Annotated in this window: 105 protein-coding genes and 2 riboswitches (1 of these 107 cut by a window edge); of the genes, 53 read left to right on the forward strand and 52 right to left on the reverse strand. The window is 60.7% G+C overall.

Annotation, left to right across the window (positions count from 1 at the left end):
- The 11 genes from FHT93_RS24860 to FHT93_RS24910 form a co-directional block, all read right to left on the reverse strand.
- Nucleotides 1-449 carry the 5' portion of an ATP-binding cassette domain-containing protein gene (locus tag FHT93_RS24860; protein WP_183849895.1) on the reverse strand. Its footprint begins 451 nt before the window's first position, so only the first 449 of its 900 coding nucleotides appear in the window; it begins with the start codon at nt 447-449; its stop codon lies beyond the left edge, outside the window.
- On the reverse strand, nt 446-1,249 hold the full coding sequence (locus FHT93_RS24865; protein WP_183849897.1) for an ABC transporter ATP-binding protein: 804 nt from the start codon (nt 1,247-1,249) through the stop codon (nt 446-448). The genes FHT93_RS24860 and FHT93_RS24865 overlap by 4 nt, the downstream gene beginning before the upstream one ends.
- Nucleotides 1,246-2,124, reverse strand: a complete 879-nt coding sequence (locus FHT93_RS24870; RefSeq protein WP_183849899.1) for an ABC transporter permease — start codon at nt 2,122-2,124, stop codon at nt 1,246-1,248. The genes FHT93_RS24865 and FHT93_RS24870 overlap by 4 nt, the downstream gene beginning before the upstream one ends.
- Before the next feature lies 1 nt (nt 2,125).
- On the reverse strand, nt 2,126-3,103 hold the full coding sequence (locus FHT93_RS24875; protein ID WP_183849901.1) for an ABC transporter permease: 978 nt from the start codon (nt 3,101-3,103) through the stop codon (nt 2,126-2,128).
- A gap of 59 nt (nt 3,104-3,162) precedes the next feature.
- Nucleotides 3,163-4,809: an ABC transporter substrate-binding protein gene (locus FHT93_RS24880; protein WP_183849903.1), complete on the reverse strand. Its 1,647-nt coding sequence runs from the start codon at nt 4,807-4,809 to the stop codon at nt 3,163-3,165.
- A gap of 44 nt (nt 4,810-4,853) precedes the next feature.
- Nucleotides 4,854-5,876 (reverse strand): glycoside hydrolase family 3 protein, encoded by a 1,023-nt coding sequence (locus FHT93_RS24885; RefSeq protein ID WP_183849905.1) that lies wholly within the window; start codon nt 5,874-5,876, stop codon nt 4,854-4,856.
- Nucleotides 5,877-5,902: 26 nt separating this feature from the next.
- On the reverse strand, nt 5,903-6,382 hold the full coding sequence (locus FHT93_RS24890; RefSeq protein ID WP_112546414.1) for a GNAT family N-acetyltransferase: 480 nt from the start codon (nt 6,380-6,382) through the stop codon (nt 5,903-5,905).
- A 183-nt stretch (nt 6,383-6,565) separates the two neighbouring features.
- Nucleotides 6,566-7,378 carry a bifunctional hydroxymethylpyrimidine kinase/phosphomethylpyrimidine kinase gene (gene thiD / locus FHT93_RS24895; protein WP_113014594.1) on the reverse strand — a complete coding sequence of 271 codons (813 nt, stop codon included), beginning with the start codon at nt 7,376-7,378 and terminating at the stop codon, nt 6,566-6,568.
- Nucleotides 7,375-8,010 carry a thiamine phosphate synthase gene (gene thiE, locus FHT93_RS24900; protein ID WP_113014593.1) on the reverse strand — a complete coding sequence of 212 codons (636 nt, stop codon included), beginning with the start codon at nt 8,008-8,010 and terminating at the stop codon, nt 7,375-7,377. The genes thiD and thiE overlap by 4 nt, the downstream gene beginning before the upstream one ends.
- The gene (thiM, locus tag FHT93_RS24905; RefSeq protein ID WP_113014592.1) at nt 8,007-8,807 is read right to left on the reverse strand and encodes a hydroxyethylthiazole kinase; all 801 of its coding nucleotides are present in this window, start codon (nt 8,805-8,807) and stop codon (nt 8,007-8,009) included. The genes thiE and thiM overlap by 4 nt, the downstream gene beginning before the upstream one ends.
- A 51-nt stretch (nt 8,808-8,858) precedes the next feature.
- Nucleotides 8,859-8,957, reverse strand: a riboswitch (TPP riboswitch).
- A 147-nt stretch (nt 8,958-9,104) separates the two neighbouring features.
- Entirely contained in the window at nt 9,105-10,628 is a 1,524-nt protein-coding gene (locus tag FHT93_RS24910) for an aldehyde dehydrogenase (NADP(+)) (RefSeq protein WP_183849906.1), read from the reverse strand.
- Between the two features lie 341 nt (nt 10,629-10,969).
- On the opposite strand from FHT93_RS24910, the gene FHT93_RS24915 reads away from it, so the two are divergent.
- The gene (locus FHT93_RS24915; protein ID WP_183849908.1) at nt 10,970-12,727 is read left to right on the forward strand and encodes a DUF4139 domain-containing protein; all 1,758 of its coding nucleotides are present in this window, start codon (nt 10,970-10,972) and stop codon (nt 12,725-12,727) included.
- Nucleotides 12,728-12,808: 81 nt separating this feature from the next.
- Here the strand turns inward: FHT93_RS24915 and FHT93_RS24920 are convergent, their stop codons facing one another.
- The 13 genes from FHT93_RS24920 to FHT93_RS24980 form a co-directional block, all read right to left on the reverse strand.
- Complete coding sequence (locus tag FHT93_RS24920) at nt 12,809-13,243, reverse strand: pyridoxamine 5'-phosphate oxidase family protein (protein ID WP_183849911.1); 435 nt, start codon at nt 13,241-13,243, stop codon at nt 12,809-12,811.
- A gap of 209 nt (nt 13,244-13,452) precedes the next feature.
- On the reverse strand, nt 13,453-13,905 hold the full coding sequence (locus tag FHT93_RS24925; protein ID WP_246781723.1) for a hypothetical protein: 453 nt from the start codon (nt 13,903-13,905) through the stop codon (nt 13,453-13,455).
- A gap of 445 nt (nt 13,906-14,350) precedes the next feature.
- Nucleotides 14,351-15,388 carry an endonuclease/exonuclease/phosphatase family protein gene (locus tag FHT93_RS24930; protein WP_183849914.1) on the reverse strand — a complete coding sequence of 346 codons (1,038 nt, stop codon included), beginning with the start codon at nt 15,386-15,388 and terminating at the stop codon, nt 14,351-14,353.
- Nucleotides 15,389-15,398: 10 nt separating this feature from the next.
- Nucleotides 15,399-16,508 (reverse strand): sn-glycerol-3-phosphate ABC transporter ATP-binding protein UgpC, encoded by a 1,110-nt coding sequence (gene ugpC, locus FHT93_RS24935; protein WP_183849916.1) that lies wholly within the window; start codon nt 16,506-16,508, stop codon nt 15,399-15,401.
- A 13-nt stretch (nt 16,509-16,521) separates the two neighbouring features.
- Nucleotides 16,522-17,436, reverse strand: a complete 915-nt coding sequence (locus FHT93_RS24940) for an ABC transporter permease subunit (protein ID WP_112971746.1) — start codon at nt 17,434-17,436, stop codon at nt 16,522-16,524.
- 10 nt (nt 17,437-17,446) lie between these two features.
- Nucleotides 17,447-18,331 (reverse strand): sugar ABC transporter permease, encoded by an 885-nt coding sequence (locus tag FHT93_RS24945; RefSeq protein ID WP_112546425.1) that lies wholly within the window; start codon nt 18,329-18,331, stop codon nt 17,447-17,449.
- A 125-nt stretch (nt 18,332-18,456) separates the two neighbouring features.
- Nucleotides 18,457-19,815 (reverse strand): extracellular solute-binding protein, encoded by a 1,359-nt coding sequence (locus FHT93_RS24950; RefSeq protein ID WP_112546426.1) that lies wholly within the window; start codon nt 19,813-19,815, stop codon nt 18,457-18,459.
- A gap of 522 nt (nt 19,816-20,337) precedes the next feature.
- A complete protein-coding gene (locus FHT93_RS24955) occupies nt 20,338-21,189 on the reverse strand; it encodes a CoA ester lyase (RefSeq protein WP_183849918.1) in 852 nt (283 codons plus the stop codon).
- Nucleotides 21,186-21,638 carry a MaoC family dehydratase gene (locus FHT93_RS24960; protein ID WP_183849920.1) on the reverse strand — a complete coding sequence of 151 codons (453 nt, stop codon included), beginning with the start codon at nt 21,636-21,638 and terminating at the stop codon, nt 21,186-21,188. Before FHT93_RS24960 ends, FHT93_RS24955 begins: the two co-directional genes overlap by 4 nt.
- Nucleotides 21,638-23,503, reverse strand: coding sequence for an acetyl/propionyl/methylcrotonyl-CoA carboxylase subunit alpha (locus FHT93_RS24965; protein WP_183849922.1), 1,866 nt, complete (start codon nt 23,501-23,503; stop codon nt 21,638-21,640). The genes FHT93_RS24960 and FHT93_RS24965 overlap by 1 nt, the downstream gene beginning before the upstream one ends.
- A 7-nt stretch (nt 23,504-23,510) precedes the next feature.
- A complete protein-coding gene (locus FHT93_RS24970) occupies nt 23,511-25,121 on the reverse strand; it encodes a carboxyl transferase domain-containing protein (RefSeq protein WP_183849924.1) in 1,611 nt (536 codons plus the stop codon).
- Nucleotides 25,118-26,263 carry an isovaleryl-CoA dehydrogenase gene (locus FHT93_RS24975; RefSeq protein ID WP_183849926.1) on the reverse strand — a complete coding sequence of 382 codons (1,146 nt, stop codon included), beginning with the start codon at nt 26,261-26,263 and terminating at the stop codon, nt 25,118-25,120. The genes FHT93_RS24970 and FHT93_RS24975 overlap by 4 nt, the downstream gene beginning before the upstream one ends.
- Nucleotides 26,264-26,328: 65 nt before the next feature.
- Nucleotides 26,329-27,342 carry an AraC family transcriptional regulator gene (locus FHT93_RS24980; RefSeq protein ID WP_112971738.1) on the reverse strand — a complete coding sequence of 338 codons (1,014 nt, stop codon included), beginning with the start codon at nt 27,340-27,342 and terminating at the stop codon, nt 26,329-26,331.
- A 137-nt stretch (nt 27,343-27,479) separates the two neighbouring features.
- On the opposite strand from FHT93_RS24980, the gene FHT93_RS24985 reads away from it, so the two are divergent.
- The 7 genes from FHT93_RS24985 to lpdA are packed head-to-tail and all read left to right on the forward strand — an operon-like array spanning nt 27,480 to nt 35,542.
- On the forward strand, nt 27,480-28,247 hold the full coding sequence (locus FHT93_RS24985) for a 3-hydroxyacyl-CoA dehydrogenase (RefSeq protein WP_183849928.1): 768 nt from the start codon (nt 27,480-27,482) through the stop codon (nt 28,245-28,247).
- Between the two features lie 22 nt (nt 28,248-28,269).
- A complete protein-coding gene (locus FHT93_RS24990; protein ID WP_183849929.1) occupies nt 28,270-29,457 on the forward strand; it encodes an acetyl-CoA C-acyltransferase in 1,188 nt (395 codons plus the stop codon).
- 15 nt (nt 29,458-29,472) lie between these two features.
- Nucleotides 29,473-30,600, forward strand: a complete 1,128-nt coding sequence (locus tag FHT93_RS24995; RefSeq protein WP_112971735.1) for an acyl-CoA dehydrogenase family protein — start codon at nt 29,473-29,475, stop codon at nt 30,598-30,600.
- A gap of 60 nt (nt 30,601-30,660) precedes the next feature.
- Entirely contained in the window at nt 30,661-31,893 is a 1,233-nt protein-coding gene (locus FHT93_RS25000; protein ID WP_183849931.1) for a thiamine pyrophosphate-dependent enzyme, read from the forward strand.
- Between the two features lies 1 nt (nt 31,894).
- A complete protein-coding gene (locus FHT93_RS25005; protein WP_112546437.1) occupies nt 31,895-32,908 on the forward strand; it encodes an alpha-ketoacid dehydrogenase subunit beta in 1,014 nt (337 codons plus the stop codon).
- 3 nt (nt 32,909-32,911) lie between these two features.
- Nucleotides 32,912-34,141, forward strand: a complete 1,230-nt coding sequence (locus FHT93_RS25010) for a dihydrolipoamide acetyltransferase family protein (protein ID WP_183849933.1) — start codon at nt 32,912-32,914, stop codon at nt 34,139-34,141.
- A 3-nt stretch (nt 34,142-34,144) separates the two neighbouring features.
- Nucleotides 34,145-35,542 (forward strand): dihydrolipoyl dehydrogenase, encoded by a 1,398-nt coding sequence (gene lpdA / locus FHT93_RS25015; RefSeq protein WP_183849935.1) that lies wholly within the window; start codon nt 34,145-34,147, stop codon nt 35,540-35,542.
- 13 nt (nt 35,543-35,555) lie between these two features.
- On the opposite strand, the gene FHT93_RS25020 is transcribed toward lpdA, so the two are convergent.
- A complete protein-coding gene (locus FHT93_RS25020; RefSeq protein ID WP_183849936.1) occupies nt 35,556-36,605 on the reverse strand; it encodes a LacI family DNA-binding transcriptional regulator in 1,050 nt (349 codons plus the stop codon).
- Between the two features lie 347 nt (nt 36,606-36,952).
- On the opposite strand from FHT93_RS25020, the gene FHT93_RS25025 reads away from it, so the two are divergent.
- From FHT93_RS25025 to FHT93_RS25050, 6 genes are read left to right on the forward strand one after another with little or no spacing between them, the layout of a single operon-like run.
- Nucleotides 36,953-38,059: a mandelate racemase/muconate lactonizing enzyme family protein gene (locus FHT93_RS25025; protein WP_162732750.1), complete on the forward strand. Its 1,107-nt coding sequence runs from the start codon at nt 36,953-36,955 to the stop codon at nt 38,057-38,059.
- Nucleotides 38,060-38,086: 27 nt separating this feature from the next.
- On the forward strand, nt 38,087-39,685 hold the full coding sequence (locus tag FHT93_RS25030) for an ABC transporter substrate-binding protein (protein ID WP_183849938.1): 1,599 nt from the start codon (nt 38,087-38,089) through the stop codon (nt 39,683-39,685).
- Between the two features lie 33 nt (nt 39,686-39,718).
- A complete protein-coding gene (locus tag FHT93_RS25035; RefSeq protein ID WP_112546499.1) occupies nt 39,719-40,654 on the forward strand; it encodes an ABC transporter permease in 936 nt (311 codons plus the stop codon).
- Complete coding sequence (locus FHT93_RS25040) at nt 40,654-41,562, forward strand: ABC transporter permease (protein ID WP_113213062.1); 909 nt, start codon at nt 40,654-40,656, stop codon at nt 41,560-41,562. Before FHT93_RS25035 ends, FHT93_RS25040 begins: the two co-directional genes overlap by 1 nt.
- Nucleotides 41,559-42,551: an ABC transporter ATP-binding protein gene (locus FHT93_RS25045; RefSeq protein ID WP_183849940.1), complete on the forward strand. Its 993-nt coding sequence runs from the start codon at nt 41,559-41,561 to the stop codon at nt 42,549-42,551. The genes FHT93_RS25040 and FHT93_RS25045 overlap by 4 nt, the downstream gene beginning before the upstream one ends.
- A complete protein-coding gene (locus tag FHT93_RS25050; RefSeq protein WP_183849942.1) occupies nt 42,548-43,564 on the forward strand; it encodes an ABC transporter ATP-binding protein in 1,017 nt (338 codons plus the stop codon). Before FHT93_RS25045 ends, FHT93_RS25050 begins: the two co-directional genes overlap by 4 nt.
- Before the next feature lie 12 nt (nt 43,565-43,576).
- On the opposite strand, the gene FHT93_RS25055 is transcribed toward FHT93_RS25050, so the two are convergent.
- The 3 genes from FHT93_RS25055 to FHT93_RS25065 form a co-directional block, all read right to left on the reverse strand.
- On the reverse strand, nt 43,577-43,813 hold the full coding sequence (locus FHT93_RS25055) for a hypothetical protein (RefSeq protein ID WP_113115763.1): 237 nt from the start codon (nt 43,811-43,813) through the stop codon (nt 43,577-43,579).
- A gap of 133 nt (nt 43,814-43,946) precedes the next feature.
- Nucleotides 43,947-45,884 carry an SARP family transcriptional regulator gene (locus FHT93_RS25060; RefSeq protein WP_183849944.1) on the reverse strand — a complete coding sequence of 646 codons (1,938 nt, stop codon included), beginning with the start codon at nt 45,882-45,884 and terminating at the stop codon, nt 43,947-43,949.
- 19 nt (nt 45,885-45,903) lie between these two features.
- On the reverse strand, nt 45,904-46,362 hold the full coding sequence (locus FHT93_RS25065) for a helix-turn-helix domain-containing protein (RefSeq protein WP_112971724.1): 459 nt from the start codon (nt 46,360-46,362) through the stop codon (nt 45,904-45,906).
- Between the two features lie 263 nt (nt 46,363-46,625).
- Here FHT93_RS25065 and FHT93_RS25070 point away from each other — a divergent pair, with 263 nt between their 5' ends.
- The 9 genes from FHT93_RS25070 to FHT93_RS25110 all read left to right on the forward strand — a co-directional run bounded on the left by FHT93_RS25070 (nt 46,626) and on the right by FHT93_RS25110 (nt 55,530).
- On the forward strand, nt 46,626-47,507 hold the full coding sequence (locus FHT93_RS25070) for a glycine betaine ABC transporter substrate-binding protein (protein WP_183849946.1): 882 nt from the start codon (nt 46,626-46,628) through the stop codon (nt 47,505-47,507).
- Between the two features lie 101 nt (nt 47,508-47,608).
- Nucleotides 47,609-48,226, forward strand: a complete 618-nt coding sequence (locus tag FHT93_RS25075; protein ID WP_183849948.1) for an ABC transporter permease — start codon at nt 47,609-47,611, stop codon at nt 48,224-48,226.
- A 10-nt stretch (nt 48,227-48,236) separates the two neighbouring features.
- A complete protein-coding gene (locus FHT93_RS25080) occupies nt 48,237-48,878 on the forward strand; it encodes an ABC transporter permease (RefSeq protein WP_183850169.1) in 642 nt (213 codons plus the stop codon).
- Nucleotides 48,875-49,807, forward strand: coding sequence for an ABC transporter ATP-binding protein (locus FHT93_RS25085; RefSeq protein WP_113014571.1), 933 nt, complete (start codon nt 48,875-48,877; stop codon nt 49,805-49,807). Before FHT93_RS25080 ends, FHT93_RS25085 begins: the two co-directional genes overlap by 4 nt.
- A gap of 15 nt (nt 49,808-49,822) precedes the next feature.
- A complete protein-coding gene (locus tag FHT93_RS25090) occupies nt 49,823-50,902 on the forward strand; it encodes an LLM class flavin-dependent oxidoreductase (protein ID WP_183849950.1) in 1,080 nt (359 codons plus the stop codon).
- On the forward strand, nt 50,899-52,218 hold the full coding sequence (locus FHT93_RS25095; protein ID WP_183849951.1) for an LLM class flavin-dependent oxidoreductase: 1,320 nt from the start codon (nt 50,899-50,901) through the stop codon (nt 52,216-52,218). The genes FHT93_RS25090 and FHT93_RS25095 overlap by 4 nt, the downstream gene beginning before the upstream one ends.
- A gap of 11 nt (nt 52,219-52,229) precedes the next feature.
- Complete coding sequence (locus FHT93_RS25100; protein ID WP_183849953.1) at nt 52,230-53,231, forward strand: ornithine cyclodeaminase family protein; 1,002 nt, start codon at nt 52,230-52,232, stop codon at nt 53,229-53,231.
- Nucleotides 53,228-54,712, forward strand: a complete 1,485-nt coding sequence (hutH, locus tag FHT93_RS25105) for a histidine ammonia-lyase (RefSeq protein WP_183849955.1) — start codon at nt 53,228-53,230, stop codon at nt 54,710-54,712. The genes FHT93_RS25100 and hutH overlap by 4 nt, the downstream gene beginning before the upstream one ends.
- Nucleotides 54,713-54,717: 5 nt before the next feature.
- Nucleotides 54,718-55,530: a PhnD/SsuA/transferrin family substrate-binding protein gene (locus FHT93_RS25110; RefSeq protein ID WP_183849958.1), complete on the forward strand. Its 813-nt coding sequence runs from the start codon at nt 54,718-54,720 to the stop codon at nt 55,528-55,530.
- Nucleotides 55,531-55,623: 93 nt separating this feature from the next.
- Here the strand turns inward: FHT93_RS25110 and FHT93_RS25115 are convergent, their stop codons facing one another.
- From FHT93_RS25115 to FHT93_RS25145, 7 genes are all read right to left on the reverse strand, one after another.
- Nucleotides 55,624-57,369, reverse strand: coding sequence for a glycerol-3-phosphate dehydrogenase/oxidase (locus FHT93_RS25115; protein ID WP_183849960.1), 1,746 nt, complete (start codon nt 57,367-57,369; stop codon nt 55,624-55,626).
- A 12-nt stretch (nt 57,370-57,381) separates the two neighbouring features.
- Complete coding sequence (locus tag FHT93_RS25120) at nt 57,382-58,917, reverse strand: FGGY-family carbohydrate kinase (protein ID WP_183849962.1); 1,536 nt, start codon at nt 58,915-58,917, stop codon at nt 57,382-57,384.
- 36 nt (nt 58,918-58,953) lie between these two features.
- Entirely contained in the window at nt 58,954-59,796 is an 843-nt protein-coding gene (locus FHT93_RS25125; RefSeq protein WP_113014564.1) for a DeoR/GlpR family DNA-binding transcription regulator, read from the reverse strand.
- 135 nt (nt 59,797-59,931) lie between these two features.
- Entirely contained in the window at nt 59,932-60,879 is a 948-nt protein-coding gene (locus FHT93_RS25130; RefSeq protein WP_183849964.1) for a D-ribose ABC transporter substrate-binding protein, read from the reverse strand.
- Nucleotides 60,880-60,985: 106 nt separating this feature from the next.
- On the reverse strand, nt 60,986-62,038 hold the full coding sequence (locus tag FHT93_RS25135; protein ID WP_183849966.1) for an ABC transporter permease: 1,053 nt from the start codon (nt 62,036-62,038) through the stop codon (nt 60,986-60,988).
- A 23-nt stretch (nt 62,039-62,061) separates the two neighbouring features.
- Nucleotides 62,062-63,606 (reverse strand): sugar ABC transporter ATP-binding protein, encoded by a 1,545-nt coding sequence (locus FHT93_RS25140; RefSeq protein WP_183849968.1) that lies wholly within the window; start codon nt 63,604-63,606, stop codon nt 62,062-62,064.
- Complete coding sequence (locus FHT93_RS25145) at nt 63,603-64,259, reverse strand: DUF2291 domain-containing protein (RefSeq protein WP_113014561.1); 657 nt, start codon at nt 64,257-64,259, stop codon at nt 63,603-63,605. The genes FHT93_RS25140 and FHT93_RS25145 overlap by 4 nt, the downstream gene beginning before the upstream one ends.
- 805 nt (nt 64,260-65,064) lie before the next feature.
- Between FHT93_RS25145 and FHT93_RS25150 the strand changes: the two genes are divergently transcribed.
- The 7 genes from FHT93_RS25150 to FHT93_RS25180 all read left to right on the forward strand — a co-directional run bounded on the left by FHT93_RS25150 (nt 65,065) and on the right by FHT93_RS25180 (nt 72,236).
- Nucleotides 65,065-66,636, forward strand: coding sequence for an FGGY-family carbohydrate kinase (locus FHT93_RS25150; RefSeq protein ID WP_183849970.1), 1,572 nt, complete (start codon nt 65,065-65,067; stop codon nt 66,634-66,636).
- A 35-nt stretch (nt 66,637-66,671) separates the two neighbouring features.
- Nucleotides 66,672-68,183, forward strand: coding sequence for a glycerol-3-phosphate dehydrogenase (locus tag FHT93_RS25155; protein WP_183849972.1), 1,512 nt, complete (start codon nt 66,672-66,674; stop codon nt 68,181-68,183).
- A gap of 10 nt (nt 68,184-68,193) precedes the next feature.
- The gene (locus FHT93_RS25160; RefSeq protein ID WP_113208612.1) at nt 68,194-69,126 is read left to right on the forward strand and encodes a TIM barrel protein; all 933 of its coding nucleotides are present in this window, start codon (nt 68,194-68,196) and stop codon (nt 69,124-69,126) included.
- Nucleotides 69,127-69,195: 69 nt separating this feature from the next.
- Nucleotides 69,196-70,131, forward strand: coding sequence for a sugar-binding transcriptional regulator (locus FHT93_RS25165; RefSeq protein ID WP_113208611.1), 936 nt, complete (start codon nt 69,196-69,198; stop codon nt 70,129-70,131).
- Between the two features lie 94 nt (nt 70,132-70,225).
- Complete coding sequence (locus tag FHT93_RS25170; RefSeq protein ID WP_113208610.1) at nt 70,226-71,002, forward strand: DeoR/GlpR family DNA-binding transcription regulator; 777 nt, start codon at nt 70,226-70,228, stop codon at nt 71,000-71,002.
- Nucleotides 70,999-71,784, forward strand: coding sequence for a triose-phosphate isomerase (locus FHT93_RS25175; protein ID WP_113208609.1), 786 nt, complete (start codon nt 70,999-71,001; stop codon nt 71,782-71,784). The genes FHT93_RS25170 and FHT93_RS25175 overlap by 4 nt, the downstream gene beginning before the upstream one ends.
- Nucleotides 71,781-72,236: an RpiB/LacA/LacB family sugar-phosphate isomerase gene (locus tag FHT93_RS25180; protein WP_183849974.1), complete on the forward strand. Its 456-nt coding sequence runs from the start codon at nt 71,781-71,783 to the stop codon at nt 72,234-72,236. The genes FHT93_RS25175 and FHT93_RS25180 overlap by 4 nt, the downstream gene beginning before the upstream one ends.
- Before the next feature lie 98 nt (nt 72,237-72,334).
- On the opposite strand, the gene FHT93_RS25185 is transcribed toward FHT93_RS25180, so the two are convergent.
- A complete protein-coding gene (locus tag FHT93_RS25185; protein ID WP_183849976.1) occupies nt 72,335-73,039 on the reverse strand; it encodes an SGNH/GDSL hydrolase family protein in 705 nt (234 codons plus the stop codon).
- A gap of 106 nt (nt 73,040-73,145) precedes the next feature.
- Between FHT93_RS25185 and FHT93_RS25190 the strand changes: the two genes are divergently transcribed.
- Genes FHT93_RS25190 through FHT93_RS25220 form a run of 7 tightly spaced genes read left to right on the forward strand, consistent with a single transcriptional unit; the run spans nt 73,146 to nt 80,667 of the window.
- Nucleotides 73,146-74,177 carry a LacI family DNA-binding transcriptional regulator gene (locus FHT93_RS25190; RefSeq protein WP_183849978.1) on the forward strand — a complete coding sequence of 344 codons (1,032 nt, stop codon included), beginning with the start codon at nt 73,146-73,148 and terminating at the stop codon, nt 74,175-74,177.
- Nucleotides 74,178-74,205: 28 nt separating this feature from the next.
- Complete coding sequence (locus tag FHT93_RS25195; RefSeq protein WP_113212949.1) at nt 74,206-75,807, forward strand: FAD-dependent oxidoreductase; 1,602 nt, start codon at nt 74,206-74,208, stop codon at nt 75,805-75,807.
- Nucleotides 75,808-75,847: 40 nt separating this feature from the next.
- Nucleotides 75,848-77,119, forward strand: a complete 1,272-nt coding sequence (locus tag FHT93_RS25200) for a sugar ABC transporter substrate-binding protein (RefSeq protein ID WP_183849979.1) — start codon at nt 75,848-75,850, stop codon at nt 77,117-77,119.
- 11 nt (nt 77,120-77,130) lie between these two features.
- On the forward strand, nt 77,131-78,063 hold the full coding sequence (locus FHT93_RS25205; protein WP_112971701.1) for a sugar ABC transporter permease: 933 nt from the start codon (nt 77,131-77,133) through the stop codon (nt 78,061-78,063).
- On the forward strand, nt 78,053-78,895 hold the full coding sequence (locus FHT93_RS25210) for a carbohydrate ABC transporter permease (RefSeq protein WP_112546474.1): 843 nt from the start codon (nt 78,053-78,055) through the stop codon (nt 78,893-78,895). The genes FHT93_RS25205 and FHT93_RS25210 overlap by 11 nt, the downstream gene beginning before the upstream one ends.
- A 17-nt stretch (nt 78,896-78,912) precedes the next feature.
- Nucleotides 78,913-79,965: a sn-glycerol-3-phosphate ABC transporter ATP-binding protein UgpC gene (gene ugpC, locus FHT93_RS25215; RefSeq protein WP_183849981.1), complete on the forward strand. Its 1,053-nt coding sequence runs from the start codon at nt 78,913-78,915 to the stop codon at nt 79,963-79,965.
- 9 nt (nt 79,966-79,974) lie between these two features.
- Nucleotides 79,975-80,667, forward strand: a complete 693-nt coding sequence (locus FHT93_RS25220) for a hypothetical protein (protein ID WP_183849983.1) — start codon at nt 79,975-79,977, stop codon at nt 80,665-80,667.
- 24 nt (nt 80,668-80,691) lie between these two features.
- On the opposite strand, the gene kdgD is transcribed toward FHT93_RS25220, so the two are convergent.
- The 3 genes from kdgD to FHT93_RS25235 all read right to left on the reverse strand — a co-directional run bounded on the left by kdgD (nt 80,692) and on the right by FHT93_RS25235 (nt 83,417).
- Nucleotides 80,692-81,615 (reverse strand): 5-dehydro-4-deoxyglucarate dehydratase, encoded by a 924-nt coding sequence (kdgD, locus tag FHT93_RS25225; RefSeq protein ID WP_183849985.1) that lies wholly within the window; start codon nt 81,613-81,615, stop codon nt 80,692-80,694.
- A 44-nt stretch (nt 81,616-81,659) separates the two neighbouring features.
- Entirely contained in the window at nt 81,660-82,640 is a 981-nt protein-coding gene (locus FHT93_RS25230; RefSeq protein ID WP_112971698.1) for a mannonate dehydratase, read from the reverse strand.
- A 66-nt stretch (nt 82,641-82,706) separates the two neighbouring features.
- Complete coding sequence (locus tag FHT93_RS25235; RefSeq protein ID WP_112546504.1) at nt 82,707-83,417, reverse strand: FadR/GntR family transcriptional regulator; 711 nt, start codon at nt 83,415-83,417, stop codon at nt 82,707-82,709.
- Nucleotides 83,418-83,539: 122 nt separating this feature from the next.
- Here FHT93_RS25235 and FHT93_RS25240 point away from each other — a divergent pair, with 122 nt between their 5' ends.
- Genes FHT93_RS25240 through FHT93_RS25260 form a run of 5 tightly spaced genes read left to right on the forward strand, consistent with a single transcriptional unit; the run spans nt 83,540 to nt 88,644 of the window.
- Nucleotides 83,540-85,135: an ABC transporter substrate-binding protein gene (locus tag FHT93_RS25240; protein ID WP_112971697.1), complete on the forward strand. Its 1,596-nt coding sequence runs from the start codon at nt 83,540-83,542 to the stop codon at nt 85,133-85,135.
- A gap of 15 nt (nt 85,136-85,150) precedes the next feature.
- Nucleotides 85,151-86,179, forward strand: a complete 1,029-nt coding sequence (locus tag FHT93_RS25245) for an ABC transporter permease (protein ID WP_112971696.1) — start codon at nt 85,151-85,153, stop codon at nt 86,177-86,179.
- The gene (locus FHT93_RS25250) at nt 86,176-87,078 is read left to right on the forward strand and encodes an ABC transporter permease (RefSeq protein WP_183849987.1); all 903 of its coding nucleotides are present in this window, start codon (nt 86,176-86,178) and stop codon (nt 87,076-87,078) included. The genes FHT93_RS25245 and FHT93_RS25250 overlap by 4 nt, the downstream gene beginning before the upstream one ends.
- Nucleotides 87,065-87,907 carry an ABC transporter ATP-binding protein gene (locus FHT93_RS25255; RefSeq protein WP_183849989.1) on the forward strand — a complete coding sequence of 281 codons (843 nt, stop codon included), beginning with the start codon at nt 87,065-87,067 and terminating at the stop codon, nt 87,905-87,907. The genes FHT93_RS25250 and FHT93_RS25255 overlap by 14 nt, the downstream gene beginning before the upstream one ends.
- Nucleotides 87,907-88,644 carry an ABC transporter ATP-binding protein gene (locus FHT93_RS25260; protein WP_112971798.1) on the forward strand — a complete coding sequence of 246 codons (738 nt, stop codon included), beginning with the start codon at nt 87,907-87,909 and terminating at the stop codon, nt 88,642-88,644. Before FHT93_RS25255 ends, FHT93_RS25260 begins: the two co-directional genes overlap by 1 nt.
- Before the next feature lie 60 nt (nt 88,645-88,704).
- Here FHT93_RS25260 and FHT93_RS25265 read toward each other — a convergent pair whose 3' ends face one another.
- The 5 genes from FHT93_RS25265 to FHT93_RS25285 form a co-directional block, all read right to left on the reverse strand.
- A complete protein-coding gene (locus FHT93_RS25265) occupies nt 88,705-90,468 on the reverse strand; it encodes a penicillin-binding protein 2 (protein WP_162730017.1) in 1,764 nt (587 codons plus the stop codon).
- A 169-nt stretch (nt 90,469-90,637) separates the two neighbouring features.
- Entirely contained in the window at nt 90,638-91,597 is a 960-nt protein-coding gene (locus tag FHT93_RS25270; RefSeq protein ID WP_112546482.1) for a sugar-binding transcriptional regulator, read from the reverse strand.
- 21 nt (nt 91,598-91,618) lie between these two features.
- Nucleotides 91,619-93,085 (reverse strand): FGGY-family carbohydrate kinase, encoded by a 1,467-nt coding sequence (locus FHT93_RS25275; RefSeq protein ID WP_183849991.1) that lies wholly within the window; start codon nt 93,083-93,085, stop codon nt 91,619-91,621.
- Nucleotides 93,086-93,150: 65 nt separating this feature from the next.
- A complete protein-coding gene (locus FHT93_RS25280; RefSeq protein WP_112546484.1) occupies nt 93,151-94,107 on the reverse strand; it encodes a transketolase family protein in 957 nt (318 codons plus the stop codon).
- On the reverse strand, nt 94,107-94,916 hold the full coding sequence (locus FHT93_RS25285; protein WP_113202191.1) for a transketolase: 810 nt from the start codon (nt 94,914-94,916) through the stop codon (nt 94,107-94,109). Before FHT93_RS25285 ends, FHT93_RS25280 begins: the two co-directional genes overlap by 1 nt.
- A 213-nt stretch (nt 94,917-95,129) precedes the next feature.
- Here FHT93_RS25285 and FHT93_RS25290 point away from each other — a divergent pair, with 213 nt between their 5' ends.
- The 7 genes from FHT93_RS25290 (at nt 95,130) to ribB (ending at nt 102,068) form a co-directional block, all read left to right on the forward strand.
- Nucleotides 95,130-96,113 (forward strand): ABC transporter permease, encoded by a 984-nt coding sequence (locus tag FHT93_RS25290; protein WP_113208598.1) that lies wholly within the window; start codon nt 95,130-95,132, stop codon nt 96,111-96,113.
- Nucleotides 96,114-96,229: 116 nt separating this feature from the next.
- The gene (locus FHT93_RS25295) at nt 96,230-97,159 is read left to right on the forward strand and encodes a sugar ABC transporter substrate-binding protein (protein WP_112546487.1); all 930 of its coding nucleotides are present in this window, start codon (nt 96,230-96,232) and stop codon (nt 97,157-97,159) included.
- A 27-nt stretch (nt 97,160-97,186) separates the two neighbouring features.
- On the forward strand, nt 97,187-98,665 hold the full coding sequence (locus tag FHT93_RS25300) for a sugar ABC transporter ATP-binding protein (RefSeq protein WP_113145177.1): 1,479 nt from the start codon (nt 97,187-97,189) through the stop codon (nt 98,663-98,665).
- Nucleotides 98,666-98,687: 22 nt separating this feature from the next.
- Entirely contained in the window at nt 98,688-99,476 is a 789-nt protein-coding gene (locus FHT93_RS25305) for an SDR family oxidoreductase (protein WP_183849993.1), read from the forward strand.
- 4 nt (nt 99,477-99,480) lie between these two features.
- Nucleotides 99,481-100,218 (forward strand): triose-phosphate isomerase, encoded by a 738-nt coding sequence (tpiA, locus tag FHT93_RS25310; RefSeq protein ID WP_112546490.1) that lies wholly within the window; start codon nt 99,481-99,483, stop codon nt 100,216-100,218.
- A 74-nt stretch (nt 100,219-100,292) separates the two neighbouring features.
- The gene (locus FHT93_RS25315; RefSeq protein WP_183849995.1) at nt 100,293-101,075 is read left to right on the forward strand and encodes a glucose 1-dehydrogenase; all 783 of its coding nucleotides are present in this window, start codon (nt 100,293-100,295) and stop codon (nt 101,073-101,075) included.
- A 106-nt stretch (nt 101,076-101,181) separates the two neighbouring features.
- Nucleotides 101,182-101,326: riboswitch (FMN riboswitch) on the forward strand.
- Between the two features lie 115 nt (nt 101,327-101,441).
- Nucleotides 101,442-102,068 carry a 3,4-dihydroxy-2-butanone-4-phosphate synthase gene (ribB, locus tag FHT93_RS25320; protein ID WP_183849997.1) on the forward strand — a complete coding sequence of 209 codons (627 nt, stop codon included), beginning with the start codon at nt 101,442-101,444 and terminating at the stop codon, nt 102,066-102,068.
- Between the two features lie 83 nt (nt 102,069-102,151).
- On the opposite strand, the gene FHT93_RS25325 is transcribed toward ribB, so the two are convergent.
- The 6 genes from FHT93_RS25325 to FHT93_RS25350 form a co-directional block, all read right to left on the reverse strand.
- On the reverse strand, nt 102,152-103,282 hold the full coding sequence (locus FHT93_RS25325; RefSeq protein WP_112971685.1) for a Gfo/Idh/MocA family oxidoreductase: 1,131 nt from the start codon (nt 103,280-103,282) through the stop codon (nt 102,152-102,154).
- 11 nt (nt 103,283-103,293) lie between these two features.
- Complete coding sequence (locus FHT93_RS25330) at nt 103,294-104,079, reverse strand: ThuA domain-containing protein (protein WP_113144697.1); 786 nt, start codon at nt 104,077-104,079, stop codon at nt 103,294-103,296.
- Nucleotides 104,080-104,155: 76 nt separating this feature from the next.
- Nucleotides 104,156-105,184 carry an ABC transporter ATP-binding protein gene (locus FHT93_RS25335; RefSeq protein WP_183849999.1) on the reverse strand — a complete coding sequence of 343 codons (1,029 nt, stop codon included), beginning with the start codon at nt 105,182-105,184 and terminating at the stop codon, nt 104,156-104,158.
- A gap of 12 nt (nt 105,185-105,196) precedes the next feature.
- A complete protein-coding gene (locus tag FHT93_RS25340) occupies nt 105,197-106,027 on the reverse strand; it encodes a carbohydrate ABC transporter permease (RefSeq protein WP_113208279.1) in 831 nt (276 codons plus the stop codon).
- On the reverse strand, nt 106,027-107,013 hold the full coding sequence (locus FHT93_RS25345; RefSeq protein ID WP_183850001.1) for a sugar ABC transporter permease: 987 nt from the start codon (nt 107,011-107,013) through the stop codon (nt 106,027-106,029). The genes FHT93_RS25340 and FHT93_RS25345 overlap by 1 nt, the downstream gene beginning before the upstream one ends.
- 84 nt (nt 107,014-107,097) lie before the next feature.
- Entirely contained in the window at nt 107,098-108,363 is a 1,266-nt protein-coding gene (locus FHT93_RS25350; RefSeq protein WP_112546102.1) for an ABC transporter substrate-binding protein, read from the reverse strand.
- 299 nt (nt 108,364-108,662) lie between these two features.
- Here FHT93_RS25350 and FHT93_RS25355 point away from each other — a divergent pair, with 299 nt between their 5' ends.
- The gene (locus FHT93_RS25355) at nt 108,663-109,688 is read left to right on the forward strand and encodes a substrate-binding domain-containing protein (RefSeq protein WP_112546103.1); all 1,026 of its coding nucleotides are present in this window, start codon (nt 108,663-108,665) and stop codon (nt 109,686-109,688) included.
- 166 nt (nt 109,689-109,854) lie between these two features.
- Here the strand turns inward: FHT93_RS25355 and FHT93_RS25360 are convergent, their stop codons facing one another.
- Nucleotides 109,855-110,646, reverse strand: coding sequence for a phenylalanine 4-monooxygenase (locus FHT93_RS25360; RefSeq protein WP_113014538.1), 792 nt, complete (start codon nt 110,644-110,646; stop codon nt 109,855-109,857).
- A gap of 120 nt (nt 110,647-110,766) precedes the next feature.
- Here FHT93_RS25360 and FHT93_RS25365 point away from each other — a divergent pair, with 120 nt between their 5' ends.
- Nucleotides 110,767-111,228: an Lrp/AsnC family transcriptional regulator gene (locus tag FHT93_RS25365; RefSeq protein ID WP_112972690.1), complete on the forward strand. Its 462-nt coding sequence runs from the start codon at nt 110,767-110,769 to the stop codon at nt 111,226-111,228.
- A 35-nt stretch (nt 111,229-111,263) separates the two neighbouring features.
- Here the strand turns inward: FHT93_RS25365 and FHT93_RS25370 are convergent, their stop codons facing one another.
- Nucleotides 111,264-111,743, reverse strand: coding sequence for an Lrp/AsnC family transcriptional regulator (locus FHT93_RS25370; RefSeq protein WP_113014537.1), 480 nt, complete (start codon nt 111,741-111,743; stop codon nt 111,264-111,266).
- A 127-nt stretch (nt 111,744-111,870) separates the two neighbouring features.
- Between FHT93_RS25370 and hppD the strand changes: the two genes are divergently transcribed.
- Together hppD and hmgA are read left to right on the forward strand one after the other, a co-directional pair.
- Entirely contained in the window at nt 111,871-112,980 is a 1,110-nt protein-coding gene (hppD, locus tag FHT93_RS25375; RefSeq protein WP_113014536.1) for a 4-hydroxyphenylpyruvate dioxygenase, read from the forward strand.
- A 73-nt stretch (nt 112,981-113,053) separates the two neighbouring features.
- Nucleotides 113,054-114,415 (forward strand): homogentisate 1,2-dioxygenase, encoded by a 1,362-nt coding sequence (gene hmgA / locus FHT93_RS25380; RefSeq protein WP_113014535.1) that lies wholly within the window; start codon nt 113,054-113,056, stop codon nt 114,413-114,415.
- Nucleotides 114,416-114,446 lie beyond the last annotated feature (31 nt).

Raw genomic sequence — 114,446 nt, forward strand, 5'->3', positions numbered from 1 at the left:
TCGTGCGGATATTTCGGCGCGACGATATCGGGATCGAGCTTCACGCGTTCGAGCAGTTCACGCACGGTCGCATCGATCTGCTTGCCGCGTATGTCAGGCTGGTGCAGCTTCAGCGGCCGCTGCAGGTGATGGGTGATCGTGTGGGCCGGATTCAGCGAGGCGAATGGATCCTGGAAGATCATCTGTACAGAACGACGATAGCGGGCGATCTCGTCGGCCTTGGCGTTTTCGACGGGGCGGCCCTTGTAGAGGATCTGCCCTGACGTCGGCGAATATTCACGCATCGCCATGCGGGCGCAGGTGGTTTTGCCGCTGCCGGATTCGCCGACAATCGCCAGCGCGCGGCCGGCGTGCAGCGAAAAGGAGATGGCGCGTGCAGCATGGACGGCGGAATCACCGTGGCCGAAGGTCTTGGTGACCTTGTCGAGTGCGAGGATGGCATCGCTCATAGCAGCACGCCTCCGTGAAGCGAGGGGAAGGAGGCCCAGAGTTTCCGCGTGTATTCGTGCTGCGGCGTCTTGTAGATTGCCTCGGCTTCGTTCTGCTCGACGAGCTTGCCCTGGAGCATGATGCCGATGCGGTCGCAGAACTGCACCATCAGTCCGAGATCGTGGGTGATGAAGAGCACCGAGAAGCCGAACTGCTTTCGGAGTTCGTTGATGCGCTGCAGAATTTCGCGCTGCACGACCACATCAAGCGCCGTCGTTGGCTCGTCCATGACGACGAGCTTCGGATCGAGTGCCATGCAGATGGCGATGACGATGCGCTGACGCATGCCGCCGGAGAATTGATGCGGATAGTTGCGCATGCGTTCCGGCGCGATATCGACGAGCCGCAGCATCTCGGCCGTGCGCTCGCGCGCCTCGGCTTTCGTCATGCCCTTGTGGGTGCGCAACACGTCATAGAACTGATCTTCGATGCGCAGCACCGGGTTCAGCGAATTCATGGCGCTCTGGAAGACCATGGCGACTTCGCGCCAGCGGAAGGCGGCAAGCGCGTTCGGGTCCAGGTCCAGAACGTCACGGCCGGCAAGCATGATTCGGCTCTCCTTGCGGATCAGCGCGGGTGGCTTGTGCAGGCGGCTGATGGCAAAGGCAATCGTGCTCTTGCCGCAGCCAGATTCGCCGGCAAGGCCGAAGACTTCGCCAGGGGCGACGTCAAAACTGACGTTATCGACGGCGCGGAAATCCTTCTCTTCGCCGATATAGTCGATCGTGAGGTTTTTGACCGAAAGTAGCGGCTGGTTCACAGGCGGCCCTCCCCGGAGCGGATGAGCAGGGACCAGCGCTTCAGATGATTGCCGGTTCGCAGCCGCGGATTGGCGATCTCATCGACGGCGAAATTCAGGAGCGACATGCCGATGCCAAGGAAGGCGAGCGCGAAGCAGGGTGTGAGGATATCCCACCAGGCACCGACCGAAAGCGCGGAGGCCTTCTGTGCGTTGTAGAGCATGGTGCCCCAGGAGACGACTCGCGGGTCGCCAAGACCGAGGAATTCCAGTGTCGCTTCGGTGATGATCGCGAAGATGACGCTACCGATGAAATTGATGCCGACGATGGAAATCACGTTGGGGAAGATCTCGAACGTCATGATGCGCCATTGCGGCTCGCCCATCATCTCCGCCGATTTGACATAGTCTTTCTGCTTGACGGAGAGCGTTTCGGCACGGGTCACGCGCGCACCCCAGGCCCAGGATGTGCCACCGAGAATGAGGGCGATGACGATCGGGCTCGCCTGGCCGATAAAGGCTGCGAGAACGAGCAACAGCGGCAGGTTCGGCACGACGAGCACCATATTGGTGAAGAAGCTGATGACTTCGTCCGTCTTGCCGCCGCGATAACCGGAGATGATACCGAGCGCCGTGCCGACGGCGGTGATCAGCAGGCCGGCGCCGAAGCCGACGGCAAGCGAGGTGCGCGCGCCATAGATCATCCGGGCGAAGACATCCTGGCCGATACGCGTCGTACCGAGAATATGTTCGGCAGACGGCGGCTGGTGCGGACGGCCGGTGCGGGCGGCGGGATCGTAATGCGTCAGCAACGGTGCTGCGATCGCCACGATGACGATGAAGGCGATGATGGCGAGGCCGATCAGCGCCTTTCGATTGCGGAGCAGGCTCTTCATCTCACGCTCCCTTCAGTCGCGGATCGAGCAGCACATAGCTGACATCGACGATGAAATTGGCGATCAGCATGGTCGCGGTCATGATGAGAAGCTGGCCCTGGATGACGGGATAATCGCGCGCAAGGATCGCCTGGTAGAGGATGTTGCCGAGGCCCGGATAGTTGTAGACGACCTCGGTCACCAGCGAGCCACCGAGAATGGTGCCGATGGCGATCGCCAGGCTCGAGACGGTCGGCAGCAGCGCATTGCGGGCCGCATACCAGAGCATCACATGCCGGTCGGAGAGGCCCTTGGCGCGGGCCATGACGATATAGTCTTCGCCGAGCAGGTTGATCATGTTGTTGCGCATGGTGACGGTAAAACCGCCGACCAGCACAGTGCAGAGTGTGATCATCGGCAGGACGCCGTGATAGGCGACACTGCCCACATATTGGAAGCTGAAGGCTGGATCGAGCGAGGGATCGGCAGCATAGCCGTTCGGGAACCAGCCAAGCGTGAAGCCGAAGAAGAAGAGCACGATCAGCGAGGTGACGACGGCGGGCACCGATGTCGCGAAGATCGCGCCGATCGAGACGATGACGTCGAATTTGCTGCCGCGCCGCCAGGCGGCGACAATGCCGAGGAAGGTGCCGAGCGCGAAGCTGATGATCGTCGCCGTGCCCATCAGGCCGACGGTCCACACCAGCGCGTGGCCGAGGACCGAGGTGACCGGCAGCGGGAAATACTTGATCGAGCGGCCGAGATCGCCGGTGAAGATGCTGCCGAGATAGGTGAGATATTGCTGCCAGAGCGGCCCGTCGACGAAGCCGAAAGTCAGCTTCAGCGCCTGCAGGCTTTCCGGCGGCAGTTCGGTGCCCGCGCTCGAAAACATGATGCGCACGGGATCGCCCGGCATCAGCCGGGGCAGGAAGAAGTTGATCGTCGCTGCCGCGATGAAGGCCGCCAGGTAAAAAGCGAGGCGGCGTAGCAGAAAGGCCATGGGGACTCCGTCAAAACGGGAGCGGCGCTTGCCGCGCCGCTCCCAGCTTTTCTAATGGCTTACTTGACCGGTTCGAGCGCCAGCAGGTTCAGAAGACGTGCCGGGTTGGTGCGCGAGATGGACGGATTGACGAAGGGGTTTTCCTTGGTCGACCAGCCAGTGAAGCGCTTGGTGTTGTACTGATACCAGTTCGGGTTGTTGAACACGGGGATGACAGGCATGTTTTCGGCAACGATGCGCTGAGCCTTGTTCATCGCTTCCTTCTGCTTGTCGAGATCGGCCGTGTGGGTGAACTGGGTGACCAGGTCTTCCACTTCCGGGTTGAACCAGCGCTGTGCGGTGAAGCGGGTCTTGCCCTTGTCCGAAGCACTGAAGGCGCGCTTGTAGGGATAATAGGGCGAGGCCGAAGCCGGCAGGCTGTTGATCGCCGCATCGAACTTTCCGTCGATGAGATCGGAGGTCCAGACGGCTTCTTCCGGGGTCTCGATCTTGGCATCAAGGCCGACTGCCTGCATGCCTTCGATCGCGATATTGACCGTGTCGATCCAGTCCGTCCAGGAGTTCGGAACGATGATCGAGAAGGAGATCTTCGAACCGTCAGGATTGTCACGCAGGCCGTCGCCGTCCTTGTCGACATAGCCGGCTTCGTCGAGCAGCGCTTTGGCGGCATCGGCGTCATAGGCGGCGAACTTGCCGAAGTCGGCCTTGACGGACGGGTCCGCCCAGCTCTTGTAGAGCTCGCCCATCAGGCCTGGGTCTTCGTTCAGCGTCGGGTAGCCGTAGCCAGCCACATCGATCATCGTCTTGCGATCCAGCGCCATCGAGACCGCACGGCGGAACTTCACGTCATTGAAGGCCTTCTTGTTGGCCTCGTTGGACGTTTCGAGATTGAACAGGAAGGCGACCATGCTGCTCGGCGAATACCAGTAGTGATAATGCGCCGGATCCTTCGAGACATAGACATTGTCGATATCGGGAATGAAGGAGACGCCCCAGTCAAGCGTGCCGTCGGCGGTTGCCGTCAGGATCTGGTTGTTGTCGGCAAGCTGCGGGAAGCGCATGCAATCGACCTTCAGATGCTCGGCATCCCAGTAGTTCGGGTTGCGGCACTGGTCATAGGTCTGGCCGGTGAAACGCGGCACTTCGGTCAGCGGACCGCTGCCGACGGGGTTTTCGTTGGCGTAGGTGACCGGATCGGCAACATCCTTCCAGACATGCTCGGGCACGATCGGCAGCTGCGACAGCTGTTCGGCGGCAAGCGAGCTTGGATTGGCGAGCGTGAAGCGGACCGTCTGGCCATCGACCGCCTGTACATCGGTGATGAAGGTCCAGATGCTGACGAAGTCGAGGGCCGGGAACTTCTTCAGGTAGTCGTAGGTAAACTTCACGTCGGCCGAGGTCAGCGGCTGGCCGTCCGACCACTTCAGGTTCGGACGCAGCTTGAAATCGATGCTCTTCAGGTCGTCGGAGAGCTTGAAGCTTTCGGCCAGGCGATAGACCGGCTTGTTGCTGTCGAAGCGGTTGAAGATGACCAGCGGCTCATAGATGAAGTCAAGGGTCGATTGACGCGACGAAGTCTGATTGAACGGGTTGAAGTTGCGCACCCAGGTGGTTGCCGGCTCGATATTGGCCGTCAGGACGGTCTGCGCGACGGCCGAGCCCGATAGCATCGTCAGGGCTGCAGCCGCTAAAAGATATTTCTTCATTACAAATTCCCCTTTTCTTATGAGGTGAAGAATACGCGCGCTGGTCAGGAGACCAGTGCGCTTGCAAACATCGATTCGACTTCCGCATGGACAGCGCGATAGTCGATTTTGAGAGTGCCGAGGCGGGCCTTGCCGGCGGCGATACGCTTCTGAGCGGCTTCCGTCAGCGGGCGCGCGGCCTTGGCCGCAGCCTCGCTCTCCTTGACGTCGCCATGGCTGTGAAGCGCAATGTCGAAACCGGCATCGAGAACCTGAGCGACGCGCTCTGGCAGAGTGCCCTGCAGCGATTCCATGAAGATGCAGTCGGAGATCAGAACGCCGTCGTAACCCATGTCCTTGCGGATCACGTCATGCATGATCGGCGAGATGGAAGCCGGCAGCTCGGCATCGTAAGCGGAGTAGACGACATGGGCGACCATTGCCCAAGGCGTATCTTTCAGCGCCACGAAGGGCTTGAAGTCGGTGGCAACAAGCGTCTCGCGCGAGGCGTCGACAACAGGGCGTTCCTTGTGGGAATCGAGCGTGGCGCGGCCGTGGCCCGGAATATGCTTCATGACCGGCATGTTGCCGGTTTCGAGCAGGCCATCGACCACTTCGCGGCCCAGTGCAGCGATGAAATCCGGATCGGGGCCGAAGGAGCGGGCGCCGATCACCGCGCTCGTTGTTTCGAAAACGAGATCGAGAACCGGCGAGCAGCCGCTCGACAGGCCGAGTTCGGTCATCATCACACCCATGGCCTGGGTGGACAGACGCAGCGCCTTCTTACCGAGTGCGAAGTCATGGCGCGCAAGCTCGGCGAACTGGCCGAAGCTGCGGAAAAGCGGCCAGGGGCCGGCATCCATGTGCTGCACACGGCCGCCTTCCTGATCGGTGAAGACGGGCGCATCGTCGCGGCCGACGGCCTCGCGGAAACGGTCGATCAGGATCTTTGCCTGCTCCGGATTGCGCAGGTTGCGGCGGCCGACGAAGAGGCCGAGCGGATTGGTCTCGCGGAAGAGGGCGAATTCGTCGTCCGAAAGCGTCGGATTGGGAAGGCCGACGAAGAGAGCGAGCGGGGTCGAGGACACTATTTCAATACTCCGGTATCAGATGGTCATTTCGGCTGGCTTCGCAGCATGCCTTCGTAAATGCCCTTGTCGGGGGCGGGAATTTCGACCGCGCCGGCGGTCTTGACGTAGAAATCGACGGGGCCGGCATCGCCGATGAAGGCATAGGCGTGGCCCAGCGTCTTCATGGTCTGCAGGCAGGCGGAAAAGAGGGCGAGGCCAATGCCCTTGCCGCGTGCGGCCGGATCGACGCCAGTCGGGCCGAAGAAGCCGCGGGCGGTCGTGTCATAGCAGGCAAAGCCGAGCAGCTTGCCATCCTCGACGGCGATCAGGCAGGCGACAGGCTGGCGGGAAAAGGCGACGCTCACTTCGCTTGCCCAGTTCTCGCTGAAATGTTCGCGCACCCAGGTAACGACGACATGAAGTTCCGGCGGCAGGGCTGGACGGATCACGATGCCGATGGAGCCGGCCTTCTCTTTCAGTTCGGCGAGCTTCGTGGAATATAAGCTCACAAGCAGGTCCGACACCCGAATTCCTCCAATTATTCCGTTATTACGGAATGTATACCTTTTTAATGACATAACTTTCGATATCCGAGCGGCCATGTCAACAGGCTTTTTGGCAGGCAATCCTGGTTCAACTGGGGGTAGGCAAAACAAAACGGCCCGGTTTAACCGGGCCGCTGGGCATTATCGGGTCTGTGATCCGGCTTAGAGCCCGGCGTCTTTCCACAGGGCATGGAAATGATGAACCGGTCCATGGCCAGAGCCGACTGCCAGCTCGCCCGCGGCAGCGACTGCTTGCGCAAGATAGGTTTTCGCAGTCGAAACAGCTGCTTGCGGCGAAGCACCCTTTGCGAGCTCGGCGGCGAGTGCGCTGGAAAGTGTGCAGCCGGTCCCGTGTGTATTCTTCGTGGGGACGCGTTTCGCCTCGAACCAATGCCGGCCGGAGTCGGTTGCCAATATGTCGGGACTTTCATTGCTCTCGAGATGACCGCCCTTGACCAACACAGCGGCAGGGCCAAGCGCTCGCAGGCGCTCGGCTTGCGAGGCCATCTGCTCGCGGCTTTCGGCAACCTCTTCGTGCAGCAGCGCTGCGGCTTCCGGCAGGTTGGGGGTGAGCAGCGTCGCAAGCGGCAGCAGGTGTTTCGTCAGCGCATCGACAGCCTGCGGGTCGAGGAGTGCCGCTCCGCCCTTGGCGATCATGACAGGATCGACGACGATGGGGATGCCGCGATGAGGCGCCAGCGTTTCGGCAACGGCTTCGGCAATGCCGGCATTGGCAATCATGCCGATCTTGACGGCGTCGACACGCACATCGGCAAAGACGGCCTTGATCTGCTGGGCGACGAAGTGAGGCGGCACCAGATGCACGCCCGTCACCCCTTGCGTATTCTGCGCCGTCAGGGCCGTCAGCGCCGCCATGCCATAGACGCCGCGTGCTGAGAAAGCCTTGAGATCGGCCTGGATGCCGGCGCCGCCGGATGGATCGGAGCCGGCGATAGACAGGACGTTGTGGATCATCGGCGGACCTTTCGGATTTCCTCGGCGATGCGGATCGTCGCTGCCCGAGGATCCGGGGTGCCGCAGATCGCCGAGACGACAGCAAGCCCATCGGCTCCGGCCGCGAAGACGGAAGCGACATGCTCGCTCTTCAAGCCGCCGATTGCAACCGTCGGAACGGGGGCGGTTTTCACCAGTCTCGCCAACCCGTCAAAGCCGATGGGCTGCTTGTGGTCTGCCTTGGTGGGTGTCGCAAAGACCGGTCCGATTCCGGCATAGTCGACGATAGCGGGATCGATGGCCGCTGCCAGCGCTTCGCTCTCGGCTGACAGACCAAGGATCATGTCCGGGCCGATCATCGCCCGGGCGGTACCTGGCCCCATGTCATCCTGGCCGATATGCAGCCCGTCGGCGCCGATCGCGATGGCTGCCTCGACGTCGTCGTTGATGACGAGCAAAGCGTCGGTACCCTTCAGGATCTCCTTCAGCGCCAGGCCGGTCTCGATCATCCTTGCCGTCCCGCCATGCTTGTCACGAAGCTGCACCATCGTGGCGCCGCCGGCAACGGCAAGCCGCGCCGTCTCGACCATGCCGATACCGGCGCAGAGATCGGGATCGAGGACCAGATAGAGCGAAAGATCGAAGCGTTTCATGCGGCGTTGATCCTGACTTTTGCATCGAGTTTTGCTCCATCGAGCGCGGCAAGCTGATCGAGGAAGCGCCAGGAGAAGGAGCCGGGGCCGGCGGCATCCTTGGCCGCCTCTTCGCCGGCAACCGCGAAGGCAGAAAGTGCTGCGACAGCGGCTGCGAAAGGATCGGCGGGAATGGTGGCGGCAAAGGCGCCGGTCAGGCAGGTGAGCGAACAGCCGAGCGCAGTCACCTGCGGCATGAGCGGCGAGCCACCTTCAATGCGCAGCGCCTGCGCACCGTCGGTCACGAAATCCACCACGCCGGTGACCGCGACGACCGCGCCATGCCGTTCGGCAAGCAGCCGCGCGGAAGCTTCTGCCTGCTCAACCGGGTCGCGGCTGTCGACACCTTGGCCGCGGCTCTCGCCACCGGCAAGCGCGATGATTTCAGAAGCATTGCCGCGGATGATCGTCGGGCGAAGCGCCAGCAGATCGGCAACCGCCTTGCGGCGGAAGGATGTCGCATAATGGGCAACCGGATCAAGGACCCAAGGTTTGCCGCTCGCGTTTGCAGCCTTTGCCGCCGCATGCATGCCGTCGATCCACTGGGTGGAGAGCGTGCCGATATTAACGGTCAAAGCGCCGGCGATCGCGGCAAACTCGCCAGCTTCTTCGGCGGCGTGGACCATGGCAGGCGATGCACCCGCTGCAAGGACCACATTGGCGGCGATGTTCATGGCCACGTAATTGGTGATGCACTGAACGAGCGGTGGCTTCGCCCGCATCGCCGTTAACAGTGCTCCGGGTGTCTTGTTCTCCATAGTACCCCTTTCAGGCGGGGCAGGCGCGGGAACGATCATGCGATGAAGCAGATGGCGACCCGAGCGACTCCCTCCGCCGGCATTATCCGGTTCAGGTTCGAAGGGTGCTTCTCAGCCCGCTTTCGCAAATGGGCGCCCCTGTCTCTCAACAGCACTCTTTCTTGCAGAGAATGGCGTCGCTGTCATCGGCAAAATGACGATTTTGAGACTGAGGTTTTGCCAATGCGTACCACGGGCCGCCTGAGCGCCCGTGGTGCAATTTTCAGATGCCGGTTAAGGTCCGGCTGCTCTACTTGATCAACGCAGCGGCGCTGGAAGCAGGTTCGTCGTAAAGTCCTGATACGAAACCGGACGCAGGAACCTGTAGATGGCGAGCGTCCCGACGGAGGTCGATCTGCCATCGGCCGTTGCCGGGTAGGGGCCGCCGTGCACCATGGCGGGCGATACTTCCACGCCGGTTCCGAAACCGTTCACGAGCAAGCGTCCGGCAAGCATTTCCAGCTTTGGAACGAGGCGCTTGGCGTCCTGTTCGTCTTCGCTCGTAATGTGCAGGGCAACGGTCAGCTGGCCTTCCAGGCCGTCGAGGACACGCTCGAGTTCGGCGAGATCACGGCAGCGCACGATAAGGCCGGCTGCACCGAAGACCTCGTCCTGCAGCTCGTGATGTGCAAGGAATGCCGCAGCCGTCGTCTCGAAGAGGGCGGCCGTGCCTTCGAATTCGCTGCCGGGCTTGCCATTGGCAACGAGCCGGACTTCAGGATGTTTTTCCAGCCGGGCAACGCCATCGCAGAATGCCTTGGCGATGGAACCTGTCAGCATCGTCTGGGCGCCGACATCGGGCAGAAGCTCCCGCGCCTTGGCAATGAACGTGTCCAGGCCTTCGCTGTCGACGGCGAGAATGAGGCCGGGATTGGTGCAGAACTGCCCGGCACCGAGGACAAGCGAGCCTACGAAAGCCGTTGCGATTTCCGCCGCGCGGGTTTTCAGCGCGTTGGGGAAGAAGATGACCGGGTTGATGCTGCTCATTTCGGCATAGACCGGGATCGGCTGCTTGCGCTCGGAAGAGATCTTCATCAGCGCAGTGCCGCCGCGGCGCGAGCCCGTGAAGCCGACGGCGCGGATTCTGGCATCGGCCACCAGTTTCTGACCGACTTCGAAGCCGGTATCGAAGAGGAGCGCAAACGTGCCGGCATGCAGACCAGCCTTGGCAACGGCGCGCTGAACGGCGCGGCCGACCAGTTCCGATGTGCCCGGGTGAGCGGAATGCGCCTTGACGACGACCGGGCATCCCGCTGCGAGTGCAGATGCCGTGTCACCGCCGGCGACGGAGAAGGCGAGCGGAAAGTTCGATGCGCCGAAAACCGCGACAGGCCCCAGGGGAACGTTACGCAGGCGCAGGTCAGGCTTCGGAAGCGGCTTGCGGGAGGGATCCGCGCCGTCGAAGCGAAGCTCCTGGAAGCGGCCTTCGCGCACCTCTTTCGCAAATAGCCGTAGCTGTCCCATCGTGCGAGCGCGCTCGCCCTCGAGACGTCCGCGCGGAAGTCCGGTTTCCGCCATTGCCCGCACGATCAGCTCGTCGCCGATGGCCTCGATCTCGCTGGCGATGGTTTCAAGAAAGGCAGCCCGTGTTTCGAGATCAGTTTCCCGGTAGGACGCGAAGGCCTCCCATGCAAGCCTGGTCGCCTCTTCGACGTCTTCGGCGGAGGCGCCACCGAAAGAGACGGGCAGCGCCGTCCCCGTGGCTGCTTCGACACCGTAGAGCTCGCCGCGCGTGCCGCGCTTCTCCGATCCCGCGACGAGCAGGCTTCCATTGATAGTCATGACGGATTTCCTTTCAAACAGATTCGAGCGACGTATATAGGCGTTCGTCTTCTCAATTTCACGACATCTTTCCCGATATCGCATCGAAGATGGAGATCTCCGGCAGAGACTTGGTCGCGTCTCGACAAGGGCTGGGCGCGAGCTTGCGGAAAAGCAATCGTATGCCGAAATGCCGCCCCTTTTTTACGCTCATTCTCGCTCGGGATTAATCGAGGGGGCTCCATGAAACACGCATCCGTTGTCTGTGCGGCACTTACCGCAGTACTGCTCTCCACACCGCATTTGCCCAAACCGGGACGATCAAGTCGATCCGGCTGTCGTCAGGCGGAGTTGCCGAATATGTGCGCAGTCTCAATGTCGGAGAGGACGGCAATGCTGTCATCGACGTGCCGACACATCAGATGGATGACTTTCTCAAGACCCTCGTCGTATCGGGGCCCGCGCCCGTAAAGGGCCTTTCGACCACCGGCCCAGACATGGTGGACGAAACATTCAAGGTGCTTCCGATCAAGCCGCAGGATCTGGATTCGGCGGCGGGTGTGTTACGGTCTCTCAGAGGAGCGCCTGTCTCTGCGAACGGAGTGAAGGGCCGCATCGTCGGAGTAGAGCCTGCGAGCGAGAAGCAACGCGCACGGCTGATCGTGATGCTGGACAGCGGCGCCTTCGACGTTGCCGAGATCGGTGGCGCCATGGCCTACAAGCTCGACGATCCCAAAGACGCCGAGATGATTTCCCGAGCCGCAGAACTGTTGTCGAGTGACGGCGTGCAGGGAAGCCGGGCCGTCACCATCGCGCTCGAAGGCAAGGCGTCGGCGGCCGTAGATATCTCCTATGTCGTGGCCGCCCCGCTCTGGAAGCCGTCCTACAGGATCATTGTTGACGCCAACGGCAAAGCCCGGTTGCAAGCCTGGGCAGTCCTTGAGAATGCCTCCGGCGAGGATTGGCACGGGGTTTCCATTTCTCTGACGTCCGGCAAGCCCGTGACGCTTCGCCAGAGACTGTATGCCAGAGCATGGCCATCACGCCCGGAAGTGGATTTCGCCTATCTGGACCTTGGAGGCGCCAAACGTAGCAAGTTTGGAGGCGCGCTGGCGAACAAGCCGCTGGCCGAGGCTCCTGCTCCAGTTGAGGCTGCTCCAGCCGCTACCATCGGTGCGACTGCCGACGAGGGCGACGTGGTCGCAAACTTCGATCTTCCCGGCGTATACGACCTGAAGAATGGTGAGACGATTTCCGTGCCGATCTTGGATCGCGAGATCAAGGCAGAGTTCGTCGCTCTCTATCGCGATGGTGCGCAACATCCGGATGCAGCCCTCGTGCTCACCAACGACACGGGGACTTCGCTACCGCCGGCGGTGGCGGCAGTCTATGACGACAAAGGGCGTTATGTCGGCGACGCACGCATAGGGAATGTGAAGCCGGGCGGCGTGGAAAAGGCGACGTTTGCCGCCGATCAGAAGATCGAGCAGGAAGTGGCAAGCGCCATATCCAGTTCCTTTCGAACTGTCATCGTAAAGGACGGTTATCTCGAGGCCACACTGGAGCGACGGCTGCGAAAGACCTTCTCCGTCTGGGGCGCTGATGCCGACAGGACGTTTGTCGCGGAAGACCCGGGCATGGCAGGATGGGAACTGGTTAAGTCCGAAGGCGTGGAAGAGACACCGCAAGGTGCGCGGGCAACTGTGATCGTCCCTGCGGGCAGGAAGGTTTCGACGACCATCGAATGGCGCATGGCCGAGAGCGAGACGCAGGCGATTGCCGATATCGATGACACTGTGATCCTGCAATGGCTCGATGAAGGGCCGTCTCCGGAAATCGCCTTAAAACTTCAGGGCCTTGTGACGGCAAGGAAGGCACAAAAGGAAGCGGAGAGGGACCTGGCTACGGTCATGCAGGCAATTGAAGACGCAACGTCGGAATCCTCACGGATTTCAGGCTTGCTTTCCTCTGTCGGCGACACACCGCTCAAGCAGCAGTTCCTTCAGGACCTGACGGAACAGGAGAAGTCGATCAAGGCGTTGCGGGCGCAAAGGGACGAGGCGCGAGATCGGCTTGAAAAGCTTCGCAAGGAGCTCGGGGAAGCAGTAGCTCGTCTGTAGATAGGCTGGGCACAAGTTGGGCGCCAATTCCTGCTGCCGCCGATGGCACTATCAGCGTCGGTGAGGCATCGCTTGCGGATCTCAGACCTCGACTTTGCCGTTTTCTTCACCGTCCCAATATTGGATCGAACGCGCCGCAACCCTGATCAAGGCAAGCCCAGGCGTCTGGGTGCCCTCGGGAAACCATCGTTCCAGTCCCTTGACCCAGTGTTGCTCGAATTCCGAGACGTCCTCGATGAGCGAAGCGTTACCATCGATCGCGATGAATATGCCCGGTTTGCCGAGCAGATGCGGTGGCGCAGTGAAGGTCAGCTGCACCGCGTTGTCTTTCCGAATGTCGGATATCTTGCGGGTATCCGCATAGGAAAAGAACCAGGAATCTCCGTCATATTCGACGTCACCATTGTTGCTCATCGGCCGCGTGCTGATCCGGTTCGAGGCTCCACGTGTCGAAAACATGCAGAAATCCAGCTTCTTCAGATGCTTCGACAGCTCTTCTTTTGTCATTGATGCCATGGTGGTTCTCCAATCCAGGTGAAAACAACCGGCGATGATCGAAGTTCCATGGAATATGCGGCCCGCTTGAACGCCCGATGCCATGGGTCTGTACGGCGCTTCTGGCGCCGATACACCGAGTGAAACAGCCGATTCTCGGGATCCGGGAAAACTAAGCTTGCTCACGGAGGCGAGGCCTTGGAGCCAGCATCGCGAAATACTCGCCTTACTTAATCGGGCTGCACAGGCCTGATCGTATCAACCGAGATTTCGCCTTCAATCACACCTCGTACGACATCCGTGCGATTTCGATCGATCTCGACGACCGTGTAAAGCTTGTCGTCGCGAAATGCGCTCGCATGCGTCGTGGTGACATCGTCAGCAGGTGCCGCATCGACTTCCATGAAGTCGAGCTCGCGCCCGGCCGCCACGATCCGGGCATCACCCGCCGTTCTCGCTGCGACCACCACGACGCCGTGGCCCGGCGAATTTTCCCATCTCGGATCATCTGCCGCCGCGATCGGTTCAAGTCGATAGATACCAAGAGGCTCGCCTGCCGGGAGGGTTGAACTTTCCGCCGCCGCGTCCGCGATCTGCGCCTTGCTTTCGACCGAACGCCCAAACGTGTTCGGATTTGTGGCGTTGTTGATCTCGTCGTTTCCTGTTCGTGACACGTTAGACATGTTGTCCTCCATCCGTTGCGAACATAACGATGGCGCGATCCGACTGTTCCGCGATTGACGAAAGGAACTTGTGCCGTCACGAGTTTCTCATTTCATGATCGACCGACAGGCGGACCAATTTGCAAAAACTGCCGGCTGCAGGTTTCACCAGGAGAGTGATTTTTTTCGGGGGCTCATCGGGCCTGCGTGGGCTCCGATGCGATGAGCTGTTCAGCCGGGCGAGTATGGGATGGCTGCGGATCCGCAATGCACAGCCATCCCATTTGAGCAAGCGCTCCCTCGTCGAACGCTTGCAGCCGGCCCCCGCCAGTCACCGAAATGTTAGCAACGCCTAAAGCGTCCCCGCTAGTGCGTGAATGCAACACTTCATGAAAGGTTTCCGGCGAAGTGACGGCGGACCACCGTCACCATTGATCGGCTAGTGGACTCTTTCGCCTCCGGCGGCTCAGAGCCCGGAAAAATGCGCCTTGATCAGTTCGTGATCGGAGATTGCTGCTCCGTCTGCGTCGACGGCAGCAACAGTCACGGCGTCGCTTGCCGAAAGGCCGCGGGTAAACAGCCAGTCGAGGCGAGCAAAAGGCGGCTGTGGCGTTCCGTCGGGGCGCGTGCGCTGCGTGACCGTGAAGTCGTTGGTAGTCTCCCAATTGTAGCCCGCCTCTGCGAGGAGACCGAAAAGCGGTTCGTGCGCTTCGGGTTCACGCGACCCCGCGGGAAGGATATTGGTGTTGAAATCGCCACCCAAAACCACGGGTAAGCCATCGGCGAGCTTTTCAACGGCGGCGATCAGCCTCTTTGTCTGCATTGCCCGATCCGCAATGTCGGTCTTGCTTTCCAGATGCACGCTGACTGCAAGGATCGGCCCGAATGCGGTTTCGATTTTGGCCGCGATTGCCATGCGGCCGCCGATCCGACCCTGCCCGTCCTTTGCATCCGTCCACCATGTGCCGCAGTCATCGAGATGGATCAATACCGCATCAAGCAACGGCAAACGGGAGAGCAGCGCATTGCCGTGGAAGCCGACGGCATTCGTCTCGTCCTTATGCCATTCGCGCTCACGGGAATCTCCGAGACCAAGTTCCACGAACTCCACGCCAAAAGCGTAGGACATGCCGAGATCGCGGGCGAGGTCGGCGATAGTGTGCCGGTTGCCGGCGCGCGCCGTGCCGAGATCAGCCTCCGTGAGCAACAGGATATCGGCGCCGCTCTGGCGGATGAGTTCCACCGAAGGAGCATGATATTTCAGCCGTTCGGCGTTCCAAACGGCGACAACGAGACCATTGCCGATGCTGGCTTCGCTGGCAGTCCGTACGACTTCGATCGTCGAAAGCGCCGGCAGGGTCGCTGCAAGCCGGTCATGCTCGGCCTGTGTCAGTTCGGCAGAACGCGCCTCATCGAAGAACGTGGCTGGGGGTACGGCAAGCGCCTCTACGGCGGCCGCAACTAGGTTGCGGTCGCTGCTGGCGAGATCAAGAAAGCTCTTCATCTGCATCAGCTCAGGCGTTAACGGTCACGGCGTTGCTTCTTGCCGGAGCGACGAGCACTTTGCCGGTCTCAGCCGAGTAGAGATGGATCGAATCCTGATCGATCGCAATGCCGATCCGATCGCCGGTCTTCAGCGAGACCGAACCGGTCATGGCGACGGCAAAGGGCAGGCCATCGAAATCGGCATGGACGACACGGCTGGCACCCAGTTCTTCGATGAAGTCGGCGGTCGCAACGAGCGCACCCGGCGCATCCGGGGAGACGAGGCGAGCGGCTTCTGCACGCACGCCGAGAACGACGCGCTGGCCGGCAAGCTGCTTGCCGCGCTCAGCGGGAAGCGTCACGGTGCGGCCTTCGTCATAGATGAACACGCCGGTTTCGTTGACGCGGCCTTCCAGCAGGTTCATTGCCGGCGTGCCGACGAAGCCGGCAACGAAGCGGCTTGCCGGATAGTGATAGACCTCTTCCGGCGTGCCGACCTGTTCGACATTGCCGGCATTCATGACAATGATGCGGTCGGCAAGTGTCATGGCCTCGTTCTGGTCGTGTGTCACGAAGATCGAGGTTGCGCCGAGGCGGCGATGCAGGCGGCGGATTTCCGCACGCATGGCGATACGCAGCTTGGCATCGAGGTTCGACAGCGGCTCGTCGAAAAGAAAGACCTTCGGCTCGCGGATCATGGCGCGGCCCATGGCGACGCGCTGGCGCTGACCGCCCGAGAGAGCGGCCGGGCGGCGCTCGAGGAAGGGCTCGAGGCTGAGTGCCTTGGCAACGTCGGCGATCCGGCGGTCACGCTCGGCCTTCGGCACACCGGCGACCTTGAGTGCATAACCGATGTTTTCGGCGACGCTCATGTGCGGATAAAGCGCATAATTCTGGAAGACCATCGCGCAGCCGCGTTCACGTGGCTCGAGTTGGTTGACCACGCGTCCGTCGATGGCGATTTCGCCACCGGTAATTTCTTCCAGGCCGGCGACCATGCGCAGCAGCGTGGACTTGCCGCAGCCGGATGGACCGAGGATGACGATGAATTCGCCCGACTGGATTTCGAGATCGACGCCATGAACGACGGCGTGCTTGCCATAGTTCTTTTTCACGCCACGGATGGAGATCGGTGCCAAGGTTCTGTTCCTTTCACTTCTCGGTGGAGATAAGGCCGCGCACGAACCAACGCTGCATCAGGATGACGAGGATCAGCGGCGGCGACATGATGATCAATGTTCCGGCCATCGCGACGTTCCAGTCGGGCAGGCCGAATTCGGAGGGAATGAGCGTCTTGAGCTGGGTCACGGCGATGCCGAACTTCGGGTCGGTCGTGATCAGCAGCGGCCAGAGATACTGGTTCCAGGCCCAGACGAACATGATGGTGAAAAGCGCGATCATGTTCGGGCGCGACAGCGGTAGCAACACGTCCCAGAAGAAGCGGACCGGACCGGAACCGTCCATCTTCGATGCCTCGGCAAGCTCGTCCGGCACCGTCAGGTAGAACTGGCGATAGAGGAAAGTGCCGGTTGCGGTGGCGACCATCGGCAGCACGAGGCCCGGATAGGAGTTCAGCAGACCCCATTCGAGCTTGATCTGGATGCCGGTGATCTGGGCGACCAGCCAGCTGATGCCGGTTACGTCGAGGATCGTCTGGAACGGCTGGAGCGCGTTGGCGGCGATCGAATAGGTCGGCACGATACGCACTTCGAGCGGCAGCATCAGCGTGATGAAGATGATCCAGAAGATCAGATGGCGGCCGGGGAAGCGGAAATAGACGATCGAGAAAGCTGCCATCGCGGAAAGGATGACCTTGCCGGCGCCGACGGTGGCAGCAAAGATGACGCTATGAAAAAGCTTGTTGCCGAGATCGGCGCGAACCCAAGCGGTCTGCACGTTCTCCCAGAAGTGGCTGCTCGGAACCAGCGGCAGCGGCACCCGGTTGACGGTTTCCAGATCAAGCGTCGATGCGACGATGACGATCAGGAAGGGCAGGAGGGCGATCACCATGCCCAATGCCAGCAGCGTGTAGCAGATAAAATTGAAGATTGGCGTGCGTTCGATCATGTTCGCGACCTCACTTGTAGTGCACGCGCCGCTCGATGAAGCGGAACTGGACGATGGTAAGGAGCATGACGAGACCCATCAGGATCATGGACTGAGCTGCGGCACCTGAATAATCGAGGCCCTTGAAGCCGTCGAAAAAGATCTTGTAGACCATGAGTTCGGTGGCACGCGCCGGACCACCCTGGGTCATCACGTCGACGATACCAAAGGAATCCTGGAAGCTTTCGGTGATGTTGATGACCAGAAGGAAGAACAGCGTCGGGGTGAGGAGCGGCAGCTGGATATCCCAGATCCGGCGCATCGGTCCGGAACCGTCCATGGCGGCAGCTTCGATCAGCGAGCGTGGAATGCCCTGAAGCGCCGATAGGAAGAAGATGAAGTTGTAGCCGATATATTTCCAAGAAAAGGCGACGATGACGGCGATCATCGCATCCTTGCCGTCGAAGGCAGGGTTCCAGAGGCCGGGCCAGACGTGGTTGATGACCGACAGAAGGCCGGCTTCCGGTGCCAGGATGAAGCGGAAGGCAAGGCCGAGAGCGGGAGCGGCAATCGCATAGGGCCAGATGAAGACCGAACGATAGATCTTGTGGCCGCGCAGTTCACGATCGGTCAGAAGCGCCAGTATGAGCGCGAGGCCCATGGCGATGGCGGTTGAGGCGAAGCCGAAGATCATGCTGCGGGTGATGGAGTCCCAATAGATCGGGTCCGAAAGCAGCTGCTTGAAATTGTCGAAACCGACCCAGGCATTGCCGCCGCCCCATGGCTGCTCGAGCGTGAACGCCCAATACAGCGCCTGCGCACTCGGCCAGTAGAAGAAGACGAAGATCAGCAACAGCATCGGAAATACGAAGAGAATGCCGGTCGTCGTCGAGGAGAAAGTGACGCGCTTTTCCATGAGTGGTCGTTTTCGCCCTGGTTAGGTTCTGGCGCGGACGGCGATCTTGCTGCCGCAGCCGGTAGAATTTACAAAGACGCACCCGGCGCGCCAGAAGCGGGCCGGGTGCGGCTCATATCAGTCTATTAAGGGAGCTGAACGCCCTTGTAGGTCTGCTGGAAGCGACGCAGCAGCTGGTTGCCGCGGTCGGCAGCAGAGTCGAGCGAAGCCTGTACGTCGGCATTGTTGACGAAGATTGCCTGCAGGCCGTTCGCGATTTCGGTACGGACCTGGAGCAGGCCACCGAGACGGATGCCCTTGGCAGCCGTGTCGCCAGCCGGCGAAGCGGTCAGGCTCTGAATGGCAAGTTCGCGACCGGCATAAGGAGCCTTGTCGTAGAAGCCCTGCTTCTTCAGGTACTCGAAGCCCGAGTTACGAACCGGGATGTAGCCGGTAACGGTCGACCAGGTGAGGGCTTCTTCCGGCTTTGCGATAAAGTTGAAGAAGGAAGCGGCAGCCTTGTATTCGGCGTCCGAATGACCCTTCAGAACCCAGAGCGAAGCGCCGCCAACGTAGGAGCTGTGACGGCTTGCATCGCCATAGGTCGGGAGCATGGAAACGCCCCAGTTCATGCCCTGCTTGGCGGTACGGCCGATGTTGCCATGGTCGCCAACGGAGGTCAGGATGACCTGGCAATCGCCAGCAGCGAAGGCTTCAACGAAGGTCTGGCCAACGGCCTTGTTCTTGATGACAGCTTCCTTGGCGTCGTACCAGCCCTTCAGGTCCTTGACGAAGTTCACAAGCATCGGGTTCTTGTTGAACACCAGTTCGGCGTCGAGGCCTTCGAAGCCGTTCTTCTTCGTAGCAATCGGTTCGCCGTTGACGGCTTCGAACTGCTCGATGAACTGCCAGACTTCGTTGTTGGATATGTCAAAGCCGAGCGGGCAAGCATAGCCTGCGTCCTTCAGAGCCTTGAAGTCTTCGCCAGCTTCCTTCCAGGTGGCCGGAGCATGGTCCTTGCCGATCTTGGCGAAGGCGTCCTTGTTCCAGTAGAGCAGAGCCGTCGAGGAGTTGAAGGGGAACGAGTACATCTCGCCCTTCGACGTTGCATAGTAGCCGGCGATGCCGGAGAAGTAGTCGTTCCAGTCAACATTGTAGCCCATGTCCTTCATGAGCTTGTTGGCCGGGTAGTAGGCGCCCGAAAGCATGATGTCGAGCGTGCCGGCATCCGAAACCTGAGCGATGGTCGGCTGCTTGCCGGCGCGGAAAGCGGCGATCGTGTTCTGCAGCGAGGCGTCGTAAGAGCCCTGGCTGGTGCAGACGACTTCGAAGTCGTTCTGCGACTTGTTGAAACGGTCGCACTGTTCCTGAACGCGCGTAGCGATATCGCCAGAGTTGCCGAACCAGAAGTCGATCTTGGTCTTTTCGGCAGCAGCGGCGGGACCAGCAGCAACGAAAGCTGAAGCGAGTAGGGCGCCTACGGCGCCGAGAAGCTTGGCTTGCATGAGAACCCTCGAAAAATAGGACGCGCCCCCTCTTGAGCGCACGCCCTATTAACTGGTTCAATTTGCGGTAACCAATGAAGTTTCTATGACATGAATAGAGTAGAAAGTTTCTGTCACAAAATATTCATGTCCGAATTTTGTGAACTGCTCATCGAACATCGATGGCTTTCGTTTGCTAATTTCGCCGAAGTGATTGTCTATATTTCATTTATATATGAAATATAGCGCAAGAATCGAAAGCTCGCTTGTCTATTCAATTCTGTTGGCGGTCATTATTATTAGGCCGTTATCAAAAATGGCGAGAAAGCTTGACCGGAAACAACCTGCTATCAGGAGGATTCGACCTCGGAAATAGCTTTGCACAGCTGTGCGTTGAGCTATAAAAATACGACATTTAATATTCGATTTGCGACTTATTGAGCGTTTTGCCTATTTATTGGGCGCTTCCATTGCCGGCCAACCACGTTTCCAAGTCCTGGTGGCTCGGAGTTTCTCGCCGAGCTCGACCGGATTGCGGCCCAGTTATCCGTCATCGGATAGTTTTCCGGCCTCTAGAATGCGTTTTGCGAGTTTCAGATGCGGCAGGTCGAGCATGCGCCCGTCGATCTGGATGACGCCGGTGTCCGGCGAGGAGGCGAAGGCGGCTACGACTTTTTCCGCCCAGCTGATCTCAGCTGCGTCCGGCGTGAAGGCCCGATTGATCGGTTCGACCTGGCTTGGATGGATCGCCATCATTCCCGAGAAACCGTCGCGCCGGGCGCGGGCAGCATAGGTCGCAAGACCGCTGAGATCACGAAAATCGGGATAGACGGTTTCGATGGCGGGAACCGCGGCGGCGTGCGCGCCAAACAGCACCAGAGAGCGGGCGAGCTCATAGGGGGCGGTGTAGCGTCCATCTGCCTCGCGGGCGATAACAGCGCCGATTGCGGCCGGCAGATCTTCCGCGCCCCAGGTCAGCCCGCAGAGATGAGAGGTGACGTCCCGGTAACTGCCGATCTCGAAAATGGCAGCCGGCGTTTCAGTCGCGATCGGCAGGATAGACACCGCGGATGATGACAGGTGGCTTGCGAGCTGGCGCACCGAAGCTGCGCCTTCAGCCTTCGGCAACATGATCGCGAAGGGGCTGATCTCAGCGAGTGCAGCCAGATCGTCTTGGCAGGCAGACGTTGCAAGGGGGTTGATGCGGATCACAAGCGTCGCATTGGCCGCTCGGCGCGTGACGAAGTCGTGCACGGCGTCTCGCGCCCGCGGCTTGTTCTGCGCGGAGACGGAATCTTCCAGATCGAGGATGACGGCATCGGCGCCTGATGCGAGCGCCTTGTCGAAACGCTCCGGCCTGTCGCCGGGCACGAAAAGCAGCGAGCGCAGCCTCATGACGGCTTCACCTGCAGCATGGCCGTCCGCAGGCACTGGCAAACGATCTCGTTTCGCTGATTCAGCGTAATATGCTTGAACGTGACAATCCCGGCATCGGGCCGGGAATTGGAGCGCCGGAGCTCCGTCACCTCCGTTTCCACCCGAAGCGTGTCACCGATGAACACCGGCCTCGGCATCGTCACCTTGTCGTAGCCGAGATTGGCGACCAGCGTGCCGAGCGTCGTGTCGCCGACCGAGAGGCCAACGGTGAGCGCGAAGGTGAAGGTGCCATTGACGACGATGCGGCCGAATTCAGTCCCCGCCGCATAATCTGCGTCGAGATGGAGCGGCTGCGGATTATGGGAGAGCGTGGTGAAGAGCAGGTTGTCGGTTTCCGTGACGGTGCGGTGGATCTCGTGGGCGATCCGGTCGCCGACCATCCATTCGTCGAAGTAGCGGCCGGCCATCAGTGCTCTTCCTTCATGACGCTGGCGATGAGCTGGTTTTCCGAGACCCGCGTGCCCACGGAGACCGGCAGTTTGCCGACAATGCCGTCAAATGGCGCGCGCAGCGTATGTTCCATTTTCATCGCCTCCACCGTCAGCAGCCTGTCGCCCTTGGCAACGCGATCGCCTTCCGCGACATCGACGGAAATGACGAGACCCGGCATCGGCGAAAGGATCGCGCCATCGCCGGCGCCCTGATGCGCTTCAACTTCGCTGGCGACGGGAACGCAGATCGGCCAGACATTGCCGCCATCGAAGAGAACGACGGTATCGCCGAACCTGACGGCATTGGTGTCGAGGCCGGAGCGGACATGCCCCCAATAGAGATGGTCGCCGATGCGGACGCGCGCACGGCTATCGCCTGTTCCCGCAACACGCAGGCCGGCGAGGGCCGACCAGGGGTCGGTTGCTTCTTTCGCTGCCAATGCCGTCGCTGCCCTGTCGATAGCCATCTCGTCTGGCTCCTTCGGCAGCAGGGTTTCTCCGTGACGGTCGAGAAAGCCCGTATCGATCTTTGCCGCGTGGAAATCCGCGTCGATGGCGACGCGCGCGAGCAGACCGGCATTGGATTTTACCGGCCAGATTTCGATGCTTTCGCAGGCCCTGGTGAGTCTCGCGACGGCTGCGTCACGATTTGGGCCGTGGGCGATGATCTTGGCAATCATCGGATCGTAGAAGGCGGTGATCTCGTTGCCCTCCTCGACGCCGCTGTCGACGCGGACATTATTGGGCAAGCGCAGATGATCGAGATGGCCGATCGAGGGCAGGTAGCCGGCAGCAGGGCTTTCGGCGTAAAGGCGAGCCTCGAAGGCCCAGCCGTTCATCAAGATATCGTCTTGTCCCTTCGGCAGCGGCTCGCCGGCGGCGACCTTTAATTGCCAGAGCACCAGATCCTCGCCGGTGATGGCTTCGGTGACAGGGTGTTCCACCTGCAGCCGCGTGTTCATTTCCATGAACCAGATGCGATCCGGGCGCAGGCCCCCCGAAGCATCGGCAATGAATTCGATGGTCCCGGCACCCACATAACTTACCGCCTTCGCCGCCTTGACCGCTGCTTCGCAAATTGAGGCTCGGGTTCCGGCGTCGAGGCCCGGGGCGGGTGCCTCCTCAATCACTTTCTGGTGCCTGCGTTGAAGCGAGCAGTCACGTTCGAAGAGATGGACGCAATTGCCGAAGCGGTCTGCAAAGACCTGTACCTCGATATGGCGCGGATTGGCGATATAGCGCTCGATCAGCACGCGGTCGTCGCCGAAGGACGAGGCAGCCTCGCGGCGGCAGGAGGCAAGCAGTTCTGCGAAATCTTCCGGTCGGTCGACGCGGCGCATGCCCTTGCCGCCGCCGCCGGCGACAGCTTTGATAAGCACGGGATAGCCCGTTGCCATAGCTTCTGCGGCTAGCCGCTCGTCGCTCTGGTCTGCGCCCATATAACCTGGTGTGACGGGCACGCCGGCGGCCTGCATCAGCTGTTTCGCGGCATCCTTGAGACCCATGGCACGAATGGCTGCGGGTGGGGCACCTACCCAGATGATGCCGGCATTCTCAACGGCTTCCGCAAATTCGGCATTTTCCGACAGGAAGCCGTAGCCGGGATGGATGGCGGTCGCACCCGTTCTGCGGGCGGCCTCCAGTATCCGCTCCTGTGAAAGATAACTCTCACGAGCGGGCGCGGGGCCGATGGAAACGGCCTCGTCCGCTTCTGTCACGAAGGGCAGGTCGGCATCGGCCTCTGAATAAACGGCAATTGTGCGGATGCCGAGTGCCTTTGCCGTACGGATGATCCGGCGGGCGATCTCGCCCCTGTTGGCTATGAGCAGGCTTTCCATCATCGCCACCTCACATCCGAAAGAGGCCGAAACGCGGCCCTTTGGGGATAGGTGCATTCAGGCAGGCGGAAAAGGCAAGGCCAAGCACATCGCGCGTCTGGCGCGGATCGATGATGCCGTCGTCCCACAGACGTGCGGTGGCGTAATAGGGATTGCCCTCGGCCTCGTAGCCGGCGCGGATCGGCGCCTTGAAGGCTTCTTCATCTTCGACTGGCCACGTCTCCCCGCGTGCTTCCATCGCATCACGGCGGATGGTGGCAAGTACGGAAGCCGCCTGCTCGCCGCCCATCACGCTGATGCGGCTGTTCGGCCAGGTGAAAAGGAAGCGTGGGCGATAGGCTCGGCCGCACATGCCGTAATTGCCAGCCCCGAAACTGCCGCCGATGATGACGGTGACCTTGGGCACCGTGGCTGTGGCAACTGCGGTGACGAGCTTCGCCCCATCCTTCGCGATGCCGCCCGCCTCATATCGTCCGCCGACCATGAAACCTGATATGTTCTGCAAAAACAGCAGCGGCACGCGGCGCAGGCAGGCAAGCTCGATGAAATGTGCGCCCTTCAGCGCGCTCTCGGAAAACAGCACGCCATTGTTGGCGATGACGGCGACCGGCAGGCCCCAGATACGGGCAAAACCGCAGATGAGCGTCGTGCCATAGAGCGGCTTGAACTCATGGAACTCGGACCCATCGACCACCCGGCCGATGACCTCGCGCACGTCGTAGGGCGAGCGGACGTCCTCGGGGATGATGCCGTTGAGATCTTCGGGATCGAGCTTGGGTGGGCGAGGGGCCTGGATGTCGATATCGACCGACTTCACGCTGTTGAGACTGGCGACGATATCGCGCACGAGAAGCAGCGCATGCTCGTCGTTTTCGGCGATATGATCGACGACGCCGGAGCGCCGGCCATGGGTCTCGGCGCCGCCGAGCTCCTCGGCCGAAATGATCTCGCCGGTCGCGGCTTTCACCAATGGCGGGCCGGCAAGGAAGATCGTGCCCTGGTTGCGTACGATGACCGTCTCATCGGACATGGCTGGCACATAGGCGCCGCCGGCCGTGCAGCTTCCCATCACGCAGGCAATCTGCGGAATGCCTTCCGCCGACATTTGCGCCTGATTGTAGAAAATCGCCCCGAAATGATCGCGGTCGGGAAAGACCTCGGCCTGATGCGGAAGATTGGCGCCGCCACTGTCGACGAGATAGATGCAGGGCAGCCGGTTCTGCATGGCAATTTCCTGAGCCCGCAGATGTTTCTTTACCGTCATCGGAAAATAGGCGCCGCCCTTCACCGTCGCATCATTGGCGACGATCATCACCTCGCGGCCGGAGACGCGGCCTATCCCGGTGATGATGCCGGCACCCGGGGCTTCATCGCCATACATGCCGTTTGCCGTCAGTGTGCCGATCTCCAGGAACGGGCTGCCGCCGTCGAGCAGCAGCTGGATGCGGTCGCGCGGCAGTAGCTTGCCCTTGCTCGCGTGGCGCTCGCGGGCCGCTTGCGAGCCGCCCTCGCGGGTCTTGGCCGAGCGATCGTAGAGTTCGGCGATCAGTCCCTTGTTCTTGACGCTGTTGGCTTTGAAGGTTTCGCTGTCGCGATCGATCACTGAGGAAATCGCCGTCATGATGCGATGAGCTCCCGACCGATCAGATAGCGTCGAATCTCGTTGGTCCCGGCGCCGATATCGTAAAGCTTGGCGTCGCGCAGAAAGCGCTCGACCGGCCACTCCTTGGTATATCCGGCGCCGCCAAGCGCCTGGATTGCCTCCAGCGAGACCTTTACAGCATTTTCGCTGGCAAAGAGGATGGCGGCTGCCGCATCCGAGCGTGTCGTGCGGCCGGCATCACAGGCACGAGCGACGGAATAGACATAGGCGCGAGACGAATTCAGCGCGACATACATATCGGCGATTTTGCCCTGCATAAGTTGAAAGTCACCGATTGCCTTGCCGAATTGTTTGCGCTCCCGCACATAGGGCAGCACCACGTCGAGGCACGCTTGCATGATCCCGAGCGGGCCGGCGGCAAGCACAGCGCGTTCATAATCGAGGCCTGACATCAGGATCTTCACGCCATCGCCTTCCCGACCCATCAGAGCTTCCGCCGGCACTTCGCAATCCTGAAAGACCAACTCCGCCGTATCGCTGCCGCGCATGCCGAGTTTGGAGAGCTTCTTCGAAACGCTGAAGCCTGGCAAACCCTTCTCGATGATGAAAGCTGAAATGCCCTTCGGTCCGGCGGCCGGATCGGTCTTCGCGTAGACGACAAGTACGTCGGCATGAGGTGCGTTGGTGATCCAGAACTTCGTCCCGTTGAGGACGTAGCGATCACCCTTGCGCTCCGCCCTGAGCCGCATGGAAACGACGTCCGAGCCGGAACCGGCTTCGGACATGGCAAGCGAGCCGACATGCTCGCCCGAAATCAGCTTTGGCAGATAGCGGTGTTTCTGCTCCGGTGCCGCCCAGCGGCGGATCTGGTTGATACAGAGATTGGAATGAGCGCCGTAACTCAGCCCCACGGAGGCCGATGCACGCGATACTTCCTCCATGGCAACGACATGCTCGAGGTAGCCGAGACCAGCACCGCCGAGCTCCTCCTCGACAGTGATGCCATGCAGACCGAGCTCCCCCATCTTCGGCCAGAGCTGGCGGGGAAACGTGTTGCTTTCGTCGATCTCCGTGGCGAGCGGAGCAATATTGTCAGCGGCAAAGCGCGCCGTCGCATCACGGATTGCATCCGCGGTTTCGCCCAACGAAAAATCAAACATGGCATTCCTCCCGCTAAAATATGTAGCGCGGGTTGCGGCCGGTTCAAAGCTCCCTTCAACGAAGCCTATTCCCATTGCGCCGATTTTGCCTCTTCACGGCGGAAGGCCTCGGGACTCTTGCCTATCCATTTCTTGAAGGCGCGAAAGAAGGCACTAGGCTCGGAATAGCCGAGCTGCACGGCGATTTCGCCGATCGTCTTCTGGGTGTTCATCAGCATGTCGACGGCGAGATCGCGGCGGATATCGTCCTTGATGCCGGCATAGCTCTGGCCCTCGTCGTGCAGGCGGTGTCGCAGTGTCGAGGAGGGCATGTGCATGTCTTTCGCCAGTGTTTGAAAACTCGTCCAGGCGGCGGGAGAGGTCTGGGAGAGGCGGCGGCGCACCGCAGCGGCGATGCCGGCATCATAGCGGTAGCGGACAAGGATGTTGGCCGGGGCGCCGCGCAGGAACTGCTTCAGCGATTGTTCGCTGCGCGAAATCGGCAGATCGAGCATGGCGCTATCGAAGCCGAGCCGGCTGATCGGCTGCGAGAAGCGTACCGGGGCGCCGAAGAAGAGCCGGTAGTCGGCACCCTGGCCAGGTTCTGCGCAGCGAAAATCGACGAGCCGGATCGGGATGCGTCGGCCGACCAGCCAGCAGATGATGCCGTGAAGGAGTATCCAGTAAGTGCGGTAGGCGAAGGCCGAGCGCGGTTCGCCGGCGTCGCGCAGCTCGATCTGAGCCAGCCCGTCGCGGACGACGAGCGTGCCGCGCGGATCGTCCAGCACCACATCGAGGAAACGCAAGGCCCGCCGCAGGGCATGGCCGAGGGTGGGCGCGTGCAGCACGCAATGGCAAAGCAGCGTGAAACTGCCGCTGCGCATCGGCCGGGCGCCCATGCCGAAGAATTCGTCGTCGAGTTCGGCGGCGATTGCTAGCCAGAGCGCACCATAGACTTCGGCCGAAACCGGCTGACTGATCTGCTCGGGCAGGCCGAGTCTGGCCAGGATCGGCGCGGTCGGCCTCCCCAGTCTTCGCAGGCTGTCGAGGGCTTCCTCGACAAAGCCTGGCGCAATCATGCGTCGCTCGATTTCAGCCATTGCCGCTCCGCCGCCTGTGGCAAAATTGGCCGCGATAATGCGGCAATTCTGTCATCGCTTGCAATAGGGTGAGGGATTAGAATTCCATTTCAGGTAGACTCTGGAGGGAATGTCTGCTGGGCAAGGAGGAGCGATCCGTGCAGATCAGCGGCGCAAATTTCATCGTTACCGGCGGCGGCTCCGGGCTTGGGGCGGCAACGGCGCGTATGCTCGTCGAAGCTGGCGGTCGCGTGACGATCGCCGATCTCAATCTTGACGCAGGCGAGGCGATTGCCCGCGAACTGGGGCAGGGCGCGCGCTTCATCAGGGCCGATGTGACGGACGAAAAAGACGGCTCTGCTGTCATCGCCGCAGCTGTCGATGCCTTCGGTCCGCTTCGCGGGCTTATCAATTGTGCCGGCGTGGCACCGGCCGAGAAGGTCGTCGGCCGCGATGGGCCGCACCGGCTGGAAAGCTTCGTCCGGACGATCAGCATCAATCTCATCGGCACTTTCAACATGATCAGGCTCGCGGCCGCTGCCATCCAGAACGCAGAGCCGGATGCCGAAGGCGAGCGCGGCGTGATCGTCAACACGGCTTCGGCTGCCGCCTTCGACGGACAGATCGGGCAGGCGGCCTATGCCGCGTCCAAGGGCGGCGTCGCTGCAATGACGCTGCCGATTGCCCGCGAGCTTGCCCGCCATGGTATTCGTACCGTGTCGATTGCGCCCGGCATTTTCGAAACGCCGATGATGGCCGGCATGCCGGCCGAGGTGCGCGAAGCACTCGGCAAGAGCGTGCCGTTCCCGCCGCGGCTTGGGCATCCAGCCGAATTTGCCGCGCTGGTGCGCCATATCCTGGAAAACAGCATGCTGAACGGCGAGGTCATTCGCCTCGACGGCGCATTGCGCATGGGCGCGCGCTGAGCGCTAGCCCGAAGGAGGAAACATGACGCTGCAGGATCCCATCGTCATCGTCGCCGCGGCCCGAACGCCGATTGGCAGCTTTCAGGGTGAACTCAAGGATGCCGCCGCCCCCGAACTGGGCGCAGCGGCGATCCGCGCAGCGCTTGAACGCAGCGGTGTTGAGGCTGATGCAATCGAGGAGGTCGTTTTCGGCTGTGTCTTGCCGGCCGGTCAGGGCCAGGCGCCGGCTCGCCAGGCGGCGATCCATGCCGGATTGCCCTTTGCCACGGGCGCCAGCACCGTCAACAAGATGTGCGGCTCCGGCATGAAGGCCGTCATGATGGCGCATGACCTGATTGCCGCCGGCAGCGGTTCTATCGCGGTCGCCGGCGGCATGGAAAGCATGACGAACGCGCCCTATCTCCTTGATCGTGCCCGTGCTGGTTACAGGCTCGGCCATGGGCGGGTCGTGGACCATATGTTCCTCGACGGGCTGGAGGACGCATATGACAAGGGGCGCTTGATGGGCAGCTTCGCGGAGGATTGCGCCGAAGCTTATCAGTTTACGCGCGAGGCGCAGGACGCCTATGCGGTCACGTCGCTGAGACGAGCGCAGAAAGCGATCGCCGAGGGCCGCTTCGATAAGGAGATCGTGCCGGTAACGGTGAAATCCGGCAGGACCGAGCAGATGGCGAGCGTTGATGAGCAGCCCGGCAAGGCAAAGCCGGACAAAATCCCCACCCTGAAACCTGCTTTTCGCGATGGCGGCACGGTGACGGCCGCCAATTCCAGTTCGATTTCCGATGGTGCCGCCGCACTTGTTCTGATGCGCCGTTCGGAGGCGGAGCGCCGCGGCCTCAAGCCGCTGGCCACCATCCTCGGCCACGCCACACATTCGCAAGCGCCCAATCTCTTCGCCACGGCGCCGATCGGTGCCCTGCAGAAGCTCTCGGACCGCACCGGCGTGCCGCTTTCCGGGGTGGACCTCTTCGAGGTCAACGAAGCCTTTGCCGTCGTTGCCATGGCGGCGATGCGTGATCTCGACCTGCCGCATGACAAGGTGAATGTGCATGGCGGCGCCTGCGCGCTCGGCCATCCGATCGGCGCGTCGGGTGCACGCATTCTGGTGACGCTGCTGTCGGCGCTCCAGCGTTACGACCTGAAGCGCGGCATGGCTGCACTTTGCATCGGTGGCGGTGAAGCGACCGCTGTCGCTCTCGAGCGGCATTAAGGGAGGGGCGCGCTGATGATCCTTACCGAACTTCAGCAGCAGATCCGCGATCTCGCCCGCGACTTCGCTCAGGAAAGGCTGGCGCCGGGAGCGGCGAAGCGCGACCGGGAATCTCTTTTTCCGCGTGAAGAATTGAAGGAAATGGGCGAACTCGGTCTGCTCGGCATGCTGGTGCCGGAAGCCTATGGCGGATCCGACACCGGTGTCATCGCCTATGCCGCAGCACTCGAAGAAATCGCCGCCGGTGACGGACCATGCTCGACCATCATGAGTGTGCATAGCTCGGTCGGCTGCGTGCCGATCCTCAAATTCGGCAATGATGATCAGCGGCAGCGCTTCCTGCCGAAGCTTGCGAGTGGCGAATGGATCGGTGGTTTTGCGCTGACGGAGCCGCAGGCAGGTTCGGATGCTTCGAACCTCAAGACGCGGGCGCGCCGCGATGGCGATCATTATGTGCTCGACGGCGCCAAGCAATTCATCACCTCAGGCAAGAACGGCCAGGTCATCATCGTCTTTGCCGTCACCGATCCCGATGCCGGTAAGAAGGGTATCACCGCTTTCATCGTGCCGACCGATACGCCGGGCTACGAAGTGATCCGCGTCGAGGAAAAACTCGGCCTGCATTCTTCCGACACATGCCAGATTGCCTTCAGCGGGATGCGTATTCCCGACGAGCTTCGGCTTGGCGAAGAGGGCGAGGGCTATCGCATCGCCCTTGCCAATCTCGAGGGTGGACGGATCGGTATTGCGGCGCAGGCCGTCGGCATGGCGAAGGCTGCCTTCGAGGCGGCGCGCGATTATGCCCGCGAACGCAGCGCCTTCGGCAAGCCGATCGTCGAGCATCAGGCCGTCGGATTCCGGCTCGCCGATATGGCAACGCGGATCGAGGCGGCGCGGCAGCTGGTCTTCCACGCGGCCTCACTCCGCGAAGCAGGACTGCCATGCCTGTCGGAAGCGTCGATGGCCAAGCTCTTTGCCTCCGAGATGGCCGAGCGCGTCTGCTCAGATGCGATCCAGATCCACGGCGGCTACGGCTACATGGCCGATTATCCGGTGGAGCGCATCTATCGCGACGTGCGCATCTGCCAGATCTATGAGGGTACGAGCGACGTGCAGCGCATGGTGATTGCCCGCAACCTATAACAATAAGGTCCGGCTTCTGGAGGAGAGGAGCGGGGCTGCTAAAGGGAGGAAAAAGACCAGATGGTGGAATCCGCTCGTTTGAGCCTGCATGTCCCCGAACCCGCCGTCCGTCCGGGCGGTCATCCCGATTTTTCCAACGTCAAGATCGCAAAGGCCGGCTCCGTGCCGCGGCCGGAAGTCGATGTCGCATCTGAAGACATCCGAGATCTCGCCTATTCTATCATCCGCGTGCTGAATCGCGACGGTGAAGCTGTCGGTCCCTGGGCCGGCTCTTCGGCCGATGAGGAGTTGCTGACGGGGCTTCGCAATATGATGAAGCTGCGCGCTTTCGATTCCCGCATGCTGATGGCGCAACGGCAGGGCAAGACATCCTTCTATATGCAGCATCTCGGCGAAGAGGCGGTCAGCTGCGCCTTCCGCAAGGCGCTGCAGAAGGGCGACATGAATTTCCCGACCTATCGTCAGGCCGGCCTCTTGATTGCCGACGACTATCCGATGGTCGAGATGATGAACCAGATCTACTCGAACGAGAGCGATCCGCTGCGCGGGCGCCAGCTTCCCATCATGTATTCCTCCAAGGAGCACGGCTTCTTCACCATTTCAGGCAATCTTGCCACGCAATATGTGCAGGCGGTCGGCTGGGCGATGGCCTCGGCGATCAAGAATGACAGCCGCATCGCAGCCGCCTGGATCGGCGATGGCTCGACGGCGGAATCGGATTTCCATTCGGCTTTGGTCTTCGCCTCCACATACAAGGCGCCTGTCATTCTCAATATCGTCAACAATCAGTGGGCGATCTCCACCTTCCAGGGCATTGCGCGCGGCGGTTCGGGCACTTTTGCGGCTCGCGGTCTCGGCTTCGGCATTCCGGCGCTGCGCGTCGATGGCAATGACTATCTCGCCGTCCATGCCGTCGCTCGCTGGGCGGCGGAGCGGGCGCGTCGCAATCTCGGCCCGACGCTGATCGAATATGTCACCTATCGCGTCGGCGCCCATTCCACGTCCGACGATCCAAGTGCTTATCGCCCGAAGACGGAATCGGAAGCCTGGCCGCTCGGCGACCCGGTCCTGCGCCTGAAGAAGCACCTGATCGTCAGAGGCGTCTGGTCGGAGGAACGCCATACCCAGGCCGAAGCGGAGATCATGGACGAGGTGATCGAGGCGCAGCGCCAAGCCGAGGCGCACGGCACGCTGCATGATGGCGGCAAACCATCGGTGCGCGACATTTTCGAAGGCGTTTATGCCGAGATGCCGCCGCATATCCGCCGTCAGCGGCAGAAGGCGGGGTACTGACATGGCCCGGATGACGATGATCGAGGCGGTGCGCAGCGCCATGGATGTCTCGATGGCACGCGACGACAACGTCGTGGTCTTCGGCGAGGACGTCGGTTATTTCGGCGGCGTCTTCCGCTGCACGCAAGGCCTGCAGGCGAAATACGGCAAGACGCGCTGCTTCGACACGCCGATCAGCGAATCCGGCATTGTCGGCACGGCGATCGGTATGGCCGCCTATGGGCTGAAGCCCTGCGTCGAGATCCAGTTCGCCGATTATATGTATCCGGCATACGACCAGCTTACGCAGGAGGCCGCGCGCATCCGCTATCGCTCCAACGGCGATTTCACCTGCCCCATCGTCGTGCGCATGCCGACCGGCGGCGGCATCTTCGGCGGTCAGACGCATAGTCAAAGTCCCGAGGCACTGTTTACCCATGTCTGCGGCCTGAAGGTCGTCGTGCCCTCCAACCCCTATGATGCCAAGGGCCTTTTGATTGCCGCGATCGAGGATCCTGATCCCGTCATGTTCCTGGAGCCGAAGCGGCTCTACAATGGGCCTTTCGACGGTCATCATGAGCGGCCTGTTACACCCTGGTCGAAACATGATCTCGGCGAAGTGCCGGAGGATCATTATACGATCCCGATCGGCAAGGCCGAGGTGCGACGCACGGGCTCGGCCGTGACCGTCATCGCCTATGGCACGATGGTGCATGTGGCGCTTGCCGCTGCCGAGGATGCGGGCATCGATGCGGAAGTAATCGATCTCCGGAGCCTCCTGCCGCTCGATCTCGATACGATCGTCAAATCCGTCACCAAGACCGGCCGCTGCGTCGTCGTGCATGAGGCCACATTGACCTCGGGCTTCGGTGCCGAAATCGTGTCTTTGGTGCAGGAATATTGCTTCTATCAGCTCGAAGCCCCCGTCGTGCGTGTCGCCGGCTGGGATACGCCCTATCCGCATGCACAGGAATGGGATTATTTCCCTGGACCCGGCCGCGTCGGGCGCGCGCTTGCCGAAGTGATGGAGGCCTGAACCATGGGCGAATTCATCATCAAGATGCCCGATGTCGGCGAAGGTGTCGCCGAGGCGGAACTTGTCGAATGGCATGTGAAGACCGGCGATCCGGTGCGCGAGGATATGGTGATTGCCGCCGTCATGACCGACAAGGCGACCGTCGAAATTCCCTCGCCTGTCAGCGGCATCGTAACCTGGCTTGCCGGCGAGGTGGGCGACCGTATCGCGGTGAAGGCGCCGCTCGTGCGGATCGAGACGGCAGCGTCGATCGCAGACGCAGAGCCCGCAGCCGTTGCTCAGCCAAAAGCGGCCGAGCCGGTCAAAGTTGAAACTCCGAAGCCCGTGCCAAAAGCACCAACGCCGGCAACTCCGCCGGACGAAAAGCCGCTAGCAGCTCCGTCGGTCCGGCTCTTCGCCCGAGAAAGCGGCGTGGATCTCCGGCAGGTGCAGGCTACCGGCCCGGCTGGGCGCATCCTGCGCGAGGATGTCGAGCAGTTCCTTAATCAGGGCGCGGCACCCGCTCCGGCGCGCGCCGGCTTCGCGAGGAAAACGGCGACCGAGGAGGTCAAATTGACCGGTCTTCGCCGCCGTATTGCCGAAAAGATGGTACTTTCCACCTCGCGTATTCCCCACATCACCTATGTGGAAGAGGTGGATATGACCGCCCTCGAAGAGCTGCGCGCCACGATGAATTCCAACCGCAAGGCGGAGCATCCCAAGCTGACGGTTTTGCCCTTCCTCATGCGGGCGCTCGTCAAGGCGATTTCCGATCAGCCCGATGTCAACGCCACTTTCGATGACGATGCCGGCATCATCACGCGCCATGGCGCCGTGCACATCGGCATTGCCACACAGACGCCGGCAGGACTTACCGTGCCTGTCGTGCGCCATGCCGAAGCGCGCGGCATCTTCGATTGCGCCCTCGAAATGAACCGGCTCGCGGAAGCGGCGCGCTCGGGTACGGCGACGCGAGACGAGTTGTCGGGTTCGACCATCACCATCAGCTCGCTCGGGGCGCTTGGCGGTATCGTCTCCACACCTGTCATCAACCACCCGGAAGTGGCCATCATTGGCGTCAACAAGATCGCGACGCGACCGGTCTGGGATGGCACGCAATTCGTGCCGCGCAAGATGATGAACCTGTCCTCCAGCTTCGACCACCGCATCATCGACGGCTGGGATGCGGCGACCTTCGTGCAGCGCATCCGCACGCTGCTCGAAACGCCGGCGCTCATTTTCATCGAAGGCTGAGCCATGAAAGAGATTGTTTGCAAGCTCCTCGTCATCGGCGCCGGTCCCGGTGGTTATGTCTGCGCCATCCGCGCTGGCCTGTTGGGAGTCGATACCGTCATCGTCGAGGCGGGCAAGCCGGGCGGCACCTGCCTGACGGTCGGCTGCATTCCCTCCAAGGCGCTAATCCACGCGGCCGAGGAATTCGATGCCACCCAGCGCATGCTGGCGGGCAAAAACCCGATGGGCATCCGCGTCGAAGGCGCTTCCATCGATCTGACGAAGACGATCGGCTGGAAAGACGGTATCGTCGGTCGGTTGACGAGCGGCGTCTCCGGCCTGTTGCAGAAGGCGCGCGTGAAGATCGTCCACGGTCGCGCGCATTTCCGCGATGGCAAGACGGTCGAGGTGGAAACGGAGACGGGCCAGCAGATCATCCGCGCCGAGACCGTCGTCATCGCGACCGGCTCCGATCCGGTAGAGCTTCCGAACCTGCCCTTCGGCGGTCGGGTCATCTCTTCCACCGAGGCATTGTCGCTGAGGGAGTTGCCGAAGAACCTTGTCATGGTCGGCGGCGGATACATTGGGTTGGAACTCGGGATCGCATTCCAGAAAATGGGATCGCAGGTAACCGTAGTCGAGGCAACCCAGCAGGTCCTGCCGCAATATGATGCCGAACTCGTGCGGCCCGTCATGCGCAAGATGACTGAACGCGGCATTCTTCTATTGACCGGTGCAAAGGCGATCGGCCTTTCCGATGCCGGCGAAGGGCTTGTCGTCGAAACGCCCGACAACCGACAGCAGACGCTTGCCGCGGACCGCATTCTTGTCACTGTCGGTCGCCGTCCGAGAACGGCGGGATCGGGGCTTGAAGAACTCGATCTCGACCGCGCCGGCCCCTTCCTCAGGATCGACGATCGCTGCCGCACCTCCATGCGCGGCATCTATGCCATCGGCGATGTCACAGGTGAACCGATGCTCGCGCATCGGGCGATGGCGCAAGGGGAGATGGTCGCCGAGATCGTTGCCGGAAAGAAGCGGGCCTGGGACAAGCGCTGCATCCCCGCAATCTGCTTCACCGATCCGGAAATCGTCAGCGCCGGCCTGTCGCCGGCAGAGGCGCGTAGCCAGGGATATGAGATCAAAACCGGCCAGTTTCCCTTCAGCGCCAATGGCCGCGCCATGACCATGCTCTCCGAAGACGGCTTCGTGCGGGTGGTGGCGCGGGCCGATACCAACCTCGTTCTCGGCCTGCAGGCGGTTGGCGCAGGTGTATCCGAACTCTCGGCTGCCTTCGCGCTCGCCATCGAAATGGGCGCACGGTTGGAGGATATTGCTGGCACCATCCATGCGCACCCGACCCGCAGCGAGGCCGTGATGGAGGCAGCGCTGAAGGCACTTGGCAACGCGCTTCATATATAGGCTCTAGGCGGACTTACCGGGCCTTCTGCTCGACGCCAGTCGAGCGCCGCTCGACAAGCTCTCCGGAAAGGCGGATCGTCGTCGCGGCCCTGAGAAGCGCCGACGTATCACCCTCGATCATTTCGACGACGACGCGTACGATTTCGTCGACGGGTTGGCGGAAAGTGGTGAGATTGTAGTGCGGCCAGCCGGCCATCGGGATGTCGTCGAAACCGGCGACGAAGATATCGTCGGGAACACGGCAGCCGGCCTCCTCCCGGAGTGCATCGATGCCGCCGATCGCCAGAATGTCGTTGGCGAAGAAGATGGCGTCGGTGCTTTTCTTCGCGGCGATTTCAAGGGCGGCTGCGCGGCCGGCATGATAGCTGTATTCCCGCCCCTCGATCTGTGCGCTCAGCGTCATGCCGAGCTCGGCAATGCGCGTGACGAAGCCGTTCTGCCGTTCCCGGTTGGTGGTCGTGTGACTGAGGCCGGCGACATAGGCAACCCTGCGAGCGCCTTGCTTGTAAAAATGATCTGCAATGGCGCGCGCGCCCTCAACATTGTTGCAGGCAACACAGCTGAGGTTCGTCTCTTCGATGACGCGGTTGATCAGGATGGCCGGCCGGCCTTCCGTCGCCCAGCTCAGCGTCGCGCCCGACAGGATCGTTGCGGAAATGACGATAACCGCATCGACATTGTAGCGTCGCAATGCTGAAAGCTGCTCCTCGAGATTGGACCCCTTGGCGATGTTGAAGAGCAGGCTCTGCAGGCCGATGCGCTGCAGTGCGCGGGAGAGTTTTTCGATCAGGCCGGGGTAGAAGGGGTTCTGCATGTCGGAGACGACGATGCCGATAATGTTCGTGCGGCTCTTCGAGAGCATGCTGGCGATCGCATTCGGCTGATAGTCGACTTCTGCCGCATATTTCAGGATTCGCTCGCGCAGATCGGCTGCGATGCTTGCGCCTGGTGTGAAGGCACGCGAGACTGCCGATTGGCTGACGCCAAGCATGCGCGCGAGCTCGCGGGCCGTAATCGGCTTTGACGGTTCTCCGTGCAAGGATGGCAATCCTTGTTTGCGCATGATCCAATTCCCCGATCGCCGCTCTCTACCTTCTCTTTTCTTTTTGCATTCGGATGCAAGAATTTCAACTACTTCTTATACGCTGTGGCTCGCTCGTTCCTCATGAGCTCTTTTGGCTTCCGAATATCGGGGTCGGGCTGCGTTGTAGCATCAGGAAGCCAGCGAAATAAGGCGTCCTTTCAACTTTAAGCGTCTGATATCCAGCAGAGAGCACTCTTGCTGATTCTGACATAAAACCTATTCCAATTTCAGTTCAATCACCATGTTGCATACGGATGCAAAGTGGAAGATGCTTTTGGTAACGACAACACCGGCGCTGAAAACGTCCGTTCTTCGAGGGAATGCCAGTGGGTACGATTATCAAGTCCGTTGAAGCTTTTCAGGTGAAGTGGGAGCCCAACGAGCCGCCGGGCCGCCGCACGGCTTTCGTGCGCGTAACCACGGAAGATGGCATCGTCGGCCATGGTGAAGCTTCGCCGATGATGGGCGGCGAGCACTCGCTTGGCGTCGTCAGGGATTTCGCAGCCTCGCTCGTCGGTGCGGATGCGCTCGACCAGGCGGTCCTCTACGATCGGCTGCTGCACAGATATGTAAAGCTTGGACCTGAAGGCGCTGTCACCGGCGCGCTTGCCGCACTTGATATTGCCCTCTGGGACATCAAGGGCAAGCACTTCAACCAGCCCGTCTACAAGCTGCTTGGCGGCGCCTGGCGCACCGAACTGCCCTTCTATTCGTCGGTCGGCAATAATGCCGGGCGCACCGTCGATGAAACCGTTCGCGTGGTCGAGCAGCGTTGGAAGGCCGAAAAGCCGGCCGCCATCAAGATCCGCTGGGACGGTGACCGCACCCGCCAAGACTATGATATTCCTGGTGACATCGCCAAGGCGAAGGCCGTGCGCAAGCTCGTGGGGGATGATTTCCCTCTCGCGTTCGACGCCAACAACCAATATTCGGTTGGTGGCGCCATCCGCGTCGGCCGTGCGCTCGAAGAGCTTGGTTATGTCTGGTTCGAGGAGCCGGTTCAGCACTATAACGTGCGCGCCATGGGCGAGGTCGCCCAGCGTCTCGACATCACCGTTTCCGCCGCCGAACAGTCCTACACGACCCAGGCAGTCGTCGACATGATCAATGCCGGCGTGCGCATGGTACAGCCTGACATCGTCAAGATGGGCGGCATTACCGGTCTCATGCAGTGCGCCGCGATCTGCTTTGCCCACGGCGTCGAACTCGTCCCGCACCAGACCCAGCCGACGATCGCCCATGTGGCGAACCTGCATGTGCTGGCAACGCTGATGCACAACACCAAGCCCGCCGAATTCTCCGATCCATCGACACGCATGCATGTCGGCTTCGCCAATCCGCCGATCCCGGAAGACGGCAAGTTCAAGGTGCCGTCCGGCCCGGGCCTCGGCCTGATCGTCAACGACGCCGAGCTCGACAAGCGGCGAAGCTGAATATTCTGACACATGGGAGGAAATGACATGAACCTGAGAAGACGCCAGTTTCTGGAATTGAGCGCGGCCACGGCTGCAATGAGCATGCTCGGACCCGCTCTCGCCCGTGCGGCGAACGATCCCGACACTATTCGCATCGGCATTGCCGCCAACGGCCCGCGCACCAGCGATCCGAACTACACAACACAGGGCGGCGATAACTGGGCGACCGAGCAGATGTACGAACAGCTCGTTCGCCCGGATGACGGCACGTTCGCGACGACGCCGGACCAGTACCGGCCCACGCTCGCCACCGAATGGTCGGCCTCGTCGGATGCCAAGACCTGGACCTTCAAACTCCGTCAGGGCGTGCAGTTCCACAAGGGTTTTGGTGAAATGACGTCCGAAGACGTCGTCTTCTCCTTCAAGCGCGCCATGGCCGACGGCACGAACAAGCCGATCCTGTCCAACATCGCCGACGTCGTCGCCACCGGACCCTATGAGGTCGTGATTACGCTGAAGAATTCCGACGTGAACCTGCTGGGCACGTCGATCTTCCTCAACAATACGGCGATCGTTTCCAAGAAGGCCATCGACCAGATGGGTGCGGAGAAGTTCAAGACCGATGCAGTCGGCACCGGTCCCTACGAACTTACGCGTTTCGACAGCAAGTGGGGCACGGCGCTGAAGCGTCACGAAGGCTATTGGGGCGAAAAGGCCAAGGTCGGCAAGGTCGAGTCCGTCTATATCGCGGACACCACGGCGCGTACGCTGGCACTCCTGGCGGGCGATGTCGATATGATCGAGGCCGTGCGCGCACCAGGCTGGGTCGACTCCATGCTCCAGCGCGACTCCACGCTGCTGTTCGACATGACCTCGCCGGGTTCGTTCAATACGCTGCACATCAACCTGAAGCGCAAGCCTTTCGACAATATCAAGGTGCGTCAGGCGATCATGTATGCGGTCGATCGTCATGCGGTTGCCGAGGCCATGAAGCCGATGGGCGGCTTTACCGCCGACCTGCAGCCTGAAAATTTCCCGGGTGGCTTCAAGACCGAGGATCTGCCGCCGGAGCTTCAGTACAATTATGATCCTGACAAGGCCAAGGCCCTGCTTGCAGAAGCTGGCTTCCCTGACGGTTTCGATTTCGAGAGCAATGTCAGCCAGCGCGAGGATTATGCCTCGATCATGCTGATCGTGCAGGAGCAACTGCGTGCCGTCGGCATGCGCATGAACCTGCATATCGGCGACCACACCGCTTATCATGCTGACAATCAGCACGACAAAAACACGCTGGCCCTGCATTCCTCGAGCTACCCGCCGATCCCGACGCAGCTCTACACCCAGCAGCTTTCGACCAAGGCGGAAGTCAAGCCGGATGGATCTGGCGGTATCAACTACAGCCACTACGGCGTGGTGATCCCGGGCATCGACGACCTGCTCGCCAAGGCCCTGCAGGCAACCGACTACAAGTCCTATGTCGATTACTGCCAGCAGATCGAGCTTCAGGTTCTGCGTGACCTGCCGTTGATCGGCATGTCCACGCTCTCCTTCACGGTCGCCCGCAATGCCCGTCTCGACCTCGGCTACAAGGTGCAGAGTGGCTATGCGCGCTGGCGCTTCCACCACGCAACCAAGAAGGCCTGATTTCCAGGTCGCGATGAATGCGGGTGAATGACCATGGCTAGATATTTTCTCCTCCGGCTGGCGGATGCCATTCCGACAATCTGGCTGGTGCTCACGCTCGTGTTCATCGCGATGCGGATCCTGCCGGGCGATCCGGCGATTGCGGCTCTGGGAGACATGGCTCTCCCGGAGCAGCTTGCAGCCTTCCGCCACCAAATGGGGCTCGATGTGCCGCTCTGGCAGCAGTACATCAACTTCCTTCGCGGCGTGCTCAGCCTCGATTTCGGCCAGTCCTACATGAATGGCGAACCGGTGCTGAACCTGATCGCCGCCAATCTGCCCTATACGATCGAACTCACTGTCGTGGCGATGATCATTGGCGTCGGTGCCGGCGTGCCCTTCGGCGTAGTGGCGGCAACCCATCGTGACAGGTTGCCGGATTCCGGCATGCGCGTCTTTTCCCTTCTCGGTTATGCCATTCCGGATTTCTATCTCGGCGCGCTTCTCTTGATCGGCTTTGCATTGAACCTCGGTTGGTTCCCGATCAATGGGGGCGGCGATGGGTTCATGGATCGCATGTACCATATCGTGCTGCCGGCCCTGACGCTCGCACTTGTCAAGGCGGCCTTCATCGGCCGGCTGTCGCGGACTGCGCTTCTGGAAACGCTCGGCAAAGACTATGTCCGCACCGCCCGCGCCAAGGGTGCCCGCGAACCTCGCGTCATCTATCGTCACGGTCTGCGCAATGCGCTTCTGCCGCTCTCGACCGGCATGGGCCTCAGCCTGCTTGCCACGCTGTCCGGTTCGGTCGCCGTAGAGCTGGTCTTCAACAGGCCCGGCCTCGGGCGCATGCTCATCCAGGCGATCAACGAGCGTGACTATGGCGTCATCCAGGGCGGCGTCGTTGTCTTCGCGCTTCTCGTCCTTTTGATCAATCTGGTGATGGATCTCCTCTACATCGTCATCGATCCTCGCATCCGGGTGAAATAATGAGCATCATCACTCAAACACCTGGGTCTGCTCTACAGACCTCCGAGCAGCCTCTGCTGGCACCAGCACCTGGTTTGCTGTCGCTCTTGTCGAAAACGCTGCTGCACCGGCCCTCGACCCTCTTCGCGCTGGCGATTGCACTCGTCTTCTTCGTGATCGCAGTCTTCGCACCGGTGCTTGCGCCCTATGATCCGCTCGCCCAGAGCATCCTCTCGATCAACAAGGCGCCCTCGGCCGCACACTGGCTCGGCACCGACCAGTTTGGGCGCGACGTTCTCTCGCGCATGATCCACGGTTCACGCAATTCGCTGCTCTTCGGCCTGATCTCGCCGGCGCTCGCCGCGCTGCTCGGTACCGCACTTGGCGTAACAGCCGGTTATTTCGGGGGCCTGATCGATCGTATCATCAGCCGGTTCATCGATTTGCTGCTCGCCTTCCCGGAACTGCTGCTCGCGATCATCATCGCAGCCGTGCTCGGTGGCGCCTTCTGGAACATCATCGCCGTCATTACGGTCGCGTTCATTCCCGGCTTTGCCCGTGTCGCTCGTGCCTCGACCCTGTCGGTCAAGCAGGAGCCGTATGTGGAAGCGGCAATCGCCGTCGGCGTGCGCACGCCCGTTATCATCTTCCGCCATATCATCCCGAATATCGCAGCTCCCATCGTCGTACTGATGACGCTTTGGGTCGCGTCTGCCATCCGCCTTGAGGCCTCGCTCAGCTTCCTCGGCATCGGTACCCGCGCCCCCAATCCAAGCTGGGGCAATATCATCCGTGATGGTCTCAACAATCTCTTCGGCTCGCCCTGGCCGATCATTGCCGCCGGTTTTGCCATCACCTGCGTCGTGCTGTCCTTCAACCTGATCGGCGACGCGGTGCGTGACATGCTGGATCCGGAGACGAGCCAATGACATTAAAAACGCAGTCTCCGTTGCTCAGGGTCGATAATCTCGCCGTCGAATTCGGCCCGAAGGATTCCCCGATCCGCGTCGTGAGTGGCGTCTCCTTCGAGGTCGAGGCCGGGGGGGCGGTCGGTATCGTCGGCGAGTCTGGTTCCGGCAAGTCGATCACGTCGCTATCGATCATGGGGCTGATCCCGAACCCGCCAGGCCGTATTGCACAGGGTCGTATTGAGCTTGAAGGCGTCAACCTTCTCGATCTGCCGAAGACGAAATTGCCGGAGATCCGCGGTCGCGATATCGCGATGATCTTTCAGGAGCCGATGAGTTCTCTGAACCCGGTCATGACGATCGGCGACCAGATCGGCGAGGCGATCAAGCTGCATGAGAGGATGAGCCGTCAACAGCGCCGCGCCCGCATCATCGAGCTTCTGAAACTCGTCGGCATCCCCAATCCGGAAGGCCGCCTCGATGCCTATCCGCACCAGTTCTCCGGCGGCATGCGCCAGCGCGTGATGATCGCCATGGCCGTTGCCTGCAATCCGAAACTCTTGATCGCAGACGAACCGACGACGGCACTCGACGTTACCATCCAGGCCCAGGTTCTCGACCTGATGGCGAAGGTGCGCAAGACGCTGAACACTGCCGTGCTCTTGATTTCGCACGATCTCGGCGTCATCGCCGAAGTCTGCGATCGCGTCATCGTCATGTATGCCGGACGAGTGGTCGAGGATGCGGATGTCCGCTCGATCTTCAGGAACCCGAGCCATCCCTATACGCGCGGCCTGCTTCAGTCCATTCCGCGCCTCGACGACGAGCGCTCGCGCCTCTATCAGATTCCCGGTTCCGTGCCGCTTGCCGGCACCGTCAAGCAGGGCTGTCCCTTCTACGCCCGCTGTGGGAACCGGACCGACAGATGCGCGGCCGAAATGCCGCCCATGTTCACCATATCAGAAAGCCATAAGGCGGCCTGCTGGGTCACCGCCGGAGCAACAGCATGACAGAGATGAACAGCGCCGACGACCTGTTGATCGTCCGCAACCTCGGCAAGACCTTTTCCGATGCCGGCGGCCTGTCTTTTGCGAGTTCTTCCTCGGGCGGCGTACGCGCCGTCGACGGAGCCTCCTTTTCCGTCAAGCCGGGGGAAACGCTGGCGCTGGTGGGGGAATCTGGCTGCGGCAAGTCCACGCTTGGGCGCCTTCTGTTGCGGCTGATCCAGCCGACCGATGGTGAGGTGCTGTTCGAAGGGCGCGATATCACATCGCTGAGTGCGGCCGAGATGCGCATGATGCGCGCCAGGATGCAGATGGTCTTCCAGGATCCCTACGGCTCGCTCAGCCCGCGTCGTTCGATCGCTCAGATCATCTCCGAGCCGTTGGAAGTCTTCGGTTTGGCGAAATCGTCAAGGGAACGGCGTGACCGCGTCGCCGAACTGCTGACGCAGGTCGGCCTGTCCCCGAGCTTCATGGACCGTTATCCGCGCCAGTTCTCCGGCGGCCAGCGCCAGCGCATCGGCATCGCGCGTGCCATATCGGTCAATCCGAAATTTATCGTCGCCGACGAGCCGGTCTCTGCGCTCGATGTCTCGGTGCAGGCGCAGATCGTCAATCTGCTGCAGGATTTGCAGGTCGAACGAAAGCTCTCCTATCTCTTCATCGCCCATGACCTGGCGGTCGTACGCCACATCGCTGATCGCGTAGCGGTGATGTATCTCGGCAGGATCGTGGAGATCGGGCCGAAGAAGTCGATCTATTCCATGCCACAGCATCCCTATACGCAGGCACTGCTGTCGGCCGCGCCCGAGCCCGATCCGGATCGCAAGGCAAACCGTATCGTGCTGCAGGGCGACGTGCCGAGCCCGTCCCGCGTCCCGTCGGGATGCAGCTTCCACACGCGCTGTCCAATTGCGAGGGACATCTGCAAGGTCGAGCGTCCGGGCTTGCGCGAAGTATCGCCGAACCAGTTCTCAGCCTGCCATTTCGCCGTGCCCAATCCACTGACGCCGGCAGGGTGAAGTTATCGGCCTTCAGTGCACCAGGCCCGCCGGTGCATCTTCGATTGTTGCTTCGACTGGCAGGTTTATGCCGCTCTCGGAGAGATCCTGAAGCAACGCGCCAAGCGCGAGATCGAGGCAATAGACGGAGAACTCGGCATTGAGTTCCCGGGCGCTCTGCCGGGCGTAGGAAACGAGCCGTGCAAGCGATGCGATATCCCGAAGCCTTTGATCCTTCTCGGCACTCCCGATTTCGATTATGTCTTCCATTGCCGCTAATCTCCCCAGCCGTGTTGGAGGGAGTTCTAGCGGATGTGGTCAAGGAAAGCGCGTGACACGGGCGTGACACCATTCTGGATGGCGTATCGGGAGGCGGCAACTCGGTCGAGTCAGACCGGCGGAGCTAGAAGCCTGCCTTCAGCAAAGCCTCACGATACTGTTCCTTCTGCCACGCCTCCTTGAAGGGCACGAGGCTCAGCCACCTATCGACGTCGAAATCGGGATTGGTCTCGCGTGCCTTGCGCATGTAGAGGCGCGCATTTTTCATGTCGCCCAGCATTGCCCAGCAGGCTGCTGCGAGCCGGTCGGCCGGTGTGCGATCATCCATTCTGCCGATCGCATCCAGCGCTTCCTTATAGCGGAAGAGGGCAAAATTCGCGCCGGCCTCAGTCCAGAGATAATCTGTGGGGCTTAGCGGATTAAGCGAGATCGCCCGCTCGATCTTGGCGAGCCCATCGGCAGGGCGCGAGGCATGCACCAGCGTATCGGCATAACTCGCGATGCCGTCGGCATAATGGGGGCTCAGCTCTTCGGCGACTTTCAGCGCCACCACGCTTTCATCGAGATCGTTCAGATAAAGCTTGGCGATGCCGAGCTGGCGGAAGCCGGACGCGAGCGACGGGTCGGCGACGATCGCCCTGTTCGCATAATCTTCCGCAAGCCGGATCAACTCGCCATCGCCGCGCGCCGTCAGCAGCCATTCCATCAGGAAGGTATGCGCAAGGCCTGCGAGCGCCGGCGAGAAATGCGCGCTGTGCTGGACGGCGTCGCGGAACGCTTTGCGGGCGCGCCGGACATCCGGCAGGGAAAACCGCTTCATGTCCCGGAAACCCAGCAGATAGCTGTGATAGGCGGCCGGATTGTCTTCGAAAGCGCCGCGCACGGTCTCGTTCTGGCGGATCTGTCGGGAGAGCTCCTTGGCGATGCGCCGTGCGATCTCCCGCCGGTCAGCCATAAGGTCGTATTTCTCGAGGCTGAAGCGCTCGGCCCAGATGACCTCGTCGTTGGCGGCATAGACGAGCTGGACGAACAGAGACGGCGTGCCGCCGCCCGCTGTCAACCGGGTGTCGAGAACATAGGAGATCGAATGGCGCAGGATCATGCCGGCCCGGTCGGCATGGCGGGCGATTTGTGCGGCGGTATGGGGCGCGACGACCGAGACGTTGCTGAGGGCGCAAAGGCCGATGGTCACGTCCTCGATCAGCGCTTCAGAAAGCATCGGCCCAGGCCGGGTTTCAGCGGCCTCGACCGGCGGCAACAGGGCGAGCCGGGGCAGGGGCGCGGGTTTCAGGATGATGCCGCTCTCCACCGACGGCGCAGCCGCCAGCGTCGCCGGCCTGCTGGCGTCGAAAATCTTGCGCACTTCCTTCAGGGCCTGCAGATCAAGGCCGATGTCGAGCGAATGTTGTAGATCGTGGCTGCGGCTCTCAAATAGCTGCCTGGCGTTTTCCAGATGTCCCTCGGCCTCGTAGGCTTGCAGGAGGATATGGCGGATGTTTTCGTCATCAGGCGCATCGCGGAAGATCCTGAGCGCAGCCTCCTTGATGAGGCCGATATCGGCTCGCGAGCGCGCTTCCGGCAAGGCTCGCTTCACTGCGTCGACGAGGATTGCCATATGCCGGTTGCGCTCGTTTGATACCCATTCTCTTATGCTGGCGCTTTGATCTGCGAGTTCGGCGAGGAAATCCGTTTGCAACAGGGATACGAGCCTTCGCAGCACATCGAGCGGGCCGGCCGAGGATTGGGTATCAAGTTCGGAGCGATCTGCGACGAAGACCTCCCGTCTGATCCGGACACCGGTCGCGGTAAAGATCAGCAGCTCCGCGCCGATTTCTGCCTGCCTTGTCTGTACGCGCGAGATCATCTTGCGCAAATTCGCCATGATATCGGGATTGTCGGTGCTATCCCACAGGAAGCGGGCGAGTGTGCCGCGCGGACATTCTCTGTCAGGTCTGTCGAGCAGGTAACAAAGCGTCAACAGGCCTTTTTCGGGGAAGAATACAGGCTCTCCCGCCGCGTCCAGCAGTCGTAATGTACCGAATGACTCAAGCCGGAAGGACATGGGACGGTATCGTCTGCTTTCACTCTCTGCGGGTATCCGGCTCGTCAATTCGCGGCGCGTTCAGCGAAATGTCGCTGTTTTCGGACTGCGCCATCGCTTTGACCAGCGAGATGATCGTCTCGCGGATACGCCGGTCCTCGATCTTCATGAACGCCCTGTTGAGGACGAGACCTTCCTTCGACCGCAGAAATTCTGTGACCGGATCGACAGGAGCAGACAAATCGAGGCCGGCAAGGCTCGGCGCTTCCAAATCATCCTGCTCGAAAAAGAAAGCGGGCGAGGTGCGCAGCACTTCGGCGATCCTCTGCAGGCGGCTGGCGCCGATGCGATTGATGCCTTTCTCGTATTTCTGCACCTGTTGGAAGGTAACGCCGATCTGTTCGGCAAGCCGTTCCTGGCTCATGCCGAGAAGCTGCCTGCGCCTGCGCATGCGCATGCCGACATAGGTATCAATCGCGTTCGGTGTCTTGACGTTCATGGCCTACCTTCTGTCTCTTTCGTATTTTAATCCATTGACTTGTAGACGGCATCGCTGCGCTTTTCCACGGTTTGTTTTTGACAGCATATGATGGCCGATCTTAGTCGGCTCTGCTTTCTCCGACCCTTCGATGATCAAGGGTCCTCCTGGGAGATCAATTTTCATCTAAATCGCTAGAAAATTGGTATTCCATTCCGCGCTTGCCTTATCGGAAACCTTTATCACCTCTCCTGAACAACTCGAATTTCAAATGAGGGAACGCAATGCTTTCGAAATCTTTCGCCGGCCTCTTCGCCGGTGCGATCCTGGCAGCCTTCATCGGAGCACCGGCACGGGCCGATGCTGTAAAGATCGGCAGCAAGAATTTCACCGAACAGTTCGTCGTCGCCGAGATCTATGCCCAGGCGCTTGAAAAGGCCGGCGTCGAGGTCGAGCGCCACCTCAACCTCGGTGCCACGCTTGTCGCCCACACGGCATTGACGAACAGCGACATCGATCTCTACCCGGAATATACCGGCACGGCGCTTGCCGCGGTCGTGAAGGGTGACCTGTCGGGCTCCGCCGACAAGATCTATTCGGACGTCAAGGATTACTACGAAAAGAACCTCAAGCTCACGCTCCTTCAGCCGACGCAGATCAACAACGGCTATGCGATCATCACGCTTCCGGAAACGGCCGAGAAGTACAAGCTGAAGACGCTGAGCGACCTCGGTCCGGTCTCCAAGAACTTGACCTTTGGCGCTGAGGGCGGCTTTGGCGAGCGCAAGGATGGCTTGCCGGGGCTGAAGCAGACCTACGGCATCGAGTTCAAGGAATTCAAGATCTTCGCCAAGCTCGGCATCCGCTACAGCGCGCTGACGAGCAAGGATCTCGACGTCTCCTACGGCTTTGCGACGGATTGGCAGATTTCCGACAACAAGCTGGTGGTGCTTGATGACGACAAGCATCTCTTCCCGCCCTATTACCTCGTCCCGGTCGTGCGACAGGATGCTCTCGCCAAGAACCCGAAGATCGCCGAGGTTCTGAACAAGGTCAGCCCGCTCCTCAACAACGAGACCATGCGCGAACTCAACGCCAAGGTCGATCGCGACAAGGAAGAGCCGGCCGATGTCGCCGCTGAATTCCTGAAGGCCAAGGGCATCTGATCGAGAGCGGCGCCAAAGTTTCGCTTTCCCTGAAGAAAAAATGCGGCGAAGCTTGCAGCTTCGCCGCTTTGTCGTGACCGTGCGGACAGGATTTCTCGCCTTTGAACTGGGCACCCAAGCATATTCCGGAAATCGCGCTTGCCGTCTGGCAGCACCTGGTGCTGTCGATTTCATCCGTGCTGATCGGCCTTGCGATCGCGCTCGTACTCGGCATCGTCTGCGCCCGCCGGCCGAGACTCTATGCCTTTGCGCTGACGGTGACGAATATCATCTTCGTCATTCCGAGCCTGGCGCTCTTTGCGCTTTTGATCCCTTTCGTTGGTCTCGGCATGGAACCAGCGCTGATCGGGCTTTCCTCCTATTGCCTGCTGATCCTCTTGCGCAACGTCGTCACCGGCATCCGCGGCGTCCCGGCTGACATACTCGATGCCGCCGACGGCATGGGTTATGGGCCTTGGCAGCGCCTCTTTCGCATCGAACTGCCGCTTGCCCTGCCGCTTATCGTTTCCGGGGCCCGGATCGCGCTCGTCACTGTCATCGGTATCGCGACGGTCGCTGCCTTCATCGACGGCGGAGGTCTCGGCACCATCATCCTGATAGGCATCGATCAGGAATACGCGGAAAAGATCCTCGTCGGCGGCATTCTGACGGCACTGCTGGCCATCATCTTCGATTTCATTCTCACCCGGGTCGAGCAGGCCCTGGTGCGCTGGCAGTGAGGGCATGCCGATGCTGAGCACCGCCTTTTTCTGGATCGTCGATCATCAGGACCAATTCTTCCGCGCGCTCGGCCAGCATCTCCTGATGTCCGGCGTGTCGCTTGCGCTTGCGCTTGCCATTGGGCTGCCGCTTTCGATCCTCATCGTCAATTACGGTCGCTTTGCCTTTGGCGTCATCAACATCGTCAACGGCCTCAGAACCATCCCGAGTCTTGCGATCCTGGCGATCATGCTGCCGCTTCTCGGTATCGGCATCCTGCCATCGATCGTGGCGCTGACCGTGCTTGCCCTGCCGCCGATCCTGCTCAATGCCTATGTCGGGTTGCGCGATGTCGATGCCGATGCCGTGGAGGCGGCGATCGGCATGGGCATGAACAGAGGTCAGGTCCTGCGCAAGATCCGCATTCCACTCGCAGCCCCTGCGATGTTTGCCGGCGCGCGCACCGCAGCTGTCCAGGTGCTGGCCGGAGCGACACTCGCCCCTTTCATCGGCGGCGGCGGGCTCGGCGATTTTATCGCCACCGGCATCGGTATGATGGACATGTCGCGGCTCATCGTCGGCGCCGTGCCGATCGCGATCCTGGCACTCGCCACCGAATTCATCCTCGGCCGCGCCGAGAAGCACCTGTTTGCAGAAAGAACCGCCGCATGATCCGCATGGAAAATGTCACAAAGCGTTACGGTGAAAGTGCAGCGCCTTCAGTGGATCACCTGACGCTCGATGTGCCCGAGGGCTCGACGGTCGCGCTGATCGGCCCGTCGGGCTGCGGCAAGACAACGACGATGCGCATGATCAACCGGCTGATCGAGCCAACGGAAGGGCGCATCTTCGTCAATGGCGAAAACGTGACAAAAGCCGATCCCGTCAAGCTTCGCCGCCATATCGGTTACGTCATCCAGAATGTCGGCCTCTTTCCGCACATGACGATCGCCGAAAATATCGCTGCGGTGCCGAACCTGCTCGGCTGGGACCGGCCGCGGATCGCCAGGCGGACGGATGAACTTCTCGATCTCGTCGGTCTCGATCCGAAGGAAATGCTGAAGCGCTATCCGCGCCAGCTTTCCGGCGGCCAGCGCCAGCGCATCGGCGTGGCGCGCGCCCTTGCCGCCGATCCCTCGGTCCTGTTGATGGACGAGCCCTTCGGCGCCATCGACCCGATCGCCAGAACACGCCTGCAGGACGAATTCAGGCAAATTTTGAAACGCGTGCGCAAGACGGTAGTGCTGGTCACTCACGATCTCGATGAGGCAATTCGCCTCGGCGACCGGATCGCCATCATGCGTGCCGGCAAGATCGTGCAATATGATGCTCCGGATGCGATCCTTTCCCATCCTGCCGACGATTTTGTTGCGAATTTCGTGGGTATCGATCGCGCAATCAAGCGGCTCAGCCTGTTTTCTGTTGCCGACGCGATGCGCCCTGGTGTTCCCTCTTCACCCGCGGCCAGTGTTGCCGCGAGTGCCAATCTGCGCGATGCGCTGTCGCTGATGGTCGCCGCCAACAGTGACGTGCTGTCGGTGGTCGATGGCGGTGGCATCGTTACCGGGCAACTGACGCGCGACGCGATCTTCTCGATCTGAGTGCAGGAGCTTCTGATGCATCTCGGTTTTTCCCTCACACCTTTCGGCCATCATCCCGCCGCCTGGCGCGATGTCGGAACGCTCGAACATCTCGGTTTTGATGCGCTGCTTTCCCAAGCGGTCAAAGCGGAGGAGGCCGGTTTCGATTTCGTCCTGCTTCCGGACCGGCTCGGCACCAGGCCGATCGATGACCTCTCGCCGGTCGCCACGCCCTTCGAGCCGACGACACTGGTCGCAGCCCTTGCGACCCGGGCGCGCCGGATCGGCTTCCTGGCAGCTGCCGCAACCAGTCAGCATGAGCCCTATAATCTCGCCCGGCGCTTCGCCTCGCTGGACCAGATCAGCGGCGGACGGACAGGCTGGGCAGCCCTTCCCGTATCCGGCGAATTCGCGCGCGACCAGGAATATCTCGGCCTTGTGAGCGCGCTTTGGGACAGCTGGGAAGACGATGCCTTCATCTACGACAAGGCTGAGGGCCGTTTCTTCGAGCCAGCCAAGATGCATGTGCTCAACCACAGAGGCGAGCATTTTGCGGTGCGCGGTCCGCTGAATGTCAATCGCTCACCGCAGGGCAAACCGATCATCGCCCAGCTTCTGCGTGGAGATAACAAAGCATTGGCCGCGCAAAGTGCCGAAGTCGTCCTGCTTCAAGATCGGACGCCGGAAAGTACAAACGAGACGGTGGTCGACTTCGTGCGCCTGCTTGAAAAGGCGGGCCGTCGCCGGCAGGACGTGCGGATACTGGCCAATGTCGTGCCAGTCGTTGCCGAAACTTCCGAAGCGGCGCAGGCGGCAAGCGACGCGCTCCGGTTTGATGAGGCCGACCGGATGAGCCAACCGCTTTCCGCGTCGCGTCTGGTGGGTACGCCGGCGGAGATCGCCGAATCCCTACGGGGATGGCTCGCCCTTGGGCAGATCGACGGTTTCACGATACTGCCCCCGACCGTTGCGATCGGGGATCTGTTCCTGACGAAGGTGGTTCCGGAGTTGCGCCACCTCGGATTGATCAAGGCGAATGCAGGTAAGACCTTGCGCGATCGTCTTGGTCTTGCCCGTTCGGCTCATCCGGCGGCAGCATTGGAGCAAGCACAATGAGCAGCGATCGCAAGATGAGACTTGGCGCCTTCCTGATGGCGGGCGGGCATCACATCGCGGCATGGCGACATCCGCAAGCCCACGCTCAAGCCGGTGTCGATATCGATCATTTCATTGAGCTGGCCCGCATCGCCGAGCGGGGCAAATTCGACATGCTCTTTGTCGAGGATGCCGCCGCCATCCGAGAGCGCAATCCGGAAATGGCAAGCCAGGCAGCGCGCTCGACGGCATTCGAGCCGCTGAGCCTGCTTGCAGCTCTTGCCGTCAACACCAGTCATATCGGCCTCGTGGCAACGGCGTCGACAACCTATAACGAGCCCTACGGTCTGGCCCGCACCTTCGCCTCGCTCGATCAGCTAAGCGGCGGCAGGGCAGGCTGGAACCTCGTCACCTCGGCAAGCGAACTCGAGGCGGAGAATTTTGCGAGCAGTGGCCTTCGCCCGCATTCCGAGCGCTACGAGCGGGCCGAGGAATTTGCCGATGCAGCACTCGCGCTTTGGGATGGCGTCGATGACGGAGCCTATTTTCCTGAGGGCGGGGCTCGGTTTGCCGATCGTACGAGGCTTCATCCCGTGCATCGCCGCGGCAAGCATTTCACCGTCGAAGGCCTGCTCGAAAGCCCACGCTCGGCCCAGGGCAGGCCGATCATGGTGCAGGCGGGCGCATCCGATGTCGGCAAGGAACTTGCGGCCCGAACCGCAGATGTCGTGTTTGCCGCCTCGCAGACGCTTGCCGAAGCACAGACCTATTATGCCGATGTGAAGTCGCGGCTCGCCAAATACGGGCGCAAGCCCGACGATATCAAGATCATGCCCGGCATATCGCCGATCGTCGGCACAACCGAAGACGAGGCCAAGGCGAAATACCAGGCCCTGCAGGAACTCATCCCCGACGCCGTTGGTGTGGCCCTTCTTGCAAGCTACCTCAGCATCCAGGATCTGTCGGCCTATCCGCTTGATGGTCCGCTGCCCGACATGCCGCAGACCAACCTCATCCAGAGCCGCCAGCAGTTGATCATTGATCTCGGCAGGCGCGAAAACCTGTCGATCCGCGAACTTGCCCGCCATTTCGCCGGCGCGCGCGGCCATTGGCAGGTCGCAGGAACACCGGCGCAGATCGCCGATGCGATGGAAGAACGCTTCAGCGAAGGCGCCGCCGACGGCTTCAATGTCATGGCCCCGCTCTTCCCCTCGGGGCTTGAGGAATTCGTAGCCCATGTCGTGCCGGAACTGCGTCGCCGCGGCCTTTTCCGCGAAGACTATGAGGGCCGTACGCTTCGCCGGAACCTCGGCCTCAGCGCGCTGATCAAACGATAAACGAGATGACAATGGATCCGATCTATATCGACTATCTGAATGCCTTCGACATCGAGGCGCTCGACCTGACCAATGATGAAATCCTGGCGGCGATCGAAACTTCGCTCGCCGCCCAGGGCAGGGGCCAGACGGTGATCGAGCCGCGTGTCCATCTCGAGCCGGATGCAAGCTTTCACGGCCATTTCAACGTCTTGCGTGGCTATGTGGCGCCGCTCGGCCTTGCCGGAGTGAAAGTGGTAGGTGACTATGTCGACAACTACAAGCTCGGTTATCCCTCCGAATTCGGCGTGCTCAACCTCTTCGACCCGCGCACTGGCGTGCCGAAGGCGATCCTTGATGCAACCGTCATCACCGACATGCGCACCGGCGCCGTCACCGCGCTCGGCGCCCGGCATCTCGCCCGGAAGGATTCGAAGGTTCTCGGTCACATAGGCGCGCGCGGCACGGCTTACTGGAATGTCCGCCTGCTCGATCATCTCTTCGATTTTGACGAGATCCGCGTACATTCGCGTCGGCCCGAAAGTCGTGATGCGTTCGGCGCGAAGCTGGAGGCCGATCTCGGCAAGAAGATCACGGTGGTCGACAACTGGCGCGACTGCGTCGAGGGGGCAGATATCGTCGTCGAGGCATCGCGGCTATCGCAGCCCGAGCCCCTCCTGAAGACGGAGTGGATCAAGAAAGGTGCCTTCGTCGTGCCTTATGGCACGATGAGCGCCGTGGAGCTGTCGCTGACCGATATCATGGCCAAGCTCGTCGTCGACGACTGGGGTCAGTGCAAGACCGGCAAATTCGGCTCGCTGCGCGCCCATGTCGAGACCGGCCGGCTTTCCGAGCAGACGTTGCATGCCGAACTGGGGCAGGTCGTCGCCGGCCTGAAGCCGGGCCGCGAGAGTGAGGACGAGACTATCCTGCTGTGGCATCGCGGCCTGTCGCTCAGCGACATTGCTCTTGGCCACGCGCTGCTTTCCAAGGCGCGCTCGGCCGGTATCGGTCAAAGGCTGCGTTTCGCATGACCGGGATCCTGCTGACCGGCTCCGGCATCACTATTGCCGACATAGAGGCGATCGCCCGTCGCGATGCCACCGTCGAGGTTTCCGGCGCGGTCCGTGACCAGTTGATAGCCGCGCGGCGCATCCTGGAAGGTGCTGCAGCTTCCGGCCAGCAGATCTACGGCATGAACACCGGGCTCGGTGCCAATCTGAAGACAGCTGTGACCGGCGATTTCGAGGCCTTTCAACTGCAGCTGATCCGCGGCCGCGGCATGGCGGTCGGTGAAGCTCTGCCGCGCGATGCGACCCGTGCTGTCATCGCCGCCAGGCTCTCGATGCTGGCAGTCGGAGGATCCGGCATTTCACTGCCCGTGTTCGAGGCGCTGCTTGCCATGCTGAACGCCGGTGTTCATCCGGTCATGCCCTCGATTGGTTCGATCGGTGCGGGTGATCTCGTGTTGCTCTCTGCCATGGCCCGCGCCCTGATCGGCGAAGGGAAAGCCGAGTATCGCGGCATCGTCTACCCGGCGATTGAAGCGCTTGAGCTTGCGGGCCTTGCCCCAGCAAGCCTGCAACCGAAGGACGGGATATCGCTTCTCAATGCTTCAGCCGTGTCCGCTGGCCGTGGCGCGCTCGTCCTGTATGATGCCAAAGAACTACTCGATGCCCAGCGCCGGGCGGCTGCCTTGAGTTTTGAGGGCCTTGCCGGCAATCCGCTCATCCTGTCACCGGCCATCCAGCGCGCCCGGCCGGCAGCGGGCCAGGCAGACGAGGCCAACCGGCTGCTGCAGATGCTTGAGGGCTCGACGCTTTTCGAGGCGAACGCCGCCATACAGGATCCGCTGAGCCTGCGTTGCGTTGCACCCATCCACGGCGCACTTGTCGATGCGCTCTTGAGGGCGGTCGAAGCCGTCGAGATCGAGCTCAATGCCGCGGCCGATAATCCCGTCGTTCTCTTGGAAGAGCAACAGGTGCTGTCATCAGGCAATTTCCAGACGCCCGCACTTTCGCTTGCCTTCGAGACACTGGGCCTTGCGATCGCTCAGGCGGCTGCGGCATCGGCTGCGCGCTTCATTCAGCTGACGGGCTCGGGTCGCAATGCCCTCCCGCGCTATCTGTCGCCGATTGGCGGTCCATCGGCCGGGTTCGTGCCGATGCAGAAGACGGTCGCGGCGTTGATGGCCGATATCAGGCACAAGGCCAATCCTGTCATGCTCGACTTCCTTGCGGTATCGGAAGGCGTCGAGGATCATGCAACGCAATCCTCCCTTGCCGTGCGCAAACTCGGCGAGATGCTGGAACTGTGGCGCGTGCTCATCGCCTGCGAAATGCTCGCAGCCGCTCAGGCGGTCGACCAGCGCCCCGGACACCGTTGCGGCGTGGGGACGGCAGGAACGCATGCGTTCGTTCGAGGCATCGCACCGGTCATGAGGGAGGATCGTTCGCTCGGCGAAGATGTGGCCATCCTTGCTTCCCGTCTGCTCGACGAGCACCACGGCGGGTGAAAAGCATGCGTCTCGCCAGTCTTGCAATGTACGTTACGCCGCAGCCGCTTGCGGATGCAAAAGCTGAACTCTGGTCGTTCCTGCGCTACTATCTTGGGCAGGCCGGGCTTTCGGATCCGCCGGAAAACCTCGATGCGACGATCCCCTACGACGAGGCCTGGCTGCATGAGGACCTGCTCTTTTCCCAGACCTGTGGTTATCCCTATGTGAAGCGATTGCGCGGCAGGGTGCGTCTCGTGGCGACACCGGTTTATTCCCATCCCGGCTGCGACGGACCTTTCATGCGCAGCTTCATTGTCGTGCGCCGAGCTTCCACCTTCGTTTCGCTGCAGGACCTGCTCGGTGCGACGGCCGCGATCAATAGTCCCGACAGCAATTCCGGGGCAAATCTGCTTCGCGCCGCCGTCGCCCCTCTTGCCCGCAATGGCCGCTTCTTCGGTGGCACGGTCGAGACCGGCAGCCATGGCGGCAGTATCGATGCTGTGTCGAGTGGGCAGGCGGAATGCGCTGCAATCGACTGCATCACCTTTGCCAATCTCCTGCGTTTTACGCCTGCTCGCGTCGCAGGCATCCGCGTTCTTGCCGAGACGCCCGCAACGCCCGGCTTACCCTTCATTACAGGAGCAAAGGGTTCAGATGCGGATGTGGCACTGCTACGCGAAGCGCTGGTCGCTGCAATCGCGGAGCCATCGCTTTCCGGTGCACGCGATACCCTCGGTCTTGTTGATGTCGCGATGCTCACAGATGCCGACTACGAACCGATTGTGTCTCTTGCCCGAGGTGCGCTTGATACCGGCTACAGGGACTGGGTCGATTGAAGCCTCCGGAGGCGTCAATTCATAAGATCATTCTCGCTTCCGCCTTCGCGAAATGCTCTGCGGTCGGCGCGCGTTCTGCTCTTTTCCTGGATCTCATCTGCTGACGGGACGAGCACTTTTTTCCGGCTCGATATCCGGGGTGCCTGCTGCCAGCGTCTGGCCGTGAAATTCCTTGAGCAGGGAAACAACGTCATTGATCTCATGCGCGACACGCGCAGCGTCCCAACCGAGCGCTTTCGCGGCGATGCCGGCAATGTCCGTCAAACCTGCATAGGTTACATGACCTTCGATCGCGATCGTCGTGCGCCGCAACACGATATCGGAGAGATGGACCACAAGCTCGTTGCGCGCGATCCAGTCGATCTCGCGAAAACTGTAGTGTGTAGCTCCCGATAACCGCCGGTCGTCAGGATGATCGGAAGGGAACATCGCTACCGCCTCGGCCGTCGTTCCATAGCGGTTCAGAAGTTGTTCCGCGCGCGCGGCCGGGATGCTTGCAGCTGTGGCGATCCTGTCGATAAAGCCCCGTCTTGCCTGCGCATCGGCCGGGAAAGCCTTTCCGCCGCCGATCGCAAGATAGCGGGTCGATTGCTTGCGCGAACGCCCGAGCCGGGTCAGGACACTGTCGGCAACCTCCTCGGCAAAACCGCGAAATGTCGTCCACTTGCCGCCGACCAGCGACATGATGGCAAAAGGCCGCTTGCCATCCGCTTCGATGACCGGTGCCGAATGGTCTCGGCTGATCAGGCCGGGCGCTGTTCCGTCGGAGGCGGGAAGCGGCCGGATGCCGCTATAGGTGTAGACGATCTGGTCGCGATCGAAGCGCAGCTTCGGCAGCAGCGATCTGAGGCTCTGCAGGAAGTAATCGATCTCGGGTTCTTCGCAGCGTACGGCGTCGGGATCTCGGCTCGGGATATCCGTCGAGCCGACGAGCGCAAGCCCGAGATAGCCGTAGACCAGGCAGATACGGCCGTCATCGGCTTCGAAATAGATCATATGACCGTTGAGACTGCGCACCAGTTCGGGATGATCAATCAGGATATGCGAGCCCTTGGTGCCGCCGATCAGCCGCGAAGGCGCGCCGAGCGCCTCGTTGACATGATCGATCCACGGGCCTGCCGCGTTCACGACGAGCTTCGGCCGCACCATGAATTCAGTACCATCCTCCCGTTGAAAGCTCAGACGGCCTTCCGAGGAAGCAGTCAGCGTCACGAAATTTGCTGCGACACATTGCGGGTTGGCTTCCAGCCCATCCTTGACGAGTTCGTAGACGAGACGTTCCGGCCGGCTGATTTTTGCGTCGTAGTAAATGCCGCCGGCGACAATCGCCGGCGTCACATGGGGCATTTCCCGTCTGGCCTTGTTTTTCAGGATCAGCCGGTGGCGTGGCATCACGCGATCGCGTGAGCCGAAAAAATCGTAAAGGGAAAGCCCGATCTTGATGAGCACGGCGCCGCGGCTGCGTGGGGCCGTCTTGGAGCCGGCCAATGTCCGCAGTGCGGCCCAGATGCCGCGTGTCCAGGAGAAGACCGGAATAAATGTCGGAAGCGGTTCGACGCAATGCGGCGCATTTTTCAAAAGCAGATTGCGCTCCAGAGTGGATTGGGCAACCAGGCCGAACTCACCGGTTTCCAGATATTTCAATCCGCCGTGGATGAGGCGGGATGGCGCTGCGCTGGTCCCGGAACCGAAGTCCGATTTGTCGACGATCATGCAGTTGATGCCCTGAGCCGCGAGATCGCGAAACAGACCGGCGCCATTGATGCCTGCTCCAAGGATCACGACGTCGACATCGTGCTCGCGAATATCCAGGCTGCGTCCAAGCGTATTGGGGGTCATGGTACTGTCGTCCTAAACTGCGGCCGCTGCCGCACTATCCTGCGCAAGGCCGGCGATCTTCGGCCAAAGCGGCGTCATTGTTTCTGCAATTTCGAGGAAAAGCCGGTAGCGCTTCTCATACTCGGCGCTGCGGGCGCCGTCCGGCTCGCAGGTCTTGCCCTGCTTGTCCGTTTTTGGAGCTCTCTGTGGGTCCGGATAGAGACCTGCGGCTGCGCCGGCACAGATGGCGGCGCCCCAGGCCGCGGCTTCATCGGTGCCGGTCACGGTCACCGGCATCGCAAGCACATCGGCAAACATCTGCGCGACTGCGGGGTTGCGTGACACGCCGCCGGCAAGCCGTGCTTCCTTGAAGGCGAAACCGTCGCGCAGCGCGTCGACATGGATGCGATGGTTGAATGCGATGCCTTCCATGACGGCCCGCAGCATGTCGCCGCGGTCATGCCAGCCGCCGAGCCCGAAGAAGCTTGCGCTTGCCGATGCGCCGTAGGGCGACCCGAAAAGATAGGGATGGAAAAGCACGGGCGATGGCCGGTCAAAAGCCGCGTCGATCTCGGATGCCAGCAAAGCGTGAATGGACGTGCCCTTGGCTTCGCAGTCTGTCCATTCGCGGCTGCAGAGTTTTTCGATGAACCACTCGTAGTTCGCGCTCGATGCAGGCGAAATCGACATGCTGTTCCAGACGCCCGGTGCAATTCCATTACGGCAGAACCAGCGTCGATCGACGCGCGGTTCAAAAGACAGCGTCTCGTTGATCGAATAGGTGCCGGCAATGACGGCAACGACGCCGTCGGCATAACCACCCGCGCCGAGCGCCGAGGCGGTGACATCGTGCAATCCGGCCGCGACGGGCGTGCCTTCCAAGAGGCCGGTCAAGCGCGCTGCATCGGCGGTAATTCGTCCAACGATCTCGTCCGAGCGCGAGGCTGGCGGCAGAGCATCGGCAAGCGCCTGCAGACCGAAGAGGCGCAGGGCGTCCACGCTATAGTCTTGTGTCCCGACATCGGTGAATGAGGTGCTTGCTTCGGTGCGATCGGTGCCAACGGTGCCGGTGAGGCAAAATCGGAGCCAGTCCTTGCAGCTCATGATATGGCCGATACGTGCAAACCGTTCCGGCTCATGGTCCCGGATCCAGGCGAGCAGCGCCGAGGGGGCGGAGACGTGCGGCACCTGACCTGTGAGAGCAATCGCCTCGTCGGAGACCTCATTCTTCGTCCATCGATCGACGATATCGCCCGCCCGGCTATCCAGCGACACGATGCCGTTGCCAAGCGGCGCACCTGTCTGATCCAGCACATAAATGCCATCGCCATGCGCCGTCGCCGCCACGGCCTGGATATCGCTTGCCGGGCGGCCGCTGAGGGCGATCGCTTCCCGGATCGCCTCAGCCGTTGCGCTCCACAACTCGCGCATGTCCCGTTCCACGAAACGCGGCCTCGGAATGAGCTGGCTGACGCGCCGCCGGGCGACTGCGATCGGCGTGCCGTCGATATCGAAAATGACAGCCTTCGTGACGGTCAGTCCACTATCGATCCCGAGAAGGCTCGGCATGCACATTCACCTTTCTGTCGTGACCGGGCGGTCCGGTCACATGCGCTCGTGGCCGGTCCTGGCAACGACGACGTTGATATCCCTGGACCGCATCCGATCGATGTGAACGGGGAGGGTCTTGTCGTCGACGATGACGACGTCGAATTCATCGAGCGACGCGAAGCTGTGAAGCGCGCGCCGCTCGAATTTGGTGTGGTCGGCAAGCAGGATGCGTTTGACGGAACAGTCGAACATGGCGCGTTTGGTATCGACGGTTTCGGGTGACTGATGCAGCACGATGCCGTCGTTGATGGCCGACATGGAAATGAATGCGATATCCGCCCGCAAGCCCTTGATCTCGGTGATCGTCATGCGTCCCATAAAGGCATTGCACCAGTTGTAGTACTGGCCGCCAAGCGCCAGCAGCGTAACGTCGTGCATGCCGGTCAGCGCGTTCATCAGGGTCAGCGAATTGGTGATCGCGGTGATCGGCACCTTCGAGGAGAGATGCGATGCCATCTGCAGGACGGTGGTTGAGTCGTCGAAGAAGATGGCCTGTCCCGGTTCGACGAACTGCATGGCAGCTTCGGCAATCACTTTCTTTTCCGCCGACTGCCGGCTCGAACGGTAGACATCGCTGGATTCAATAAGGTTGGTGGCTGCCGCCGTAACGATGCCGCGTGTTTTTCGGAAGATCCCGCGGCTCACGAGTTCATCCACATCGCGATGCGCCGTCATCAGGCTGATGCCGAAGCGATCCGTCAGATCTTCGATGCGCATCGAACCTTCGCTCATCACGGCCTCCGCGATCATGCGCCGGCGCGCGACCTGACGCGTCTGACGGCTGTCGCTGGTCAGCTGGTCGAGCAGCTCATCGCCCTGATTGGTCTTCTGTGTCACGGGTCACCCTTGTCGCTGAATTCCATATCCCAGCTTCGTATAGTGATTGCCATGCCAAGGCAAAGAAGGCGAAAGCGGCTTGATGTGGTTGAAAGGGTCGAAGGAGGGCGCCCGGATGGGCGCCCTCCGTCCTGATTATTGGGCCAGAACGAACGGTCCGGTGTACTTGTCGATATTGTCCTTGGTGATCAGCAGGCAATCGAACAGCTGCTTTTCACTCTTGGCGCCGGTGCTGCCCGTCTTGATGAAGCTGTCAGCCTGCTTGACGGCCTCTTCGGAGAAGACGGCGACGGGCTGAAGGACGGTGTATTGCAATTCGCCGGCCTTGATCGCCGCGACCGCATCCGGCGAACCGTCGAAGCCACCGACCTTGACATTGGCGAGCTTGCCAGCTTCCTTCAGGGCCGAAATGGCACCGAGCGCCATTTCGTCATTGCCGGAGATCACGCCGATGATGTCGGGATTGGCCTGCAATATGGACTGCATCTTGTTGTGACCCTGGGTGCGGTCCCAATTGGCGACTTCCTGGGCGACCTTCTTGAGGTCGGGATACTGGGTCAGGACGGTTTCGTAGCCGTTCGAGCGGGTGGCAGCGTTATTGTCGGATGGCGCGCCAAGGAGTTCGGCATAGTTGCCCTTGTCGCCGACTGCTTCGACCCATTGCTGCGCGCCGATCGCAGCACCCTGTGCATTGTTCGAAACGAGCTGTGCCTTGGCAAGGCCTTCCTGGTTGATCTCGGCGTTGACGAGAATGACCGGGATGCCTGCAGCAACCGCCTTCTTCACCGCTCCGACCGAGCCGTCGGCATTGGCCGGGTCGAGGATGATGGCGACCGACTTGTTGGTGATGGCAGTGTCGATCAGGTTGCTTTCCGTGTTGGTGTCACCCCTATGCGCGCTGACCGTGGCCGTGTAGCCGAGTTTTTCGGCTGTTGCCTTGGCGACATTGCCTTCCGTCAGCCAGTAGGGGTTGGACGGATCATTGACGATGATCGTCATCTGGCCTGCCGCCCAGGCGGAGCTGACGAGAATCGGGGCGACAGCCGCGGCTGCCAGAAGAATGCGCACGCCTTTCTTAAACATAGTCTCTCTCCCATTTGTGAGTTCGGGTGCTGCCGGAAACCGGCGGTGCTTTCCGCGATCGGCCCTCTGGAAATCCAGTTGCCGTCGCGGATAAGTTCTGCTGACGTCAGGACGATTTTGTCCGGCGTCCGTATTGGATGCTGTTCATGAGGACGGCGAGAACAATGACCGCGCCGGTAAAGACGGTCTGCCAGTAGGCCGAGACGCCGATGATCACGAGCCCGTCCGACAGGAAGCCGATCACGAAGGCGCCGAGCATCGTGCCGCGAACGGTGCCGCGCCCGCCGGTCAGGGCCGCTCCGCCGATGACGACGGCTGCGATCGCCGTCAATTCGTAGGTCGTGCCGGCGGTCGGGCCGGCGGAGGTCAGCTGCGACGACAGGACCAGACCGGCAATTGCCGCGCAGACGCCAGAAAGCACATAGACGATGATCTTGACACGCTTGACCGGCACGCCCGAGAGATCGGCAGCGCGTTCGTTGCCGCCAGAGGCGTAAAGCCAGCGGCCGAACGCCGTTCGGCTGAGGACAATGCCGAAGATGATCGCAAGCACGGCGAGCACGATGACACCGATCGGAATGCCCGCGAGGCGGTTGAAGCCGAGCCAGTCGAAGCCGGTATTGCCGAGTTCGGGGCTGCCGTCGAGATCGTTGTAGGTCAGGCCATTGGTCATCAGCAGCGCGACACCGCGGGCGACATAAAGCACGCCGAGCGAGGCGACGAAGGCGGGTACCTTCAGATAGGCAATCAGCACGCCGTTGACCGCGCCGACGACGCCACCGAGGACGCAGGTGATAACCACGACGGCCCACACCGGCGGATAGAGAATGACGCCGAAGGCTTCCAGCGTCACACCCTTCATCATAAAGCCGGCAATGCAACCCGCGAGCCCGAGCGTCGAGCCGACCGAAAGATCGATGCCGCCATTCAGGATCACCAGAAGCATGCCGATCGCCAGGATGCCGAAGATCGCGACATGCGAGGCCATGGTCAGGAAGTTACTCAGGCTGAAGTAATAGGGTGACAGGAACGAGAAGACCGCAATGATGACGATCAGAGCGAAGAAGGCGCGGCCTTCCAGGATCAGGCGCACGAGGTTGATGTTGCGCTTTTGCCCATGCGACACTGACTGCTTTTCTGTGATGTTCGTGACTGACATGATCAGTGCTCCATAATTCCGGGCTAGTGCGCGACCACGGCTTCGCCGGAAGCGGCCATAATCTTTTCCTTGGTGACGTCAGCACCGAATTCAGCCGAGATGCGGCCGCGATGCATGACGATGATGCGGTGCGCGATGCTCAGGCACTCGTTGACCTCGGAAGTCGAATAGATGACGGCTAGACCCTGCCGGGCGCGTTCGGCAAGAAGCTTGAAGACTTCCGCCTTGGCGCCGATGTCGATGCCGCGGCTCGGCTCGTCGAGAAGAATGACCTTCGGGTCTGTCGCCAGCATCTTGCCGATGACCACCTTTTGTTGATTGCCACCCGACAGCGAACCGATGGCCGCCTCGCCACCATCGGTCTTGACGTGGACTTTGCGAATGGAGGCATCGACAAGCTCGCGCTCGCGACGGCCGGATGTGAACAGCCCTTTGGTAAAGGCGCCGATGCTGGCGAGCGAGAGGTTGGAGCCGACGGTCATCGTCTGGACGAGGCCGTCGCGCTGGCGATCCTCCGGCACCAGCACAAGGCCGCTTGCGATGCGTCCGGCGATGCTCAGATGCCCGACATCCTGGCCTTCAAGCCTGACGGTGCCGCCACTGGCGCGCAACCGTCCGGCGACACATTCCAGAAGTTCGGTGCGGCCGGCGCCCATGAGACCGTAGATGCAGACGACCTCCCCGGCGCGCACATCCAGCGACAAGCGGTCGACGGAATTCAAGGCTGATCCGGCGGGACCCGGGACGGTGAGGTTGTCGATTGAAAGTGCAGGCTTACCGAAGGTATAACCTTCAGGCGGGCTGCCGAGATCGAAGTTGTCGCCCACCATGTTTCGCACGATCCATTCGAGATCGATGTCCTTGCGTTGCGCATAGGCGGTCATGGTACCGTCGCGCAGCACGACGGCGTGGTTGGTGATCTGCAGCGCCTCCTCGAGATGATGCGAGATATAGACGATCGACACGCCGCGATTGGTCAGGTCGTGGATAACCCTGAAAAGCACCTCCACTTCCGTGGCGCTCAGCGCCGACGTCGGCTCGTCCATGATCAGGATACGCGAATTGACGGATAGCGCCCGGGCAATTTCGACGATCTGCTGCTGGCCGAGACGAAGATCCTCCACCTTGGTCAGCGGATCGATCTCCTCTTCCAATGCCTCCATCAAAAGGCGCGTCTGGCGTTCCTCTTCCGCGAAGTCTACCACGCCGCTCTTGATGACCTCACGGCCCATGAAGATGTTGTCGCGCACGCTGAGATTGGGAGCTAGGCTGAGTTCCTGGTGAATGATCGAGATGCCGCAGTCGCGCGCGTGGGTCGAAGAGTTGAAGCTGATCGGCGCACCATCGAGAATGATCTCGCCCGACGTAGGCTGGACGACGCCCGAAAGGATTTTCATCAGCGTCGATTTGCCCGCGCCGTTCTCACCGAACAGCGTGGTGACCTGACCGCGACGGATATCGAAATTGACACCCTTGAGGGCATGCACGCTACCGTAGGTTTTTGCGATGTTGCGGGCGGCCAGGACCACCTCGCCAAGGCCTTTTGATGTGGGGGTCGACTGGCTCATTTGACGTCGACCTTGACCGGGGTAACGAGCCAGTTTTTGGGGTTGATGAGTCTGAAGACGCCGACGACGGTTGCCGTCTTGCCATTGAGCTGGTCCGGATCAAGGCCGGCGAAGACGGCCTTCTTCATCTCGTTGTTGATGGCCGACCCGGCGTCCTGATACTGGATCTGATTGGTGAACTGGCCGAAGTGAATTGTGCCCGTGGCATCGCGGAGGTCCGTGCCATTGACCGCAGGGCCGGTCTGGACACGGACCACCGTCTCGGGGGGAAGTCCGTCGATCTTCATTTCGTTGGTATTGGATTTGCGTTCACCGAAGGTGCCGGTCAGTGTCACCGGGATGACCGGGCCTGTGCTCGTGGCAACGCCGTATTTCTCGCCGGCCGCCTTCTTGTCGGCAGCGATTGCCGTCGCCAGGTCAATCGCAGCCACCGCTCGCTTTTCGACATCCGCCTGGATTTTCGGGAACTGCTCCGCCCCAAAGGCTTCCGGAGAAAATGCCTGCTGCCTGACGTCGTCTTCCGAGCCGATCTTCACAACCGTGGTATCGAGCGCGATGGCGCCGATGACCACGATAGCCGCAAGGGCGGTGACGATCATCTTCAAGTTGCCTTTGCCTGGCGCGGAGGCTGCGTGGGCGGGCTGAGTATTCATTGCTGGCGACCTTTGCGGCTGGTCGGATTTACGGCGAAGGCGGGAGGAAGTTGGCAAAGCCTATGGCTGCTTCATCGAAGACGGCATGCTCCGAGAAGCACGCGAATATTCGGGACCCTGTCTCGCCGGTCGCTGCCTGTGGCGTGATGATAGCCGGAAAGATTGTGCATCCGTACCTCCTACGTGTCGGGACAGGCGCTTGTCTCCTTCAATCGCCCGGACCGCAAATCCCTCAGCAGCAATGCCTGCATGATAGGTAAATGGTAATTCTGTCAAAAATCATGTTATCAAATTGTTCGTCTGTCAACAGGAGTTTTATGAACTGACGTTGATAACATGACATTCAAAGCGTGATCGGCGTCCGGAAAAAGAGTCTTTCCCCCGGGGTCCGTGCCGACTGCGAATGCGCTCATCCGGCAGGCTATGTTATTCTAGATAATTGATATTAGAAGATAAATTATTCTGACGCCCGTGCCCACACCGTGACGCCAGTGTCGCCGATAGTCGAGGCGGCTCTCGATGCTCATCGAACAGATTGCTATTATTTTATCTGAAAAAAATTTCATTGCGAGAAAAAACTTACTGTACCAATGATATCTTTGTGTTATCTTCTTGATGAAGCGCGCGGGCGCTCCGAAAAGTATCGAATATCAAAGGCGGGACTGCGCGCCGGCCGGCTTGCTCGTGAATTCGAAATGTGGTCGCCTGCAACCTTTGCTGGTTGTGCCGACCAGGAGGATGAGAGATGAATTCGACGCGTGTTTTACCCCTCGCAATGTTCGACGTGTTTGCCGGATAATCCGTGATGGACGTCAGCCGCCAAGTCATCATTGGTATCGATGCGGGAACTTCGGTCATCAAGGCGGTTGCCTTCGACCTTTCCGGCCGCCAGATCGCCGCAGCATCGGTTCGCAACAAATATTCAAGCGGCAGTGATGGTTCGGCCACGCAGTCGCTCGCGCAGACATGGCAGGATTGTGTCGGCGCGCTTCGCGGCCTTGGCGAGAAGGTTGAGGGTCTTGCGTCGCGCACCGCGGCGATCGCGGTGACGGGGCAGGGGGACGGAACATGGCTGGTCGGTTCTGGAAATCAGCCTGTCGCCGATGCCTGGCTCTGGCTCGACGCGCGTGCCGCGCCGACTGTGGTATCCCTTGCCGGCCAGGAAACGGACAGGGCGCGTTTCGAGCAGACGGGCACGGGACTGAATACCTGCCAGCAGGGCGCGCAGCTCGCGCATATGGATCGGGTGGCGCCAGAGCTTCTGGACGGAGCGGAAACGGCGCTGCACTGCAAGGACTGGCTCTATCTCAATTTTACCGGTGTGCGGGCGACCGACCCTTCCGAGGCAAGCTTTACCTTTGGTGATTTCAGAACCCGGCTGTATTCGCCCGTTGCCATTGACGCCCTCGGCTTGACGCATCGCCGCACGCTTCTGCCGGAGATTGTCGATGGAACCGAGATCAGCCATCCGCTGACGGCGGAAGCGGCGCGGGCCTGCGGCCTGCTGGCCGGCACGCCTGTCAGTCTTGGTTACGTCGACATGGTGATGACCGCGCTCGGTGCCGGTGTTCGCAGCGGCGGGCGTAATGCAGCCTGTTCGACGATTGGTTCGACCGGTGTGCATCTGCGTGCAAAGCCAGTGGCTGACGTCCATCTCAACCGAGAGGGCACGGGCTACGTCATTGCCCTGCCGATCCCTGATACCGTTACCCAGGTGCAGACCAATATGGGTGCGACGATCAATATCGACTGGCTGCTTGAGATGGCTGCATATCTGATGGCGGAGGCCGGAAAACCTGCCACTCACACCGAGCTCGTCGCCAGGATCGACTGCTGGTTTTTCGAAAGCCAGCCCGGATCGGTCGTGTATCACCCCTATATTTCCGAGGCCGGGGAGCGTGGACCTTTCGTCAATGCCCAGGCCAGGGCAGGCTTTTCCGGTCTTTCGGTCCGTCATGGGTTTCCGGACCTCGTTCGCGCGGTTGTCGAAGGTCTGGCATTGGCGACGCGCGATTGTTATGCGGCCATGGGCGAGATGCCGGACGAACTGCGCGTCACCGGCGGCGCCGTGCGTTCGAGCGCGCTGCGCCGTTCGCTCACCGCCTCGCTCAAGGCGCCGATCCGCCTGTCGCGTCGCGAAGAGACCGGAGCTGCAGGTGCTGCGATGATGGCTGCTGTGGCGATCGGCGCCTACAGGACCATGGACGATTGCATCGCCGATTGGGTCACGCCACTGCTCGGCGAAGCCGAAGTGCCGGTCAGTGAGGAAGCTGCACGCTTCGATCTCCTTTTTTCCGCCTATGCCGATATCCGAAAGGCCATGCCCACTGCCTGGGAGGCATTGGCCAGAGCCGCGGCGGCGGCGTCCGCAAAATGAATCGCTGATGCAAAAGGCATCCGAGGGAGCATGACATGACTGAACCCGAAATCCTGGATCTTTTCGTCATCGGCGGTGGCATCAACGGCGCGGGAATTGCCCGCGATGCTGCCGGGCGCGGCTTGAAAGTCGCCTTATGTGAAAAGGACGACCTGGCGCAGGGCACCTCCTCCCGCTCGGGCAAGCTCGTGCATGGCGGCCTTCGTTATCTGGAATACTACGAATTCCGACTGGTACGGGAGGCGCTGATCGAGCGCGAGGTGCTGCTCAATGCGGCTCCGCACATCATCTGGCCGATGCGTTTCGTGCTGCCGCACAGTCCCGAGGATCGCCCCGCCTGGCTCGTCCGGCTCGGCCTTTTCCTCTACGATCATCTCGGCGGCCGCAAGAAGCTGCCGGGCACCCGCACGCTCAATCTGCTGCGCGATCCCGAAGGCACGCCCATACTCGATCAATATACGCGCGGCTTCGAATATTCGGATTGCTGGGTGGACGATGCCCGCCTCGTCACGTTGAATGCGGTGAGCGCTGCCGAGAAGGGCGCCGTGGTGCTAACCCGCTCGCCGGCTGTGTCGGCGCGCCGGGAAAACGGCCAATGGACGATCACGACGAAAAGCAGCACCAGCGGCGAGATGCGGACGTTCCGCGCCAGATGTCTCGTCAATTGCGCCGGCCCGTGGGTCACCGACATCATCAACCGCGTCGCCGGCTCCAACTCCAGCCGCAATGTGCGTCTCGTCAAGGGCAGCCACATCATCGTGCCGAAATTCTGGGCCGGTTCCAATGCCTACCTGGTTCAGAATCACGACAAACGCGTCATTTTCATCAACCCTTACGAAGGCGACAAGGCGCTGATCGGAACGACCGATATCGCCTATGAGGGCCGAGCCGAGGATGTGGCAGCCGATGAGGCGGAAATCGACTATCTGCTGAAGGCGGTGAACCGCTATTTCAAGGAGAAGCTGCACCGCCGGGACGTATTGCACAGCTTCTCGGGCGTGCGCCCGTTGTTTGACGACGGCAAGGGCAATCCATCAGCGGTGACCCGCGACTATGTGTTCGATCTTGATGAGACCGGGGGAGCGCCGCTTCTCAATGTCTTCGGCGGCAAGATCACGACTTTCCGGGAGCTTGCCGAACGCGGCATGCAGCGACTCAGGCACATCTTCCCGAACATGGGCGGCGACTGGACGGAAAAGGCACCGCTGCCGGGCGGGGACATGCCCAACGCCGACTACGAGACCTTCGCCAACAGCCTGCGTGACAGCTATCCGTGGATGCCGCGCAAGCTCGTCCATCACTATGGCCGTCTCTATGGCACGCGTACGAAGAACCTGATTGCGGGGGCAACGGACCTGCAAGGACTTGGCCGCCATTTCGGCGGGCAGCTCTATGAGGCGGAGGCCCGTTATCTCGCCGCCAACGAATGGGCGGAGACCGCCGAGGACGTCCTCTATCGCCGCACCAAGCACTACCTGCATCTGAGCGAGGCAGAACGGGCAGCCTTTGCCGACTGGTTTGCTTCATCCCATCTTGCCGCCGCCTGAGGAGGTCTTGATGCCGCTTTCGCTTTCGCTGAATACCAACCCGCTTGTGAACCGTTTTGCCGACCCCGACGACTTGATCGAGACGGTGGCGCGAGACCTGCGCATCCGCGATCTCCAGCTGACGCACGAATTCATCAATCCAAGCTGGCAAGCCCCTGTCATCCGCCGCCTGACTCGCCAGATGAAAGCCGCGTTGGCACGTACTGGCGTTCGCGTTACCTCGGGCATGACCGGACCGTATGGACGGCTGAACCATTTCGGGCATCCGGATGCCGAGGTCCGCCGCTATTACGTGGACTGGTTCAAGACCTTTGCCGACATTACTGCCGATCTCGGCGGACATTCCGTCGGAACGCAATTTGCGATCTTCACCTACAAGGATTTCGACGACGCAAGCCGGCGCGAGGAGCTGACCAAGATCGCCATCGACTGCTGGTGCGAAGTCGCAGACCATGCCAGTGCCGCCGGTCTTTCCTACATCTTCTGGGAGCCGATGAGCATCGGCCGTGAGTTCGGTGACACGATCCAATCCTGCCTTTCGCTGCAGGCGCGATTGAGCGCTGCCGATATGGCGGTGCCGATGTGGATGATGGCCGATATCGACCACGGCGACGTCACTTCCGACAATCCCGACGACTATGACCCCTATGCCTGGGCGCGGGCCGTGCCGAAGCTGTCGCCGATCATCCACATCAAGCAGAGCCTGATGGACAAGGGCGGCCACCGCCCGTTCACGGCGGAATTCAATGCCAAAGGGCGGATTCAACCCGCCCCGCTGCTGAAGGCTTTCGCGGCAGGCGGTGCCCATGACAACGAGATCTGTCTCGAACTTTCCTTCAAGGAACGCGAGCCGAATGATCGCGAGGTTATCGCGCAGATTGCCGAAAGCGTCGCCTTCTGGGCGCCGCATATCGACACCGGCGCCGCGGACTTGAAGATATGAGCCGGCGATTTACAAGGGCTGCTTGTTGTCAGGCGGTATAGCCGTCGAAGAAATGGGAAGGGTGCGGCGATGACGGATGCCGATGATACACTTGCCGTGCGGGCCGCCTGGCTTCATTACGCCGGCGGATTGACACAGTCCGACGTTGCCCGGCGCCTCGGCATACCCTCGGTGAAGGCGCATCGGCTCATCGCGCGGGCCGTTGCCGACGGTGTCGTCAAGGTCACGATCGACGGCGATATCGTCGAATGCGTCGAACTGGAGGCGCAGCTCGCCGAACGCTTCGGACTGCAATATTGCGAGGTAGCACCCGATCTTGGCGAAGAGGGCTTGCCGCTGCGCGCGCTCGGTCACGCGGGAGCCGGCTATCTGAAGCGCGAGATCGAACACGGTGATCACGCAGTCATTGGCCTTGGCCACGGCCGCACGCTTTCGGCTGCCGTTCGGTATATGCCGCGGACAAATGCGAAGGACATACGCTTCGTTTCTCTGCTTGGCGGTCTCACGCGAAATTACGGTGCCAATCCCTACGACGTCATGCACCGTATCGCGGAAAAGACCGGCACGCATGCCTATGTCATGCCGGTTCCCTTCTTCGCCAATACCGCCGAGGACCGAGAGGTGCTGAGGGCACAGCGTGGCGTCAAGGAAGTATTCGATCTCGCCAATGACGCCGACCTGAAGCTCGTCGGCCTGGGTACGGTGGACGCCGAGGCCCAGCTGGTGCTCTCTGGCCTGGTCGAGCCGGGCGAGATCGAAGATATCGCTGCCGCGGGCGGCGTCGGTGAAATACTCGGTCACTTTTTCAACGCGGACGGCCAAATCCTCGATACAGCACTGTCTGGGCGTACCCTTTCGGCATCTTTTCCGACAACGACGAAGGAACGCCTCGTGGCCCTGGCAGGCGGACAGGCCAAGGTGGCGGCGATACGGGCGATCCTGCGCAGCCGACGCCTGCATGGGTTGATTACGGACGAACGCACCGCGCGAGCCCTTCTTGCCTGACGTTTGGTAACGAACATTTGTCACATAATAACATTGTGAATCGTTGATTTTCACAATTTTTGTGTTACTTTGTTGGTAATCAGGATTGAGAACAATGAAACGGGAAGAACGCCAGCAGCTGATCGTCAATCTGCTTGTCGAGGGCAAGACCGTCGAAGTGGATGATCTTGCTGAACGTTTTTCCGTTTCGAAGATGACCATTCACCGCGATCTCGACGACCTCGAGCAGGCGGGTGTCCTGCGTAAGGTACGCGGTGGCGCGACGATCGATGCCGGAACGCAATTCGAGAGCGATTTTCGCATTCGCGAGCGTCAGGGCGGGGAAGCCAAGGTTGCGATGGCGCAAGAAGCGCTGGCCATTGTCGAACCGGGCATGACGGTCATGGTCAATGACGGATCGATGGCTGCGGTTCTCGGCGAGATGCTGTTGCGTAAGCGACCGCTGACGGTGATCACCAACAATGCGGCGATCATGGAACGGCTGAAGGGCGAGAACGGTATCACCCTGATTGCACTCGGCGGCATCTATTCCGCGAAGTTCAACGCCTATCTCGGCGTCGTTACGGAGGAATCGCTGTCACGTCTGAGGGCTGATATCGCATTCATTTCGACGCCCGCGGTCAGCGGCAGGCTCGCCTATCACATGGACGACAATGTCGTTCGCGCCAAGCGGGCGATGATCGCGTCTTCGGCCAGGAGCTGCCTCCTGGTCAACCACCAGCGGATCGGCCACACGGCGCTGCATGTCATGGCGGATCTGACTGATTTCGACACTGTTATCACCGACAGCGCGCCATCTGCCGCTGTTCTCGACGAATTCGATCGGGTGGGTATCAAGCTCACCATCGCACCAGCGCAGGATCAGGCATGACGGAGAAACCAGGCTTCTGGATTGGCACCAGCTGGAAGATGAACAAGACGCTCGCCGAGGCCGAGCATTTTGCCCGCGGCCTCGAGGCGGCCGATGCTATGCGCGATCCTAACATCCAGCGCTTCGTGATCCCGCCGTTTACAGCTGTGCGGGAGGTCAAGCGCATGCTTGCGAAGACCTCCGTCAAGGTCGGTGCGCAGAACATGCATTGGGCGGACCAGGGCGCCTGGACGGGCGAAATCTCCCCCTTGATGCTGAAGGATTGCGATCTCGATATCGTCGAGCTCGGGCATTCGGAGCGGCGGGAGTTTTTCGGAGAGACGGACGAGACTGTCGGGCTGAAGACCGAGGCGGCGGTTCGCCACGGCCTGATCCCGCTGATCTGTATCGGCGAAACACTTGCCGACCGGGAGAGCGGAAAAGCCGCGGAAATTCTCGCAGTCCAGGTGCGCGGGGCCTTGTCGAAGCTGTCCGACGAACAGAAATCGGCGGAAATCCTGCTTGCCTACGAGCCTGTCTGGGCGATCGGCGAAAGAGGCATTCCGGCAACGGCTGACTATGCCGATGCCCGACAGGCCGAGATCATTGCGGTTGCTGAAGCCGTACTCGGGCGAAAAATCCCCTGCCTCTACGGCGGGTCGGTCAATCCGCAGAACTGCGAGGAACTGATTTCGAGCCCGCATATCAACGGACTCTTCATCGGCCGTTCCGCCTGGAACGTCGAGGGCTATCTCGACATCCTCGCGAAATGTGCCACCAAACTCCAAGGAGAAAAAAGATGAAGCTTGCAATTGCTGGAGACAGTGCCGGCGAAGGTCTCGCCAAGGTGCTTGCCGAACACCTCAAGGATCGGTTCGATGTCCATGAAGTGTCGCGCATCAACGACGGGCTCGATCCGTTCTATGCCAACCTTTCGGATCGCGTTGCCTCGGGCGTGATCGACGGCACCTATGACAAGGCAATCCTGATCTGCGGCACCGGCATCGGCGTCTGCATTTCGGCCAACAAGGTGCCTGGCATCCGCGCTGCATTGACGCACGACACTTATTCGGCCGAGCGTGCCGCCCTTTCCAACAACGCGCAGATCATCACGATGGGCGCGCGTGTCATTGGGCCTGAGCTCGCGAAGTCGATCGCCGACGCGTTCCTCGCTCAGACATTCGACCAGAATGGCCGTTCGGCCGGCAATGTCTCCGCCATCGATGGACTCGACGCAAAATACAACGCGCGTTGAAAGCCTGAGGCAAGCGACCGGTTGTCTGCCGGTCGCTTCGACCTCTTTCCCGTCGGCATCTTCTCCCCGTAGAGAGAGCCTCGCCGATTTCCAACGTCTCATGCTCGGCCCAAAGTCTCGCCCGGGGCCAAAGCCGGTTTCTCATGAATGATGGCATGTCTAAACGCGTCGCAGATGACGCGATGACCGGCATCATTGGGGTGCGTTAGATCGGGCGACGCCAGTGCGCCATCGCCACATGCTTTCATCTGTTCGTAGACAGGTGCATAGAAGATGCGAAAAGCCTGCGCCAGCTCGCGCACGGCGCGGACATAGACTTCAAAGCCCTGGCGTGTCTGGCCGGTAAAGCCGGCACTTCCAACTGAGAAACCGCTGTCGGGAATATAGGGCGGACTGCCGATCGCAAGTCTTTCCGCATGCCCCGCTTCGATCAGTCTCTCCAGCATATTTGCATAGTCACGACTGAAGCTCTTGGCGTTCATGCTGTCAGGCGCAGCCATGTAGCGGGCGTCGTTATAGCCGTAAAGGATGAGGATCGCGTCGCGATGCGAGGCATCGAGCAGGGCGCCGGCATACCTGCTGACGCCGTTGTCTGCTCGGGCTCTACCGTCGGCAAGCGGTGATGCCTGCAGCACCGTCCCTGGGATCGCATGATTGCGGAGCGTCAATGCGCTTAGCTCGGCCGCAAACAGCGCCGGCCAGGCCAGATGCGGATGGCTGGCATTGAACCCGGCGCTGATGCTGTCGCCGAACACGCGGATTCCGGAAAATCCAAGCGATTTCAAATGCTCTGCAAACGTCATCGATCGACTCACATTTTCGCGCTTGACAGCAATCGGTCAAATCCTGTTTATACGTATTAGCTGCTAATACGCATTAGCAGTCAAGAGGAGATATGGAGGATGCAGCGTGGCGGGCACTAAGCGCTTGACTCAGCACGATATTGCGAAATTGGCGGGCGTTAGCCAGGCAACCGTTTCGCTTGTGCTGAACGGTGCGCCGACAGCCCTGGCTCGCATTCCCCAGGAGACCCGTGAGCGCGTCCAGCAGGTCATCCGCACGACAGGCTATGTGGCCGATCCGATCGCCCGGCGGATGGCCAAGGGTCTCAATCGCATTCTCGGCGTCTTCACCTACGAGCCGGCCTTTCCGAGCGAGCAGGCGGACTTTTTTGCGCCCTTCCTGCTCGGTATCGAGGAAGAGGCGCAGGCGCAGAATTACGACCTGCTGCTGTTGACCGGCGCCGGTGTCGGCCGTGAGCGCAAGATGTTTGCCGATGGCAATCGGCTGCGGATCGCTGACGGCTGCCTTGTCCTCGGCCGTGAATTTGATCGGGCCGAACTGAAACGGCTTGTAACCGGTGATTATCCATTCGTGGCGATCGGCCGACGTGAGGACGCAGGCGGACCCGTTCCTTACGTCGGCGGCGATTATGCCAGCGCCACGCGGGCGCTGGTCGACAAGGCACGCTCTCTCGGCCATGGCCGGCTGGCCTTCATTGGTCCGAGCGGATCGGCTGAGTCCGTCGTCGACCGCTGGCGCGGTTTTTCAGACGCGACCACCGGAAATGCGGAAGTGGTTTTGCATGTGGACGAGGTCGGCCGGGGTCCTGCCGAAACACTTGATGCGATCGTAGAGAGCGGCGCGAGCGCGGTCTTTTTCGTCGAGTTGGCCGATGCGGTACGTGTCGAAGCAGCCGCCCGCGAACGCGGTCTGTCCATTCCGGACGACTTCTCGGTCGTGGTGCTCGGCAGTCATGTGCGCGCCGAGCGCAGCCATGTGCAGTTCACCTCCTTCAACATTCCTCGCGAGGAAATGGGGCGTCAGGCGACCGCGATGCTGGTGCGCCGCATCGAGGATGCCGCGCCCGTCGAACAAATTCTTCTGACCTGCGAACCGGTCGAGGGGCAAACCCTCGGACCAGCCAAGAAACGGACCTGAGAGCGTGACAGACATGGCGGCAAAAGAGATGCGAGCGGATATTCTGGTGGTGGGCGGCGGCCTCGGCGGCGTGGCGGCGGCAGTTGGCGCCTGCCGGGCCGGCAAGAGCGTCATCATGACCGAGGAATTCGACTGGATCGGTGGCCAGCTGACCAGTCAGGCTGTGCCATCAGACGAACATACCTGGGTCGAACAATTCGGTATAACCCGCTCCTACCGCAAGCTGCGCAACGGCGTGCGGCAATATTATCGCGACAATTATCCGCTGACCGAGGGCGCCCGCGCCTGGGGTGATCTCAATCCCGGCGGCGGCTGGGTGAGCCGCATCTGTGCTGAGCCACGCGTCAGCCTTGCAGTCATGGAAGCGATGCTGATGCCCTATCGCGGCGCCGGTCGTCTCCGGGTGCTGCAGCCCTACCGTCCCGTCGCTGCCGATGTCGAGGGTGACAGCGTGCGCTCGATTACCGTGCGCCACCGCGATAGCGAACGCGAGATCGTCATCTCGGCCGACTATATCCTTGATGCTACCGAGCTCGGCGACCTGTTGCCGATGACCGGTACAGACTATGTCAAAGGTTTCGAGGCGCAATCCGACACCGGCGAGCCAAGTGCGCCGTCGCAAAGGCAGCCGGACAACGTCCAGGCCGTGTCGATCTGCTTTGCAGTCGATTGCGTCGACGGCGACCAGACGATCGACAAGCCGGAGAATTACGACTACTGGCGCAAGTACCAGCCGCATTTCTGGGGCGGCCCGCTGCTTGGCTTTACCGCGCCGCATCCGCGTACGCTGGAATTCACTACCCGCGGTTTCACGCCCAATGTCGACGACAATCCGCTGCTGGTTGATGCCGATCAGCGCAAGGGCGGCGGCGATGAAAATCTCTGGCTCTTTCGCCGCATTGCTGCACGGCGCAATTTTGAGCCCGGTTTCTACCAGTCCGACATCTGCTTCGTGAACTGGCCGATGATCGATTACATGGACGGCACGATCATCGACGTGTCCGAAGAGGATAAGGCACGGCATCTGAAATCGGCGGCCGATCTTTCCTATTCGGTCTTCTATTGGCTGCAGACGGAGGCGCCGCGTATCGATGGCGGCCAGGGCTATCAGGGCCTGCGGCTGCGTGGGGACATCACCGGCACCGAACATGGCCTTGCGATGGCCCCCTATATCCGCGAGAGCCGCCGCATCAAACCGATCACCCGTATCACCGAGCAGGACCTCTCCTATGCGGTGCGTGGTGACAAGGGCGCGGTCAATTATCGCGACAGCGTCGGCATCGGCATGTACCGCATCGACCTGCACCCCTCGACCGGCGGCGACAACTATATCGACGTGCCGTCCTGCCCCTTCGAGATTCCGCTCGGCGCCCTGCTGCCACAGCGCATGACGAACCTGATCGCGGCCGGCAAGAATATCGGCACAACCCATATCACCAACGGCTGTTATCGCTTGCACCCCGTCGAATGGAACATCGGCGAAGCGGCCGGCATGCTCGCAGCTCATTGCCTCGACAAGGGGCTGAAGCCTCACCAGGTCCAGGAAAATGACGCACATCTCCACGACTTCCAGAGGGAAATCGTCCGGGAAGGTATCGAAATCCGCTGGCCGGTCGTCGCAGCCTACTGAGCAGCCATCAGTGCAACCCATCTTTGGAGGAGGAACGGGAATGAACAAGAACAGGACATTGAAATCCGCGCTGGCGGCGCTTGCGCTCACTGTGCCGCTCGCCTGCAGCGGCATCGCCAGGGCCGACGACGCAGTCAACCTGCGCATGACCATCTGGAGCGCGGCGGAAGCACATCTGAAGCTTTTCAACGAGATCGCTGCCGGCTTCAAGAAGGACCACCCCAACGTCACGGTGACCTTCGAGTCACTGCCATTCGACACTTATACGACGGCGCTGACCACCCAGATCGCCGGCGGCAATGCGCCTGACATGGCCTGGATCTTCGAGACGGCCGCCTATGACTTCGTCAATTCCGGTGCGCTTTATCCGCTCAACGATACACTGAAGGCGACGGCTGGATACAATCTCGACGAAGTGAGCACGAGCGCCACGGAGCGCTGGCAGAAAGATGGCACGCTCTATGCCTACCCATTCTCTACTTCGCCCTTTGCGGTCTTCGTCAACAACGACCTGATCAAGGCGGCCGGTGCCAAAACACCCGCCGAGCTGATCGCCGCCGGCGAATGGACCTGGGACAACGCGATCGCGACAGCTTCGGCAGTCGGCCAGAAGGGCAAGGGCGGCCTGATCGTGCGCGACTTCAACTACCAGACCTGGCAGAACCTTGCCTCGGTCTGGAACGGCTTTGGTGCGGCCCCCTGGAGTGCCGACGGCAAGACCTGCATGATGACCGAGAAGCCTATGGTCGATGCACTCACCTTCGTCCATGACGCGATCTTCAACAAGAAAGCGATCCCCGGCCCCGGTGAAAACGTTGATTTCTTCGCCGGCAATGCGGCGATGACCATCACCCAGATCAGCCGCGCCTCGCTGCTTCCGAAGGACAAGCCCTTCTCCTGGGACCTCGTGCCGCTGCCCAAGGGTCCCGCCGGTGATTATGCGCTGATCGGCCAGGCTGGCATTGGCGTCATGCAATCGGGCAAGAACGCCAAGACGGCCGCCGAATTCGTCGCCTATATGACGAACCCGGAAAACTCGGCCAAGCTCAGCCGGTTCTTCCCCTCGGCCCGCAAGTCGCTGCTCAACGCTGAGGTGCTGAAGAAGACCAATCCTCTGCTCAGCCAGGAGCAGATCGATAAGGTCGTCATTGCTGGCATTGCGACCGGCAAGGTCATCCCCGGCCATACGGGCTTTGCCCAGATCCAGCAGACCGTGCGCTCCGGCCTCGACGCCGTCTGGCGCCCGGATGCCGATGTTCCCGGCACGCTCCAGACGATCTGCGGCCAGATCGGCCCGCTGCTCAAGCGCTAGGGAGACAAGGAATGGCTGTCGCACAGGACAACGCAACACTGGAAGGCCGCTCCTCGTCGCCGTTCTGGACGGTTGCGCGGCGCGACAGCCTCGCCGGCTTCCTCTTCATCGCGCCGCAACTGATCGGGATCACCATCTTCGTGCTGATCCCGCTTGGTCTGGTCTTCTGGTATTCGCTGCATGAGTGGAACGTGCTCGCCAATACCTTCACCTATACGGGCACGCAGAACTACCAGATGCTGATGGAAGACCCGAACCTGCTGCAGGTGCTCGGTTCGACCGCCATCTTCTCTGCAGGGCTTGTGGTTCTCAACCTGTCGCTGGCCTTGTTGCTGGCGGTACTGTTGAACCAGAAACTCGCGGGCATTACGATCTTCCGGACGCTGTTCTTTTCGCCTGTTGTCGTGTCGCTGGTGGCTTGGACAATCGTCTGGGGATTTCTCCTGCAGAAGAATGGCGGCATCAACGGCATGCTGCTGCTGTTTGGCCTCGAGGGTCCGAACTGGCTGCGCGGCGAGACCACCGCGATGATCTCGGTGATCGTCGTCCAGGTATTCAAGAATGTCGGCCTCAACATGATCCTGTTCTTGGCCGCCCTCCAGGGTGTGCCGAACGAGCTCTACGAGGCAGCTCGCATCGATGGTGCTCCGCGCTTCAAGCAGTTCCGCCGCATTACTCTGCCTCTGATCAGCCCGACCATCCTGCTGACCTCGATCATCACCATCGTCGGATCGCTGCAGGTCTTCGCGCAAATTGCCGTTTTGACGCAAGGCGGGCCGGGCCTTTCGACGACCGTGCTCGTCTATTACCTCTACCAGCAGGCCTTCCAGTTCCATTTCTTCGGCTACGGGTCGACGCTGTCGATCCTGCTCTTCCTGATCGTCGCCGTTCTCACCTTCGCCCAGTGGCAATTGCGCAAGAGGATCGTGTTCTATGAAAGCTGAGATCTCCCCGCGCATGAAGGTCATTCTATACGGGCTGATGTGCGTGCTTCTCATCCCGTTCGTCTTCCCGACCTGGTGGATGGTGACGTCTTCGGTGAAGCCGATCAGCGATATCTTTGCCTTTCCGCCGCAATTTTTTCCGCAGAGCTATGACTGGACGACCTATAGCAAGGTCTTCGAGCTGCAGCCTTTCGTGAAGCAATACTGGAACTCAGCCTATATTGCTGCGGTCGTCACTGTTGGCACGATGATCGTCTCATCGATGGCGGGCTACGCCTTCGCGCGCATCAAGTTCCCATTCGCCAACACGATCTTCATGGTCGTGCTGCTCGGCCTGTTGATCCCTTCGGAAGTGACGATCGTGCCGCTCTTCCAGATGTTCCTGAAGGCCGGCATGGTCAACACCCACTGGCCGCTGGTCCTGGTGCCGATCTTCGGCGCGCCGAGCGTCTTTGCAACCTTCGTCATGCGGCAGTTTTTCGTGACGCTACCGGTCGAGCTGGAAGAGGCCGCCCGCGTCGATGGCCTCGGGCGTTTCAAGATTTTTCGCAAGATCGCCCTGCCGCTTGCAAGGCCGGCGCTCGCCTCTGTTGCGATCTTTACCTTCCTGCATTCCTGGAATCTCTATCTCGAACCGATCGTGTTCCTGTCGAGCGCGGACAAATTCACGCTGCCTCAGGCGCTCACCCAATATACCGACGCCTATGGCGGGCCGATGTGGAATATCCAGCTCGCTGCGGCAACGCTCACGGCATTGCCCGTGCTCATCGTCTTCATCATCGCGCAGAAGCAATTCGTCGAAGGGCTCGCGCATACCGGCCTCAAGGGCTGAAGAACCGGATTTCTCCTATGGCTGACGTTACCCTTTCCCGTGTCCGCAAGAGCTATGGCGCTCTCGATATCATTCATGGTGCCGACCTCGGCATCCGCGACGGCGAATTCGTCGTGCTGGTCGGGCCATCCGGCTGCGGCAAGTCCACGCTGCTTCGGATGATCGCCGGGCTCGAGACGATTACCGGCGGGGATATCAGGATCGGCGGGCGGGTGGTCAACGATCTCGACCCCAAGGATCGCGACATTGCCATGGTTTTTCAGAATTATGCGCTCTATCCGCATATGACGGTCGCGACCAATATGGGCTTCTCGCTGGAACATCGTGGTACCGGCAAAGCGCAGATCGCCGAGCGGGTGAAATGGGCGGCCGATATACTCGGCCTGTCTCATCTTCTCGATCGCTATCCGCGCCAGCTCTCCGGCGGCCAGCGCCAGCGCGTTGCCATGGGCCGGGCGATTGTTCGCAACCCTCAGGTCTTCCTGTTCGACGAGCCATTGTCGAACCTCGACGCCAAACTGCGCGTCGTCATGCGTGGCGAAATCAAGAGCCTGCACCAGAGGCTGAAGACGACCACCATTTATGTTACCCATGACCAGGTCGAAGCGATGACCATGGCCGACAAGATCGTCGTGCTCAATGCTGGAAGGGTGGAACAGATCGGTGCACCGCTCGACCTTTACGATCGGCCCGCCAACCAGTTCGTAGCCGGGTTCATCGGATCACCGTCCATGAACTTCCTCACGGGCACAATCACCGATAAGGGGTTCGCGGCACCCGGCATTGTCTTGCCACTTCCGCAAACTGCCCCTGCATTCAGCGACCGCAGGCTTGTCTATGGCATCCGGCCCGAGCATTTCTCGCTCGATGGCGCTGGCGTCCCGGCTGAGATCGTTCTGGTCGAGCCGATGGGTTCGGAAACCCAGGTGACGATGAAACTCGGTGAAACGCAGGTCACCGGTGTCTTTCGTGAGCGCGTATCGATGGCTCCAGGAGCGATAATTCACGTGCGCCCGGAGCTTTCCAATATCCATCTCTTTGCTGCCGATGGCGGCGAACGTCTGAACTGAGGCTGTTCCATGCCGACCTATCCGGAAACCAGGCTCACAAAGGCGCTGCGCGAGGGGGAATTCCCTGTCATCGTCTCGCTCGCCCGTCACAATCTCGACATCGCGAAGGCTGCCATCGAGGCAGGTGCGTTCGCGATCAAAGTCCATCTCAACGCCTATCACCGCGCGACCGGCACGACCTTCGGCAGCTTTGCCGAGGAGCGGCGGTTTTTCGAGGACCTTGCAACGCTGGGCGTGCCGCTTCTTGTCATGGCAGGACAAGAAAAGGTTCCGAGCCCGCAGGAGATGGAGGCGCTCGCCGATCTCGGCTTCGAGGGTTTCAATATCTATGTCAGCGATATGCAGCCGCATCTGCTGCAATCGAGGCTGCGGCCCATTCCGGCGCTTGGCGAGGCGAGCACTGACGAGGATTTGCAAGGCATTCTCGACATTCCCGGTGCGATGATGGAAGCCTCGGTCGCTTCCTTTGCCGACTACGGAAAGCCGCTCGACGAGAGCGATCTTGATCGCTACCGGACCATCACGGGCAAGGCGGGTATTCCGGTCATCGCGCCAAGCCAGAAGATGTTTGTGCCCGACGATATGCCGAAGCTGAGGGACGCGGGCATTGCTGCCCCTCTGCTCGGCGTTATCGTCACCGGCACGACGCCGGAGAGCATGAGAGCGGCGGTGCAGCCGATCGTCGCGGCAATACGGCGATGAGGCTGAGCGCCGGTGGCCGCGGTTTTACTCCGCGGCCAGCCTCGTCTGGTCATTAGCCTCGACAATCGACCGCAGCACGGAGAGTTCCTCGTCCGTCAGGTTCGTGAGCGGCGCGCGCACGGTGCCCGGATCGCGGCCGATGACTTTCAGTCCCGCCTTGATGATGGAGACGGCGTATCCCTTCTTGCGGTTGCGAAGCGCAACGAAGGGGAAGAAGAAGTCCTTGAGGATCTGGTCGACAGTCTTCTGGTCGCCCGCCCTGAGCGCTTTGTAGAACCGTTGCGAAAGAGCCGGAACGAAGTTGAAGACAGCCGAGGAATAGGTGGTCACACCGGCGGCGAAATAGGCCTGAGCATAGACTTCGTGGGTCGGCATGCCACCAACATAGACCAGCCGGTCGCCGATCTTGGTGGTGATCTCGATGACCCGGTCGACATCACCGACGCCGTCCTTGAAACCGATGAGATTGGGGCACGCATCACAAAGCTGAGCGATGCTGTCGGCCGACAGGATCGCGTTGTCCCTGTTATAGACGATCACGCCGATGCCGACCGCCTGGCAGATAGCTTTCACATGGGCGACAAGCCCAGCCTGCTCGGCAAACATCAAATAGGGCGGAAGCAGCAGCAGGCCATCGGCACCGGCCTTTTCGGCAGCGCGCGCAATGTCGATTGCAAGTGAGGTGCCATAACCGGTACCGGAAATGATGGGCGTTTTGCCTGCGGCAGCCTTGGCGGCGCGGATGACGGCAGGGATTTCGGCCGGATTGAGCGAGAAGAATTCGCCCGTACCGCCCGCGGCGAAAAGTGCGCTTGCGTCAAAACCGGCAAGCCAGTTCACATGGTCGCGGTAGGCGGCTTCATTGAACCTGTTCTCGCTGTCGAAATGCGTCACCGGGAAGGAGAGGAGGCCGTCGCCCACGGCTTTCTTGATGGCGTTGGGATCCATGTTGAATTCCTTGAATAATTGCTGATTGAAGGTGAGCGCTTTGCTCACATATGGCCGGCTTCCATCGCCTCGAGCACAGCGGCGATGTAGCCGTAGCAGAAGCTGAAGGCGACGCCCGTCGCGTCGCGACCGCTGATGCGCGGCACATGGTCCGGCATGACCATGTATTTGTAGCCGACCTCGCGGTAGACCTTGAGCGACCGCACCATGTCCATGTCGCCTTCATCGGGAAAGGTTTCCATGAAGGAGAGCTTGCCGCCGCTGATGTTGCGGAAGTGCAGGTTGAAGATCTTTCCGCGCGTGCCGAACCAGCGGATGATATCGTCGATTTCCTCACGCGGATTGTCGAGCATCTCGCCGATCGAACCCTGGCAGAAATTCAGGCCATGATAGGGGCTCTCGCGCATCTGCACGAATCTCTTCAAGCCGTCGACTGTACCAAGGACACGAGTGACGCCGCGGTAGCCCGGTGGCGTATAGGGATCGTGCGGGTGGCAGGCAAGGCGCACCTTGTTGCTCTCCGCAACGGGAACCACCCGCTGGAGAAAATAGTCGATACGCTCCCAGTTCTCATCTTCCGAGAGGACGCCGGCAAGACCGGGTGCCGCCTGATGATCGGCCTTGTCCCAGCGAAAAGCCTCGTTGAGCGAACCGCCGCGGCCCTTTTCGAGCTCCGTTCGCGGAATGCCTATCAGGTTGAGATTGTATTTCGTGGCAGGGATTCCGGCCTTTGCACAGTTCTCGATCATCCGGCAGACGGCGTCGATCTGCCGGTCGCGTTCGGGACCGGCCAGCAGGATGTCGGGATAGGACGCGTTTTCGATCGGCCTGGAGGGCAAGGGGAGCTGGATCATGTCCAGCACGAGACCGAAGCTCTCCACGTGATCGCGGTGGCGCTCCAGATCATCAAGTGTCCAGCTGGACGGCGCCCCGGGCGGGTCAGCGGAAATGTGTTTTACGCCCAGTTGGGCAAAAACACGAAAATCATCGTCGTCCCGTGCGGCGACCTGGGTTCCCAAATACACAACTAACCTCCCGATCATTCAAATCATGTCGTATGACATAATATGAATTTTTAAGGTTGTCGAGCCTCATTGCTGCTCTGCAAGCATTCGGTATCGTCGCTGGCTCGCCATCATGTGCGCGCGCATGGCCTGTCTTGCACGATCCGGATCCTGCTCCGCAATGGCGGCCAGGATCTCACCATGCTCTGCATGAACCTTTTCGAGATAGGTGCGGTCATTGGCTTCGGGTAAGGTCGGAAACTGTCCGCGCGGGATCGCGCGCGGTCCGAAATGGCGCAGGGCATCGATATAGAATCTGTTGTTAGAAGCATTGGCTATGGCGGTGTGGAATTCATAATCGGCCTCGACCGTGGGCTCGCCGCTCTCGATGAGTTGGGCCATTTTTCGGTTGGCAAGTCGAATCGCAGCTTCCTGTTCGGCCGTCCTGCGATAGGCTGCGATAGCGGCGGCCTCTCCTTCGACTGCCATGCGAAACTCCAGCAATTCCAGTGTTTCCGGAATGCTTTTGACTTCGACCGGCGTCAGGACAAGCCTGGCATGCACGTTGGGATCCGACACGAAGACGCCCTTGCCCTGGACAGGCCGGACAAATCCGGCCGCGCGCAGGTCGGCAATCGCTTCCCGCACCACTGTGCGACTCACGCCGAAGGCCGCCTCAAGCTGGGGCTCGGTTGGAAGCTGATCTCCCTCACGGAGCTTTCCCGTCTCGATCTGCATTCGCAACTGATCGATCATCTGCTGCGCCAAGCGCTGCCTGCCACGCGTGCCCGCCACCATTTTCATTGTTCCCCATTTTCGCGTCCTCTTCCGCATGGCACTTGCAAACGTCTTGGAAAAATCATAGTACGACATACGGACGACATATTATGTCTTGTATAGTAACTCAGGGAGGAGTTGCAATGAAGCATTTTTCCAGAAGCCTGTTTGTTGGCGTCGCTCTCTGCGCGCTGACCTTGGCAGCACCCGCGCTTCGGGCGGCGACGCCTACCGATCAGCTGGTGATCGGCACCTCACTCGCCCAGGTTCTTTCGCTGGATCCGCAGCAGGCGACGGAAGCCAAGGCCAACGAGATCATGTCGAACCTCTATGATCGCCTGGTTGCGTCGACGCCTGACGGCAAGATCGTGCCGCAGCTTGCCGAAAGCTGGCAGGTTGATGACAAGGGGATCACTTTCAAGCTGCGCGATGCGACTTTTGCCTCGGGAAACCCGGTCACGTCTAAGGACGTCGTCTATTCACTCGGCCGCTTGCTGAAGCTCGATCAGGCCGCAGCCGCCAACCTGAAGCGCGTCGGCTATACGAAGGATAATATCGATCAACTGGTTAAGGCTGTCGACGACAAGACGGTGCGCATCGATCTTTCGGGCGAAGTGACATCGGAGCTTCTGCTTTACCGTCTGGCCATGGTCATTGCGAGCGTCGTCGACAGCGTCGAAGTCCAGAAACATGTCGCCAATGATGACTATGGCAACGCCTGGCTTAGAACCCATTCGGCGGGCTCCGGACCGTTCACGTTGAACCGCTGGGCGCCCAATGAACTTGTCATTCTCGACGCCAACAAGAACTATGTTGCGGGTGCTCCGAAGATGCGCCGCGTCATCGTCCGCCATGTTCCCGAAAGCCAGGTGGAGCGCCTGATGCTGGAACGCGGCGATATCGACATAGCAAGCGCAATGACCGCGTCGGATCTCGCCACCTTCGACAACAAGAAGGGCTTCGAAATCCAGCGCGTACCGACCGGTGGCTTCTACGTGCTGTCGATGAATGCCGGCAACAAATATCTGTCGAACCCGAAAGTGCGCGAAGCAATCGCCTACGGTATCGATTACAAGGGGATCGAGAAGACCATCATGGGTCCTTACGGGCGTGCCCGTACCGTGCCGGTTCCCGAAAACTTCGAATATGCAATCCCAAGCCCCGACTGGCACCTCGATGTCGCCAAGGCAAAGGAGCTTCTTGCGGAAGCGGGCTTCAAGGACGGCTTTACGCTCAGCCTGAAAACCATCGCACAGACGCCCCGCATCGATCTTGCCACCGCGATCCAGGCTTCGCTCGGCCAGATCGGCATCAAGGTCGACATCCAGCAGGGCAACGGATCGGACATTATCGCGGCCCACCGTGCGCGGAATTTCGATCTGCTCATTCCACAGACTGGTGCCTATATGCCGAACGTGCTCGGAGCGATGGAGCAGTTCGCGTCCAATCCCGACAATTCCCTCGAAGCAAACAATGCCGGCAACTTCGTCTGGCGCTCGGCATGGGACATTCCGGAACTGACGGCGCTGACGGCGAAGGCTTCACTTGAGGCGGACCCGAAGAAACGCGGCGAAATCTATGTCGATATGCAGAAGATGTTCGTCGATCAGAAGCCGGCCGTCCTGCCGATGTTCGAGCGCTTCGAGCCGATCGTGCTGAACGACAAGGTTCAGGGTTATGTCGGCCATCCGAATCAGACGACGCGCCTTGAGGGCGTCACGAAAGCCGAGACCGATTAAGCAAGGTCGCCGATCATGAAGGAACTCTCCGTGAAGGAACTGGCGCGCCGGGTGGGACACCTGGCCGTCAGCCTGTTCATCCTGCTGTGCGTCACTTTCGTGATCGGCCGTATTCTTCCGGCCGATCCGGTCGGAGCGATCGTCGGTGAGCTGGCAGACCCTGCCGCCTATGCCGCCATGCGTCAGAAGCTTGGTCTTGACCTGCCGATCTACCAGCAGTTCCTGATCTACCTGAATGGCTTGGCGCATGGCGATTTCGGAACGGCGGTGCTGACGGGCAATCCGGTCTCCTCGGATCTTGCTCAGGCATTTCCAGCGACCTTCGAACTCGCCACCCTGGCGATCCTTATCTCGACCTTTGTCGGCGTCCCGCTTGGGCTGACGGCGGCACTTTTTCGAGACACGTTTATCGACAAGATCGCGCGGATCGTGGCGCTTGTCGGTCATTCGATCCCGGTCTTCTGGTTCGGCATCGTCGGCCTGGTCATCTTTTACGCAGGGCTGAATTGGGTTGGAGGTCCCGGCCGTGTCGATGTCTTCTACGAGGGCATGGTGACGCCACAGACCGGGCTGCTGCTCGTTGACAGTCTGCTGCAGGGAGAAACAGAGATCTTCTGGAATGCGCTTGGGCATATCATCCTGCCTGCCGTGATCCTTGCCTATGCCGCCATGGCCTATATCACCCGTATGACCCGCAGCTTCACGCTCGAGCAATTGAGCCAGGACTACGTGATCGCCGCGCGCGCAAAGGGTGTCGGCCCGGCCCGCACCGTCATCGGCCACGTCCTGCCGAATATCGCGGTACAGCTCATCACCATCCTCGCTATTTCCTATGGCGGGCTGCTGGAAGGTGCCGTCGTGACCGAGATCGTCTTTTCCTGGCCGGGTATCGGCCAATACATGACGAATGCGCTGATGATCGGCGACATGAACGCCGTCGTTGCCGCCACCATCATTATCGGTTTCATCTTCATGTTCCTCAATTTCCTGGCGGACATCGCCTACGCGATATTCGATCCGCGAACGCGGGAGGCTGCGCAATGAGCGATGCAATCCAAACCGACCTCACTGTGCGCCCACCGAGCCTGCCGACACGGATCTCCGGCTCAACGATGAGGATCGTCTCAAGACTTGGGCAGGAACCGCTCGGCATGGCCGGCTTTATTATTCTGGCGGTGCTCTGCGTCGTCGCGATCCTTGCGCCTTGGCTCGCGCCTTATGATCCCAACATCCAGGTCCTGTCCGACGCGCTGCAACCGCCGAGCGCCGCGCATTGGGCGGGCACCGACGAGTTCGGCCGGGATATTCTGAGCCGCCTGATCTACGGAACGCGGATCACCGTCCAGACCGTGCTTTCGATTTCTCTCATCGTTGGCCCGATCGGCCTGCTGATCGGTGTCGTCGCCGGTTTCTTTGGCGGGCGCACCGATGCACTCCTGATGCGGGCAACGGATATCGTCCTGTCCTTTCCCTCACTGATTCTGGCGCTGGCATTCGCCGCCGCCCTCGGAGCCGGCCTGACGACGGCAATCATCGCCATTTCACTCACCGCATGGCCACCCATTGCGCGTCTGGCGCGCGCCGAGGCGCTGGTCGTCAGAAATGCAGACTATGTGGCCGCCGCCCGTCTCTACGGCGCCTCGCCCCTACGCATCCTGTTTGTCTACATCGCTCCCATGTGCATTCCGTCGGTGATCGTACGTCTGACCCTCAACATGGCGGGCATCATTCTGACGGCCGCTTCGTTGGGCTTTCTCGGATTGGGCGCGCAGCCGCCGGCGCCCGAATGGGGGGCGATGATCTCGAGCGGGCGAAAGTTCATGCTCGATTATTGGTGGGTTGCCGTGATGCCGGGTGTCGCCATCCTCGTTACCAGCCTTGCCTTCAACGTGGCAGGTGACGCGCTTCGCGACATTCTGGATCCCCGTCATGCGAGGTCCTGATATGAAGCCAGTTCTCTCCATCGAAGACCTCAATGTCAGCTTCGGCAAGAACGCGGTGCCTGCCGTCTCCCATGTCAGCTTCGATGTCGGGCGCGAGCGCGTCGGCATCGTCGGCGAGTCCGGCTCGGGAAAATCGACGACCGGTCGCGCGATCATGCGACTCCTGTCGGCAGGTGCCACCGTCTCCGCAAAGCGCCTCGACCTTGACGGCAGTCCGCTTCTGTCGCTCTCCGAGAGCCAGATGGGAAAGATACGCGGCAAGGATATTGCGCTCATCATGCAGGACCCCCGCTATTCGCTCAATCCGGTGCTGACAGTCGGCAAGCAGATCGCTGAAGCGGCTCGCCTGCATCTCAATCTGCGTGGCGCAGCAGCGACTGCTGCGACCAAAGCGATGCTCGAGCGCGTTCGCATCCGGGACGCCGAGCGCGTCATGGCGCAGTATCCGCATCAGATATCCGGCGGCATGGGCCAGCGTGTAATGATTGCAATGATGCTTCTCGCCAAGCCGAAGCTCGTCATCGCCGACGAGCCGACTTCGGCGCTCGATGTCAGCGTGCGCAAGGACGTACTTATGCTGCTTGACGAGCTCGTCCGGGAGAACGATTCCGGCCTGCTGCTGATCAGTCACGATATCCGCATGGTCTCCGCCTTCTGTGAGCGGATCATCGTCATGTATGCGGGGCGCATTGTTGAAACGCTGACACGGCTGGAAGATGCCAGCCATCCCTATACGAGGGGACTGATCGCAGCGATGCCGGATCCGCGACATCCCGTCCGGCGGCTTGCGGTTCTCGACCGCTCGAAGATCGACCTGGAGAGAGCATGATGATCGAAGTTCGCGACCTCAACGTCACGTTCACATCCGGCAAACGGCAAAACCATGTCGTCAAGGATATCAGCTTCAGCGTCGCGCGTGGGGAAACTCTGGGTATCGTCGGTGAGTCCGGCTGCGGCAAGTCCACCGTCTTGCGATGCCTGTCGGGCATGGAAAAAGGCTGGTCGGGAGAAATCGCGCTCGCTGGTCGCATGGTCGGCAAGTCGAGAAACCTTGACGACCTCAAATGCGCTCAGATGGTGTTCCAGGATCCTTACGGTTCGCTGCACCCGCGCCACCGGATCGGCACGGCCCTTGCCGAACCTTTGCGGGCTATGGGCAGGCAGGAGATCTGGCAAACCGTGGAACGTTCTCTGCGCCAGGTCGGTCTGCCGGCCGCATTTGCAAACCGGTTTCCCCACGAACTTTCCGGCGGCCAGCGCCAGCGCGTGGCCATTGCAAGGGCGCTGATCCTATCGCCGCCGATCCTGCTCCTCGATGAACCGACTTCGGCGCTCGATGTGTCGATACAGGCCGAAATCCTGAACCTGCTGGCGGACCAGCGCGACGAGATGGGACTGACCTACGTGCTCGTCAGCCACGATCTGGCGGTGATCGCCCATATGTGCGATCGCGTGCTGATCATGAAGGATGGCCGGTTCATCGATGAGCTCTCGAAAGACGATTTGCAGGACGGGAAAACGCATGACGAATATGCGCGTGAGCTATTCGAAGCGACTTTCATCTGACACTCGTATTTTGGGAGGACGTGACCGAGGCAATGTCGCGCCTCGCAGATCTTGGCGAGCTCAGTAACTGATCAGCGAATAGGGCGCATCATTCGATCCGAAGTGAGGCTGGACCCCGAGCAGCGGGGCTGCCCGACCAATGATTTCCTTCACCATCGGCGCGGCTGTGGAGGCTGCCGTCCGTCCGCCATGCTCACCGGTTTTCGGGGCGTCGATGATCGCAAGGACCATATATTTCGGCTTGTCCATTGGAAAAGCCGCAACAAAGGCGTTGAAGTTCAGGTCGCTTGCGTAACGCCCATTGACGACCTTGTCGGCTGTCCCGGTTTTGCCGCCGACATTGAAGCCCTCGACCTGGGCGGCACGGCCTGAACCCTTAAGCCCATTCCAGCTGAAGAGATAGCGCATATCGGCACTTGTGCTTTGCTTGACCACGGTTTTCGCCAGCGTTGCAGCTTGTTCGGGCGACCGTGGCAGGAAAGTTGGCGGAATGAGATTGCCGCCATTGATGAGAGATGCGGCGGCGGACGCCGTCTGCAACGGGGTCGTGGCGACGCCGTGACCGAAGGAGATCGTGACCGAATTGATCTTCTTCCATGTGCGTGGCTGCGTGGGCGTTGCGACGCCCGGCATCTCCGTCTCCACCTTCGACAAAAGTCCGAGCTTGGTCAGGAACTGTTGATGTCCCTCAATGCCGACCATGTCCGCGACCGCCGCGGTGCCGATATTGGACGAATACTGAAAGACCTCCGGGATCGATAGTGGCCTGTGCTTGCCTTTGAAGTCCTTGATCGTGAAGCCGCCCATCCGGATCGGACGCGATGCATCGACGACGGAGTTGAGAGTGATCTTTTCCGCATCGAGGCCCATCGCCAAGGTGAAGCTCTTGAAGGTCGAGCCCATCTCGAATGTCGCATTGCTGATCCGGTTGAACCAGCCTTTCTCGTAATCCTTGTCCACGCTGCCGTCCGCCAATGTGCGTGATGGCTCGTTCGGATCATAATCCGGCACCGAGGCCATCGCCAGGACCTCGCCCGTCTCGACGTCGAGAACGAGTGCGCCGGCGGCTTCCGCCTGATAAGCGTTCATCGCTTTGGCGGCGACTTCCCGGGCGAGGTTCTGGACGCGGATGTCGATCGATAGGCTGACGGGTTCAAGCGGAACTCCGGATGTCAGCCCCACAGCCCTCAGATCGGCCAGACCCTGCTGGTCGAGATACCGCTCCATGCCGGCCAGTCCTTGATTGTCGACATTGACGTGACCAAGGATATGCGACGCAGCGCGCCCGCCAGGATAGAAGCGACGTTTTTCCGGTCTGAACCCTATGCCAGGAAGGCCGAGGGCAAGGATATCAGCTTGCTGCCTCGGCGTGAGCTGGCGCCGCAGCCACTGGAAGCCGCTGTCCATCTTGAGCTTCTTGTGGGTCTCCCTCCAATCCAGGCTCGGAATGACGACGGCGAGTTTCTCCACCACTTCGTCGGCGTCGATGATGCGACGGGGGTCCGCGTAGAGGGAAACCATGTTCAGGTCGGTAGCCAGAAGCTGGCCATTGCGATCGACGATGTCGGGCCGGGAGGCAACGCCGTTGGGATTGCCAAGCGAGCTGGTGGTGGGCTCCTCGGCAAGTCCGTATTGGACAAGACGACCGCCGATCAGAATAAACCCGCAGACGAAGGCGCCGATCAGAATGCCTAACCGTTGCCTTGTCTTGCCACTCCGCATCTTTCTCGTGCCCGGGATCCTTTCGTCAACGCCGATCCTCTGACGTTCGACGAGGATATGGGATCGACTTTTAATCTTCAGAATTCGGGAGATGATGGTCATTGAGCTGATCCAGAACAGGCGGCGGAAGTCGAAGAAGCACTTCCGAAAACGCGGTGCGTTTTCCGGCCTGTTTCTCCTGGGGCAACTGCTGACTAGATTTGCGTGGAATTATTTAACAGTTCGTTAACCGTCGCTTCCAGATGTGCCACGGGCATGGCCGACGGCCACGTCAAGCCGTTGTATCGATCAATCGCTGCGCGGTGAATTTGTCGGTCACCAGCATGTCGATGACGCCAACACGCAGCGCGCCCGAGATCGCCGCCGTCTTCTTCGCACCGCCGGCCAGCGCGATAACGCGATCCACCCGCGCAAGATCCTCGAGCGGAAGGCCGATGACCCGGTCATCCAGCGGCGTCTTCACCGGTTTGCCGTCCTTGTCGAAAAAGCGCAGTGAAATGTCACCAACGGCGCCGGCCTCGGCGAGATCGGCAAGCTCCCGTGACGAAAAGATGTTGCCCGAACGAGCAAGCAATTCGGACGGCTCCACGGCGCCGATGCCGACAATGGCGAGCGTGATACTGCCGAACAAATCCATGGTCTCGCGGACGAAGGGATCTGACTGCATCAGGAGCCTGGCTTCCCTCGATGTCGTCACGCCCTGTACGGGAAGCAGCTTGGGTTCGGCTCCGGTGAGGCGTGCAAGGCGCGTCGTAAGCTGCGTGGCATGTGTCTGCACCGAAGGGTCGCCCATGCCGCCGAGGGTTTGCACAACGTATTTTACCTGGGCGCTTTTCTGCGGATGGATGTTTTCGACCATCTTGAAGATGGTCTGGCTCCAGCTCGAAACCCCGACGATCTCGCCAGGTGCAAGTGTGATCTCGAGAAGATGGGCTGCGGCTTCACCGATCCGGGCCATGATGGCGCCGTCCCGGTCCTCGCTGCACTCGACGACAATTGCTTCGGGAAGGTCGAACTTTTGACGCAGGGCTCCTTCGAGCTCACTGTAAGTGCCGACCGGCGGGATGACGCTGGTGCGAACAATGTCCTCGGCCTCGGCCCTCTTCAGCATTCGCGAGACCGTCGCCTGGGAAAGCCGCAGATGCTGCGCGATCTCCGCCTGCCGCCGCCCTTCGATGTGGTACATCTGGGCAACCCTGGAGATCAGGCGGAGTTCGTTGAGACGGGACATGGGCGATACCGGCTTGAATTTTTATTCACATTTAACCGGTGTCGGTCGCGACGTCGAGCGGGCCAGCGCATCATTCCATGTATTGAGAAGTCCGGTGCGATCGATCTCTTCGGGGCGGATCACTGTGGTGCTTCTCGGGAGTGCTTCGATCGCGTTGAGATCCTTCCACAGGCCGAGCGAAAGCCCGGCGAGATAGGCGGCGCCGAGAGCGGAAGCCTCCGGCGCCTCGCACTGGATGACGGCATGTTCGATCAGGTTCGACACGCATTGCATCAGGAAGCGGTTCTGGCTCGGGCCGCCGTCGACATAAAGAGCGCCGAGCTTGCCGCCGCTCTGGGCGCGCATGGCGGCGATCACGTCATGCACCTGGCAGGCGATCGAATCCGTCACTGAGCGGGCCATCTGGGCGCGGGTCGTGGAAAAGTTGATCTGGGCGAAGAGCGCACGGGCGTCGGAATTCCAGTAGGGGGCGCCGAGGCCGACGAAGGCCGGCACGAATCCCGGTCCGCCCGGCTCAGCCGTCGCCGCAAGGTCGACGAGGGCTGCGACATCGGGAAGGCCCAGAATGTCGGCCATCCACGGAAGGCTTGCTGCCGAAACGAGAATGTTGCCCTCGAAGGCGAAGGTCGGCACGCCGGCGATCCGCCAGGCGACCGTCGTGGTTATCCCGTTTTGCGGCGCGATGAAGCGCGGCAATGTCGTCATGACGGAGGAGCCGGTTCCGAACGTTACCTTGCCATCGCCCGGCTTGAAGGCCCCATGACCGAAGAGCGCCGCATGGCTGTCGCCAATAGCAGATCGGATCGGCGTGCCGTCCGGGATGCCGGGAAGGCCGCGCGTCGTGCCGAAATCGGCAGAACTGTCGAGCACTTCCGGCAACAGGGCGATATCGACGCCGAAAATCTGGCCGAGTTCCTCACTCCAGACCTGCCAATTGAGGTCGAACAACTGGCTGCGGGCGGCATTGGAGGCATCGCAGACGTGGCGGCGCCCACCCGTCAGGCAATGGATCAGCCAACTGTCGACCGTGCCGAGGCGCACACGGCGCCCGGCTGGTACGCGATCGAGCAGCCAGCGGAATTTCGATCCGGGAAACATCGGGTCGAGTGGAAGGCCGGTCAGCGTTTCCACGCGGTCGAGATGACCTTCGGCGATCAGGCGCTCGCAGTCCGGCGCTGTGCGGCGGCACTGCCAGCTCACCACCGGACCCAGTGCCTCGCCGCTCTCTGCATCCCACATCGTGACGGATTCACGCTGATTGGAAACTGCCACCGCCTCGACAGTAACGTCGGAAACTGTCTTCAGGCAGGCCTCGATTGCTTCGCAAACGGAGGCAAAGATGCGGCGGGGATCTTGCTCGACCCAGCCCGGCTGCGGATAGGAGATACCGACGGCGGCCGAGCCTCTGGCAAGCACCTCTCCGGTTTCGGAAACCAGCACTGCCTTCGAATTGGTTGTGCCCTGGTCGATCGCCAGAATAGCCCGCATCATCTTCTCCTCAAACGAACGGCCGGGGCAGATGCGCGCCCCGGTGCAATAGACCTGCTATCAGATTATTTGCGCTTGATCAGCGCCTGGGCCGCATCGGCGATCGCCGCTGGCGCCATGCCGAATTCGTCGAGGAGGAATTCGGCCGAACCTGTCGGCGCATAGATGCCGGGAACACCAAGACGCTTCATCGGTACGGGCGCGTTGTCGACGACCACTTCGGCGATGGCGGAACCGAGGCCGCCGAAGATCGAATGCTCTTCCGCCGTCACGATCGCGCCAGTCTCGTTGGCTGCCGCAATGATGGCGGCCTCGTCGATCGGGCGAACGGTCGCCATGTTGAGCACGCGCGCCTTGATGCCGCGCCCGGCCAGGATTTCGGCGGCCTTCATCATGCGGTGGGTCAGCGTGCCGTTGGCAATCAGCGTGACATCAGAGCCTTCGCGCAGCAGGTTCGCCTTGCCGACTTCGAACCTGTGACCTTCAGGCAGCAGATCCGGCACGCCGACGCGCGAGAGGCGCAGGAAGCAGGGACCATTATAGCTTGCGGCCCACTCGACCGCGGCGGCAGTCTCGATGCGGTCGCAAGGGGCGATCACGGGCAGATTCGGCAGCACGCGCGTCCAGGCGAAATCCTCGATCGAATGATGGGTCGGGCCGAGTTCGCCGTAAGCCATGCCCGAGGAAATGCCCACGAGCTTGACGTTGGCATTGGAGTAGGAAATGTCGGCCTTGATCTGCTCGAGCGATCGGCCGGTCAGGAACGGCGAGGCGCCGCAGACATAGGGCAAGCGTCCGCCATTGGCGAGACCGGCGCCGACGCCAACCATGTTCTGTTCGGCGATGCCGACATTGACGAGGCGATCAGGGAATTTCGACTTGAAGCCGCCGAGTTTGGAGGAACCGACCGAGTCGTTGCAGACGGCGACGATGGTTTCATTCTCGGCGGCCAGGCGCTCGAGCGTCGCCGCAAAGGCATCGCGGCAGTCATAGAGCTTCGGTGGGTTTACGGGCGCGTTCATTAGAGTGCCTCCGACAGTTCTGCTAATGCGGTTTCATACTGTTCCTTGCTCGGAACCTTGTGATGCCAGTCGACGCGATCCTGCATGAAAGAGATGCCGTGGCCCTTGTTGGTGTGCGCCACGATGCAATGGGGCCGGTCGGAGCGATGCTCGAGGGCGGGCACGATCGCGTGCATGTCGTTGCCGTTGATTTCGCTGACCTCCCAGCCGAAGGCCTCGAGCTTGGGGCGAAGCGGTGCGACATCGTTGGTGTCCGAGAGCGAAGCGCCCTGTTGGAACCTGTTGTGGTCGATGATCAAGGTCAGGTTGTCCAGGCGGAACTGGTATGCTGCCATGATGGCTTCCCAGTTCGAGCCTTCCTGCATCTCGCCGTCACCGGTGATGACATAGGTGTGGTATTTCGCACCTGAGAGTTTTGCCGCCTTGGCCATGCCGACAGCAACCGGCAACCCGTGTCCGAGCGGGCCGGTATTCGTTTCGACGCCCGGCACCTTATTACAGTTCGGGTGGCCGTTCAGACGGGAATGCGGCTTCAGAAAAGTCGAGATTTCTTCTTCCGGAATGAAACCGCGCTTGGCGAGCGTGACGTAGAGCGCGCAGGCCGTATGGCCCTTCGACAGCACAAACCTGTCGCGATCGGGATGTCTGGGCTGATCGGGCCAGACGCGCAGGACCCGAAAATACAATGCGGTGAGGAGATCGATCACCGACATCTCGCCACCGATATGGCCGGCGCCCGCCTCGTATACGGCCTGGAGGTCGCGCAGACGTATCTGGCGAGCAACACGTTCAAGTTCGGAAGGCTCCATCGTTTCCTCTCGTGCATAAATATTCACTATGTTATATTTTTGCATTTGAGCGAACTTAGTCAAGCCCCTTGTTGATTGTCCAGCCTCCAGTATCCGCAGAAAAGCCGGTTGACAGCATCTAAGCAAGTTGTTAATGAATTTTCCAGCAGGCATGAATAAATATTCTTGCTTGAGGAAATAGTGGCCGCCGGCCTTGATCTTTAGGGAGGAACGATGGTGGCGATCGACGTGAATGAACAGAGCCGGCCGTCCGGTACGTGGGTCAGCAAGCTCACGGGAGCAACCGGTCCGCTCATCGGACTGCTTTTGCTCTGCCTGTTCCTGACCTTCAGCACTGATACATTTCTCTCCGTCCGCAATGGTCTGAACATTCTCGACCAGATCACCGTGCTCGGGATCATGGCAGTCGGCATGACCTTCGTGATTCTGATCGGCGGCATCGACCTTTCGGTAGGCTCGGTCCTGGCTCTCGCGATGATGGTGATGGGCTGGACGGCGAATGTCGCCGGTCTGCCGCTCGGCCTCGGCATCGTGGCGGCGCTTATTGCCTCGATGATCAGCGGCCTTATCGTCGGCATCATGGTCACCTGGTTCAGGGTCCCCGCCTTTATCGCGACGCTCGCGATGATGTCGGCTGCGCGCGGCGTGGCAAACATGATCACCGACGGCCAGCAGATCGTGGGCTTTCCTGACTGGTTCATGATGCTGGCCATTGACCGCCATTTCGGCATCCTGACTGCAACCGTCTTCCTGATGCTGGCAGTCGTCGCAGCTGCCTGGATTTTCCTGCACTTCCGCGCAGAAGGACGCATGCTCTATGCGGTCGGCGGCAATCCCGAAGTTGCCCGTCTTGCCGGCATCAACGTCCAGCTTGTGACTATTCTTGTGTACGTGGCGAGTGCCGTACTTGCAGGTCTTGCCGGTATCGTTCTTGCCGCCCGTCTCGACTCTGCCCAGCCGTCCAGCGGCTTCGGCTACGAACTCGACACGATCGCAGCGGTCGTTATCGGCGGAACATCACTGTCGGGCGGTGCCGGCGGCATCGGTGGCACGCTGATCGGCGTCCTGATCATCGGTGTGCTGCGCAACGGCCTCAACCTGCTCAACGTCTCACCCTTCCTGCAGCAGGTCATCATCGGTGTCGTGATCGTTCTCGCGGTCGGCGCCGAGACAATCCGCAAGCGGCGCGCTGCCTGAACATCAGGCCCGCAGGTGATGCGGGCCGCGTGAAATTCCTCTCCGAAAGGTTTGGAGCGGATCTATTGCCCGAGGGGGAGGATACCCAAGGGTTCACTAACAACGGAGGAACTGACATGAAATTTGCGCGCACTCTGCTCGCGTCTGCTGCCCTGCTTGGCCTCAGCCTCGGATCCGTTCACGCGGCCGAAGTCAAGAAGCTTGGCCTTGCCGTCGCAAACCTGCAGGCAAACTTCTTCAACCAGATCAAGCAGTCGGTTGAAGACGAAGCCAAGAAGCGGGGCATCGAGGTCGTTACCGTCGACGCCAAGGGCGACGGCCCGACGCAGGTCAACCAGATCCAGGACCTTCTGACCCAGAACATCGACGCTCTCATCTATATCCCGGCTGGTGCAGCCGCGGCTACCGTTCCGGTGAAGCTTGCAAAGCAGGCCGGCATCCCGGTCGTCAACGTCGACCGCAATGCCGAAGGTGCTCCGGGCGACACGTTCCTGGCGACGGACTCCGTTGCCTCCGCCAAGGCGGTTTGCGACTACATCCTCAAGGAAGCCGGCGGCAAGGGCAAGATGGTCATCATCCACGGCCAGAAGGGCACCACGCCCGAGCTTGATCGTTCCAAGGGTTGCGCGGAATCCCTGAAGGCCAATCCGGACGTCAAGGTTGTTGCCGAACAGTATTCCAACAACTGGTTCCAGGACGAAGGCTTCCAGATCATGCAGAACATGCTGCAGGCCAATCCGGATGTCACGATCGTCTTCGCTCAGGCAGACGCGCTGGCGCTTGGTGCCGCCCAGGCAATCAAGGTTGCAAACCCTTCGCAGAAGATCGTCGTTGGCGGTTTCGATGGTGATACTGCCGCCCTCGAAGCTCTCAGCAAGGGTGTCTTCGATGTGACGGCCACGCAGCAGACCCAGAAGATGGGCCGCGAAGCCGTCGCTAACGCCATCAAGCTTGTCGCTGGCGAGAAGGTTCCGCCGGTTCAGCTTCTCGATGCGACGCTGACGACCAAGGAAAACGTAGCAGGCTTCATCGCCAACCATCCTTAATCAGCCGAAATCTCGAGGAGGTGTGCTGTGACCGAGCCGGTTCTTTCCCTGAGGGGCATATCCAAGCGCTACGGACCGCTCCAGGTGCTGAAAAATGTGGACCTGGACGTCTATCCCGGCGAGGTGGTGGCACTTCTCGGTGAAAACGGCGCCGGCAAGTCGACGCTGTCAGGCATCATTGCCGGATCACGCACACCTTCCGAGGGCTCGATGACATGGCTGGGGCAGCCTTATGCCCCGGCCGCTCCGCGCGAGGCGATCGACAAGGGCGTCGTGCTGATCCATCAGGAACTGCAGCTTTTGCCGCATCTTTCCATCGCCGAAAATGTCTTTATCGGCCGATGGCCCATGAAGAATGGCGTCGTCGACCGCACCCAGATGGTCCGCCGTGCTCAGGAGCAACTTGCCCGGCTGAACCTGCACATTCCCGCGACCCGAAAGGTTGCCGGCCTTTCGACCGCCAATCAGCAGCTGATCGAGATTGCCAAGGCGCTGGCGCTCAACGCAAAACTCCTGATCCTCGACGAGCCGACCGCAGCCCTTGGCGGCGCGGAGACGGAGGCCTTGTTCGAGCAGGTCCGCAAGCTCCGCTCCGAGGGTGTCGGGATCATCTACATATCCCACCGCATGGAAGAGATCAAAAAGATCACCGACCGTATCGTCGTGCTTCGCGATGGAGAGCGCGTCCATGAATTTGCCGACAGCGCGACACCGGTGCGCACGATCGTCGAGAGCATGGTCGGCCGCTCGCTCGATCGCATGTTTCCGACCCTTCCCGAGCCGACGAGTAGGCCCGTGCTTGAGGTATCCGGCCTGACGTCGCCGGACGATTCCTTCCGCGATGTGAGTTTCGACGTTCATGCCGGCGAGATCCTCGGCATCGCCGGCCTTGTCGGCGCCGGTCGCACCGAGCTCGTGCGGGCCATTTCCGGTGCCGATCCAATCAGCGCCGGCTCGATCAGGCTGGAAGGCGAAGCGCTGAAGCTGCGCAGCCCTGCGGATGCGATCGCCAAGGGCATCGTGATGGTGCCCGAGGACCGCAAGGACCAGGGCCTCGTGGTTGCACATAAGATCAGCGAGAACATCATCTACGCCAATCTCGACAAGCTTGGCGGACGCTGGCTCACCTCGGGCGTGAAACGCGTTTTCGCTGAAAAGGCGGTGACGAAATTCGGCGTGAAGGGACGCGCGGAGCAGTTCGCTTCCGATCTCTCGGGTGGCAACCAGCAGAAGGTCGTCATCGCCAAATGGCTGATGCGTGATCCCAAGGTCGTGGTGCTGGACGAGCCGACACGCGGCATCGATGTCGGCGCCCGCGCCGGCATCTACGACATCATCGTCAACCTCGCCAAACAGGGTGTTGCGGTCATCGTCGTGAGCTCCGACCTCGAGGAGGTTCTCGGCGTGTCGAACCGCATTCTCGTGCTGGCGCAGGGCAAGCAGGCAGGCATTCTGAAGCGTGACGAGGCAAACGACGTCTCGGTCATGGAACTGGCGACAATCTAGGCAAAGACAGAAAGGAAGAGCGGTGTCCGACATCTCTCTGAACGCACCAAGACTATTCGATCTCAGCGGCCAGGTCGCCATCGTAACTGGCGCCGGCAGCGGCATCGGGCAGAGGATCGCCATCGGTCTCGCCCAGTGCGGCGCCGATGTAGCGCTTCTCGATCGCCGCACCGATGACGGCCTTGCCACCACTGCCAGCCATATCCGGGCTGCCGGCCGCCGCTCGATCGAGATTGCCGCCGATGTCACCAGCAAGTCGTCTCTGGCGGATGCGGTCGCCCGCACTGAAGCCGATCTCGGGGCTCTCTCGCTTGCCGTCAATGCGGCCGGAATCGCCAGCGCCAATCCCGCCGAGGAGATGGAAGAGGACCAGTATCAGACGCTGATGGACATCAACCTGAAGGGCATCTTCCTGTCTTGCCAGGCCGAAGCGCGGGCCATGTTGAAGAATGGCCGCGGGTCGATCGTCAACATCGCCTCCATGTCGGGCGTTATCGTCAATCGCGGTTTGAGCCAGGCCCATTACAATGCCTCGAAAGCGGGCGTGATCCATATGTCGAAGTCGTTCGCCATGGAGTGGGTCGGGCGCGGCATCCGCGTCAACACGATTTCGCCGGGCTATACGGCAACGCCGATGAACACCCGGCCGGAGATGGTACATCAGACCAAGCTCTTCGAAGAGCAGACGCCGATGCAGCGCATGGCCGGTGTCGATGAGATGGTCGGTCCGGCGGTCTTCCTGCTTTCGAATGCCGCAAGTTTCGTGACGGGCGTCGATCTGCTCGTCGACGGCGGCTTCTGCTGCTGGTGATACGATGCGCAAGCTGATCGCAGGCAACTGGAAAATGAACGGTCTCATCTCCTCCCAAGCTGAGATCGAGGCGCTGAAGGGACTAACGGGCGGTGCGACGTGCGATATCGTCGTCTGCCCGCCCCTCACGCTGATCGATCGCGCGGTGGAGCGGGTCAGGGATTCGAACCTGGCCATCGGCGCACAGGATTGCCATGCGCAGCAGTCAGGTGCGCATACCGGTGATGTCTCTGCCGAAATGCTTGCGGACATCGGCGCGCGCTATGTCATCCTCGGGCATTCCGAGCGTCGCGTGTCTCATGGCGAAGATGATGAAATCGTCCTTGCAAAAGCGGTTGCCGCTCATCGGGCGGGCTTGATCGCGATCGTCTGTGTGGGTGAAACGCGGCACGAGCGTGATGAGGGGCGGGCGATCGAAGTTGTCGGCGGGCAGCTCAGAGAATCCGTTCCCGAGGGAGCAACGAGCGCCAATCTCGTCATCGCCTACGAACCTGTATGGGCGATAGGAACCGGGCTGGTGCCGACCAACGAACAGATTGAGGAGGTCCATGCCGCGATCCGGCAGATGCTCGAAGAGCGGCTGGGCGATGACGGCCATTCGGTCAGGATCCTCTATGGCGGTTCGGTCAAGGCATCCAATGCCGAGGCGATTTTCGGGCTTCGCAATGTGGATGGAGCGCTGGTCGGCGGTGCTTCGCTGAAGGCATCGGAATTTGCCGGGATCATTTCTGCAGCCGTTTGAAGTCTGGTGAGGAGGCAAGTGTCGCCGGTTTGCAAAACGGCGCTCACGCGGGCCCCAGTGAAAGGATAAAGAGAATGCAACGCTTCGAAAACAAGACCGTGGTCATTACGGGTGCAAGCCGCGGTATCGGTGCGGCGATTGCCAAACGCTTCGCGCGCGAGGGCGCCAATCTCGTGGTCTCCGCCAACGAGGAAAGTGTGCATGGCGTTGCCGAGCAGATCAGGGCCGACGGCGGAAAGGCGATCTCCTTTGTTGGCGACGTCACCGACAAGACAAGCGTCAAAGCTCTCTATGACGCCGCTGAGGAGGCCTTCGGCGCTGTCGACGTCTCAATCCAGAATGCCGGTGTCATCACCATTGCTCGCATCGAGGACATGACCGAGGGCGAGTGGGACAAGGTCATGGCGGTCAATACCAAGGGCGTGTTCCTCTGTGCCCAGGAAGCGATCGCCCGCATGCGCAAACATGGTCGCGGCGGACGTATCATCAATACGGCGTCCGGACAGGCACGCGACGGCTTCATCTATACGCCGCATTATGCTGCCTCGAAGATGGGCGTCGTCGGCATCACCCAAAGCCTTGCCAAGGAAGTCGCGACCGACGGCATCACCGTCAACGCCTTCTGCCCGGGCATAATCGAAACCGACATGTGGGCCTATAACGACCAGGCATGGGGCAAGCTGCTCGGCAACTACGCACCCGGCGAGCTCATGAAAGAATGGGTCGAAGGCATCCCGATGAAGCGCGCCGGATCGGGTGAAGACGTCGCCGGCCTTGTCACTTTTCTTGCAAGCGATGACGCGGCCTATATCACCGGCCAGACCATCAATGTCGATGGCGGGCTGATCATGTCCTAGCGCTGTTCGACAATAGGAAACGGTGCTTTCATCACGGAGAAGCAATTCTCGCGACGTGATCTGTACCCAACCTCTTGCAGAACAAGCCATTCGTCATTTACATAAGCAGTGTTCTCAGGGCGGGGTGCAATTCCCCACCGGCGGTATCGAGGCAACTCGGAGCCCGCGAGCGCCTTCGTGAAAGCGAAGGGTCAGCAGATCCGGTGAGATGCCGGAGCCGACGGTCACAGTCCGGATGGAAGAGAGCAACGCAGAGGACGCCGCTCGGCATGCGGCGTTTCATATGCTTGTTCGCCCAAGGGATAATGGTGGCTTTTGACAGGCCATGAATGCCGCTCACGCGGCTAACCCTTGAAAGGCAGAGAAATGGCAATTTCCAAGATAGAAGATGCGATCGCCGCGATTGCGCGGGGCGAGATCGTGGTTGTCGTCGACGACCGCGATCGGGAAAACGAGGGCGACCTCGTCATTGCATCCGAAGCGATCACCCCGCAGGCAATCGCCTTCATGATGAATTATGCCCGTGGCCTCATCTGCGTGGCCATGGAAGGTGAGCGGTTGGACGAACTGCAGATCCCGCAGATGGTCCCCAACAATACCGAACTCCTGAAGACGGCGTTCACCGTCTCGGTTGACTATATCCCTGAAACGACAACCGGTATTTCAGCCGCTGACCGCGCCGCAACCGTTCGCGCGCTCATCGGCGAGGATTCCCGCCCTGAGGATTTTGCGCGGCCCGGTCATATCTTCCCGCTGCGTGCGCATCCGAACGGCGTGCTTTCGCGTCCGGGCCATACGGAGGCGGCTGTGGACCTCGCAAGGCTGGCTGGCCTGTCGCCCTCGGGTGTCATCTGTGAAGTGGCCAATGATGATGGCACGATGGCGCGTCTGCCGGAGCTTGAGCAGTTTGCCGAGCGGCACGGCCTTCACTTGATCACCATCGAGGATCTCATTGCCTATCGGGGCGTGGGCGCGGCTGGTAGGGCTGCCTAGCTGCCGGTTGAGCAGTAAGCAGAGCGAGCTCAGTCGGCTCAAGGAAGGCCCGAACATTCGGGCCTTCGTTATTTTCCAAGCCGTCAGACGACGAGTGCCAGCACCGGCCCCTGATCGTCCGCCTTGCCTCCCGGTTCCTGGTCAGCCGTGGCTTGCTGCGTGTCAGAGGCCAGCAGATTGAGCTCCCGGCGTTCTTTCTCCGATACGATCGCGAGATCGATGACCTTCTGCAGATTGGCGGCGTGGCGGAAGGTGGGATCGTCCTGCTTGCCGGTCCTGACGGCTTCTGCAAAGCGCTGATAATTGGTCAGCACTGCCGGCACCTCGATATCACGCCAGGTGGCGCTTTCAATGTCGTCGCCGAAGCAGCCGCGAAGATCCGAACCATCCGGGCGGTGGATGACTTCGAGGCTGCCTTTTTCGCCATAGATGCGCAGCTTCAGCTCGTTCAGATGCCCGGTCGCCCAGCGGGTCGCATGGATGACTCCGAGCGCGCCATTGGTGAAATCGACCGACATGGTGAAGCTGTCATTGGCATCGAGCATGTACTCGCCAATCTGCCCGCCCGGTGCCTTGTTGAAGGTCTTCAGCCGCGCAAAGACGTGATCGATGTCAGTCGCCGCACCATAGGCGGCAAAATCCAGGATATGGATGCCGACATCCCCGAGCACGCCGTTCGATCCGTGGCCGGTGGACAAACGCCAGAGCCAGCGCGATTCCGTGCGCCAGTCGCCCCAGGCGCGCGATACCAGCCAGCTCTGCAGATAGGACGCTTCCACATGACGGATAGTGCCGAGTTCGCCGGCCAGTACCATCTCGCGGGCGCGCTGTAGCGGTGCGACATTGCGATACGTAAGGTTCACCATGTTGATGACGCCGGCCGCTTCCGCGGCTTCCGTCATTTCCAAGGCATGCGCATAGTTTTCCGCCAGTGGCTTCTCGCAAAAGACGTGCTTGCCGGCGGCGATCAGCGCGAGGCTTGTCGCGTGGTGGATGCGGTCAGGCGTTACATTTGTGGCTGCATCGAATTCGCCCCAGGCGATCGCCTCGTCGAGCGTGCTGAAGCGTTTTTCGATGTTGAAATGATCGGCGAACTCATCGAGCCGGCCCCGATCCGTATCGACGGCGCCGACCACCTCGACACCGTCGATGGCGAGGAAGTTGGCAACCTGGTTTTTGGCCATCGTGCCCGTACCAAGAACGAGTAGACGCATTTCTATTCTCCTCAGCGGTAACCGGCTTCGCCGGCCTGATGCAGTCTCGGGCCGCGTTCGACGATCGGCTCCAGTGCTTTTTCCACCGGCACATTCGGAGCGTCGGTGATGCTCTTCAGATCGCCTTGCGGGTTGTAGGCCCACTTCACGCCATTGATCAGCACCTTCTGCACCGTTGCATCGTGATAGGTCGGGTAGGTTTCGTGACCCGGACGGAAATAGAAGATGTTGCCGGCACCACGCCGCCACGTCAGGCCCGAGCGGAAGACTTCGCCGCCCTGGAACCAGGAGATGAAGACCGTCTCCAGCGGCTCCGGCACGGAAAACTGCTCGCCATACATTTCCTCGTTTTCCAGTTCGAAATGCTCGCCGATACCGGCTGCGATCGGATGGCGCTGGTTGATCGTCCACAGGCGCTCACGTTCACCCGCCTCGCGCCACTTGAGTGCGCAGGGAGTGCCCATCAGCCGCTTGAAGATCTTCGAGAAATGGCCGGAATGCAGCACCAAGAGGCCCATGCCTTCCCAGACCCGCTTGGCGACGCGCTCGACGACGACGTCGGACACAGCACCATGATCCTTGTGACCCCACCAGGTCAGGACATCGGTCTCGGCAAGCCGGGCTTCGGTGAGACCATGCTCGGGCTCCTGGAGTGTCGCCGTCGTTGCCGAAATCGCCGGATCCGTGTTCAGCGCCTTGGCAATGGTCGTATGCATGCCTTCAGGGTAGATGCCCCGGACGATCTCATTGGTTGTCTCATGGATGTTCTCTCCCCATACGACGGTGCGAATGGCCATGACTATGCTCCTTTGCAGCAAGTAGCGGACCGGAACCGATGGGAGGCGGTCAGATCCTGTTGGTTTGATGGGTTGTTCAGGCAGCGCCCTTGAAAGGAACCCTTTCGAGCGCGCGTCCGGATTGGTCGAAGCGGTGAATGCGGCCGTTGAGCGGCGATACGCCCAATTGTTGGCCGGGCTGATGGCTGGACACGCCGGTCTCTCGAACGATGAGCGGCTCCGCGGAGCCGATGTCGAGGTAGACGAAACTGTCCGAGCCGAGGATTTCGGAATGGATGACGGTACCGGTCCACGCTGGGGCCTGATCGGCGAATTCGATATGTTCGGCCCTGACCCCGATCGTGTGGGCATTATAGGGTGCTGCACACGGACCGGAGAGAAAGTTCATTTTCGGCGAGCCGATGAAACCGGCAACGAAGATCGAATTCGGGGTCTCGTAGAGTTCGATCGGTGTTCCGACCTGTTCGACAACGCCATCGCGCAAGACACAGATCCGGTCGGCCAAGGTCATGGCCTCGACCTGATCATGGGTGACATAGATCATCGTCGTGTCATGCATGCCGCGATGAAGCTTGGCGATTTCCAGCCTTGTGGCGACGCGCAGAGCAGCATCGAGGTTCGACAATGGTTCGTCGAAGAGAAAGACCTTCGGGTCGCGAACGATGGCGCGGCCGATGGCGACGCGCTGGCGCTGGCCGCCGGAAAGCTGGCGCGGCAGGCGCTCCAGATAGGGCGAGAGCTGCAGCATGCCGGCCGCCTGTTCGACGCGCGCCTTGCATTCTTCCCTGGTCCGGCCGGAGAGCTTCATGCCGAAGGCCATGTTTTCGTAGACCGTCATATGCGGATAGAGCGCGTAGGACTGGAAGACCATCGCGATCCCGCGCTTGGAGGGAGACAGACGATTGACCGGCTCGCCGTCGAAGGAGAGCGTGCCTGACGTTATGTCCTCAAGTCCCGAGATCAGGCGCAGCAAGGTGGACTTGCCGCAGCCGGACGGGCCGACGAAGACCATGAATTCGCCCTTGCGAATGTCCATGCTGACGCCCTTGATGACTTCAAACGCGCCGAAGCTCTTGCGGATATTATCGAGTCTAATTTGTGCCATGTCGCGCTTTCCTCAGCCTTTGACGCCGCCGGCCGTCAGCCCGGAAATGATCCGGCGTTGAAAAATAAGAACAAGGATGACGACGGGCACGGTGACGATGACCGATGCCGCCATGATATTGCCCCAGGGGATTTCGAACTGACTGCCGCCTGAAAGCAGAGCGATCGCCACCGGCACTGTCCGCTGCGCATCCGATGAGGTGAAAGTCAGAGCGAACAGAAACTCGTTCCAGGCCGTGATGAAGGCGAGCAGGCCGGTGGTGACGAGCGCTGGCCACATCAGTGGCATGAACACCTGCGTGATGATGACCCAGGGGGAGGCGCCATCCACGATGGCCGCCTCTTCGATCTCGATCGGCAGATCCCGCATGAAGGTCGTCAGCACCCAGACCGTGAAAGGCAGCGTGAAGATCATGTAGGAGAAGATCAATGCGAAGGGCGTATTGAAGATGCCGATCCAGCGGATGAGCTCGAAAAGCCCCGCCAGGACAGCAATCTGCGGAAACATCGAGACGGACAGGATGGTCAGCATCAGGAGTGCCCGACCCCGGAAATGCACGCGGGCAAGTGCGTAGGATGCGGTCACCGCGAGCAGCAGAGAGGCGGCAACCACGAGGCAGGCAATGAGCAGCGAATTGCCGAGGCTGCGGATGAAGCTGCCCGTCGTCAGCACGCCGGCATAGTTTTCCAGCGAGATCGAACTTGGCCAGTAGGTGACCTCGAAGAGGGCGGTGCCTGCTTTGAAGCTCGTCAGGATCGCATAGTAGAACGGGAAGACTGCGATGACGACGATGACGGCGACCAGCAGATAGAACAGGGTATTCTTGGTGGCTGTGAGCAGCATCAGTGTTCGCGCCCCCCGAGTTTGACGCGGCCGAGCCATATGTAGAGCACGGTGACCGAGGCAATGATGAGAAACAGAACGGTGGAGGCGGTCGCGCCATAGGCGAACTTGTCGAAATCGAAGAGGTTCTCGCGCGCCATCACCGACATGGTCTTGGTCTGGGCGTTGTTCGGCGTCAGCACGTAGATGAGATCGAAGATGCGCATGGCGTCGAGCATGCGGAAGATTACGGCAACCATGATGGCCGGACGTATCAGCGGCAGGGTCAGACGCCAGAACACTTTGACGGGATTGATGCCGTCGATCTTGGCAGCCTCGTAGATGTCGGCTGGAACCATTTGCAGGGCTGCGAGGATCAACAACGCCATGAACGGCGTCGTCTTCCAGACGTCGACGATCAGCACGGCAATCATCGCGGTATTGGGATCCGCCGTCCAAGCGATTTTCTGACTGATGAGCCCGAGGCCGAGAAACATGTCGTTGAGGATGCCGAACTGGTCGTTGAGCATCCAGGCCCACATCTTGGCGGAAACGATGGTCGGGATCGCCCAGGGGATGAGGATGGCGGCGCGCACGATGCCGCGGCCAACGAATTGTGCGTTCAACACAAGAGCGACGATGAGGCCGAGCGCGGTTTCGATGGTCACCGATAACAGTGTGAATTTTGCCGTGTTCCAGACCGCGCCCCACCAGGCGGGATCGGCCAGCAGTCCTCTATAGATCGTGCGGCCGCTCTTCAGGGTGACCCAGGAAAGATAGTTGTCGAAGCCGATGAACTTGGCATCGCCGAGGTTCGTCAGCGACGCGTCGGTGAAGCTGAAGTATATGGTGCGGAACAGCGGCCAGCCGGCAACGATGGCCAGGATCAGCAGGGTCGGAGCCAGGAAGATCCAGGCGGACCGGACGCGTTCTGCGCTCAGATCCGAAGAGATCGCTTTTGTGTGCGCGCCCGTGCTCAGATTTTGGGAGACTGCAACTTCACTCATGGAATATCCGCTTCACGAGACAATCGACGATGGCGTTATCGGAAGCGGCAGCGGCGGGAAATCCGACGCTGCCGCCTCGATCGGTTACCAGCCGCTGCCTTGCAGCGTCGTCAGATCGGCTTCGAGAAGCTCTAGGTTTTCTTCGGCTGTCCCGCTGCCGGAGAGCGTATTGTGGACGGCAGTCCAGAACTTGGCGGAAACCTCGTTATACTTGACCTTGGCAACAGCCGACGGCCGCGGCACGGCGTTCTCGAAGATCGGCTTCCAGTTCGGCATGAAAGGCTGCGCGGCGGCAATATCCTTGTCGTCATACAGCGCCGACTGGGTCGGCAGGTTTGAAAGCTCGATAGCGCGCTGCTTCTGGCTATCCTTCGAGGTCAGGAACTTGACGAGTTCGATCGCTGCATCCGGGTTCTTCGAATATTTCGAGACGGCGAGGTTCCAGCCGCCGAGCGTCGAGGAGGGCTTGTCGCCTTCTGCGGCAACTGGAAGCGTCGTCACGTCGAACTTGCCTTTGACGGGGCTGTCGGCGCCGTTGCCCAGCGCATAGGCGTAGGGCCAGTTACGCATGAAGACGGAGTTGCCGGTCTGCCAGACGCCGCGGGATTCTTCTTCCTGATAGGCAAGCACGCCGCTCGGAGAAATCGTGCCGATCCAGCCCTTGGCGCGATTGAGTGCTGCCGCCGCCTTCTCGTTGTTGATTGAAATCGTGCCGTCGGTCTCGATGATCTGGCCGCCGCCCGAGGACTTGACCCATTCCAGTGCATCGCAGGTCAGGCCTTCATAGGCATTGCCCTGGAAGACATAGCCCCACAGGTCCTTCTGACCGGCGGCGCGTTCCTTTTCCTGGATTTCCTTGGCGGTTGCCTCCATCTCGTCCCAGGTCTTCGGCGGCTGTTTGCCGTATTTTTCAAGAAGATCCTTGCGGTAGAAGAGGGCCGGCGCGTCCGTGTAAAGCGGCATTGCGACCAGGCGGCCATTCACGGTCTGGGAGGCAACGATCGCCGGGAAAAAGTCGCCGACGACGTCCTTGGTGGCATCCTTCAGGTCGACGAACTGGTCTGCCAACTGCGGGGCCCAGATAACATCCGTCTGGTAGACGTCGACATCTGTGTTGCCGGCTGCGAGCCAGAGCCGATACTGCGAAAACTGTTCCGTGGATGACGACGGCATGGTGACGATCTTAACGGTATTGCCGGTGGCCTTCCCGAAGGCGTCGAGCTGCTTACGGAGCAGATCGAGGTTTTTGCCGGTAGAGCTCGCTGAAATGCTGATCTCGGCGGCATAGGACGGTACCGACGCGCCGATAAGCGCAGCCGCGACAGCGGCCGCTGTGAAACGAAACTTCATTTTCTCCTCCCAAAGACCAAATTGAAATCGATTTGGCTGTGAAAACCTGTCAGAAGGTTGATACCCTGTCAAGGCGGATTCTGGGCTGCTACCGGTACTTGTTTAGCAATGCAAAATGTCGTTATAAATCAATGGTGAAGTCATGGGTCGTGATTTCCTGAGCCTGGTGGCGGTCATCTAGGCGGCGAATAAAATTGAAATCGATTTGAGAAAATATAGTCGACGGCATAGAATGTGGAATTTGCGAGGCCGATGGTATAGATGCCCGGCAGCGCAGGCGATGAAAGTCTTTTCGGTCAATGAAACTCAAAGAGTTCGCAAAACAACTTGGATTATCTCCCACGACTGTCAGCCGCGCGCTCAGTGGCTATCCCGAGGTAAGCGAGGTGACGCGCGCCCGCGTCGTTCAAGAGGCCGTGCGGCTGGGCTATAGACCGAACGTCAATGCGGTCAGGCTGAAAACCGGCCGGGTTGGCGCTATTGGCGTTGTCATGGGGCGCGCCGGCGAGTTTCACTTTGCGGAATTCATGGCGGGCATGGCGGAGCGTCTTGTCACGGAAGACACCGATATTCTGGTCATTCCGATGGCTAATCCAGAATCCGATGCAGAGATGCAGCTTTACAGGCGGCTGGCGGAAAGCCAAAGGGTGGATGCAATGATCGTGCATTCGCCTCGACCCAACGATCAGCGCATCGCTTTGCTGCATGAGTTGGGAATGCCGTTTCTCGTTCATGGCCGTTCAGATATCGACGTGCCGCACCCCTGGCTCGATATCGACAATGAAGGGGCTGTGCGCCGTGCGACTTCGCATCTGATCGATCTCGGTCATACGAGGATTGCGATGATCAATGGCCGTCAGGGTGCGACCTATGCTCTGCATCGTGACATCGGTTACCGCAGCGCCTTGCAGAGCTACGGGATCGACGTCGATCCGCAATTGATCGCCAACGGCAATTTTACCGACGAACTCGGTTTTCGCTTTGCACGCTCATTTCTCGAGCAGCCGAAGCGGCCGACGGCATTCGTCGCCGGATCGATGATGACGGCGCTCGGCATTTATCGGGCCGCGCGTTCGCTGGGGCTGCAGATCGGCAGCGATGTCTCGGTCATCGCTCACGATGACGTCTTTCCCTATCTGACGGCCGACAACATGGCCCCGTCTTTGTCGGCTACCCGGTCGTCGATGCGTGCGGCTGGTACGCGTTGCGCCGATCTTGTCCTGCAGCTTCTTGCGGGGCGCTCGCCGACGGAGATCCACGAATTATGGCCGGTTGAACTCATCCTGCGCGAGTCCACCGGGCCGGTGCGAGCGCTTCAGACCTGAGCGATTGACGTTTGCGAAGCATCGCTGACGTTGTCTGGTCGTCAGTTGCCTCAGGGCAAGATCATCTGGGAGGTCGAGCCGGACCGAAGTGAGCGTTGCCAGGATTGGAAGATCGGTGAAGGGAAGGCCAAAGCTCGCTCCTCGCCACCGCCATATTGTCAGCGTTTCACGAAGCTTTGGCTTCGAAGGCTGGCGCGAAATCGCCCAGCGATTTCGCCTTCAGGATCATGCCTTCGATATCCTGTTCGACGATCGCTTCAAGATCGGCAAAGCTATCGATGACGTAGTAGATCGGTTGGAGGATATCGATCCGGTAGGGTGTTCTCAGCACGCTCATGAGATCGAATGGACGAAATTCGCACGCCGTGCCTTCCATTGCCGCCTTGGCTTCGCTTGGCGATGAAACGATCCCTGCGCCGAAACAGCGGCGGCCTTGCGGCGTATTGATCAGGCCGAACTCGACGGTAAACCAGAAGATACGGAAGAGATGCCAGGAATAGCCTTTGCCAAGGCGGACGGCGGCTTCGCCGAAATGTCGCACGAAATGGGCATAGCTCTGGTTGGTGAGCATCGGGCAATGGCCGAAAACCTCGTGGAACAGATCCGGCTCCTCGATGTAGTCGATATGTTCGCGACGGCGCAGGAAGGTTGCGAGCGGGAATTTGCCTTGCGACAGAAGTTCATAAAATCGCGAGGGCGGAATGAGCGCCGGTACACCTTCCACCCCGAAGCCGGTGGTCTCGTTCAGGCGCCTGTTCACATCGAGAAGCTGAGGCACCGTGTCGGGCTTGAGCCCCAGCATTTTAACGCCATCAAGATATTCGCGGCAGGCCGTATTGGCGAGCAGCTTCATCTGGCGCCGGTAGAGTTCGCCCCAAATTGCATCCTCTTCGGAGCTATAGTCATATAGACCATCGGTCCCGGGTAATTTTGCGGTGTAGCTGCTTTCCTTGGTCATGATCTGATCCTCCCGGGGACGGCGTCCGCGCCATTATCCCTCGGATTTGGAGGATTTTCTTTTCTTTCGTGGTGGCTGTCGCCATAATGGCGGCAAATATTCCCGAGCAGGCTGCCAAAAATGAAAGAATCTGGGAATTTTCGCCGTAAGCTTCTGCAACTCGTCCAGGCCGACGGCAGCCTCTCCCTGGCAGACCTGGCGGAAAAGGCCGGCATGTCTCAGAGCTCGGCCTGGCGGAAGATCCAGGAGCTTGAGGCTGACGGTGTCATCCGCAAGCGCGTGACGCTGCTCGATCCCGGAAAACTCGATCTCAAGCTCTGCGTCATCGCGCATGTAACACTGGAGGATCATCACGAAGAGGCGGTGGCATCCTTCGCTTCGGTGGTGCTGGAGCGGCCAGAAATCATGGAGTGCTACGCCTTGTCAGGCGCCTTCGACTACATGCTGAAGATAAGGGCGAGAGACGTGGAAGGCTACGAAGCCTTCATGACCCGCTATCTCATGCGCAACCCGCATGTGCGCACGGTTGTATCGAGCTTCGTGCTGCGCGAGCTGAAATTCTCGACCGAGCTGCCGCTCTGACGCTTGGTGCCGGATCACTGCGTGCGGTCGCCATGTCAATGACCTGGCATGTGTATCGGAAAGCCTTCGAATGTTTTCAGCGTGTCGAGCACGATCGAGGTCTTCACGTGCTGCACCGACTCGTGGGGTAACAGAACGTCGTTGACGAATTTCGAGAGGTCGGCGAGCCCGCGGGTCGCTACCTTCAGGTGATAGTCCATTTCACCGGTCAGCGCATAGGCTTCGAGAACTTCCGGCAATCCGTTGATCAGCTGCGAAAACCTGCGGGCATTGTCCCTGTTGTGGGTCGCAAGCGTCACGGAGATGACCACCAGCATATCCAGACCCAGCTTCTGTTGATCGAGATAGGCCCGGTAGCTGCGAATATATCCCTCGGACTCCAGTCTGGTGCGCCGGCGCGAGCATTGCGAGGGGGAAAGCGCGATCCGCTCGCCCAACTCATTGTTCGTCAACCGGCCGTCTTTTTGAAGCTCCTGGAGCAGGCGTAAATCCAATCTGTCGAGCTGTTCATCCATTGCGTAAAACCTCAAAAATCCTCACGAAATGTGCATAATCTTTTCCTTCTCCGTGAAGAATGCAAGAACTTTGCATGCGTTTTGCGCCACACTTTGCATATCGAAGTCCAGTTCCCAGGAGGAGAAAATGGGCCCCTTTCCACATGACGCGCCGCCCTCGGAAATCACCGCCGACAACCCGGCCGGCACCGATGGATTCGAGTTCGTCGAATTCGCCCATCCTGAGCCCGAGAAACTGGGCGAACTCTTTGCGTGCATGGGCTACGTCCCAGTCGCAAAGCACAAAACGAAAGACATCACCGTCTGGCGCCAGGGCGACATCAACTATGTCCTGAATGCAGAACCCGGCAGCCACGCCGCTCGGTTCGTCGCGGAGCATGGTCCGTGCGCTCCGTCGATGGCATGGCGCGTGGTCGACGCCAGACACGCATTCGATCACGCCGTGTCAAAAGGCGCCGTGCCCTATGAAGGGGACGACAAGGCGCTCGACGTCCCGGCGATCGTCGGTATTGGCGGCTCGCTGCTCTACTTCGTCGAGACCTATGGCGCAAAGGGATCGGCCTACGATGCCGAGTTCGATTGGCTTGGCGAGCGTAATCCGCATCCCCAGGGGATCGGTTTCTACTATCTCGACCATCTCACCCACAACGTCTTTCGCGGCAACATGGACAAGTGGTGGGATTTTTATCGAAACCTGTTCAATTTCAAACAGATTCACTTCTTCGATATCGATGGGCGTATCACCGGTCTGGTGAGCCGGGCGATCACGTCGCCCTGCGGCAAGATCCGCATTCCGCTGAATGAATCGAAGGACGACACGAGCCAGATCGAGGAATATCTGAAGAAGTACAGGGGCGAGGGCATCCAGCACATCGCGGTTGGAACGGAAGATATCTACGAGGCTACCGACGGGCTTGCCGACAATGGTCTACGCTTCATGCCAGGCCCTCCGGAGACCTATTACGATATGTCTTATGAACGCGTGAACGGGCATAGCGAACCCGTCGAACGCATGAAGAGGCATGGCATCCTCATCGACGGCGAGGGCGTGCTGAATGGCGGCATGACGAAAATCCTTCTCCAGATCTTCTCCAAGACGGTCATCGGCCCGATCTTCTTCGAATTCATCCAGCGCAAGGGCGACGAGGGCTTCGGCGAGGGCAATTTCCGTGCTCTCTTCGAGTCGATCGAGGCCGATCAGATCAAGCGTGGTGTCATCGGGACTGCGGCGGAGTAAACTCTTGGGGCTGTCCCGCGCGTCTGAGGAGATGCGCGGCGCTGCAAGAGTTTTCGGGGCGAGGAGTTGAGCAATGGACCAGACATCGATCCAGGCTTCCGAGGGTGAAGCAGTGATTGCGAACAAGCTGAAATATATGCCGGGGTTCGGCAACGATTTCGAAACGGAATCGCTTCCCGGCGCCTTGCCGCAAGGCCAGAACAGCCCCCAGAAATGCAATTACGGTCTCTATGCCGAGCAGCTTTCCGGCTCGCCGTTTACCGCACCGCGCGGGACGAATGAAAGGTCCTGGCTTTATCGCATTCGCCCGAGTGTACGCCACACAGGCCGCTTTTCGAATGTTTCCTACCCGCTCTGGAAAACCGCGCCTTGCCTGGACGAACATTCGCTTCCCCTCGGGCAGCTTCGCTGGAACCCCATTCCCGCGCCGACCGAAAAACTGACGTTTCTTCAGGGCGTTCGGACAATGACGACGGCGGGCGACGTCACGACCCAGGTGGGCATGGCGGCCCATGCCTATGTCTTCAATGAGGACATGGTGGATGACTACTTCTTCAACGCCGATGGTGAGCTGCTGATCGTGCCGCAGCTCGGTGCCATCAAGGTGTTCACCGAAATGGGCATCATGGATGTCGAACCCCTGGAAATATGCCTCATCCCGCGCGGCATGATGTTCAAGGTTCTGAGAGGTGGCGAACAGCCGGTCTGGCGCGGATATATATGCGAGAATTACGGCGCGAAATTCACCCTGCCGGACCGAGGTCCCATCGGCGCCAATTGCCTGGCGAACCCGCGAGATTTCAAGACACCCGTCGCCGCTTTCGAAGACAAGGAAAAACCTTGCCGCGTCCATGTGAAGTGGTGCGGAAAATTCTATGTCACAGATATCGGTCATTCGCCGCTCGATGTGGTGGCGTGGCACGGCAACTATGCGCCCTTCAAATACGATCTGCGGACGTTTTCGCCTGTTGGCGCGATCAGCTTCGATCACCCTGATCCGTCGATTTTTTCGGTGCTGACCGCCCCGACCGAAGATGCAGGCACGGCGAATGTGGATTTCGTGATCTTTCCACCGCGTTGGCTGGTGGCCGAGCACACTTTCCGTCCACCCTGGTATCACCGCAACATCATGAGCGAGTTCATGGGCCTGATCCATGGCCAATATGACGCCAAGGAGGAGGGTTTCGTCCCCGGCGGCATGAGCCTGCACAACATGATGCTTGCCCACGGGCCGGACGCACTTGCCTTTGAAAAGGCATCCAACTCCGAGCTCAAGCCGGTGAAGCTGGATCACACCATGGCTTTCATGTTCGAGACCCGGTACCCGCAGCAGTTGACGAAATATGCGGCAGAGCTTGAAACACTGCAGGATAATTACCTGGAATGCTGGGACGGCCTTGAACGCAAGTTCGATGGAACCCCCGGTATCAAGTGAGGCATCAGGTAAACAGGTCAGACACCTTCCG

The organism is Rhizobium sp. BK379, from assembly GCF_014193955.1.
Taxonomy (GTDB): Bacteria; Pseudomonadota; Alphaproteobacteria; order Rhizobiales; family Rhizobiaceae; genus Rhizobium.

Coding starts and splice junctions, on each gene's coding strand:
- FHT93_RS25045 (WP_183849940.1), top strand. CDS start 41,559: ATGACATTAAAAACGCAGTCTCCGTTGCTCAGGGTCGATAATCTCGCC.
- FHT93_RS24930 (WP_183849914.1), bottom strand. CDS start 15,388: ATGAAGAGCTTTCTTGATCTCGCCAGCAGCGACCGCAACCTAGTTGCG.
- FHT93_RS24970 (WP_183849924.1), bottom strand. CDS start 25,121: ATGACGGCGATTTCCTCAGTGATCGATCGCGACAGCGAAACCTTCAAA.
- FHT93_RS25145 (WP_113014561.1), bottom strand. CDS start 64,259: ATGAATACTCAGCCCGCCCACGCAGCCTCCGCGCCAGGCAAAGGCAAC.
- FHT93_RS25140 (WP_183849968.1), bottom strand. CDS start 63,606: ATGAGCCAGTCGACCCCCACATCAAAAGGCCTTGGCGAGGTGGTCCTG.
- FHT93_RS25325 (WP_112971685.1), bottom strand. CDS start 103,282: ATGCGTCTACTCGTTCTTGGTACGGGCACGATGGCCAAAAACCAGGTT.
- FHT93_RS25370 (WP_113014537.1), bottom strand. CDS start 111,743: ATGGATGAACAGCTCGACAGATTGGATTTACGCCTGCTCCAGGAGCTT.
- lpdA (WP_183849935.1), top strand. CDS start 34,145: ATGAAAGAGATTGTTTGCAAGCTCCTCGTCATCGGCGCCGGTCCCGGT.
- FHT93_RS25040 (WP_113213062.1), top strand. CDS start 40,654: ATGAGCATCATCACTCAAACACCTGGGTCTGCTCTACAGACCTCCGAG.
- FHT93_RS25120 (WP_183849962.1), bottom strand. CDS start 58,917: ATGCCGAGCCTTCTCGGGATCGATAGTGGACTGACCGTCACGAAGGCT.
- FHT93_RS25035 (WP_112546499.1), top strand. CDS start 39,719: ATGGCTAGATATTTTCTCCTCCGGCTGGCGGATGCCATTCCGACAATC.
- FHT93_RS25065 (WP_112971724.1), bottom strand. CDS start 46,362: ATGAACGTCAAGACACCGAACGCGATTGATACCTATGTCGGCATGCGC.
- thiE (WP_113014593.1), bottom strand. CDS start 8,010: ATGAAACGCTTCGATCTTTCGCTCTATCTGGTCCTCGATCCCGATCTC.
- FHT93_RS25330 (WP_113144697.1), bottom strand. CDS start 104,079: ATGGCCATTCGCACCGTCGTATGGGGAGAGAACATCCATGAGACAACC.
- FHT93_RS24960 (WP_183849920.1), bottom strand. CDS start 21,638: ATGGCCGGCCGCTACTTCGACGAATGGATGGTCGGCGACCGGATCGCC.
- FHT93_RS25200 (WP_183849979.1), top strand. CDS start 75,848: ATGAACAAGAACAGGACATTGAAATCCGCGCTGGCGGCGCTTGCGCTC.
- FHT93_RS25110 (WP_183849958.1), top strand. CDS start 54,718: ATGCGTCTCGCCAGTCTTGCAATGTACGTTACGCCGCAGCCGCTTGCG.
- FHT93_RS24950 (WP_112546426.1), bottom strand. CDS start 19,815: ATGCAAGCCAAGCTTCTCGGCGCCGTAGGCGCCCTACTCGCTTCAGCT.
- FHT93_RS25340 (WP_113208279.1), bottom strand. CDS start 106,027: ATGCTGCTCACAGCCACCAAGAATACCCTGTTCTATCTGCTGGTCGCC.
- FHT93_RS24990 (WP_183849929.1), top strand. CDS start 28,270: ATGACGCTGCAGGATCCCATCGTCATCGTCGCCGCGGCCCGAACGCCG.
- FHT93_RS25240 (WP_112971697.1), top strand. CDS start 83,540: ATGAAGCATTTTTCCAGAAGCCTGTTTGTTGGCGTCGCTCTCTGCGCG.
- FHT93_RS24875 (WP_183849901.1), bottom strand. CDS start 3,103: ATGGCCTTTCTGCTACGCCGCCTCGCTTTTTACCTGGCGGCCTTCATC.
- FHT93_RS25020 (WP_183849936.1), bottom strand. CDS start 36,605: ATGCGCAAACAAGGATTGCCATCCTTGCACGGAGAACCGTCAAAGCCG.
- FHT93_RS25365 (WP_112972690.1), top strand. CDS start 110,767: ATGAAAGAATCTGGGAATTTTCGCCGTAAGCTTCTGCAACTCGTCCAG.
- FHT93_RS25060 (WP_183849944.1), bottom strand. CDS start 45,884: ATGTCCTTCCGGCTTGAGTCATTCGGTACATTACGACTGCTGGACGCG.
- FHT93_RS24925 (WP_246781723.1), bottom strand. CDS start 13,905: ATGTCTAACGTGTCACGAACAGGAAACGACGAGATCAACAACGCCACA.
- FHT93_RS24945 (WP_112546425.1), bottom strand. CDS start 18,331: ATGGAAAAGCGCGTCACTTTCTCCTCGACGACGACCGGCATTCTCTTC.
- FHT93_RS25165 (WP_113208611.1), top strand. CDS start 69,196: ATGACGGATGCCGATGATACACTTGCCGTGCGGGCCGCCTGGCTTCAT.
- FHT93_RS25360 (WP_113014538.1), bottom strand. CDS start 110,646: ATGACCAAGGAAAGCAGCTACACCGCAAAATTACCCGGGACCGATGGT.
- FHT93_RS25210 (WP_112546474.1), top strand. CDS start 78,053: ATGAAAGCTGAGATCTCCCCGCGCATGAAGGTCATTCTATACGGGCTG.
- FHT93_RS25245 (WP_112971696.1), top strand. CDS start 85,151: ATGAAGGAACTCTCCGTGAAGGAACTGGCGCGCCGGGTGGGACACCTG.
- FHT93_RS25080 (WP_183850169.1), top strand. CDS start 48,237: ATGCTGAGCACCGCCTTTTTCTGGATCGTCGATCATCAGGACCAATTC.
- hmgA (WP_113014535.1), top strand. CDS start 113,054: ATGGACCAGACATCGATCCAGGCTTCCGAGGGTGAAGCAGTGATTGCG.
- FHT93_RS25315 (WP_183849995.1), top strand. CDS start 100,293: ATGCAACGCTTCGAAAACAAGACCGTGGTCATTACGGGTGCAAGCCGC.
- FHT93_RS25220 (WP_183849983.1), top strand. CDS start 79,975: ATGCCGACCTATCCGGAAACCAGGCTCACAAAGGCGCTGCGCGAGGGG.
- FHT93_RS25350 (WP_112546102.1), bottom strand. CDS start 108,363: ATGAAGTTTCGTTTCACAGCGGCCGCTGTCGCGGCTGCGCTTATCGGC.
- thiM (WP_113014592.1), bottom strand. CDS start 8,807: ATGGAGAACAAGACACCCGGAGCACTGTTAACGGCGATGCGGGCGAAG.
- FHT93_RS24880 (WP_183849903.1), bottom strand. CDS start 4,809: ATGAAGAAATATCTTTTAGCGGCTGCAGCCCTGACGATGCTATCGGGC.
- FHT93_RS25095 (WP_183849951.1), top strand. CDS start 50,899: ATGAGCAGCGATCGCAAGATGAGACTTGGCGCCTTCCTGATGGCGGGC.
- FHT93_RS25345 (WP_183850001.1), bottom strand. CDS start 107,013: ATGAGTGAAGTTGCAGTCTCCCAAAATCTGAGCACGGGCGCGCACACA.
- FHT93_RS25290 (WP_113208598.1), top strand. CDS start 95,130: ATGGTGGCGATCGACGTGAATGAACAGAGCCGGCCGTCCGGTACGTGG.
- FHT93_RS24920 (WP_183849911.1), bottom strand. CDS start 13,243: ATGGCATCAATGACAAAAGAAGAGCTGTCGAAGCATCTGAAGAAGCTG.
- FHT93_RS25265 (WP_162730017.1), bottom strand. CDS start 90,468: ATGACCATCATCTCCCGAATTCTGAAGATTAAAAGTCGATCCCATATC.
- ribB (WP_183849997.1), top strand. CDS start 101,442: ATGGCAATTTCCAAGATAGAAGATGCGATCGCCGCGATTGCGCGGGGC.
- FHT93_RS25000 (WP_183849931.1), top strand. CDS start 30,661: ATGGTGGAATCCGCTCGTTTGAGCCTGCATGTCCCCGAACCCGCCGTC.
- FHT93_RS25030 (WP_183849938.1), top strand. CDS start 38,087: ATGAACCTGAGAAGACGCCAGTTTCTGGAATTGAGCGCGGCCACGGCT.
- hppD (WP_113014536.1), top strand. CDS start 111,871: ATGGGCCCCTTTCCACATGACGCGCCGCCCTCGGAAATCACCGCCGAC.
- FHT93_RS25250 (WP_183849987.1), top strand. CDS start 86,176: ATGAGCGATGCAATCCAAACCGACCTCACTGTGCGCCCACCGAGCCTG.
- tpiA (WP_112546490.1), top strand. CDS start 99,481: ATGCGCAAGCTGATCGCAGGCAACTGGAAAATGAACGGTCTCATCTCC.
- FHT93_RS25355 (WP_112546103.1), top strand. CDS start 108,663: ATGAAACTCAAAGAGTTCGCAAAACAACTTGGATTATCTCCCACGACT.
- FHT93_RS25155 (WP_183849972.1), top strand. CDS start 66,672: ATGACTGAACCCGAAATCCTGGATCTTTTCGTCATCGGCGGTGGCATC.
- FHT93_RS25285 (WP_113202191.1), bottom strand. CDS start 94,916: ATGGAGCCTTCCGAACTTGAACGTGTTGCTCGCCAGATACGTCTGCGC.
- FHT93_RS24965 (WP_183849922.1), bottom strand. CDS start 23,503: ATGATGGAAAGCCTGCTCATAGCCAACAGGGGCGAGATCGCCCGCCGG.
- FHT93_RS25205 (WP_112971701.1), top strand. CDS start 77,131: ATGGCTGTCGCACAGGACAACGCAACACTGGAAGGCCGCTCCTCGTCG.
- FHT93_RS25115 (WP_183849960.1), bottom strand. CDS start 57,369: ATGACCCCCAATACGCTTGGACGCAGCCTGGATATTCGCGAGCACGAT.
- thiD (WP_113014594.1), bottom strand. CDS start 7,378: ATGATCCACAACGTCCTGTCTATCGCCGGCTCCGATCCATCCGGCGGC.
- FHT93_RS25195 (WP_113212949.1), top strand. CDS start 74,206: ATGCGAGCGGATATTCTGGTGGTGGGCGGCGGCCTCGGCGGCGTGGCG.
- ugpC (WP_183849981.1), top strand. CDS start 78,913: ATGGCTGACGTTACCCTTTCCCGTGTCCGCAAGAGCTATGGCGCTCTC.
- FHT93_RS25070 (WP_183849946.1), top strand. CDS start 46,626: ATGCTTTCGAAATCTTTCGCCGGCCTCTTCGCCGGTGCGATCCTGGCA.
- FHT93_RS25130 (WP_183849964.1), bottom strand. CDS start 60,879: ATGTTTAAGAAAGGCGTGCGCATTCTTCTGGCAGCCGCGGCTGTCGCC.
- FHT93_RS25185 (WP_183849976.1), bottom strand. CDS start 73,039: ATGACGTTTGCAGAGCATTTGAAATCGCTTGGATTTTCCGGAATCCGC.
- hutH (WP_183849955.1), top strand. CDS start 53,228: ATGACCGGGATCCTGCTGACCGGCTCCGGCATCACTATTGCCGACATA.
- FHT93_RS24910 (WP_183849906.1), bottom strand. CDS start 10,628: ATGACTATCAATGGAAGCCTGCTCGTCGCGGGATCGGAGAAGCGCGGC.
- FHT93_RS25160 (WP_113208612.1), top strand. CDS start 68,194: ATGCCGCTTTCGCTTTCGCTGAATACCAACCCGCTTGTGAACCGTTTT.
- FHT93_RS25150 (WP_183849970.1), top strand. CDS start 65,065: ATGGACGTCAGCCGCCAAGTCATCATTGGTATCGATGCGGGAACTTCG.
- FHT93_RS25085 (WP_113014571.1), top strand. CDS start 48,875: ATGATCCGCATGGAAAATGTCACAAAGCGTTACGGTGAAAGTGCAGCG.
- kdgD (WP_183849985.1), bottom strand. CDS start 81,615: ATGGATCCCAACGCCATCAAGAAAGCCGTGGGCGACGGCCTCCTCTCC.
- FHT93_RS25050 (WP_183849942.1), top strand. CDS start 42,548: ATGACAGAGATGAACAGCGCCGACGACCTGTTGATCGTCCGCAACCTC.
- FHT93_RS25255 (WP_183849989.1), top strand. CDS start 87,065: ATGCGAGGTCCTGATATGAAGCCAGTTCTCTCCATCGAAGACCTCAAT.
- FHT93_RS25270 (WP_112546482.1), bottom strand. CDS start 91,597: ATGTCCCGTCTCAACGAACTCCGCCTGATCTCCAGGGTTGCCCAGATG.
- FHT93_RS24995 (WP_112971735.1), top strand. CDS start 29,473: ATGATCCTTACCGAACTTCAGCAGCAGATCCGCGATCTCGCCCGCGAC.
- FHT93_RS24940 (WP_112971746.1), bottom strand. CDS start 17,436: ATGATCGAACGCACGCCAATCTTCAATTTTATCTGCTACACGCTGCTG.
- FHT93_RS25005 (WP_112546437.1), top strand. CDS start 31,895: ATGGCCCGGATGACGATGATCGAGGCGGTGCGCAGCGCCATGGATGTC.
- FHT93_RS25090 (WP_183849950.1), top strand. CDS start 49,823: ATGCATCTCGGTTTTTCCCTCACACCTTTCGGCCATCATCCCGCCGCC.
- FHT93_RS24870 (WP_183849899.1), bottom strand. CDS start 2,124: ATGAAGAGCCTGCTCCGCAATCGAAAGGCGCTGATCGGCCTCGCCATC.
- FHT93_RS25100 (WP_183849953.1), top strand. CDS start 52,230: ATGGATCCGATCTATATCGACTATCTGAATGCCTTCGACATCGAGGCG.
- FHT93_RS25180 (WP_183849974.1), top strand. CDS start 71,781: ATGAAGCTTGCAATTGCTGGAGACAGTGCCGGCGAAGGTCTCGCCAAG.
- FHT93_RS25295 (WP_112546487.1), top strand. CDS start 96,230: ATGAAATTTGCGCGCACTCTGCTCGCGTCTGCTGCCCTGCTTGGCCTC.
- FHT93_RS25170 (WP_113208610.1), top strand. CDS start 70,226: ATGAAACGGGAAGAACGCCAGCAGCTGATCGTCAATCTGCTTGTCGAG.
- FHT93_RS25055 (WP_113115763.1), bottom strand. CDS start 43,813: ATGGAAGACATAATCGAAATCGGGAGTGCCGAGAAGGATCAAAGGCTT.
- FHT93_RS24975 (WP_183849926.1), bottom strand. CDS start 26,263: ATGTTTGATTTTTCGTTGGGCGAAACCGCGGATGCAATCCGTGATGCG.
- FHT93_RS25275 (WP_183849991.1), bottom strand. CDS start 93,085: ATGCGGGCTATTCTGGCGATCGACCAGGGCACAACCAATTCGAAGGCA.
- FHT93_RS25335 (WP_183849999.1), bottom strand. CDS start 105,184: ATGGCACAAATTAGACTCGATAATATCCGCAAGAGCTTCGGCGCGTTT.
- FHT93_RS24955 (WP_183849918.1), bottom strand. CDS start 21,189: ATGAGGCTGCGCTCGCTGCTTTTCGTGCCCGGCGACAGGCCGGAGCGT.
- FHT93_RS25135 (WP_183849966.1), bottom strand. CDS start 62,038: ATGTCAGTCACGAACATCACAGAAAAGCAGTCAGTGTCGCATGGGCAA.
- FHT93_RS25260 (WP_112971798.1), top strand. CDS start 87,907: ATGATCGAAGTTCGCGACCTCAACGTCACGTTCACATCCGGCAAACGG.
- FHT93_RS25235 (WP_112546504.1), bottom strand. CDS start 83,417: ATGGTGGCGGGCACGCGTGGCAGGCAGCGCTTGGCGCAGCAGATGATC.
- FHT93_RS25010 (WP_183849933.1), top strand. CDS start 32,912: ATGGGCGAATTCATCATCAAGATGCCCGATGTCGGCGAAGGTGTCGCC.
- FHT93_RS25175 (WP_113208609.1), top strand. CDS start 70,999: ATGACGGAGAAACCAGGCTTCTGGATTGGCACCAGCTGGAAGATGAAC.
- FHT93_RS25280 (WP_112546484.1), bottom strand. CDS start 94,107: ATGAACGCGCCCGTAAACCCACCGAAGCTCTATGACTGCCGCGATGCC.
- FHT93_RS24980 (WP_112971738.1), bottom strand. CDS start 27,342: ATGGCTGAAATCGAGCGACGCATGATTGCGCCAGGCTTTGTCGAGGAA.